This is a genomic window from Sorangium sp. So ce1153 (assembly GCF_051521595.1).
GTDB lineage: Bacteria > Myxococcota_A > Polyangia > Polyangiales > Polyangiaceae > Sorangium.
In genome coordinates this window covers 10989215-11104557 of record NZ_CP150361.1, presented here as the reverse complement: position 1 = coordinate 11104557, position 115343 = coordinate 10989215, and the positions used below count along the sequence as shown (strand labels likewise).

Sequence of the window (115343 nt, the reverse complement as noted above, 5' to 3'; positions counted from 1 at the left end):
TTACAGCGATCATTGTGCTTGGCATTCAGGGCATGAGCGGCCAACCGGACCTGCGGCGGGACGTTATGTTGACGACGGTCGCTATGTTCGGGGTCCTCATGGCCCGCGGACGAGGTGCTTATGTCAAGGCAGGCAAGCAAGGAAGCAAAGGTACGGCTCAACCTGGAGCTGCCCGAGCGAGTCCGCGAAAGGCTCGAGCGTATCCGGGAGCTGAGCGAGGCGGATAGCCTCACCGAGGTCATCCGGAGGGCGTTGTCGGTCTACGACGCGCTACTCACCACGACCCACGACGAGGGAGGTAAGGTCGTGCTGCGTAGCGCGGACGGCAACGAGCGAGAGCTTCTGCTCTCGTAGACCCGATACATGAACGTGAGCCTGCCTGCCCGGCAAGCGCTCCGAGTAGCAAGCTTGGTTCACGATGCCGGGTGTCTGGGCGCCCTTGGCCTCCACCACCTTCCAGCGCTTGATCCAGTGGAGTGGTCACCGCTGCGCCCAGCGGGATACGCTCACCTCTGACGCGCGGCTGCGTCAGGCGCGCCGCTGGCTGCCGTTCTGCCAGGCGATGAGCGCGAACCAGACCATCATCAAGAGCGACGCCGGCGCCAGCACCGTCGGGGGCAAGAAGGGCGAGACGAAGCTGTAGGCGAACAGCAAGGCGCCGGCGGGGACGCCGACGAGCTTCACCGGCAGCGAGGCGGCGCGCGACGCCGACACGATCCAGATGCCGGCGAAGATGTGGGCGCCGAGCCGCACCGGATCGGCGACGGCGTGGGGCACGTCGTTGAGCGCCAGCACGCCGGTGGTCACGTCGAGGAACAGCCAGCCGTAGCCGGCCATCCGCGCCCACTCCGGCGCGCGCAGGCTCGGGACCAGCGCGAAGACCGCGAGGTGGAAGGCGAGCCCCGGGTACTCGGGCCACCGCGCGCCGGGGGCGACGGCGAAGCTGACCAGGACGGGGGCGAAGCACAGGAACGCGGCGCTGGCGGCGACGCGCGGCGAGCATGGGGCGGCGGACGGTTCGTTCATGCGTGGGCTCCTCGCTGTCGAGCCCGAGCATGCGGGGCGACCGCGGCGCGGTCTTGGGCTTCCTTGCGCCAACGCTGGCGCGCGCGACGGCCAGCGTCGCTCTCGAGCGTTCGTGCGCGAGCTTCGGCGAGCGCGACCGCCGGCGTCGGTCTACCCTCGGAGGATGCCGAGAGACGCTGCGCCCGTGCGCACCGAGCTGCGCGCCTACGCCGACGTGCCCGGGGTGCGCTCGCTGCTCGTCGACGCCGACGAGCGGCTGTGGTGCGCGGTCAAGGAGACGTACGCGGTGGCGCTGATCCATCGCGGGCACGCGGAGTTCTGGTCGCGCCGCGGCGGCGTGGCCAGCGCGCCGGGCGACCTGCACCTCGACGCGCCGGCGAGCGTGCACAGAGATCTGCGGCGCGACGGGCCGGCGCGCTTCCAGATCGTGACCTTCGACGTGGCGCTGGTGCGCGAGCAGGCCGAGCGCCGCGGCCTGCGGCCGGGCCTGGCGCTGCGGGTGCCGCTGCTCGAGCGGCGCCACCCCGATCGCCGGCCGTTGCTCGCCCTCCACCGTGCGTACCGCGGGCGGCCCGATCCGCTCACGCGTCAGGTCGTCGTGGCCGAGGCGCTCGACGCGCTGGTGCGCCAGCTCGACGGCGCCGATGCGTGGCCGCACGCCAGCGTGGCGCGCGGCCGCCTCGGGCGCGCCGTCGAGCTCATCCACGCGCGCCTCGGCGAGGCCCTGTCGCTCGACGAGCTGGCGGCGGCGGCCGGTCTCGATCGCTTCCAGCTGTGCCGCGCGTTTCGCGCCGAGCACGGGATCCCGCCGTACACCTACGTGCTGCGCACGCGCATCGCGCGCGCGTACGCGTGGCTGGCGGCGGGCATGCCGGTGAGCCAGGTGGCGAGCGCGCTCGGCTTCTGCGATCAGAGCCAGCTGCACGGCCATTTCCGGCGCGCCTTCGGGATCACGCCCGGCGCCTTCGCCCGCGTCGCCCGCCGTGGCCACGCGCCGCTCGCGGTGGTCGAGTCGGCCGCGCGCCGCCTCGCGGCGGTCGAGCCATAGGCCGGGCGCGGTCGACAGATCCTGGCGGCATGCTCAAGGGCGCCGAGACGCGCGGGCGCACCCTCGAGCGGGCCTTCCGGCGCCCGTGGTCACCCCGATGCCGAGATCGTGATCTTGGGATCGAACCAGTAGGTGCCGACCAAGGTTCCCTGGATCGCGCAGTAGAACTCGAGACCGTACTGGAGCGTGCCCGGGACCGTGAGCGCCGGGATAACGATGTACGGGTTGCGCTTCACGGGCGAAAGCAGGGTCGCGTCATGGCGGGTGACCAGGTAGTTGTCGTTCTCGTTGTCCGGACTCCACGGAGAGTTCGAGCCGACGACATAGTTGTAGTCATACAGGTCGGTGCGGTCGTCCCGGAAGCTGATGTCTCCGATGACCGCATCCCCGCCGGTGAGGTTAGCGAGGGTGACAGGGTTGCCCTGCCAGGTCATCGCGACGAGGCCCACCGGGGCACAGGCCACGTTGATACCGGAGTTCGAGTCCTGGACGGAGATCAGCACCTCCTCGTTGAAGGCCACGGTCACGGCGGTATCCCCGCTCTGGTTGGTGTAGGCGTCGGGGTTGTCTCCTCTCCCGTACTTGAGAGGGGGGTGCCCCTTCGGATAACTGGCGGGATTGCCGAACTGCCCCCCCGGAGCTTGCTGGATGGCATTGGTATCAATCAGGAAAATGATGTGCATGGTCATGTTGTTCTCTTCTATCCGTAAGCGTTGATCGCAGAGGCCTGGTATGGAGGCGCGGCAGCAGCGCTCCCCTCGGTCAGGGAGCAGCGCCTGAGCGCCCCGCTTCGCTGGCGTGGTGTCTTCGCTGGCGTGATGTCTTCGCTGGCGTGGCGTTGAACAGCAAGCGATGTGCCACCTGGACCGGCCCTCCGGGCCCCCGGCGCAGGGGCGCTTCCTTCCCAGGAAGCACGCCCAGGTGCCTGGTCGTCCGACCTTCCGGGCACGCGCCTCGCCGCCCCCTCACGGCGCCGGCCTTGCCTCCCGTCGGGAAGCGCCGCTTCATTTCGGGACGCAAGGCCTCGCCGCCCCCGCGCGGGGTCCCCGCCCGACGCGCCTACCGCATGTCCGCCTGGATCGCCGCCGGCGTTCCACCGGTCGGATCGGCCCGAGTTCGCCCTGAAGCCCCGCGACGGACCGCGCCGAGCCGTCCAGTCGCGGCTGGCATCGCCATTGCAGTCGATCCCATCACGGTGGTTGCTCCCGGGCAGGACCCGGACCGCTGCCAACCCGAACCCGAAACGTCAACTCCTCCAGACGCAGGAAGCGCAGTGATCATGACAAGCTTATCTCGAATGCTCAGGGCGGCGGCGACCTTTCCGTTCATCGCGGGTGGAGCGATCGCCACGATGAACTGCTCCTCGAGCGGCCTGCCGAGAGACGCCCAGCAACAGCGGCAGCCAGACGCAGCGGCGCAGTCGGGCGCCGACGCAGATCGGGCGAAGAACGTCCTTGCGGCGTCTCAAAATGGCTTGCCTCAGTCATGGCCGCGGCCAAGCACCTTATTGAACAGCGCCGAGCTCGCCTGGCAGCAGTTCCTCGCTCTGAACCGCAAAGCCGCGCAGCCGGACGGCCAGACCATCCCGCGAGGGACCCCCCAGAGCGACGCTCTCGGCGGGTCGAATGATCTCCTGGTCTGGCAGACCTATGCCCACAAGACCGAGCTCCGGCCCAACGCGCCGCTCACGCTCCCCTGGGACAAGCTCGGCGCGCCCACGTACGCGAATGCTTACCAGGTGACGCTCTACAAGGGGACCAGCGACGCACAGCTGGGCCTCTGGAACAACCTGGACGAGGATAGCGAGATCGCCTCCTGCCAGCTCTTCGGCCAGTACGCGCAGCAGCCGCGCGCTCGGAGGCAAGATTCGCTGGTCCTGTTCGAGGCGAAGGTGAACCGGGACGAGTACGAGTACATCCGCCAGAACTACCCTGATCAAAACGTGGGCAACCTGGGCGCCCTCACGACGAAGGTGAACAACCCTGAAAGAGCGAGCGGCTCCTCTTCGGAATGCGATGGGACCGGCCCCCACGGGAGCCTGTGCGCGGCCCAGCTCAACGCCCAGAACGACATACGGAACGGGAAGTACGACCATGCGGCTCAATGCAGCTGCCCGCCCGATCAAGCGATCTGCCTTCCCTGCGGCGACGGCGCGAGCGAGGGGGCCATCGAGGTCAAGGCCGCATGGCGAAAGCTGCTGAAGTCCGAGGACGCCACCCAGTATTACACCTCGAAGGCCGTCTACCATCAGTACGAATACGATCCGGAGTCGCAGACCTACAAGTACAGGTACTACAACGACACGTTCGCGCTGATAGGGCTGCATATCATAAGAAAGATGAAGAATTACCCTGACTTCGTCTTCACCTCCTTCGAGCACGTCGGAGAGGCCAGCGCAGGCGACCAGTACGTCACGCTCGACAACGACGGAGCGGAGACGTCGGCGCCGACGCCCGCGACGCGGCAGAGCGCTACCCCCAACAACGACCGTACCCAGAACCACGCGATCCCGGAAGACATCCAGAGGGTGAACGCTCTCATGCGCCAGCAGCTGAGAGGTTTCAGCTCGGTCTGGGCGAACTACCAGCTCATCGGCGTGCAGGCCGACGTGACCAACTGCGGGATCACGGGCACCCCTCCGCCGAAGGCGAATCCCGGCGATCCGGACGCCGTCAAGGAGAAGGCGGGGCTCACCTGCATCAGCGAGCAGGACGGCAACGTGAGCACGTGCCTGAACATGAACCCCAATTACTACATGGCCAACCTGTTCGTCGAGACGGACAAGTTCCTCAACAACTTCAGCGGCCCCGGCTTCGGCGGCAACACGTTCGGGACCTGCGATAACACCGTGTACGGCGGGAAGACGTACAACATGGGCGGCTGCAAGGGGTGCCACGGCGTCGCGCAGACCGCGTTCGGGACCGATTTCAGCTTCCTGCTCGACTTTGGCCAAGGCAAGCCGGGCGTGACGCCGGATACGCTCCAGCCTCCGTATGCCGACCTCACCGGCATGAAGGTCTCCTCGAGCAAGGCCAGCGCCACGCCCGTACCAGGTCCCGGGCAGGAGTGTGCGTCCTTGACGGACAAGTGCTTCGACTTTTGCAGATACCAGTGCGAGACGAAGGCTTGCGTCGCTTACAACGTCAGCAAGACCGGTTGCGAGATCTTCCCCCAGGACGTGCCGATGTCGTCGCTGTCGCTGACCGGCACCACGGGGTACTCTGCCTTCCTCGCGCCGGGGACGGTCCGTCCTCCCACGGCCAAGACGGGGCAACCGCAGGAGGCGGTCTTCCCTGGGGGGTACCTCCGCCGCTCCGAGCGCAAACACTGAGTTGATCCTTGACGACGAACCCAAGAGGCAATCCATGGCAATCCAGAAGAAAGATCAGCAGATCCCGCTCACGCCCGCGATGCGAAGGTTGATCGACGAGCTCAAGCTCCTCATGGCCAATCCTGTGGTCGAGGCGGCGTTCAACGAGGCCGTCGCGCAAGTGCAGCCCTTCGTGGAGGACGGGTCGAAGAACCCGTGGGTCGGAGCGACCGCCGACTACTTCGTGAGCTACTTCGAGCAGTGGTTCACGTTCCTGCCCGAGCCGACCGGAGGCCTCGGGAAGATCGTGCCCTTCACCTACTTCTACCTCGACAACAAGTCCGCGTTCGCCTTCTTGAACACGTTCAAGAGCCGCACGACGAGCCAGGAGTACACGACCGAGATCTTCAACTGGACCGTCAAGTTCATCAAGGAGCGGGGGCGGTTCATGGACTCCCCGGAGTCGCTCAAGTACATCGACGCGTGGCTGAGCGACCCCGGGACCCACCTCGAGGACTTCATCGTCCCCAAGGGTGGCTTCAAGTCCTTCAACGACTTCTTCACGCGCAGGCTCAACCTCGCGAGGAACCCCCGGCCCATCGCGGCTCCCGACGACGACGGCGTGCTCGTGGCGTCCGCCGACTCGGAGATCAACTTCATCCTCTCGGACCTCACGCTGACCAGGAAGCTCGACGTGAAGTCACGTCAGCTCGACATCACGCAGCTCCTCAACGGGTCGAAATACGCAGCGAAGTTCGAGGGCGGCACGGCCGTCTCCTGCGTCCTCATGCCCCCCAACTACCATCGCTACCACGCCCCGGCCTCCGGCCAGCTCGTCGAGGGGGTGGAGGTGCCTGGGATTTACAATGGCATCACGGACGGGGAACACTGGTTCAACACCATCTTCAACGTCGGCGAGAGCACGACGGACTTCAGCATCTTCGAGGACTTTCACCGCTCCTACTTCGTCATCAAGACCGAGAAGCACGGGTACATCGCCGTCATCCCGGTTGGCCTGAACACGATCAGCGCGATGTATCCGTCGCTCGTCAACAACCAGTCGACCCTGGTTCCGGTCGGCGGCGAGCCGGTCCCGGTCAAGAAGGGCGACGAGCTCGGGCACTTCGCCTACGGCGGCTCGCTGAACATCCTGCTCTTCCAGAAAGGCGTGTTCAACGCTGTTTCGGTCCTGATGGGGAGCCGCCTTGGTTCCCTGGGCACGCCGTCCTGCCCCTGAGGGGTTCCCCGGGGCTTCGATGAGTCACGCAGAGCCGCACCCGCACGAAGGCACACCGCGAAGCGCTGCCCGGAGACCCACCATGGCGATCATGAATCGGCGGATCATCAAGGCTCGCTCGTCCTCGGGGTGCGCCTGCGGGTGCGCGGAGCCTCCGCCGCGCTCGTCCGGTGTCGCCACGCTGGCCAGGCGCGCCGGCCGGCACCTCCCGCTCTTGCCCGCCATCGCGCTCCTGGTGCTCCCGAAGTGCCCCTTGTGCGTGGCGGCCTACCTCGGGATCCTGGGCTCGCTCGGCGCCAGCGCCTCCCTGCGCGATGCATGGGGGCTGCCGCTCGGCGCCGGGCTGCTCGCCTTCGCGCTCGGCGCGCTCCTGCTGCGCGCGCTGGCCAGCCAGGACTACCGCCCCGTGCTCGCCGGCCTCGCGGGCGCGTCGGCCCTGCTCGTGGGCAAGTTCGTGCTCGACGCGCCGCCTCTCGTCTCCTCCACGCTACTCGGGGGGGGCGCGCTGCTCCTGCTCGGCGCCTCGCTCTGGAGCGTACGCCGCGCCTCCCGGAGGACGGGGCCGTCACCCTCCCGGGACCGTACGGCGAAGGGAGCGCAGGGTCCGTCGCTGCCCTCGTCGCCGTGGAGCACCGAGCGCGCGGAGAGCCCCGCGCCGCCCTGCGACCGCACACGTCAAGCTCACCCTGAAAGAAGAGAACGAAAGGTCCTTACATGACCACAGGAATACGGCAGTCCATCTATTTCCTCCAGCAGGAGTACGAGAGAGGCAACACGAGACCCCTTGAAGACGTGCTGTTTGCCTGGAGGGGCATCCAGCAGCTCGATCCGCATGAATGGCGCTCGTTCTTCGCCTTGGGGGGCCTCCACGGCGAGCCTTTCTTGCTGCGACGCGCGGTCGATCGGCTGCCGCCGGAGGATACCTACGCCTACTGGGGAGGGTACTGCAACCACGGCAACATCCTGTTCCCGACCTGGCACAGGGCATACCTTCACTGCGTGGAAAAAGCGCTGCAAAGCATCGTGCCGGGCGTGATGCTGCCTTTCTGGGACGAGACGGACGACTACTCTCTCCATCACGGCGTCCCGGCTATCTTTACTCAGGCGACGGTCGACCTCCCGAGCTACGGCCTCATGGGTATCCCGAACCCGCTGAGGTCGTTCACCCTGCCCATCTCGGTCTCCGACAGCTACTGGCAGGACCAGAACGCGAGCGCCGACGAGGCGCGCCCGTACTACAAGCGGGCCGGCTACACGACGGTGCGGTACCCGCTCTCGGGGCTGGTGGGCAACTTCGGGGACTCCGAGCTGACGTACGCCCACAACCAGAAGTATCCCGACCCGAAGACGAACGACGCGCTGCTCAACAACAACATCGTGGCCTGGCTCAACGGCCCCGAGCCCGAGGATCCACCTCCTCCCGAGGGCGCCAACATCTACGCATCGTACAGGGCGTGTCTGTTCGCTCCGAACTACACGGTCTTCTCCAACACGACCTCGGCCGCCGCCTGGAACGGGGCGATCCCCTCCAGTCAGGCCAACGTGGTGCCGCTGGAGGCCCCCCACAACGACCTCCACATGGCCGTCGGCGGGTTCGACGCGCCGCAGATTGTCGCTGGTAACATGGGGCTGGTCAGCGGCTCGAACGGGGACATGGGCGAGAACAACACGTCCTCCTTCGATCCGATCTTCTTTTTTCACCACTGCAACATCGACCGCATGTTCTGGCTCTGGCAGAAGCTGCACGGCCAGACCAGGACGCTCGAGGTCGCCGACGACATGACGGACTACCCGGGCACCAGCTCGAGCGACTCGCAAGGGCCGATCCCCGGCGTCGCGCCCGGCACCCGGCTCACCCTCGGTGGAACCGCGCTCAAACCGTTCAGGAACCCGCTCACGAGCAGGCCTTACGTCAGCACGGACTGCGTGGACATCGAGAACCAGCTCGGCTACACGTATGGGCCAGGCTCGTTCGACGACCTGTCCATCGATGACCAGCTCCGCGCCGCAGCGGTGAAGCCCGGGTTCAGCACCAGGAAGCTCATGGTCAGGGGCGTCGATCGCGCCCTGTTCCAGGGGTCGTTCCTGCTGACGGCGCACGCGACCGTCACGGACGACGGGGGCAAGACCAGGCAATACTACCTGGGCTACCACTCCGTGTTCAGCCGTTATAGCGTGAGCAGCTGCGCGAACTGCCGCGCTCACCTCGAGGTCATCGCCCACTTCTCCCTGAGGAGCATGCCGGAGGACGAGGTGGATCGCGCCACCTTCACCGTGAAGGTTCACCATCGCGGGTCGGTGCTTCCGGCGGGCTTGAAGACCGTCCTCAAGGTCCGCGGCTGACGATCGGCGCCGGCCGAGCGACTACGCCCCCGCGGGCGGCCCGAACCACGTGGTCAGGGCCTCACGAAGGCCCTGGTCCGTGCCGTCTCCCACCCACGCGACGTATCCATCGGGCCGGATCAACACGGCCCTGGGCGCCTCGACCGCGCCGAGCACCGGGAGCGCCCACTCCCCCGCGTACCGCGCGTCGACCCGCTTCACCCGGGCCGCCCAGGGACCGAGGTCGAGGGCCCCGGGCTCACCGAGGTCGAGCAGCACCGGCCGGGCCTCGTGCAGCAGCGTGAACACCCGCCGTGGCCCGCCCTCGGTCTCCACGTCGAGATCGGGCATGCGGCGCCCGAGCAGCGGGTGCCCCGCGCCGAGGTCGTAGCGGATGGCCAGACCCGAGATCAGCCCGGCGTACCGCTTGCGCGCCTCCTCCAGCGTCAACAGCTCGGCCATGGTCTCGCGCAAGGCCTTCGTCCGCTCGTCGCCCCGATGGGCCGCCGTCGCCGCCATGGTGTGCTTGAGCACCCGCGCCCCGACCGGGTGCCGCTCGGCCTGGTAGGTATCGAGCAGGCTCTCCGGCGACGTCCCGTGGACCACCTGCGCCAGCTTCCACCCCAGGTTCACCGCGTCCTGCACCCCGAGGTTGAGCCCCTGCCCGTTCGCCGGGGAGTGTACGTGCGCCGCATCGCCGGCCAGCAGCACCCGCCGCTCCCGGTACGACGCCGCCTGCCGGGTCGCATCGCTGAACCGCGAGAGCCACGTGACGCTGTGTACCCCGAAGTCGGTCCCGTAGGAGGCGACGAGCGCCTCGCGCAGGTCGTCCAGGGTCGGCTCCCCGTCTTGCCGGATCTCCCTCTCGCTCAGCACCGCCCGCACCCGCTTGCCGTCCTCGAGCGGCCCGATGCCATAGACCCCCTTGTCTCCCTGGCGGAGGCCCAGCGCCGGCTCGACCATCTCGCCCTCGGCCACCAGGTAGCTGACCGACGGCTCCCACCCCGGGAAGCCGATCCCGGCCTTCTTGCGGATCAGGCTGCGCCCGCCGTCACATCCGACGAGGTACGCCGCCCGCAACGACCGCCCATCGGAGAGCGCGACGTCGACCCCGGCGTCCTCCTGGGCGAACCCCGTCACCTCACACCCGCGGTAGCTCGGCACCCCGAGCTCCTCGACCCACGCGGCGAGGATGCGCTCGAACTGCTTCTGCCACAGCGCCAGCCCGTAGTTGTGGCGCGTCGGAAAGTCGCTGAGATCGAGGGGCGTCGTCGCGAACGACGCGATCTGAGCGATCTTCCCTTCCGCGAGGAAGCGATCCGCGATCCCGCGCTGATCGAGCACCTCGATCGTGCGTGCGTGCAGCCCTCCAGCGCGCGACCCCGCGAGCTCCTGGCTCTCGCGCCGCTCGACGATGGCGACGTCCACCCGCGCCAGCGCGAGCTCCCCCGCCAACATCATCCCCGTCGGACCCCCACCTGCGATGACCACTGCGTGCTTTGTCATGGTCAGGCACTGTGCGGCATGACCCGGGGCTTCCAGCAAGCCCCCATGTCTGGTATACGCTTGCAGCGGGAAGGGGAGAACGTGGCCTTCCCCCGCGCGCTCCGCGCGTGCTCCCCCCCGCGGACCACGGCGCGCAAATTCGGCGCGGCCCCGACGAAAAGGCGCGGCGATGGTCCGCGTCCCGGATCCTCCCCGCGCTCTGGAGACCAGGATGCCTGGACGTTGCGTGGCGTTCGCTGTAGACGTGAGGCCAGGAGGTATTATGTCTCACGGTTTCTCGCCTCGTTCCTTGCTTGCCCGGGTCGCGCTCACCGTCGCCAGCAGCCTTTTCGCGCTCTCGCCCGCGACCGCGCTGGCCGGGGTCGACACGTTTCCGGGATGGAACAGCTACACGTTCGAGGGCTCTTCGGCCTCGGGCCCGGTATGGGGCGCGCAAACGGCGCCGATCCTCCACTACCTCACGGTCTGCGCCGGTCCGTATTGCAACTACGGGGACGCCACCGCTCTCGCCAGCGGGAACGTGATCGGCAATGCGCTCGACCAGATCATGAACGGCGCCGTGGTCCGGGGGGACAACTCCTACCTCGACCCTCAGGGACAGCGGGTCTACCACTCGATGAGCTTCGAGCTCGATACGATGGACTTTTTCTCGAAGAACACCGCCGCCCACATCGCGGTCGCCCCGCGGGCGTTCCTCCCTTACGCGGTCGGGGGCGCCATGTACAATGGATATCCCGCCTTCACCGTCGATCCCAGTCCCGACTTCAACAATGCCAAGGTGCCCTATGCGATGGGCAGCGGCATCATGCTGGGCTACGTGCCTTGCTCCAATGGAAGGTCGTCCGAGGGTCGGCCGTTCCATTACGACGGCGGCGCCTTGGAGGACTACAACGGAGCCCTCCCGAATGCCGTAGGGATCGAGCATTACCTGAGGCCCTGGCGGTCGAGCGCGGGCGACAGCAACAAGACCTGGTGCCAGAAGAAGACCGGCGTGATGCCCGCTCCGCTGTTCCAGGACCAATCGACCTACCAGATCAACGTCTCGGTCAAGCGATCCGCCTGCGATGCCCCCCAGGCGGGCACCTGCCAGTGGGTCGGCTATTTCATCCAGAAGAAGGAATGCAGCGGCTTCGGATGTACCTGGGTCCCCGTCGCGAGGGGGGGCGGGTCGCGGTATTTCCCGGACACCTCGGGCGCTGGCGGGGCTGTCTTCGGCCCGACGCTCCCCGCCGGATGGAGCGCACTGCAGCCGGGCGATCGCTCGAGCTGGTTCATCTCCTCCATCTTCACGAAGGCATTCACGACCGTGGGCGCGAGCTCGCGCTGGAGCTTCAAGGTCAGGAACCTCTGGACGACCACCGACGACACAGCGCCCCTCTGGTGGAGCGCGTGCCTCGATACGACCTCGCCCGATCCCTATACCTGCGGCAATCTCTGAACGTGGATCCGGTCAGGGCTCCTGCGCGCCGTGTACGCTCCCAGGAGCCTCGATGCCCGACGACAAGGTCGCGTGGAACCGCTTTTACCCGGAGGAGGATCTCCCCCGGGCTCTGACGCGCGGCTGCGTCACGCGCGCCGCTGGCTGCCGTTCTGCCAGGCGATGAGCGCGAACCAGACCATCATCAAGAGACTTCTTGCGCCGAGAACGATGATCGCCATGCCGGCCACGGTCACGGCGCCGCCGAGGATGTCCCAGCGCGTCGGCCTCTGCCCCTGTGCCGAGGCTGGTGCGCGGACCGCTCGGCGCGGCCGGGGGCAGTGAGGTCAGCCGTTCAAACCGCGACGGGGAACGGGTTCCGCTCGTGGAACCCGGCCTGGTGGAAATAGGGGTACGCCAGCCTCGTCTTGCTGGCGGCATCCAGCTTTGCCACCTGCTCCGGCGTCAAGCTCCACCCGACAGCCCCAAGGTTCTGCCGGAGCTGCTCCTCGTTGCGGGCACCGACGATCACGGTCGCGACGCTCGGCCGCTGCAGCAGCCAGTTGATCGCGATCTGCGGGACGGTCTTGCCCGTCTCCCTCGCCACCTCATCGAGCGCGTCGACCACGCGATAGAGGTGCTCGTCGTCCATCTGCGGCCCCCCCTCGACGACCTGCTTGTTCCGGAGCCGGCTGACCTCCGGCAGCGGCTGCCCGCGCCGGATCTTCCCGGTCAGGCGCCCCCAGCCCAGCGGGCTCCAGACCACCGCGCCGACCTTCTGGTCGAGCGCCAGCGGCATCAGCTCCCACTCGTAGTCGCGCCCCACCAGCGAGTAGTAGGCCTGGTGCGCCACGTACCGAGAAAGACCATACTTCTCCGAGACCGCCAGCGACTTCATCAGGTGCCAGCCCGAGAAGTTCGAGCAGCCGAGGTAGCGTATCTTCCCGGCTCGAACGAGATCGTCGAGCGCGCCGAGCGTCTCCTCGAGCGGCGTGAGCGCGTCGAAGCCGTGAAGCTGGAAGAGATCGATATGGTCCGTCTGCAGCCGTCGCAGGCTCGCCTCGACCGACCTCACCAGGTGATACCGCGACGAGCCGACGTCGTTCGGCCCGGGGCCGCTCCGGAAGGTCGCCTTCGTGGAGAGGATGACCTGATCCCGCCGGCCCTTGATCGCCTGGCCGAGGATCTCCTCCGCGAGCCCATCGGAGTAGACGTCCGCGCTGTCGAACATGTTCACCCCGGCCTCGAGCGAGATGTCGACCAGCCGGGTCGCCTCGGCCACGCCGTTCGCGCCGCAGCTGTCCCAGAACTCGTTGCCTCCGCCGAACGTCCCCGTCCCGAGGCTCAGCACCGGAACCTTGAACCCTGACCCGCCGAGCAATCTGAACTCCATCGATCTCCTCCGCTGACCTGGGGGTAACCTCGGAACGCAGGGAGAGGAACGCTGGATTTCAGGCTCTTGCTCCCTTGCCGCCGTCGAAGACGGTAGGAACTTCAACGCGTTCCGAAAGTCAAGCGACTTGGTCGCAGTACGCCGGGCGAGGCTTCGGGAGCACGCCCGGCTCAACGCGCCGTCCGGCGCGCGTATTCTGGCGCGCTCGGGAGCCCAAGCCACGTCGCAGCACCTGGACAGCAGCAGCGGCTGCGGACAGCAGCCGCACATCGTTCACCGCCACCCGTCTCCTCGACGGCAGGGGGCTCTTCGTGGGCACCAACGTCCGGAACCCGGGGCTGTTCGTCAACACGGCCGACCTCTACGATCCGGGGTCCGACACCTGGACGAGGGAGGACGGGCCCGAAGGGTTCGAGGGCTCGCTTCATCTCGCCGCACCCATCGCCCTGAAGAGGTGAGGAAAAGCAAACGGAGCTGCGGAGGTCAAAGGGCCATGCCCACGCTCGTCTCGGGCTGACATTCGATGGTCAGCGCGCCGTCATTCCGCCGTCGACGCGGTAATTCACGCCGGTCAGCCACTTCCCGCGATCCGATACGAGCAGCGCGACGACCTCCGCGATGTCGTCGGTGGCACCCCAGCGGCCGAGCGGCACCGACTGGAGCCAGGCCTCGGCGGGGACGCCCATCGCGTCGCCGAACGTCTTCCGTAACGCGTCCGAGCCCACGGTCGTCACCGGCCCGGGGGTCACGACGTTCACGCGGATATTGCTCGGCGCGAGGTCGACGGCGAGGACGCGCGAGTAGGCGTCGAGCGCCGCTTTCGCCGCGCTGTAGTGGGCGAAGGGGCCTGCCCCGGCCCCCATCGTCGCGGCCGTCGAGGAGATGTTCACGACCGCGGCCGCCTTCGATTCGCGGAGCGCCGGCAGCACCGCGTTGGTGAGGCGGACCGAGGAGAAGAGGTTCAACGCGAAGACGTCCTGCCACTCCCCTTCCGGGATCGAGGCGGCGCCTTCCGGGAACCCGTTCGACCCACCCGCGTTGTTCACGAGGATGTCGAGCCCACCGAGGGCCGTGAGCGCCCCCGACGCGATCGCCTTCACGCCTTCGCTGGTGCGGACGTCGCCGGCAACGAACGTCGCCGCCGCGGGCGTCTCCTCGTTGCGCGATCGCGCGGAGACGACGACCTTGGCGCCGGCGTCGAGAAGACGTTGCGCGATCGCAGCGCCGATGCCGCGCGAGCCTCCGGTGACGAGGGCACGGCGACCGATGAGCTCCTTCGAGAGATCGAGCTTGCTGGACATGGTGTTCCTTTCGTCGAGAACGACGCGTGGATGGGCTATACTTTCCGGAGCAGCGCTCCCTGTATACGGAGCAGTGCTCCACATATACGGAGCGGTGCTCCTCTTGTCAAGAGAGTCCCATGCGTGCTGACGCCAAGAAGAACTACGACCACCTGCTCGCTGTCGCGCGCGCCGTCGTCAAAGAGCAGGGGGCCGAAGCGTCGCTGCGCGACGTCGCCCGCAGAGCCGACGTTGGCCTCGGCACGCTGTACCGTCACTTCCCGACGCGAGAGGCGTTGCTCGAGGCGCTGCTTCGCACGAGCCTCGACGACATGACGGCGCAGGCGTCCGAGCTCGAAGCTTCGAGCGCACCGGACGATGCGCTCGTGACGTGGCTACGCGATGCGGTCGCGTTCACGCGTAATTATCACGGCATCACGGCGTTGATGGTCGCCGCCCTCGATGACCCGAAGTCCGCGCTCCACGCTTCGTGCGTCGCCGTGCGCGCGGCAGGCACGCGACTCCTCACCCGCGCGCAAGCTGAAGGCAAGGCGCGAAGCGACATCGACGGCACGGAGCTGTTCGCGCTGATCGCGGCGCTGGCGTGGCTCGGCGACCAACCGTCGATTGGTGGACGCGCCGATCATCTCTTCGAGATCGTCACGAGCGCGATCCTGACGAACCAAGCGAGCAGCGGTGGCCCAGCACGACGCCGACCTCGGACCCGGAGCTGAGACCTTCGAGCGCCGGCACCAGCAGGTCCGCTTCCTCACGTGGATGTCTTCCACTGCTTCGAAAGCGATTTTCGATGTCATCCTGGCGCCAGGTCGGCGAAGCTCTGACATGCTCACGGCTCCTCACACGCCGCCCCGCACGAGGCGGTTCGACGTGAATGCATCCGGTTCCTGTACGGGCGGCCGCTTCCCGAAGCGATCGCACTCGTAGAGCGCGGCGAAGCGCTCCTCGGCGGTTGCATCGTTCTTGCTGGACAGCCGGATTGGGAGTGCTCGCGATTCGTCCCACGAGAGATTCCCCTCCGCCATGTCGAACATGCCGCCCGAGCGTAGCTCGGGCGATAGGCTGATGGCGCTCGCGGCGCGCGCTTTCGTCGCTCGCGACGGGGCAGCTCAGGGGACGGTCATCTTGCGAAGGCGACCCAGAGAACGAGAGCACAGGAGGGCCATGGTGCCGAACCCGACGAAACAGACACCAACATCAGACCAGTTCCTGAGGTCGAATGCAGCGACTCGCACGAGCAAGAGGTAGGCGAAGGCGAGGTTGACCAGCGCCCAGGCAACGTTCACCGTCGGCGACGACAGCCCCTTGAAGGGCGGTGATGCGAAGGGGCTCTGCAACGGTAGGCCGGACACGCCCGCGATCAGGTGAGGGAGCGCATTGGCGAAGAACGCCCCACCGAAGAAGTGCGCGGGATAGACATACCATGGCATGATGACCTCCTCGAGCTGTTCGAGCCGGGACTGCTATCGCGCCAAGAAATAACTTGTGGCGGCTTTCGCGTGCAAGGAGGAAGAGAAGGCCACCTCGGACAGCCGCGCCTTCGGCGCCGGGCTCGACGCGCCGGCCGTGTCGTCGGACGCGAAGAGCACGCGGAGGCCGTCTGGCCCCTCGACGACCTGGCCTCGCGCGCCGCCGCCCCGGCTTCAGGTTGCGGACCGCGATGGCTTGGAGCGGCAAGTCGTCGGGCGCGACACCCTTGTTCGGGACGCTGATCAAGACACCGCCGGCGTCCTGCTCCTGGATCACCTGGTCGCTCTCGAGCAGGCAGTTCTGGCAGGCCGCTGTCGCCATGACCGCCCCCACGATCAGCGCGTAAGTCCTCAGCCCCCTTGTTCGCCCTCCCGAGCCAAGCTCGCGCAGGCGCCGCGCCCGCGGCTTACGCGCGTGTTCGGGAGCCAGGCATCCTCCGTACTCGAAGCTGGTACGCCTGTTGCCTTGGCGGTCACGCAGCGCGCGGCAAACCACTCTTTGGCCGCACAGTCTGGCTCAAACTGGCACAGCGGGTGCAGCGGTCGCAGCGGTCGCAGCGGTCGCAGCGGTCGCAGCGGTCGCAAAAGGACAGGCAGCCATGGTACACAACTCTTCTCGCGCATCAAGAATCCTCGCGAATTACCTCCTGGGCTTCCTCGGGCTCGGTGTCCTGAGCGCGGGGTGCGACGGCTTCATCGAACGCGGCGGCGGCGGTACCGGAGGCGGCGGCGGTACCGGAGGCAGCGGCGGTGCCGGAGGCAGCGGCGGTGCCGGAGGCGGCGAGGACGGTGACGGCAGCGCGTTCCTCGCGCAATGCTCACCCGCCGATATCACCGATGCAGCGTCGGCGCGATGGGGAGAGCAGTATGTGGGCAACCACCTCGAGTACGTGTGCATCGGCGGCGGTCCCGCGGCGTGCGCGCCGGCAGACGATGCGGCCGTGCTCATGACGATCAGGCAGCGCGTGCTATGGGGATGTGGCTCGAGCGTTTTCGGTGATGAGCCGCGGGTGCGGCCCGATCATTTCGCGGAGCTGTGGGATGTGCCCTGCGGCCATGATCCCGATGCGAGCGAGTGCTGCTACGTGGCGAGGGTGATCGACTACGACCTGTTCGATATGTCAGAGTGCGTGCGGCCCTTCACGGTCGAGGGGGTGGCCCGTGTCGCGGGCGTGTGTGCGCGGGACGACTGGCGCGCAGAGCTCTCGCCGTGCACGCGCGATCTCGCTCCCGAGACGCGCCGCGTCCTGGCAGCGGCGTGGCTCGCGGACGCGTCGTTCGAGCACGCGTCGATCGCTTCGTTCGCGCGCTTCGCCCTGGAGCTCCTGGCCGTGGGCGCCCCTGCGCGGCTCGTGCGCGGCGCGCAGAAGGCGATGGCCGACGAGATCCGCCATGCGGAGCTGTGCTTCGCGCTCGCAGAGGCGTATTCGGGCACCGCGGTCGGGCCGTCGGCGCTGCCCGTGGAGGGCGGGCTCGGTCGCACCGATCTGGCGGCCATTGCCGTGGCGGCCGTGCGCGAGGGCTGCGTCGGCGAGACGATGGCATCGCTCATCGCGCGCGCGGCGGAAGAGGGCGCGGGCGATCCGGCGGTCCGGGCGGTCCTCGCCGAGATCGCGGCGGATGAAGCCGTGCACGCCGGGCTGTCGTGGCAGTTCGTGGCGTGGGCCATCGCCGAAGGGGGCGAGTCGGTGCACGCCGCCGTCGCGCGCGCCTTCGAGGAGGAGGCCGCGCGCGTGCTCGCCGGCGGGGCCGGCGCTGACGCGCCGTCCGATCCGGTCGTGCGACACCATGGCCGGCTGTCCCCGCGTGAATCACAGGCAGTGCGGCGCGAGGCGATGTCCGCTGTGATCCTGCCTTGCGCGCGCTCCCTCCTCGCCCGGCTCGGCGCCGCCGAGCCGCGGGTGCGGCCGGAAATGCACGGACGAGATCTGCTCGGTGGGACAATGCGCGACGAGGCGGCGGGTTCCTTCACGTGATCACGGTGCGCCGGGACGAGCGAACTCACCACGACATCGGGCTGTAGCTTCTCGTCCCAAGTCGTGTTCGCCCGAGGCAGCGTTGCGCGGGCCCTCATGGGGCAGATACGACAAGCAAACGCGTTCCGCAAAGTCAAGGTTCTCGGAGCCATTCTTCTTCTACTACGTCCTGCCGTTCGTCTTCGGGGCCTTCCTGGCGAGCCTGACGTCGATGATCGAGCACGACGAGATGCTCCCCGGCGAGGACGCCTACAGCTCGCGCACCTGCGGCACCGGGGCGCACATGACCAACTTCCTCTGGAACAACGTCACCTACCACAACGAGCACCACAAGTTCCCGGGCATCCCCTGGTACAACCTCCGGAGCTTCCACGAGGCGGCGTACCCCCACTACGACGAGAACGTGAAGGCCTTCGAGCTCTCCTTCGTCGTCACTCGTGAAGCCATGGCCAGATGGTCAGATAGCAGATGGCCAGATGGCCAGATGGCCAGATGGCCGGATGACGTGATCAGGCGGCCGCCCCAAGGCTTGACTCGCGTTTCGCCTTCTGGCTTCCTGGCCCCCTTGTCCAATCTGCTGGCGAGGCCATGATGGCCTGGCGGACGCAGGTTGTTCGGCGGAGTGGTGAATGACGATCGAACGGCAGCGGCGCAGCGGGAACCTCGGCCTGGTGTCGGCGGCCATCTCGATGCTGGCCTGCGCGCTCTTGACGAGCTGCTCGGACGGGAGCTCCGCCGGCGCGGAGACGGGCACGAGCGGCGCGCACGCCGGCGGGGGCGGCAGCACGGGGAGCGGCTCCGGGGAGGGCGGGGCCGGCGCCGGTCACCCGTTCGACGACCCCGGGACCTGCTCGGACGGCGAGCGCAACCAGCGTGAAGACGACGTCGACTGCGGCGGCCCGTGCGCGCCCTGCGTGTTCTGGCAGCGCGTCGCGCCCTCCGGGGCGGTCGATCTGTTCCTCACCCGAAAGGGGACCCTGCTGGGGAGCAACGAGTATGACTGGCTCACCCGGCTCGAGCGGCTGGACGGCGCGTGGCAGCGGGTGCTGGCGGACGGTGAAAACGTCACGGTGAAGCCGCTGGCGAACGGGAGCAGCGGCGAGATCTTCGGCGTGGGCGAGGGCCTCGCGCGCTCCGACGACGACGGGCTGACATGGCAGGTCATCAACCCCGACTTCAGCCCCGGGTTCTTGAAGGTGATCGAGGATGCGCTCTACGCCGGGCTCGGCAACGACCTCTACCGGTCGACGGACGCCGGGGTGAGCTGGGAGCTCGTCGCCGGCGGCTTCGGAGGTGGCGGTCTGGTCCGCCTGGAGGTCAACGCCGACGGGATCTGGTTCCTGCTGTCCCGGGAGCTGGTGATGCGGTCGCTGGATCGCGGCGCCACCTGGTTCGAGGTGGCCTACATGGAGAACGATACGAGCCCCTGGCTCGTCGAGCTCTCCGATGGAGTCGTGCTCGTCGGGCAAGGCGCGCGTCCTCCCGTGTCGTCCGTCGATCGCGGCGACACCTGGCATCGGCCCGAAGCGGACGACGTCACGGCCCCCGTGCTCGCGGCCAACTCCACGGATCTGCTCTTCTCGGGCGGGACCGGCGTGGACATGTCCGAGGACGGCGGGCTCACCTGGACCGAGCGGGGCGACGGCGAGATGTTCGGCTTCCGGTCGATGGTGATGCTCCCGGACGACCGCCTCGTGGTCCTCGACAACAACGACCAGGTGTTCGTGAGCCGGCCGACCACGTTCTGGGGCGAGCACCAGCGCCGTGGCGAGCCGCTCCCGGCGTCGTGTACCGACGGAGCCCAGGGCCCGGGCGAGCAGGGCGCCGACTGCGGCGGAAGCTGCCCGGCGTGCCCGACGTGGCGGCGCCTCGCCGAGGTGAACCTCACGAACCTTCAATGGGTGGCAGCGACGCCGGACGGCACGCTGTTCTTCGACAACCAGGAGGGAAGATACAGGTCGACGGACGCCGGCGCCTCGTGGGCTGCCGCCGAGCTCGACGGCGAGCCGCTGCCGTTCATCAACACCGTGATCCAGATGGGCGATGGAACGATGCTCGCCACCTCGGGCGCCGAGCTGTATCGCTCGTCGGACCGCGGCGGATCGTGGAGCATGGTCGACGCGACCCTCGGCGTGGGCGCGATCGCCCTCCATCCAGACGGCCGCTTGTACAGCTCCAGGCAAGGGTTCTCGAGCGACGGCGGCGTGTCCTGGGAACCGATATCGGATGAACCACGAGACATCACGGCGGTCGTCTTCACCGACAACGGCGATCTCTACGCTCACGGCTCGCGGTCTCTGGCTCGCTCACTCGACGGCGGCAGGACGTTCGAGCGCCTCGAGGGATTGCCCCTCGACAACGACGAGAGCTACGTCAAGCTCGCGGCCGCCCCGAACGGCCACCTGTTCCTCGGCTCCTCCAGGGGCATCTTCCGCTCGATCGACAGGGGCGTCTCCTTCACCGAGGTCGCCGACGCCGCCTGGAATGTGCTGGTCGACTCGAAGGGCAATGTCTTCGCCTTCGGGCAAGGAATCGCCATGTCGCGCGACGACGGCGATACATGGGAGAGCCGCCTGCTCGGGGTCAACACGACCCCTCGGGCCGTGGCCCTGGCCAACGACCAGATCTACCTGAACACCGCGCTCGGCCACTACCTGAGCACGACGACCACGGCGTGGTGAACGCCGCGGAGCGGTCACGCCACGCGCGCCCGACCTCGCCGGGCCACCGCGTGGCGGACCCGAGCAGACCGACCTCGAGCACGGCGGCCAGGGCAGGCGAGGCGCTCGGGTGAGCCTGGCGTCACGTGGCCGGGGCTCGGCCGTCGGCGCTGGATGCCACCGGCGCGGCGCGGCTATCATGAGGGCGTGAAGCCGATGAAGCCGCCGCGCCCCTTCTGCGCCCCCTTCGCGCTCGCGCTCGCCTGTGCCGCCTGCGCCGACGGCAAGGGGGCCTGGAGAGACTTTCACGGCATCCAGTATCGCGCCGACGGGGCGCACGCGCACGAGAGCGACGGGGTGCTGCCCGGGCCCGGGGGGCTCGGCGGCCTCCCGAGCGGCGAGCGCCCGAGCGTCGTGTTGACCCGCCCCGACGGCTACCACGTCGAGATCGCCAAGCCCGCGCAGCGTGCCTCGCTCGAAGCCGAGAAGGCGAGCCTCGAGCAGAGCCACGCTGGCTCGAACTTTCGCGAGATAGCGACGCCCGACGGGTGGGAGCTCACGTACGACATGCCGACGCAGCCGGGCGCCGAGCCCGGCCGGTCAGGCGGCAGGGCGCACATCATCTACAGGGAGATCGCCGCCGGCAACTACCGCTGCTCGTGGGCAGACGTCAATGGCCGCGACCCGAAGGCGGCCGAGGCGGTGTGCCGGTCGATTCGCTCGCGACAGTAGCGCGCCGGAGCACCCGTCCCGGCGGAGCGCGGGAGAGGTGCCACTGGCGTGTCAGGCCGCGGGCGTGCGGGGCGCGGCGCGTGTTCCGCTGCTGAGGCGCGCCGCCGCCAGGTGGGTCACGGGCCCCGTCACGGCGCTGTGCGGGTGTGACGGTAGATGGCGCCGCCGTCGCCGACGACGAAGAACGACCTCCCAGCGCCCCACAGCGCGTGAAGATAGCGATCCGTCGTGGAGTTGAGCTTGAGCCAGGAGATCCCGTCGTAGTGCAGGAGCGTGCCGAACGCGCCGACCGCAAAGACGTCCTGCGGCCCGCTCCCCCACACGCCGTTCAACCATTCCGACGTGGGCAAGGTCATGTCCTGCCACGCCTGGCCGTCGTAGTGCAGGATGATTCCGTTGCTGCCGACGGCAAAGACATCCCGCGGCCCGCTCCCCCACACGCCAGCCAGGACCTCCAATGGCTCCGAGCGCATGACCTGCCATTCCTGGCCGTCGTAGTGGAGGATCGTGCCGTTAGTGCCCACGGCAAAGACGTCTCGCCCGTCATTCCCCCACACGCCATACAGGAATGCGGCCGTGTTCGAGAGCATGCCCCGCCATTCCAGGCCGTCGTGGTGGAGGATCGTGCCGTCGTTGCCCACGGCGAAGACATCCTGCTGTCCGCTGCCCCACACGGCATTCAGCCGTTTCCCTGGTACCGGCGAGAGCATCGGCTGCCACTCCTCGCCGTCGTGGTGCAGGATCGTGCCCCTCTCGCTCACGGCAAAGACATCCTGCGGCCCGCTCCCCCACACGCCGTTCAACGCTTCCGAGGTGGGCCCGGTCATGTCCTGCCATTCGTGGCCGCCGTAGTGGAGGATCGTGCCTTTGTCGCCGACGGCAAAGACGTCCTGCGGCCCGCTCCCCCACACGCCGTACAACGTCTCCGAGGTGGGCCCGGTCATGTCCTGCCACATCTGGCCGTCGTAGTGCAGGATCGTGCCCCTGTCGCTCACGGCAAAGACGTCCTTCGGCCCGCTCCCCCACACGCCGAAAAAGCGCTCCGACGACGTGGTCGTGGGCGCGTTCATGCGCTGCCATTCCTGTCCGTCGTAGTGCAGGATCGCGCCGTTGATGTCCACGGCGAAGACGTCATCTTCCCGGCTCCCCCACACGCCAGACAGCACCTCCGAGGGGGGCAAGGTCATGCGCTGCCATTCCTGTCCGTCGTAGTGCAGGAGCGTGTCGTAACCACCCACCGCGAATACATCCTCCTCGCCGCTGCCCCACACGCTCCTCAACTGCTGCGATGGCGGCGAGCTCATGGCCTGCCAGCTCTGGCCGTCGTAGCGCAAGATCGTTCCCCCTTCACCCACGGCAAAGACATCGTTTCCCCCGAGCCCCCAGACGCCAGACAGCGCTCTCGACGTGGTCGAGCTCATGGCCTGCCAGCTCTGGCCGTCGTAGTGCAGGATCGTGCCTTCGTTACCCACGGCGAAGATGTCCTGCGAGCTGCTCCCCCACACGCCAGCCAGTAACTTCGATGTGGGGGAGGGCATGGTCTGCCAGCTCCGACCGTTGTAGTGCAGGATCGTGCCCCCGTCGCCCACGGCGAAGACATCCTTTCCCCCGCTTCCCCACACGCCGTACAAGAATGTCGATGTGGGCGAGGTCATGGCCTGCCAGCTCTGGCCGTTGTAGTGCAGGATCGTGCCGTTCGTACCCACGGCGAAGACATCCTGCGGCCCGCTTCCCCAGACGCCGCGCAGCCATTCCGATGTGACGGGCTCCTGGCGACGCCAGTTCCAGCTCCCGCACGGAGCGGCGGACAGGTCGTCGCAGGAGCTGACGCACCCCGGGCGGCCGAAATCGTAGCGCAGGTAGAAGCAGGACGTCATGACGGACAGCGCGGTGTCGCAGACCTCGTCCTCCGCCAGCTCACCGTCGCCGCAATGTGCCTTGCAGTCGTGCCTGCAATACCCGCGCAGCGCCGAGTTCTGGTCGCCGCGGCACGCCGGGTCGGTCGCGCTGATCCCGTCAGCGCCGCAGTCGCACGTCTCCTCGCCTACCGCATCGACGACGCCGTTGCCGCAGCGCTCGTCGGACGTGCAGTCGGCGCTGCACCCGTCGCCGTCCACCTGGTTGCGGTCGTCGCAGATCTCGCCTCGCACGGCGTCGACGACGCCGTTGCCGCAGCGCTCGTCGGACGTGCAGTCGGCGCTGCACCCGTCGCCTTCCAGCTGGTTGCGGTCGTCGCAGACCTCGTCCCGCACGGCATCGACGACGCCGTTGCCGCAGCGCTCATCGGACTTGCAGTCGGCGCTGCACCCGTCGCCGTCGTCCGTGTTCCCGTCCTCGCAAACCTCGCCCTCCTCGGGAACCCCGTTGCCACACGTACCGAGGTGGTCGGGGGCAACACACAGGCTGCCCTCGGGCACCGGGACGCATCGATGGTCGATCGGGCAAAAGCTCTCGCCGCAGCGGAGCCCCCCCTGGAGGCATGCACCCGCGACCGCGATCAGCGCCGTCACGAACGCGATCGCCACGACGTGACGAGGCGCCCAGCCTCCCCGCGGCGGGCTCGTGACGCTCCCGCTCCTGTCCGTGCCCCGTCTTCGCAGCCATGCCCGCATGTTCCCTCGCTGTTTCCTTCCCCGGCAGCCCGGCAGCCCGCTCCGGGTACCACAAAGCCGCGGGCGCGTGGCGCGATGGCAAGCGTTGCCATGCCGTCGCACTCAGGACCGGCAATTATTGCCATGGCGGCAAGGCTTGCCATGCGCGTGCTGGACCCGCGGGCGAGCTCGAACGCGCGGCGGCCGCTCCTGCGCCGCGCTCGGTTCGTCGCGCCGCCCGCTTTCGTCGGAAGCGCCCTCGCGCGCGGCGGGGCGGCACGCTGGTTGCGATAGGGCGCTGCCAGCCGGGCTGCGAAGGCGGGGTCTCACCCCGACGAGGCGGGCCACGCAGACAAGGCGCGAGGCGGAGCAGCGTACGGAGCGCGAGCCGCTCTGGAGCGACCCCGGTCAGCCTCACTCCACAGGAGGGATCATGCATCTTCGTTATGTCTCCAAGTTCCCCTTCATCGCCGGTGTCATGTGCGTCGCGGCGTCGGCCTCTCTGGCCGCGTGCGTCGACGCGAGCGCGCCCGGCGATCTCTCCGGCGTCGGCGCCGAGGAGCTCGCCGCGGAGGGCGAGCAGGCGCTGCTATCGGCCCCCCTCGACATCGACCCGACGCGCTCGCTGATCCTCACGAAGGTCACCGACCCGGAGGCCATGACCCGGTTCCCGCTCCAGTTCGTCCTCGATCAGCTCATCCTGAGGGCGGGGACCGGGGGTGAACAGACCGCCCTCGATCTCTACCGGCGCTGGTGGGACTTCTTCAACAAGGCCGAGGTGGCTCAGTTCCCCGATGCCGTCCATTGCGACGACCAGACCGACAGCGAGGGTTGGTCCACGCTCAACGGCTACCGGATCACGTGCGGCCGGAGGGAGGGACGCCTCGCCACGAGCGATCCGTTCGATCCGAATTCGCCGGACTTCATGGAGCCGATCGCGGTCGTGAACCGCTTTGATCTCGCGCCGAAAGACGGCTCGCACTGCGGCGAGTACCGCATCGTCTACGGCAAGAAGTCGGCTGGCATCGCCGACCGCAACCTGATCATCGTCGAGGCCCAGCTCCCGAACCCCCACCCCGAGTGCGGCATCGACGCATGCCTCCCGGTCGCCGAGTTCTGGGCGCGCCTCTCGACCCTGGACGCCGCCCAGCGCGCCCAGGAGCTCGAGACGTTCTTCACCGTCGGCCTGCTCGACGCCGGCTTCGGTCCGGTGCTCCACCCGGACAACTTCGCCGACGCGGTCCACGGCCCCGCAGGCCACCGCGCCACGGGGCAGATCCGCACCAACCAGTTCATGGGCAACCCCGGCGCTCCCGGGCAGGTCCAGCCGGGCCAGATCTGGCAGCTCCGCGAGTTCAAGATCGCGAAGTCCTTCGACGGGCCGAACGGCGGGGCGCGGCTCTACTTCAAGCCGGTCACGGTGAAGGAGAACCCCTTCGGCGAGCTGTTCAGCACGAACTTCGACCCCAACGACTTCCGCTGGACGTGGTTCATGGACGACTTCCTCGAGTCGGTGGACGAGCTCACGACCGTCAGCTCCGACATCAACGACATTCGTCTCAAGGGCTCGAGGCAGGCCCTCTACAACGCGGGCCAGAGCACCGTCGACGGCAGCAACGACTACGCGGACCAGCTGGACCCGCTGGTGAATGGGACGCCGAACACCTTCCTGATCCAGCAGATCGAGGACGAGCTCGTGCGGCTCGGGCGGGACACGATCTTCTCGCCCGCGGACGTGGCCAACCGCGCCACGACCCAGTCGTGCGCCGGGTGCCACCAGCTGAGCGCCAACAAATCGCTCGGCAACGGCGTGACGTGGCCCGGTCAGAGCTTCCCGTTCGTCCATATCAAGGAGGACGGGTCGCTCTCGGACGCGCTCACCGGGTCGTTCCTCCCGCACCGCGAGGGCGTCCTCGAGGCTTTCCTCGCGGATCACGCGGACGGGAGCACGTGCTCCCCGCCGGCGAGCGTGACCACATTCGCGGCGGCGAGCGACGAGCCGGTCCCCACGCTCGGCGGCTCGACGACGCACTGATCCCGCGCCTCGCGAGGCGCCCGCGGCTCTCCGCGCCGGAGCCCTACCGTGGGGCTCCGGCTCGGGTGTGGCGGAAGGCCGTGCCTTGACTGCCGACGACGAACGAGGTGCCTTCGTGGCCCCAGATACCATGAAAACTCTGGTTCGTCGTGGAATTGAATGGCTGCCATGAGATGCCGTCGTAGTGTACGAACGCGCCATAAAGGCCCACAGCGAAGACATCGTCACGACCGGTTCCCCAGACGGCTCTCAAATGTTCCAACGTGCCCGACGGGAGCACGCGCTTCCAGCGATGGCCGTCATAGTGCAAGATCGTGCCCGACTCGCCGACGGCAAAGACATCCTCAGGGCTGCTTCCCCAGACGCCTTCCAGAATTTCCTCTATGCCCGAGGTGGGCATGGGCGCCCAGCGATCGCCGTCATAGTGCACGATCGTGCCAGATCGACCGACGGCAAAGACATCGTCCCGGTCGCTTCCCCAGACGCCATACAGGTCGTTCGATGTGCCCGAGGGGGGCTCGGGCGTCCAGCTCTCGCCGTCGTAATGCACGATCGTGCCAGCATCGCCGACGGCAAAGACATCGCCCGGGCCGCTTCCCCAGACGCCATGCAAATGTGCCGATGTGCCCGATGGGGGGTCAGACGTCCAGCTCTCGCCGTCGTAATGCACGATCGTTCCGTAAAAGCCGACGGCAAAGACATCTTCTCGGCTGCTTCCCCATACGTCGATCAAAGCTTCCGATGTGCCCGAGGAGGGCACGGGCTCCCAGCTCTCGCCGTCGTACTGGAAGATTGTGCGCCCGACGGCATATACATTGTATGGATCGCTTCCCCAGACTCCCTCGAAAGATCCCGGTGCGTCCGGGTAGCGCACGTCCTCCCAGCTCTGGCCGTCGTGATGCAAGACCGTGCCAGACGCGCCGACGGCAAAGACGTCTTCAGCGCTGCTCCCCCAGATGCCATACAGAGTTCCCGCTATGCTCGAAGAATGCACGGGCCTCCAGCGAACGCCGTCGTGGTACACGATCGTGCCAAACGCACCGACGGCAAATGCATCTTCAGGACCGATTCCCCAGACAGCGTGCAGATCTCCGACGGTGCCCGAGAAGGGCACGGGCTTCCAGATCTCGCCGTCGCGCTGCACGATCGTGCCAGCCGTACCGACGGCGAAGACATCGTCAGTATCGCTCCCCCAGACAGCCTGCAGATCGTTCGTGGTGCCCGAGGAGGGCACGAGCTTCCAGGTCTTGCCGTCGTAATGCAAGATCGTGCCACGCTGACCGACGGCGAAGACATTGTCATGGCTAATTCCCCAGATGCCTTGCAAACTGTACGAGGTGCCCACGGAGGGCACGGGATTCCAGCGCTCGCCGTCGTAATGTACGATGGTGCCAGAGTCACCGACGGCAAAGACATCGTCAGGGCCGCTTCCCCAGACGCCGTGCAAGGTCTCCTCTGTGCCCGAGGAGGGCACGCGCTTCCAGCTGTTGCCGTCGTAGTGCACGATGGTGCCCTCTTGGCCGACAGCGAAGACGTCGTCGGGGCCGCTCCCCCAGACGCCATTCAGGTGGACCGGTGTGCCCGGGTAGGTCACGCTCTTCCAGCGTTTGCCGTCGTGATGCCTGATCGCGCCAGACCAATCGACGGCGAAGACATCTCCGGGGCCGCTTCCCCAGACGCCGCTCAGGTACTCCGATGTGCCGGTCTCTTGCTCACGCCAGTTCCAATCTCCGCAGCGATCCTCCATCAAGCTATCGCACGAGGCGGAGCAGCCAGGGCGACCGAAGTCGTAGCGCAGGCTGGGGCACGACGGCAGCTCGGTGGGGTTCCCCGGGTCACACGCCTCCTCCGGCGCTATCTCCCCGTCGCCGCAGTGGACCTTGCAGTCCTCGCGGCAATAGCCGCCGTCCGCCGAGTTTTGCCGTGCGGCGCACTGCCGCTCGGTGGACTCTTCACGCCCGGCGCCGCAGTCGCAGGTCTCCCCGCGGGCCGCGTCGACGATGCCATTGCCACAGGTCTCGTTGGACCGGCAGTTGTAGCTGCACCCGTCGCCGTCGTCCGTGTTCCCATCGTCGCACTCCTCATCCCTCACCGCGTCGACGACGCCGTTGCCACAGGTCTCGTCGGAGCGGCAGTCGAAGCTGCACCCGTCGCCGTCGTCCTCGTTCCCGTCGTCGCACGCCTCCCCGGCGGCTTCGTCGCGGACGCCGTCGCCGCAGGAGACGACGCACCGATCGGCGTTGCACTCGTAGCCGCTGGGACAGTAGCCCTCTCCGCAGGGAACCCCCCCGGGCTTCAGGCACGCTCCGGCGGCGACCACCACGGCGACCGACGACAGCATCGCCGCGAGATGACGAACCACACCGCCCAACGAGCAGCGCCCCGCGCGGCTCCGCCTCGCATGTACAGATGAACTCCGCTGCGCCATCCTCTCCTCACCCTCGTTTCGCCCCGGTGCAAGGGCGCGTCCCGCTCGCGCGCCGCCCACGTAGACCGCCCGCCTCAGAACGAGATCCGCGTCGACAGGCCCGCCGCGCTGTCCGACACGGCGGGCGCAAGCTCGATCTTGACGTCGCCTCGATCGCCGGTCCGGTACGACCGCGGCCAGTTCATGTAGACAAGGACGCCGCCCGTGATCAGGGCTGCTCCCCCCGCGACGAACGAGCCCACGGCGAGCCCGTTCTCCAGCCGTCCCCTGTCGTACGCGCTGCCATCGCTCGGCGCGCACTCCGGCCCACAGGCGCGGCGAAAGTCACCCTGGAGCTCCCGCTCCGCATCATCGTGGTGCTCGTCGGCCTGCCACCTGAGCACGGCGCCGAGCAGCCCGAGCGCCCCGCCCGCGCCGACCACCGCCCATGGCGCCCAGGCCGCCTGCCACCGGCGCTCGGTGATCGTGGCGTCCGCGCTCAGCCAGAGCGTCCCCGAGGCCCGGTTGCCCGCGAGCACGGCGACGGGCCTGACGACGGTGTAGTACCCCTGTTTCCTCGCCGTCACGACGTGCTCGCCGGGGAGGACCAGCCGCCGTGCGGCGCCGGGGCCGACGAACCACGGCCTGCCGTCGAGGAGCACCGCGGCGCCCGGCTCGTCGCAGCGGAGCTCGATCACGGCGAGCTCCCGCCGCACGAGCTCGCTCATCGACGCGCGCGCCTCCGCCTCGAGGTGAGGATCGAGCGCGCCAGCGCCCCACCGCAGCGCCTGCTGCAGGTTCTCGTAGGCCAGGAGCGGCAGCCCGCTGCGCATCAGCACCCTCCCGAGGTAGACCCGCAGCTCGGGCTGGTCCCAGTAGCGCAGCGCCTCTTCGTACTTCGCCCTCGCCTCCGCGAGGATCGCGCTCCGGTGCAGCGCCCGACCCTCCTCAAACAGCTGCTCTGCCTTTTGCTTGCGCTCCTCCGGGACGCCCTGGTGCCACGGAGACGTCGGCGGTTGCCCGTCGGCGTGCGCGGGCGCCGCGTGTACCCCGAGCAGCACGGCGCACAGCGATAGCTCCCTGCCGAGCCTGGCGCGTCCACCGCGTCGTGTTCTGGTCAAGCTCATCACCTCCGCTCCAACATCGCTCCAACCGGCCCGCCTGGTCGAGCCCGAGGCCCGAGCGCGGTGGCGCTGATGCGTCCGGGCGCGGGCGCGTGGCGGCGCGGGCGCGGGCGCGGTGGCAATCCTTGCCAGCCCCAGCCGTTCAGGGCTGGCAAGGATTGCCATGGCGGCAAGGTTTGCCATCGCACGCTGGACCCGCGGGCGAGGTCGATCGCGCGGCAGCCGCTCCTGCGCCGCGCTCGTTCGGTCCCGCCGCTCGGTTTCGTCGGAAGGGCGGGGCGGCATGCCGGTTGCGATGGCGCCCCGCCAGCCGGGCTGCGGCGGCCGGGCCTCGCCCGACGAGGCTGTCCGCGCGGGTACGGCACGAGGCGGAGCGGCGCTCAACAGCGCGAGCCGCATCGGCGCGGCCCCCGTCCGCCTTACTCCACAGGAGCGATCATGCATCTTCGTTTTGCCTTCAAGTTCCCCTTCATCGCAGCGGTGATGTGCGCCGCGGCGTCGGTTTCCCTGGGCGCCTGCGGCGGCGCCGATCCGGTGGACGACGACGTCGTCGCCGCCGGCGAGGCCCAGGAGCTCACGGCCGAGAGCGCGGAGGCGCTGACGTGCCCCGCGTCCGTGCCGACCATCGACTTCCGGAAGTCCCTCTTCGTCACGAAGGAGACGGACCCGAACGTCCTGCTCGAGTTCACGCTCAGCTCCGTCCTCCAGCAGCTCCTCACCAGCGTCGGCTCCGACCAGACGCCGCTGGAGCTCTATCAGCGCTGGTGGGACACGCAGAACAGGAACATCGCTTCGGAACGCGTCTTCAACGACCCTGACGCCATCCACTGCGACGACGTGACCGACAGCAACGGCGCCCCCCAGCTCAACGGGTTCCCGTACACGTGCCCCAGGAACGAGGGCGTGCTCGCCAGCAGCAACCCGTTCGACCCCGCGGGGGCTCACTTCATGGAGCCGGTCGCGCTCGTGAACCGGTTCGACCTCGCGCCGGTGGACGGCTCGAACTGCGGCGAGTACCGGATCGTCTTCGCCAAGAAGTCGTCGAGCATCATCGACCGCAACTTCATCATCTTCGAGGCCAAGCTCCCGAACCCGCACCCCGAGTGCGGCGTCGCCGCCTGCCTCCCGGTCGCCGAGTTCTGGGCGAACCTCTCGACCAAGACCGAGGCCCAGCGCGCCGTCGCGCTCGAGGGCTTCTATTACAACGGCCTGCCCGGCTTCGCGCCTGTCTTCCAGGCGTCCAACTTCCTGGACGGGACCGGCCAGATCCGCACGAACCAGTTCATGTTCAACGCCCGCGCCCAGAATCAGCCGTGGTCGCTCCGCGAGTTCAAGCTCGACGTGGGCACCGACTTCCAGGACAGCTCGGTCAGGCTCTTCGTCAAGCCGGTCACGGTGAAGGAGAACCCGTTCCGCGGCCTGTTCAACGCCAGCTTCGACCCGAGCGACCCCCGCGGGGCAGCGTTCCAGAGCGACTTCCTCGGTGCCCTCGACGGGCTCGTGCCGCTCGGCGACGACGAGAACGACATCTCGCTCCGCACGCTGCCCAACCCGGACGACTACAACTCGGGCGAGAGCATCGCGGGCCCCGGCTCCGAGAACGACTACGCGGTACAGCTGCAGGGGAACACCGCGTTCAGCGCCGACATCGACACGGCGCTCGCTCCGATCCTGCTGAGTCGTCTCTGGCCTGGCTCGGTCTCGGCGGAGCAGGCCGCCGCTCGCGCCACCACCCAGTCGTGCGCCGGGTGCCACCAGCTGAGCAGCGACGAAGATCGCAGCAACCCGCTCGTCAACGACGACCTCGGCGGCCTGCACGTGTGGCAAGCGAACTCCGCGGGGCCCAACAACCCCACCGGGTTCGTCCACGTCAACGAGCTGGGCCAGATCTCGAACCCCCTCCAGTTCACGTTCCTCCCCCACCGCGCGCAGGTCCTCAAGGACTTCATCGAGGAGGCGTCGTGCGAGGAGGCCTGCTCCTCGACGGCCGCCAGGGCCGTCTTCACGTCGGCGGCCAGCGCCGATGCGTCCGTGGACGGCGCGGAGCACGTCCCCACGCTGGGCGGCTCCACGACCCACTGAGGGCGCGCCCTTCAGCCTGATCCCCCGCCATCCTCCGCGCGGAGCCGCCGAGACGCGGCTCCGCGCCGGGCCGCGCGACGCGCGCGGCGTGAAGCACCCCTCCCAGTCACGACCATCGTAGCGGTATCGTTCCGCCGCCTTCGTTGCCCACGACCTGGACGACAACGAAGACGTCGCGCGGCCCGCCTCCCCACGACGGCATGCAGCCAGTTCCCTGTCTGCCAGTCCACGGACCAGGCATCTCCATCGTGGCGGGGCGCGGGCAGCGGCGCGCGATGGCAATCCTTGCTGGCAAGCTTTGCCAGGAGGGCAAAGCTTGCCGTTTCCGCAACCAGGACCTCGAGCACATCCTCGAGGGGCACGCGGGACCCAGCCCTGCGCTCCGATGGAAGGGGCGCCCCTCGGCCAGGCACAGGACGCGGCCCCGCAAGCCCACGAGGTCCCCAGTACCCGGGCACGCGTGGTAGCGTGGGCCGCATGCTGACCGCTTCTCAGATCGTCGTCGCGTTGATCGGGATCCTTCACGTCTACATCCTCGTCATGGAGATGTTCTTGTGGCGCTCGGAACGAGCGTACAGAGCGTTCGGTACAACCCCCGAGATCGCCGCGATCACCGCGCCGCTGGCGGCCAATCAGGGGCTCTACAACGGGTTCCTCGCCGCGGGCCTGCTCTGGGGCGTCGTCCACCCGAACGACGCCTTTGCATGGCAGATCCAGACATTCTTCCTCCTCTGCGTGGCCGTCGCCGGGGTCTACGGCGCCGCGACGGCGAAGCGCTCCATCCTGTTCGTGCAGACCGTCCCGTCGGCCATCGGCCTCGCCCTGGTGCTGCTCGCACATCAGGCGGGCGGTTGAAGCGAAGCGGCTCGGCCGCCGGCATCCGCTCCGCGTGCTCCGCCTGCCCCGCGCGGCGCCGTCGCCCCCTCGACGCATGAGCTGCCAGCGACTCGCGGTGCGACTGCACACATGGGACAACCCTGATGGGTAAATACCGTAACACGCTGGGGGGATCACCCTGACGGGTAAACACTGTATGTTCTCGCGTGCTCTGGCTCGCTCGCCACGAGCCGAACGAGCGCTACGCTGTGTCCTGGATCAATGGTGATGCCGCAGCCGCGCCACTGGCGAGCTCGGCAAGACCATGGCCTTCCATGACATGGCGGCGACGACCGCCCGCGGAGGAGCGAGACGATGAAGAGGACCTTATTCGTGGTGTTGGCGTGCGCGGCCGCCGCGCTGAGCAGCGCGGCGTGCGGAGGGGCGGACAAGGGCAACGGGGGTACGGGCGGCGGCGGCGATGCGGGCGGCGGCGACGCGGGCGGCGGCGACGCGGGCGGCGGCGCCACGTCGGGGACCGGCGCGCAGCCGGAGCCCGGCGAGCGGTTCTCCGTGGACGCGCAAGGCGGGACCTTCACCGCGGCGGACGGCTTCACGATCGAGGTGCCGCCGGGCGCGGTGAGCGAGGAGACGGTGATCACCGTCGAGCGCGTCGAGGAAGCCCCCGAGGGCGCGGTGGGGCCCATGTACGTCCTCGGCCCGGAGGGCCACACGTTCGACAAGCCGATCGCGCTCACGCTGCCGATCACCATCGAGCTCAAGGCGGAGCTGGGTGAGAACACGGTCCTCGGCGCCTACGGCTTCACCGCACAGGAGGGCTCGGACGACTACGCGCCGCTCGCGCGGCACGACGTCTCCAGGGAGAGCGTCGTCACGGAGGCCGATCGCCTCTCCAGCTTCTACCCCGGGATGGTCCTGCCGACCTCGATGGCGAGCCAGCACCGCTACCCGAGCGCTCTGGCCGCCGACGAGACCTTCCTCTACTTCGCGAGCGGCGGGACTGAGGACGTCGCGACCGGGGACAACAACGACGGCTACGTCTACCGCGCGAAGCCGGGCACCGCCGAGGCGGAGGCGATGATCCCCGCCGATCCCGATCCCAAGGCGCTGTGGGTCGACGACTCCCACGTGTACTGGGCGAGCGGCGGCGACGATGATCCGGTGATCCCCTCGGCGCTCCGGCGCGTCGACAAGGCGAGCCTGGAGGTGGAGACGCTGGTCGAGGTCGGCTATGTCGTGAGCGTCATCGGCGACGCGTCGGCCCTCTACTTCGGCGACGGCAGCGGAGAGAAGCTCTACACGATACCGCTCGACGGCGGCGAGCCGGTCGTCCTCGCGTCCGACGCCGGGAGGCCGGCGCACCTCGCGCAGGACGCGGAGAACATCTACTGGACCGGCGGCGCGGCGAGCAACAAGGTCTACAAGGTGGCGAAATCGGGCGGGGAGGTGACCGTCATCGCCGAGGACGAGGCCGAGCCGGCCGGGATCGCGGTGGACGCGGAGTTCGTCTACTGGGCCAACGTGGGCGACGGCGGCGTGTTCAAGGCGCCCATCGCCGGCGGGCAGAAGACCCTGATCCATCAGGGCGGCTCGATGGCGGCGCTGGCCCTCCGGGGCTCGACGCTCTTCTCGACGGACACGGGCGGGAACCGCAGCGTCAACGCGCACGATCTCGAGAGCAACAGGACCGTCGTGCTCGCGCTCGGACAGCCCGTCGCCTGGCGCATCCTCGCCCCGGCAGGAGAGGGCGTGTTCTGGTCCAACGCCGGCGACAACCGCTACCAGGGTCAAGTCGTGTCCTACAACGCTCCTTGAACGTTCGCGTCGTCCGCGTCCCGGCGGCGACCGCGCGCGCGCGACGGCAGGGCGGGCCCGACGGACCGCCCTGAAGCGGCTCACGCCGCGCGGATGTCGCTCTGGAACGGGGAGAGGTTCTCCGGGAACAGGAGCCACGCGAAGAGGCAGCGCGTCTCGAAGTGCTCGTCGGCGGCGATGGCCGCGAGCGAGGGGTCGAGCTCGCCGATGGCGTGCCCTTCCCAGACGAAGTCTGGCACGCCGCGCGACCGGCTGACGAGCCCGCGAGTCTGCAGCTGGTCGCGCGCGCGGAAGGCGCGGCTGAGCGACGTGGTGACCGCCGCCGTGAAGTCGGGCCGGTGCGCGATGCGCTCCGGCAACGCGACGCGGTCGAGGCCGGCCGACCAGCAGAGCCAGCAGAGGGCGGCCCACTCGGCGCGGGCCCTCCGCATCAGGAGAGAGACGGACAGGGCTCCCGTGTCGAGCGTCTCGTCCACGGTGAGCTCGACGGTCTCCACGCCGTTCTCGGTCTCCTCGGTCAATGTCGCCGCCCTCTGCGCGAGCTCCACCGGCCCGTCCGGCAGCACGTGCGACAGATCGGGCGGGAGCCACGGGCAGGGCTCCGCGCCCGGCAGGCTGCGCTGCACGGCCTCGCGCAGGCGCAGCAAGCGGGTGGCGTAGAGCTGGATCTTCTGCCGGACCTGCTCGATCGGCTGGCCGAGCTCGACCGTCTCCGAGAGGTCGCCGGGCACCGGATCGAGGGCCTCGCGCGCCGGCCAGAAAGAGAACTCCGGGTACAGCAGCCGCACGAAGGTCCTGAGGTGCTCGGCCACGGAGGCGGACTCGGGCTCGATGCGGTCGGCGTCCTCGAGCACCCCGCGCGTGTCGCCGAGCTCGAGCCGCAGGAGCGCGCGCGTGACGCAGGCCGAGCGGCGCTCGGGCTCGAGCAGCAGCGCCGCCTCGACGAGCGAGAGCGCGACGCGGCGCGAGCCCGGCAAGACGGCGGCGAGCGTGCGGTAGGCCGCGCTGGGCTCGGCGCCGAGCAACAGCTCGTCGAGGACGCCGAGCGCTGTTGCGCCGGACGCCTCGAGCAGCGCTCGCCCGCGTTGCGCCGCGAGCTCGGGCCTCGGCCGCAGCGTCGCGGCGTCCAGGAACCCGGCGAGCCTCTCGCGCTCGCCCCCCCGGACCGCCGCGCGGGCCGCGGCGCAGCAGGCCTCGCGCGCGCGGCCGCCCTGCAAGAGCTCTCGCGCGAGGTCCCAGACGCGCTCGGCGTCCCACGCCTCGAGGTCCTCGGCGAACGCGGGCGACGCGCCGAGGCTGGCCTCGTCGAGGGCCTCGCCGAACTCGCGCCGGGCGACCGGCGTCCCGTCCGCGTCGAGCCACGTGAACGCCCCGACGGGGTGACCGTGCCAGTACTGACCGCGCTCCTCGCGGAGGCGCGGATCGAGGTAAGGGCTCGCGTCCGGATCGGGGAACCAGCGGACAGACGGGCCGTGGAAGCGCCCCTGGGGGTCGAAGTGCCGCTCCTCCGAAGGGCGGCCCAGCGCGTCGTACTGGAGCTCGCGACAGCGGACGCCAGCGCGAACCTCGATTTCCTGAGAGGGCTTGCCCTCGCGCGTGACGTAGCGGTAGGTGAGCGCGCCCGAGGCGTGGTCCTCCTCGGTGGCCAGCCAGCGTTGCGAGCCCTGGTCGTACTCCGCGTCTTCGGCGGCGCCGGCGGGTCTGTCGGGCCAGCGGGAGCCGTCCGCCGAGATGGGGTATCCGGAGCGGTCGTGAAACACGTGGCGCGCGACGCGCCCCTGCCGGTACAGCGCTCGCACCTCCCAGGCGCCGGGCGGCACACAGCACGATCGCAGCTTGAGCTCGGTCGGGGCGTCGCTGCCGTAGAGCACCACCTCGCCGTCGAGCTGGCCGCCCCGGTAGCGCCCGCGCTGCGCCGTTTGACCGTTCGGGTGGAACACGGTGAACGGCCCGTCCTTCACCCCGTCCGCGTAGCGGCAGCGCGAGAGCAGCGAGCCGTCGCTCGCGCGGTACGCGCAGCGCTCGCCGGAGGGACGGCCGTCGGCGTCGGTCTCGTCGAGCTCGAACGTCCCGTGCTCGGGGTTGTACGTGGCCGAAGGCGGGATCGACGCAGGCCGCTCCGCGCCGGGGTGTTTCGTGGTGTCCACGCGTCGCAGTCTATCGGCTTTCGCGCCGACAGGGCGGCTGTTCATGCCAGTTGCAAAGATCCCGAGCCGGCGGCGCGGGCGGCGCCGGCGCTCAGCCGCCGAGCGCCTTGTCGATCGCCTGCGCGAGCTTCGGGTCGTCCGGCGCCACGGACGAGTCGAACCGCGCGATCACCGACCCGTCCTTGCCGATCAGGAACTTGGTGAAGTTCCACTTCACCTCTCCGGCGGGCGCGGACTGCGTGAGGAAGGCATAGAGCGGGTGCTTGCTGCCGCCCTTGACCGGGATCTTCGAGAACATGGGGAAGCTGACGCCGAACTTCGTGGAGCAGAAGGCGGCGATCTCGGCGTCGGTCCCTGGCTCCTGCGCGCCGAAATCGTTCGAGGGGAAGCCGAGGACGGAGAACCCACGGTCCTTGAGCCGATCATGGAGCGCCTCGAGCCCCGCGTACTGCGGCGTGTAGCCGCACTCCGATGCGGTGTTCACCACGAGCAGCACCTTGCCCCGGTAGTCGCCGAGGGAGCGGTCCTGTCCGTCGATGGTCTTCACGGTGAAGTCGTGGATCGACATGGCCTTTCCTTCCTGAGCGGCGCCGGGCGTGACCTCCGGCGACGGCTGCTGGACGTCCTTTCCACAGCCCGACACGCAGGCGAGGGCGATCGAGGTGGCCAGGGCGAGACCGCACCGGAGCGCGCGCGGCGAGCTTTCCATGAGGGAGTGGATAGCCGCGCCCCCGGGCGGCGTCGAGCAGGAACGCGCGCGCCGGCGCGGCCGGACCGCACGGAAAAGAATGTCCTGCCGACCCGGGGCAGGTCCCGCAGCTGGGGCTTGACGTTTCCGAGACGATTGGATTCTCTCTCCCTCCCATGACGGTAAGCGAACGTTTCTCCCCGATCGTCGACGCTCGCCCGGAGGACACGGCATGGCCGGTCATGCCGTGGCCGCCGGCGCCCGGCACCCGGCTCACCGGGCATGTCGTCGAGCTCTCGCCCTGTGACCCTGACCGTGACGCCGAGCCGCTGTTCCGGGCGCTGGACCATGACGCGGTCTGGCGCCATCTCGCCGGCCGTCCGGGGGATCCCGGCGCGGCTGCCGCGGGCCTCAGGGCCAGGCAGGCGCAGGGCTTCTTCGTGTGGATCGTGCGCCTGCTGCGCCCTTACGCAGGTCTGCCGGAAGGCGCCGTCGTGGGCACCACGTCGTATCTCGAGGTGTCCGCCCGAGATGCCCGGCTGGAGATCGGCGGCACCGCGTATGCGCCCGCGGTCTGGTCGACGCAGGTCAACCCCGAGGCGAAGCTGCAGCTGCTCGCGTATGCCTTCGATGTCCTTCGCGCCGGTCGCGTGCAGCTGAAGACCGACGTGCGGAACGTGCGCTCCCAGCAGGCCATCGCGCGCCTGGGCGCCCGCTATGAAGGGACCCTGCGCCGCTACCAGCGGCGGGACGACGGTACGGTCCGCGACACGGTGCTCTTCTCCATCCTCGCCGAGGAATGGCCGGCCGTTCGTGAGGGCCTCCGCGAACGGGCGAAGGGCGTGAACGCCGATCGTTGAAGCAGGGGAGCGCCGGTAGCACGAGGAGGTATCTAAAAAATCTTCCTCCCCGCCTCCCCGCCTCCCTGTGAATTTTTCCGAGGAATTCGAGGGGATGCCTCAGCCCCGGGCGATCAATCGATCGTCAGCGTCATGGTCTGGCTGGCGTGCGCTCCGTTCGACGCCGTCACCTGATAGACGCCCGACGGATACGGCTCCTCGATCAGGATCCTGCGCTTGTTGATCCTGGAGATGGGCGCCAGCGCGTCGATGCCGTTCCCGACGATGCGCACGGTCGTCAAGCCCTCGACGAAGTTGTCCCCGATCACGTAGAGGGGATACCACACGACCACGTCGCGGTCCGACGCGAACCGGCTGATGGTCGGCGGCGAGCTCGGGTCGGCCGCGGGCTCGGCGGGGCAGCCGCCCCACGGCGGGCAGTCGCCGAGGACGCGGTACGGGTCGCGCCCGAGGAGCTCCTGGACGCGCCATTCGGTGATCAGCTTCCCGCGTATCCCTTGACTCGGGACCATGCTGGGGAGCGCCGGCGCCGCGGGCGCCGCGTCGATGCACCCGTCCTCGTCGGCGCGATCGCGGCACACCGCCATGTCGACCTGGCCCGCGACGAAGTGAGAGAGCCACGTCGCGATCGGCAGAGGCCCACCCGGATCGATGGCCGGGTCGAGCACCATGAGCTGCCCGCTCACCCGGACCACGGGCGCGACATGGTGGCTCCACGACACCGACCCGTCCGGCTCGTTCTCGGTCACCAGGGTCAATCCCCCGTTCGCCCTGGACTGGACTCGAGCATACCAGGGCGTCGGATACCCCGACTCGTGGAGGATGTAGACCGCCGCCGGCGCCCGCTCCTCGCAGCCGTTCTCGGGTTCCAGCCAGGGGATCCGCCGCGGAAAGTCGGGTTGGTCCGGCAAGGCGAGCGCCTGCAAGCGCGTGTCGCGGATCGCCGCGAACCCATCGCTCAGCTGCGCCTCGGTCCAGCTGGGAACGCAGTCGACCGGCAGGTTCTCGAGCGAGCCCTTGAGCTCGTTGAACGAATGGGCACCGTCGGTCAGCGGGCAGCTGCCGTTGCTCTCCTCGAGCGGCGCTCCCACGTCCGAGGGCTCGATGTCGAGATCAGCCCCGGAAGCGGGGCCCTCGTCGCCGCCGCAGGCCGAGGAGGCAACGGTCATTGCCGTGACACAGAAAAATTTCATCAAAGCAAGATGCGGCTGTCTCATGATTTCCTCTCTGGGCGTGCGAGACACGAGCCGCCTCGAAAGACTGGCCCGGATCAACACCTGGCGGTTTGCTGGTGGATGCCAGCAACCTCGGTCGTCCTTCGCCCGGATCGCCCGGCGACGTCATTTTTCGGATGCGCGCGACCAGGCGTCACGAGGTGCGAAGCCGATCGGGCTCGGCGCCTTGAACACCCATTGCCGAGCTCGGTCCGGCGTTGTCGCCTGAAAGGATGGGGCAGCGGCTATCGCCGCCCGGCGGGGTCACGCGCACTGGAGGCCGGGACGACAGGCGAGCGCCTGGCGGTCGCCTCCGGTGCGCGTCGTGGGGGGCGGGGCCGCGATCAGGGGCAGACGCCGAGGTCGGCCCACTCGGCCGGGCACCAGGAGAGCGGGCTGCTGGGCGAGCAGTCCGGGTGCGACCACCAGATCTGCTGCTTCGCCATCCAGATGTGGTTGCCGTTCTTGACCAGGGTCGAAGGCGTGTACACCTGCCCCGACGCCCACGCGGGCAAGCTGTCGCAGGTCTTGCAGGCCTCCCAGGTCGACGGCGACGCGCTGAGGTTCTTGTTCTGGTAGACGTAAGGAGGCTCGTTGTAGAACGACCAGGTGCTCGCGCCCGACATGTCCTGCCAGACGCCCGAGGTCGTCTTCAGCTGCTGGCGAACCATCTTGATGGGCGACGTGCAGGAGATCGCCGGCTCGGTGTAGTTCAGGCCGACGTCGCGGAAATGCTCGACGTCGTGCGCGTACATCTCGACGGTGCTGCGCTCGTCCTGGGCGAGGAACTGGTAGCCAGCGCCGTCCTTCATGTCGACATAGAGGCAGAGCTGGGTGCCGGTCACGCTCGCGACGCGCTCGGGCGTGCACCACTCGTACTTGAAGATGACCTGCTGCCCGGGCTGCAGGTTGCCGAGCGTGCCGCCGCAGGTGCCCCCCGAGGTCCACTGCGTGTTGCAGCTCGCGTGATTCCCCGTGACCCCGTTGTCATCGCCGAAGTAATAGATGAACCACCCGTCCGGGCTGTGGTAGATGCCGGACTCGAGGTTGTAGTACCACTGGCCGATCGCGGTCCAGGCCGTGGACGGGTTCAGGAGCGCGGGGACCTTCCACTCGACGATCCAGCCGCGGGTATCCCCGACGTTGCCCGTGTAGTGGCTCTGAAGATGGTAACTCCCGAGCTGGTTCGCCTCCCCGAGGGGCTCCTCCTCCTCGGCGACGCCGGAGGTGCAGGCGGCGGCGCCGACGGCTCCGAGGAGCAGCAGCGCCGCGCCGACGCCCGCCCGGGCAGCGCTCGACGGACGACGAGGATGGGTGTGCAGGGACAGGGTGCTCTTCTCGCTCATAAGGCTTCTCCCGACAGCGGTGTTTTCCCCCGCCGCCTGAATAGCGCAGCGTCCGGCCGCTTGCTGTTAAGTCGTGTTAAGCCGCACGACATCATGCTGACATCAGGTGCCGAGCGCACAGACCGCCGCTTGCTGTTAAGTCGTGTTAAGCCGTGCGATATCATCTCGACATCAGGTGGCGAGCGCACAGACATCCGTTCGCGGGGTTCGCCGTCCTGCCACGAGCGCCGGAGGCTGTTCGGCGCGCCTCCCGGGAGCGGCATGGCGGCAGACCTCGTGCAACCAGGGAACCGGAGACGGACGCGTGACGGTGCCTTCAGCGGGATTGTCGTGCTTCGCTGGCGCTCCTGAGGAGCCCAGCACCTCTGAGGATACGGAGCGTCCGCGCCCGGGGGACGCGTCGACACAGGCAGGCTCCCGCTGGGAGCCCAGCGATTCCATTCGACGAACCTCAGGCCGATGCTACCGAAACGGGTATGCCTGGTCCTGCGTGGGGGCGTGAACGGTTTTTTCCGTTCGCACGGCTAATGATGATCGCGACCTTGGTGGCCTGCCAGAGCGCCCCGGAGGGCCAGGGCTCAGGGGGTGGGTCCGGCGCGGGAGGGAGCCAGACGGGCGAGGGTGGCTCGGGAGCGAGCGGAGCGGGTGGGGACGGCGGGGCGGCTGGGTCTCTCGAGAGTGGTGCGGGAGGCAGTGCGGGCGCGTCCGGCGCAGCGGGGTCGGTTCCCGCCGTCGGGGAGTGCGTCGAGCTGAGTCGGATCGAGTATCGCACGAGCGCTCCTCTGGGGCTCGGGTCGACCCGTCTCCCGGATGGATTCGCTTTCGTGCAGCGTCTGTCCGCGGGCGAGGAGCTGCGGGTAGCCGTGGGGAACGAGCAGAATGAGTGGCGTGAGTATTCGATGGGCGAGCTCGCGCTGAACACGCGAGCTCGCGACGCCATCGTCGCAGGCACGGCGCGAGACCCCCGCTTCCTGCTGACTTATTTGCAGGACGAGGGCGTGGGATACGAAGGGGCCATCCTGGTGTATGGAGCGCGTCCCGACGGAACCGTGGTGGGTCCTGAGAGAGTGCTCGACGCGTTCACGCGCGCCTCGGCCACGAACCCGGTCGCGACCTCGGCCGACGGTGAGCGGGTTGCGCTCGGTAACTCCCATGTGACCTGGGACCCCCGCATCGTTCTTCTCGACAAGGATGGGCAAAAGGTGAGCGATACGCTGCTCCTCATCGAGTCTGGAGGCGACGCGCTGGCCGACTGTTTCTCCTTGACCGGGACGATGCACGGTGTGCTCGCGCACGTTTTGAACCAGGACACGGGCGACTTGCGGGTGGTGGAGCTCGATGCCGCGGGTGAGATCGTGCAGGACGTGACCTGGCCGATGCCTGAGGGCGCGGCCTGTCCTCGTATCTCGGTCGATCCGAGCGGGATTTACTTCGCCTTTCCTCAACGCCAGGACGCAGGTCCGACGGACGTCTATTCCCTGGATGGCGGAACACTCACAAGGGTAGCGACCCTCCCTGCGCGGGGCGCTGACAGCGCCTACGCATGGGTCCTCGGGGGCGAAGAGCCCTTGATCTGGATCGGCAATCCCGGTGGAGCCTCGTTTGCAAGGTTGGTGAACGGAGAGCTTGTCGAGCTCTCTGGCCAGGTTTCTGGCTCGGTGCTCTCGACGGAAGGCGGTGATCTCCTGGTGAACGATGGCCGCGTCTTCTTGACGTCCAGAATCGACGATGTCACGTCGATCGTGGAAGTTGCGTGCGGGGCCGCGGGGCGCGCTCCAGCGCCTTGAGAAGCTCGCCCTGAGGGTTCACGGCCGCTTCGCGGGGCTCACCGTCCTCTTCGGGTCCCGCACCACCACCTCGCCGAGGACCTCATCGATCTTCTTCATGACCGCGTCGTCGAGCTTCACCCCGGCCGCCTTCACGTTGTCGCGGACCTGCTCCGGCCTGGAGGCGCCGACGATCGCCGACGACACGTTGCGGTGCTGCAGCACCCAGGCGACCGCGAGCTGGGCCATGGACAGCCCGGCGTCCTGCGCGATCGGCTTCAGCTTCTGCACCCGCGTGAGCACCTCATCGGTCATGAGGTTGGCGATGAACCGCGAGCCCTGCTCGTGGGTGGCGCGGCTGCCCTCGGGCGGCGCCTGGCCGGGGAGGTACTTCCCGGTGAGCACGCCCTGCGCGATCGGGGACCACACGATCTGCCCCACGCCCACCTTCTCGCTGGCGGGGATGACCTCGGCCTCGATCACCCGCCACAGCATCGAGTATTGCGGCTGGTTGCTGACGAAGGGCACCTTCAGCTCGCGCGCCAGCGCCGCGGCGCGCCCGATCTGCTCCGCCGTCCACTCCGAGACCCCGATGTAGAGGACCTTCCCTTGCCGGACCAGGTCGGCGAAGGCGCTCATCGTCTCCTCCAGCGGGGTCTCGACGTCGTAGCGGTGCGCCTGGTAGAGGTCCACATAGTCGGTCCGCAGGCGGCGCAGGCTGCCGTGGATCGACTCGACGATGTGCTTGCGCGAGAGGCCGCGATCGTTCGGTCCGGGGCCTGTCGGCCAGTACACCTTGGTGAAGATCTCCAGCCCCTGGCGGCGCTGACCGGCGAGGGCCTCGCCCAGCACCTCCTCCGCCCGGGTGCTGGCGTAGACGTCCGCCGTGTCGAAGGTGGTGATGCCCTCGTCGAGCGCCGCCTTCACGCAGGCGTGCGCCGCTTCCTTCTCCACCTGGGAGCCGTGGGTGATCCAGTTGCCGTAGGAGATCTCGCTGACGAGCAGGCCGCTCTGGCCGAGGTGTCGATGTTTCATGGGGGGCCACTCTAGCACGACGCAGCTGGCGGACCTGGCGGCGTCCCTGGCGGCCGCCAGGTCCCGAGCGCGGAGAGGGCCACGAGATCCGGCAAAAACACCGCGGCACGCCGCTCGCAATGAGCGCCACCGGAACGCCGCGAGGTCCGACCTCTCGCGCTGAGCTCGCCGTTGCGGGGCAGCGCGGAGGCCCGGAAGCGGCGTGCTAGCCCGAGCCGGCGCCGCGCGTCGCGCTCGGATGGAGGCACTCATGTCGGCTCATCACACCATGTCCATGCTTCTCCCCGTCCTCGCGCTCGCCTGCTCCACCGCGCAAGGCGCCGCCCCGGAGCCGCCGGATAGCGCCGCTCCGCAGCGCGAAGACACAGGGGCTCCGGCCGGCTCGACCGGCGCGCAGCGCTTCGTCGACGCCGGATCGTACTTCACGAGCCCGGCCGAGATCGACGCCTGGTACGGGCTGCTTCGCGATCTGAACGACGACTTCGACCTCGTGTGCGGCGACACGTTCTGCGAGGGCGACTACAGCAATTACATGTCGCTTCGATTCCGTTGCTCCGTCGAGGAGCGCGCCGGGACGATAGGCAGCTGCGTCTGGGTCCTCGCCGCGAGCAACGAGGAGATCCTGCCCAATTCGGGCGACGTGGAGGTCGACGCCAGGCTCTTCGTCTGCGAGATGCCCGTCGCCCCGGAGACCGCCGTGGTCGACCTCGTCGAGGCGCTCTCGGCGCCGGCAGGTCGGGCCATCGACGCCGCGCTCCCGGGGACGGACAGGTCGCTCTACGACGGCCTCGTCGAGTGCCTCTGACGCCCGCCGCGCCGTGAGCGCGACACGCCCTCTCGAACGCCTCACGGCGCCGCGTCCCGGGGGAGCTGCGCCGTGATGTTCTCCTGATCAGCCAGCGGACGGAGCGCTCGACGCGCTCTTGCCGTAGTCCGGGAGGTCGATCTTGTCGGCGGGGGGCGACAGCAGCCTGCCGGCGAGCCAGCTGAACACGGGCCGGGTCGCGAGGCTCAGGGCGGCCTGCTGGAGGGCGATTCCGGTCCGGGTCTGCGGCTGCGCGATGCGCGTCCCCGCCTTCGGCACGTCCTGGGCCTGGTCTACATAAGGGCGCATGACGCGCTCGTAGGCGGCGAACGCCATCGCGTGATCGTCGCTCCTCGCCAGCTCGCCGGCGAGCACATAGGCGCCGACGAGCGCGAGGCTCGTGCCCATGCCGCTGACCGGCGAGGCGCAGTAGGCGGCGTCCCCGACCAGCGCGACGCGGCCCTTGGACCAGCGAGCCATCTTCACCTGACCGATCGACTCGAAGTAGAAGTCCTTCGCGTCGTCGAGCGCGGCGAGCACGCGCGGCGTCTCCCAGCCGGCGTCCGCGAACCTCTCCTTCAAGAGCGCCTTCTGCTCGTCCTGCGACAGCTTCTCGTACCCTCGAGGCTTCTCCTGCAGCGACAGGGCGGCGCGCGTCGTGCCGAGGTTGTCCGGCCGCAGGAAGACGCTGCGGCCGCCCGGCGCGTTGAACCAGCGCGAGACGTTGCCGTCGTTCTCGCCGCGCGGCATGGCGAAGTAGGCGATGTACAGATCGAGCGGAACGCGCTTGACCTCGTCCCCGAACTGCATTGCGCGCGTGGACGAGCCGATCCCCTCCGCGACGATGACCAGGTCGTACTCGCGCTCGTCGCCGCGCTCGAAGCGGACCTCGACCTTGTCGCCGCGGTCGCGGAGGGCGGCGATCCTGTCGCCGAAGCGATACTCGGCCGAGCCGCGGCTGTGATCGAGCAGCAGGCGCGCGAGCTCGCCGCGCAGGATCTCGAGCTCGGCGACAGGACCGTTGCCTCTGAACTGCTCGGCGCCGATCCTGGCCCGCACGTTGTTCCGCTCGTCCACGAAGGCGATCGCCTCCTCGTGCGTCGTCCGCTGGCGGATCGCGTCCTCGAGCCCCATGCGCTGGACCACCGTCCGGCCGGCGCCGCGCACGTCGATGTTCTGCCCGCCGTCCCGGAAGCTCGGGGCGCGCTCCACCACCGTCACCGCCATGCCATGGCGGTCCAGCCACCAGGCCAGGGCAGGACCCGCGATGCTCGCCCCGGTGATCAACACGTGTCGCTTCATCGGCTCTCCCTTGCCCTTCCGGGCGCTGACGTGGATCCCTTGCCCTTCCGGGCGCTGACGTGGATCCCTTGCCCTTCCGGGCGCTGACCGTCAACCCGGGTGCCTTGCCTCGCTCGCGCCCACCTCCGTCACGAGCCGCGGAAGAGGCTGCTGACGGCCATGTCGTCCGTCTGCGCCCTGACACGGGCGAGGCGGACGGCGGCGCGCGACCCGCGCGGCCCGCGCGCGCGAGCAGGAGCCCTATCCTCGGTAACGGGAGGCCTGCATCGCGACGGCGATGCCGTCCTGGAGCGTGGCCTTCGTGACGATGCCTTGCAGGGGCGCGTCGAGCTGCACGAGCGTCCGGGCCACCTCCGGGCCTATCCCGGTGATCAGCGTGCGAGTCCCCAGGAGACGCAGGCCTCTGGCGGCGGCGAGGAGCATGGTGGCGACGCTCTCGTCCACACGTTTGAGGCCCGTGATATCGAGGATGACGAACTCTGCGGTTCGGCTGCTGGCGCCGTGGAGCATCGCGTGGATGGCCTGCTGAGCCCGGTCGCTGTCCATCGTCCCGATGAGCGGCATGACCAGGATGCGATCCGTGATCGGAATGAGCGGCGTGGACAGCTCGAGGAGCCGGCTGCGCTGGGCGGCGATGATCTGCTCGTGCAGCGCGGTCTTCTCCGCGTTCGCGAGCCCCTTCTCGGCGAGCTCGCGCTCGAGCCCCTCCTTGGCCTCGCGCAGCTCGTCGGTGCGGGCCATGAGCTCGAGGAGGAGCGCCTCGCGCGCGGCCTCGACGGCGACGCGCTGCCGCACCTCCGACTCCAGGCTCGCGTTCTTCTCCTGCAGAGCTCGCGTCATGCGCCGGACGGCGATATGCGGCCGTATGCGCGCGAGGAGCTCCTCGGTATCGAAGGGCTTGCTGATATAGTCCACCGCGCCCGCCTTCAAGCCCTCCAACCGGTGCTCCCGGTTGTTCAAGGCGGTCATGAAGACGATCTGAGTGTCGGTGGTCTGTGCGTTGGCCTTCAGGCGCCTGCACACCTCGAAACCATCGATATCTGGCAACATGACGTCGAGGAGGACGAGATCCGGCTGCTCGCGCTCGATCAAGCTCATCGCCATGCTGCCATCCGTGGCGACGGCGAGGTCCAGGTGCTCGCCCGACAGTGCTTCGAGGAGCGTATCGAGGTTGACGGGGTTGTCGTCGACAGCGACGACGAGGCCATTGAATTGCGTCAAATCGTCCATCCAGTGCCCGAAAACGCAGCGTGGACCCTATCAAGGGGCGTGTCGACTGTAAAGGGACAAGTATGCAGCATCGCTCCGGAAAGCGAGCGCGGCTGCGACGGTGCGATGTGCCCGGGCACATCAAACTAACTGTGTGTGAACGTGTGTGGCCTGCGCAACGCCGGTCGCCACCTGGAAACGGTGTATGCCTGTGTGCCTGCGCACTTCACCCGTTCCGCGCGCTTCGCCCACTCTGCGCGCGTGGCACACGTGCGCAGAGTGGGCGGATGTGGCCGTCGCGAAGCATCGTTCACAATTGCATTGACTTGTGTTGCCCCGTCCAGGCTAGTTTAGCGCACGCTCGGCTATCGTACCTCGGTGCCGATGCACGGGAGGGAGCCGGGAATGGAACTGATGGGGTATGCGCTCGGGGACATCGCTTACGAGGGAAGCGAGACGCGCGTGTATCGCGCGGTGCACCTCCCCTCGGGCGCGCAGGTGGCGATCAAGCTCCCGCTCGCCGAGGTGCCGAGCCCGCGGGTCATGGGGCGGCTGGTCCACGAGCATCAGGTGCTCCGGCAGCTCGCGGCTGTGCCCGGCGTCGCGCGCGTGCACGCGTTCGAGCAGCGGAACGGCACGGCGGCGCTGGTGCTCGAGAACCCTGGAGGGAGCTCGCTCGATCAGGTGCTCGCCAGGCAGGGGCGTTTGCCTGTAGCGGCCGGGCTGCGGCTCGGGCGCCACCTCGCGCGGGTGCTGGAGGGCGTGCACGCCGCCGGTGTGATGCACAAGGACATCAAGCCGCAGAACCTGCTCGTGGATGAGACGTGCGAGCAGGTCACCCTGCTCGACTTCGGCATCGCCTCGCTCCTGTCCCAGGAAGCGACCGAGGCCAGCATTCCCGAAGCGCTGGAGGGGACCCTGGCGTACATCTCGCCAGAGCAGACCGGGCGCACGGCGCGCGCGCTCGACACGCGCACGGATCTCTACTCGCTGGGCGTGACGCTCTTCGAGGCGCTGTCCGGGCGGCGGCCCTTCACGGACCGCGATCCGCTCTCGCTGGTGCACGCGCACCTCGCCAAGAAGCCGCCTCCGCTCGACACGATCGCGCCGGAGGTGCCAGCCGCCGTGTCGGCGATCGTGTCGAAGCTCCTGGCGAAGGATCCCGAGCGGCGGTACCAGACAGCCAGAGGCGCGGCGGAGGACCTGGAGAAGGCGCTCCGCGCGCTCGACGAGCGTGGAACGGTGGAGTCCTTCTCGCTTGGAAAGAAGGACTTCTCACGGAAGCTGCGGTTGCCGCAGGTGCTCGTGGGGCGGGAGCAGGACGTCGAGCGGGTAGGCGAGTCGTTCGCCCGCGCCGAGCGGGGCGCGGCGGAGCTCTTGCTCGTCGGCGGACCGTCGGGCATCGGCAAGACGGCGCTGGTGCGCACGGTCTACCACGACATCGCGAAGGCGGGGCGCGGCCTCCTGGTCGCGGGCAAACACGACCAGCTCGCGCGGTCGACGCCGTACGCCGCGATGGCGCAGGCGTTCGGGGGGCTGATGCGTCAATGGCTCTCGAGCCCGAAGGCGGTCCTGGAGACCTGGCAGGATCGGATCCGGAGCGAGGTCGGGGACAACGCGCGGCTGATCGCCGACGTGGTGCCGGAGCTCGACCTCGTCATGGGCAAGCTGCCGCCCGTGCCGCCGGTGGACGGCGAGCAGGTGCTCAACCGGCAGAAGCTGACGTGGCTGAACTTCGTTCGCACCGTCACGGCGCCGAACCCGCCGCTCGTCATGTTCCTGGACGACATGCAGTGGGCAGACAGCGCCACGCTGATCATCCTGCAGACGCTGCTGACGGACGTGGAGCGGAGATCGCTGCTGGTGATCGCGGCCTACCGTGACAACGAGACGCCGCCCGAGCACCCGCTGTGGAAGCTCGTCGAGGCGGTGGAGGCGAGCGAGGCCAGGGTATCGAGGCTCACGGTGGGCCCCCTGTCGGAAGAGCAGGTGCAAAAGTGGGTCTCGCGCACGCTCGAGAGCGAGCCGAGGCGCGTGGAGCCGCTCGCGCGTGTGCAGTGGCAAAAGACCCGCGGAAACCCGTTCTTCCTGGAGCAGCTGCTGCTCTCCCTGCACCGGCAGGAGCTGCTGGTGAGGGACGCGGAGAGCGGGGACTGGCGCTGGAACCAGGCGGATCTGGAGCGAGCGCAGATCACCGACAACGTGGTGGCGCTGCTGACGGACAAAGTGCGAGACATGCCGGACGCCACGCAGCAGCTCATGGGGCTCGCGGCGTGCGCGGGGCACACGTTCCACCTCCACGATCTCGAGCGATTGAGCGGGTGGCCGTGCGCCCGGGTGACGGAGGCGTTATGGCCGGCGCTGGAGGAGGAGCTGGTCGTGCCGGTCGACGGGGCGTATCGCCCCGCGCAGGCGCTCGGGGGGGTTGGCGACGGAGCGCTGGACGCCACGTACCGGTTCTTGCACGATCGCGTGCAGCAGGCGAGCTACGAGCGCATCTCGCCGGAGCAGCGCGTCCTCGCGCACCTCGAGATCGGCCGGCGGCTCTGGGAGCGGTATCGAGCAGAAGGGGGCACGGCGCAGCAGCTCCTGGAGCTCGCGCGGCACATGAACCAGGGCTCGGCGCGGCTCACGTCCGCGGAGGAGCGCAATGACGTCGCGCGGCTGAACCTGGAGGCCGCTCGCGTCGCGAAGGCCGCGAGCTCTCACCGGCTGATGGCCAGCCTGCTGGAGAACGCGCGGGCGCTCCTCGGCGAGCGAGCCAATAGCGAGGAGCTCGCGCTGTCGGTGGAGATCGCGCTGGAGCACCTGGAGGCGGCGTATCTGTTGCGAGAGTTCGACGACGTCGAGGCCCGCGCGCTCGACTTGCTCGCGAGGCCTCTCGGGGTGGTGCCCTGGCTGTCGGCGCAGGAGATCCGCGTCCGCTGCTGCCTGGCGGCGGGCCAGTACGCGCGGGGGATCGGGCTTGGCATCGCGGCGCTCGCGGAGCGGGGCTTCACCTTCCCCGGCACGGACGAAGCGTGTCAGCCGGCGCTCGTCGAGGAGTCCGCCGCGCTGGATCGATGGCTGGAGCAGGACCTCGGCGCGTTCGATCGGATGCCGCCCGATCAGTCCCCGGAGCACCGGCTCATCGACGACCTGATGACGCGGACGCAGCTCTGCTCCATCTACGGCGGCCGGCCGATGCTCTACACGCTCATCATCGTTCGCATCGTCTCCGAGGCGGTGCGACGGGGGGCCCTCACGCCGGCTGCCGCCCTCATGATCAGCAGCTTCTCCAATGTGTGGTCGGTGGCCACGGGCATGTATCGCCGCGCCTTGCGCTGGACCGAGCCCGGGGTACGCGCTGCAGAGCGCGTGGGGTCCCCGATGCTCCCCGAGTGCCTGGTGCTCCATGGCATCTACCTGGTCTATTCCAGGCCTGTCGACGAGACGGCCATCTTCTATGAGCAAGCCATCGCGGCCGGCCTGAAGATCGGCTCGTTCACGGGCACGAGCTGGGGCCTCCTGTCCGATCTGTTATATTACCGCGTCTGGCGCGGCATGCAGCTCGGCCAGCTCGACGCGCACATCAAGGCTCGCTGGGATCTCGTGCAGCGCGCGGGGGACGCCGTGGGGAGGCACCACTTCGAGGCGGTCGCGTCCTATTGTGACGTGCTGATGACCCCGGACGGCGCCCCGAAGCTCCTGAACGACGAGCCGCTGCCGCGGGGTTCGCGCTCCCTCCTGGCCGACGGCGACGGGTTCACGGGGGGGCTCGCTCGGACGCTGGAAGTCTATCTGTTCTGTGTCACTGGCAGGTGGGAGCGAGCGCTGTCGCGGGCGCGGGAGGCAGACCAGTTTCGAGCGGACATCCTCGGCATGCCGCAGGCGGCGGACGTCGCCTTCTACCTCGCGCTTTCGGCGGCGAAGTGCTGGCATGACGCCGCCGGCGCCGAGGAGCAGGCGCGGCTGCGGGAGCACATCGAGCACGGCCTCGAGCGGATGCGCTACTTCGTCGAAGGCTGCGCGCCGAACTTCCTCCACAAGCTGCGCCTCGTCGAGGCCGAGCACGCCCGCGTGCTCGGCAAGACCGAGGAGGCCATCACCAGGTACGACGAGGCGATCGAGCACGCGCGCGAGCAGCGCTTCCTGCACATCGAGGCTCTCTCGATCCAGCTCGCCGCCGAGTTCCGGCTGCAAACGGGCAAGAGCCACATCGGCGCCATGTACCTGCGCGAGGCGCGCGACGCGTATGCGCGCTGGGGCGCGGTCAACGTGGTCGCCCATCTGAACGCGAGATACCCTGCGTTGCTCAGGGCGTCCATGCAAGGGGCGGCTGTCGAGCGCACGATGACGGCGGCGGGGACCACGACGACGACGGGCGCCTCCGCGGGCGCGAGCCTCGACGTGAACACCGCGGTGCGCGCGGCGCAGGCGCTCTCGAGCGAACTCGACCCGGAGCGCGTCGTGGGCCGGCTGATGGAGCTGCTGCTGGAGAGCGCGGGGGCGCAGCGCGGCGCGCTCGTGCTCCGCGAGGGGGAAGCGCTCTCCGTCGCGGCGCGGCTGTCGGTGGAGGGGGCTCGCATCGAGACGGGGCTGTCGGAGCCGCTCGAGCAGAGCCATGACGTGCCGGTGACCATGGTGCAGTATGCGGCCCGCACGGGCGAGCCGGTGGTGACGGGGGATGCGACGAGCGAGGCGCGCTTCGCCGTCGACCCTTACCTCGCGTCGCGCGCGGTGCGCTCGCTGCTGGCCCTGCCCTTGACGCACAGGGGCCACCTCGTGGGCGTGCTCTACCTCGAGCACCGCGACGTGCCGTCGGCGTTCCCTCCTGCGCGGGTGGAGTTCCTGTCGGTGCTCGCCTCGCAGGCGGCCATTGCCGTCGAGAACGCCACGCTGTACCGGGACCTGGAGGCCAAGATCAAGGAGCGCACGGCCGAGCTCCGGATCGCCAAGGAGGCGGCCGATCGGGCGAACCGGGCGAAGAGCGATTTCCTCTCGAGCATGAGCCACGAGCTGCGCACGCCGCTCAACGGCATCCTCGGTTATGCCCAGGTCCTCTCTCGCGCGTCCGAGCTCTCCGTGAAGAGCCGTGATGGGGTGCAGGTCATCAAGAAATCGGGCGAGCATCTCCTTTCCTTGCTGGAAGACGTGCTGGACCTCGCGAAGATCGAGGCCGGCAAGCTGGATCTCGCCTCGAAGAAGTTCGATCTCCAGACCATGGTGCGCACGGTGGTGGATCTGAGTCGCGTGCGCGCGGAGCAGAAGGGCATCGCGTTCACCCACGAGACACGCGGCGTGACCACGTCTGCGTTCTCCGGCGACGAGAAGCGCCTGACGCAGGTGCTCTTGAACCTCCTGAGCAACGCCATCAAGTTCACCGAGCGAGGGAGCGTCTCCCTCGTCATCGACGAGCTGAAGCGCGGCTCCGATGAAGGGAGCACGTTGCGGTTCCGGATCGAGGACACGGGCCCCGGGATCGCCTCGGAGCACGTCTCGCGCATCTTCGAGCCCTTCGAGCAGCTCGGAGATCACAAGGCGAAGAGCGCCGGCACCGGGCTGGGCCTGGCCATCACGAAGAAGATCGTCGACCAGATGGGCGGCACGATCGAGGTCGAGAGTGAGCTCGGCCGAGGCAGCGCCTTCACGGTGACGCTCGCGCTCGCGGAGGCACCTGCGTCCGCGCGCGCCGAGAAGGCCCTCGGGTGGCATACCATCACCGGGTATCGCGGAGAGCGCCGCACGGTCCTCGTCGTGGATGACAATCCGCACAACCGAGCCCTGGTGAGCGATCTGCTGGTCCCGATCGGCTTCGAGGTCGTGGAGGCCGAGGACGGTGAGGGGGCGCTCCGGCTGGCCAGGGAGCGGAGGCCGGCGCTCGTCTTGATGGACCTGGTCATGCCGGGGATGGACGGCCATGAGGCCACGCGCCGCCTGCGGCAGATGCCCGAGCTCGGCGAGGTCGTCATCCTGATCTCGTCGGCGAACATCTCCGAGGCCGAACGGCAGGAGGGCGGCCAGGGCGGTTGGAACGACTCCGTGCACAAGCCCGTGCAAGCGGGCGCGCTCTTCGACAAGATCCAGCGCTTCCTCGGCGTGGAGTGGATTCATGCCGAGGAGAAGGCCCCTGTCGTGGCGGCGCGGGAGAGCGGTCCGCTGGTGCCGCCTTCGGCCGAGGAGCTTGCCCTTCTCTCGCGGCTGGTGGCGTCGGGGCGTGTCCGGAACGTGGTGGCGGAGGCGGCGCGGATGGAGGAAGCCGACCCGCGGCTCGGCCCGTGGCTCGAGCAGCTCAGGGGGCTCGTGCGGACGTACCAGCTGCGGAAGCTGCAAGAGTTCGTCGGTGGGTATGCCGCAGGCACGGCCCCGTTGAGCGAGAGCGCCTAGCGAGCTCCGAGGCGCTCGGGCAGGACAGCCAGACGTCTGGCCACGGACAGCCAGACGTCTGGCCACGGACAGCCAGACGTCTGGCCACGGACAGTCAGGCAAGCGATCCGGTGCTGCCGCCATCGCACCGGCGGCTCACTTGCCCGTCGCGTCGTGGCTGCCCTGGCGGTTGCTGAATGTTGAGCGGGATGTCGCGATCCCACATCCGCAACATCCCGCAGCCGAAGCGCGTCGGCTGAATCCCGGCGACCGGAAGTCTCCCGCCGCCTTCTCCGCCGTGGTACATCTTCGCGCCATGGGCCTCTTGACCTTCGGACTCAACGTGACGCTGGACGGGTGCTGCGACCATCGCGAGGGGATCGCGGACGATGAGCTGCACGACTACTTCACGCAGCTGATGGACGCAGCCGGGGCGATGCTGTGGGGGCGCGTCACCTACGAGCTGATGGAGAGCGCCTGGCCGGCGGTGGCGCGCGACGAGAACGCGCCACGCGCGATGCGGGACTGGGCGCGCAAGCTTGAGGCCAAGCCGAAGTATGTGGCCTCGGCCTCGCGCCGCGACTTCCCGTGGAACAACACCTTCCGCCTCGAGGGTGATTTGCGTGAGGCCGTGACGCAGCTGAAGGAGAAGACCCCGCAAGGCGTGCTCGTGGGCAGCCCCGCGCTTTCGGCCGCGCTCGATCGGCTGGGGCTGATCGACGAGTACCGTCTCGTCGTCCACCCGGTCATCGCCGGCCACGGGCCGACTTTGTTTCAGGGCCTGGAGTCCTCGCGGCGCCTCGAGCTCGTCTCGACGAAGTGCCTGAAGTCCGGCCAGGTGGCGCTGCATTACCGCCGCAAGGAGGCATGACCCGATCAGGCCGGGCGGTCCTCGGCGTCGAAGTCGAAGTACTCGCAGACCTCGTTGAGGACGCCCTGGATGATCTGGTTGCGTATTCCGGCGGACGTGACGGCTCGTTCCGGAGCGACGCGACGGCCCAGTCCGGCGTGACGTGGACCGGAGCGTAGCGACGAGCGCGGTCAATCATCTGCCGTCGCGGAGCCTCCGGTCGGCGACGTGGGTCGGTTGCTGAGCACGCGCGACACGAGCGCGAGCAGCATCTCGCGCGCGTGGCCGCGGTCGACGGCCGGATCGCGTAGCCGGATCGCCTTGCTGCCGTCCAGCACGGCGAGCAGCATGGTCGCGAGGGCCGCCGCCGGCAACGTGTCGTCGACGAGGCCGGCGGCCTGTCCGCGCGCGACCGCGCTCGCGAGGAGCTGCTTCATCTCGGCGCTGTGGCGCTGGAGCCGATCCGCGATCGCGGCGTTGCGCTGCGACTCGGCGAGCAGGTCGAAGAGGAGGGACGGCCCCTCTCGGCAAGAACGGCCCGCTCGTCGGCGCGCTGGGCCTCGGCTGCGGCGGGATGTCTCCCAGCCGCAGCGCCGACAGCGACGCCGAGAGCGTCGCCACGATCCAGGCGGCGCTCGACGCCGGGATGAGCCTCCTCAACACGGCCGACTTCTACGGCATGGGGCACAACGAGGCGCTCATCGGACGCGCCCTCGAAGGCCGGCGCGATCGGGCCTTCGTGAGCGTGAAGTTCGGCATGCTGCGCACCCCGGGCGGGAAGTTCCTCGGGATGGACGGCCGCCCGGCCACGGTGAAGACGTTCGCGGCCTACTCGCTCCAGCGCCTCGGCGTCGACGAGATCGACCTTTACCAGCCCGGGCGACCCGATCCCGACGTGCCCTTCGAGGAGACGATCGGCGCCATCGCCGACCTCGTGCGCGAGGGCAAAGTCCGTCACGTCGGCGTGTCCGAGGTCGGCGTGGAGCTCCTGCGCCGCGCGCACGCCGTGCACCCCATCACCGCGCTCGAGATCGAGTACTCGCTCGCGTGCCGCTTCATCGAAGCAGAGATCTTGCCGGCCGCGCGCGAGCTCGGGATTGGCATCGTCGCCTACCGCGTGCTCGCCGACGGGCTGCTCAGCGGCGCGACGGCGCCGAGCCCTGGCGCGCACTTCGTGGCGCCGCGGATGGAAGGACAGGCACTGGAGCAGAACGTCCGCGCCGCGCGCCCGCTCGTCGCCATGGCCGCCCGGAAGCGCTGCACGCCAGCCCAGCTGGCCATCGCGTGGCTGCGCGCACGCGGCGACGACATCGTGCCGCTCGTCGGCATCAGCCGGCGCGCGCGGCTCGACGAGAACCTCCTGGCGCTCGACGTGCGGATCTCCCCGGACGAGCTCGCGCAGCTCGACGCTGCGTTCGCGCCGGGCGCGATCGTCGGCGATCGGTACCCCTCGTTTGTCATGAAGTACGCAGCGCGCTAGGCGACCGGGCTCCGGATGGCGGAGGATGCCGGGTAGGGGGTCCCAGGACACCTGTCCGAGCGAGCCCCCGCTTGACGCCGGCCGCATGCTCCACCAGCGTGCTCCCATGGGCGTCAAGCTGAAGGTCACCTTCGACGGGGAAGAGCCCGGGCTGGCGCAGCATCGACTGAGCCTGTCCGCTTTCGGCGAGCCCCTCAAGCTGTTGCTATCCGCACTTCAGCGGACCGCGTCGGGGATCCTTGCGGCCGCGCTGGATGATACGGAATACGGCGACAGAGGGGGACGACTGGCCGCCGAGGCCAAGCTACTCGACCTGGAACTGGCCTCGATCGAGCAAGGATCCGCCGCGCCGACCTTCGAGTGTGTGGCCCGTCCAGGCTCTCAGTTGGATCTACATCGTTTCGATACGCTCGGCGAGCAGACTGTTCAGCGTTTGGTCCAGGATCTGGACGCAGAGCGCCAGGGCAGGCCAGCCAACGCCTCCGTTCGCCGGTACCTTCGGTCGTTGCCGCCCGGCGTACGTACTCAGCGCTACACGGCATGGGCGAACGGGAGCGTACTCGCTGACGTACAGTTCGGTGAGCTGTCCCTATCAGAAGTCCCGGTTCAAGCCGCTCGCCTGGTCAAGATGGTCGGCCGGATCGTCGGCGTTGGATTCGACCCGGGCGCGAGTCACGTTGCCCTGAGGACGAACAGCCGTACGGTGCGGTGCTCGGCATCATCGGAGCAGGTGGAACGCGCGCTGCTGCTGCGTCACAAGGACGTCGTCGCCGCTGTCCTGGACGGGCAGAAGCCGTCCCTGGTCTGGATCCTGGACGCGGCGACCCCGCCGCCCCGTGTACCGATCGAGAGCACAATAGACCACCTACGCACGAACTGGGCGGAGACGATGAGGATCCTTGCCCAATGAGCGAGGATTTGAGCTGGGCGTTTGTGGAGGTTGGAGATGTGCTCCACTTGCACGAGGTCGCTATCCGAGAGTACGGAGGAAAGCAATCCTCGATGCCCAAGGCTGGGTGCGTTGAAGGAAGCATCGGAAATGCGGTAACCGCTTCGATGTACGTGGCGGAGGACGGGGAGCCAGATCTGCTCGTAGCCGTCGCCTATCTGCTCGTGTACCTCGCCAAGAACCACTGCTTCGTGGACGGGAACAAGCGCGTAGCTTGGAGCGCCATGTTGCGTGTCCTGGATGCGAACGGCATCCGGATCGTAGCGACACAGAAGGAGGCAGCGAAGCTGGTCGATGACGTGGCGAGCGGTGCCATCGATGCCCGTGGTGTTCTGAGGTGGCTCTCGGCGCCCGATCGGATTACGGCAGCCCCTGGCTGGGCAGATGGTGCCTGATCCTCCATCAGCCGCTCGCCCCCGGGCGAACGGACAGCGCGGCGCGGGCCCCAGCAGTCAGCACCCGGCGCGGAGCCGGTCGAAATTGACCGATATCAGACGTCTGGCCACGGACAGCCAGACGTCTGGCCACGGACAGCCAGACGTCTGGCCACGGACAGCCAGACGTCTGGCCACGGACAGCCAGACGTCTGGCCACGGACAGCCAGACGTCTGGTAGTGGTCAATTTTGACCAACCGCCCCTGGGCGACCTTGACGACCGACGTCCTCGTGACCCGCAGACAGATGGCGGCGGTGAAGGAACCACATCGGCGCCACCCGCATCCCGGACACCCCGTCCCACCGATGCGATGGGAGCACCCGCGGACCGCTTAGACCGTAGTGGCGACGCGCCCGCGCTGGTGCGTCGCCGCATCGTGGTAACGTGGACGGATGACCATCGAGATCAAGCGGCGTGCCGACGGCGAGTGGGAGACTGTGAACGAGGCTCAGTTTTTGGACCGGGGACGCGGGCAGTACTTCGTTAACCTGCCAACCGAAGCGAACAGGTGGCCCACGGTCGCTGCATCTATCGAGCGGGACAAGGACGTCCCACTGCGCATCAACGGCGTCGAGGCGATCCGGGCAACGGCGACGGTCTGGGGTATCGAGGGCGTCCAGCTCATCCTGCTGATGCCGGAGGACTTTCGCGTCGACCGTTGACGATCTTGCCCAGCGGCTGCCGCGTGTTGCCTGCGTCTCGCAGTGCTCAGTTCGGCTCTGCCGGCTCATCCCCGTCTTGCCTGGCGATCTGATGCCGTAACCAGGTCGTGAGCGCGACCTCTTCCTCTACCTCCCACCCATCCCCCTTCATCAGGTCAAGGTAGGCAAGGTGCGCCTCTGGGATGGTCTGCATCTTCAGGTCGAGCGCGTCCTCGCGCAGGTAGACGTCCGTCTCCCCGCGTGCCGCGTCGTGCTCGACGCTCACCACCTCCCGCTCGCGCTCCGCCATGACGATCGCGCCGACCGCGGGCGCCTCCGGGAGCTCCACACGCTTGGTGATGGCATGCCCGTCATGTTCCAGGATGAGCCGTACTTGCATGCTGCGACCCTACCACGGGCCCGCTGAGGTCCGGAGGCCTCGCCGCGTCAACAGCGCACCCGAGCCTTCAAACAGGCTGCGCTCGTGCGCGTCGGCTGTGACAGCGCGTGTCCCAGCTGCACCGAAACCCCAGGAAAACAAGGCGTTTCGCGCTATATTGCAGGGTACTTAGCAAAGCGCCCTGTCCCCGGCTGGTCCCCGGAGACAGGGCTGCGAAACACCCTGTGGTGGCCCACAGAGCGCGCGTCGCACCGCGAGCATGGGCCGCCGCTTGGGGAAAGGCAAGGCCCTGCATGGCGAACGTGCTGCCCATGGCGAAGCGCGTTGCGGTCGTCGCGCATCTTGTCGAGGGGGCGGGTATCCGTCCGACGTCGCGACTCACGGAGGTGAGCAAGCCGGCGATCCTGGCGCTGCTCCTCCGCGTCGGCGAGGGCTGCGCGGCGCTGCACAACCGCCTCGTGCGCGACGTGGACTGCCGCACGGTCCAGGTCGACGAGATCTGGAGCTACGTCCAGAAAAAGCAGGCGCGCGTGCAGCCGGGCGACTCCCCGGAGGTCGGCGAGGCCTACGTGTTCGTCGGCATGGCGAGCGCCTCCAAGCTCGTGATCTCCTACCGGGTGGGGAAGCGCGACGAGGAGAACACCAAGGCCTTCATCGCTGACCTGCGCGCTCGGCTGGTGACGATCCCGCCGCTCTACAGCGACGGCTGGCAGCCCTACATCGCTGCCGTGGGCGAGTCGTTCGCGCTCGCGGGTTCGGTCGACTACGCCCAAGTCGTCAAGAACTACAGCCGAAAGGCGCGTCGCGACGACGATCACCGCTACGAGCCCCCGCGCGACCCATTCATCACCCGAACGCCCGTGTTCGGGGTGCCCGACATGAAGCGGGCAAGCACGAGCCATGTCGAGCGGCAGAACCTCACGATCCGCATGCACATCCGCCGCTTCACCCGGCTCTGCAACGGCTTCAGCAAGCGCCTCCCGCACCACAAGGCGGCCGTCGCGCTGCACATGGCGTTCTACAACTTCTGCCGCCCGCACGAGGCGCTGCGCGTCACGCCCGCCATGGAGGCCGGGCTGACCGACCACGTCTGGAGCATCGAGGAGCTCGTCGCGGCGGCGCTCGTGGAGGAGGAGACGTCGCCGCCCGTGCCGCGACCGCTCACCGTGCCGGCGCAGACCGGGCCGGTGCGCCAGCTCCCGGGCGGGAAGGGATGGCTCCGCCTCGTTTCGGGCGGCCCCTCGCCGTCCGCACCCGCTGCGCCGTCGACGCCGCCTCCGGCGCCCGGCGCTTCCCCGGCGACGCTTCCACCGGTTCCCGTACCCGCCGTACCTGCGCCCGATGCGACGGCCTCCGTCGTGCGTGCTGCACCTCCGGCCGAGCCTTCCCGTCAGCTCGACCTGTTTGCATGGAAGCCGAAGCCGAGGACGCTGGTGCAGCTGTCGCTGTTCGGGGATCCGCCCGGCGAGCCGACAAATGGATAGCCGCTGCCGCACGACCTGCGCCCGAGTACATTGACGCCTGAAGCGCGCCACAAGAGGCTCCGCGTCATGAGGGGCGAAAAACCTGCGGCAACGGTGTGGCTCTGGGCCGCTGCGGCGGTTACATGCGGCGGCTGCGCGCAGATTATCGGTGCCAGCTGGGACGACTATACGACCGCCGAAGGCACGGGCGGCGTAGGGGGCACGGGCGGCACCGGATCTGGCAGCGGAACCGGTGGCCATGGCGGCATGGGAGCTGGCGCCGGTCCGGGTGGCACAGGGGGAGCCGAGTGCATCGACGATGAGGAAAGGTGCTCGGACAACACGCCCCAGCGCTGCGCTGGTGGGCAGTGGGAAAGCAGCGACCCGTGTTCCGGCCAGACGTGCGTCGATGGGGCATGCGTCGGGGAGTGCGGCCCAGAAGACGTGCGCTGTTCGAACAATCGCCCGCAGCGGTGCGACGAGCGCGGGGCGTGGGAGGACGCGGAGCCGTGTTCGAAGGACGCGCCCGTGTGCAGCGGAGGGACATGCGTGACACCGCCGAGTTGTATCGGACTGGCTGCGACGTGCGGACCGGGTGGGGATGAAAGCTGCTGCGCGATTGCGGAGGCGGTGCCCGGCGGCAACTTCGACCGAGATAACAATACGGCATATCCGGCGATGGTGAGCGGATTCTTGTTGGATCGGTTCGAGGTGACGGTTGGTCGGTTCCGGAAGTTCGTGGAGGCGTATCCCGGTAGCAAGCCCGCGCCGGGAGTAGGAGAGCACGCTCGGATCGAGGGGAGCGGGTGGAATGCGGAAGGGGACATTTATCTGCCGGCGGATGCGGCGGCGCTGAAGGTGGCTCTAAAGTGCGAGCAGCAGGAATCAAGCTGGACATGGATGGATAATTCTGGCGACAATGAGTATCTGCCGATCAACTGCTTAAACTGGTACGTGGCGTTCGCCTTCTGCGCATGGGACGGGGGACGTCTGGCGACGGAGGAGGAGTGGAACTATGCGGCGGCCGGTGGAGACGAGCAGCGGACGTATCCGTGGTCGAATCCGGCAGACTCGACCGCGATCGATGACACATATGCATCGTATAAGTGCATGGGTGATGGGTCTGCGGTCTGGGAGTGTGCGTTCAGCGACGTTCAGTCCGTCGGGTCCCGTTCGCCTAAAGGGGATGGGAAGTGGGGACAGGCGGACCTGGCCGGTAACCTATGGGAGTGGGTTCTGGATGGATTCGCAGAATACCCATCCCATTGCAATAACTGCGCCAATATAGCAACTGTCTCGCGTCGGGTGCTCCGCGGCGGGAGCCGGGCAGTCGATGAGTCGTTCCTGCTCTCTTCCCGCCGTCACGACGCCGATGCGTCGGGCTACTACAATGGTGTCGGGGCCCGATGCGCGAGGACGCCGTAGTAGCAATGAGCCGAGGCTTTCACGGAGCCGCCTACACCACCCAGGGGCCCCGCGTCGGATCCCACCCCGCCGTCAGAGCCGCCGCCCGCGCCGCGGCCGCGCAGGATGGTGCAGCTGAGCCTGTTCGCCGATCAGGACTGAGGTCGATTACTAGTGGATCTTCATCGATCCATGCTAATACTACGCGATGTCGCACGAGATATTGGGCGCGAGGACATCTGGGGCCACGCCCGCGCGTGTTCGTTGCGCGGGGAGTGCGCGATGAGGCGGCGCAAGTTGCCGAATGGGCGGGGGTGGCTTGAGCTGGTGAAAGGCGACGCCGCAGAAGACCACTCACGCATGGCGGTGCGTCGCGCGGGTGGCACCAAGCCCGCTGATGCGGAGAGAGTGCCCATCGTCGCCGAAGACGGGACTGTAATCGGCTATGACTGCATCAGTGTCGATCGCTCCGACACGTAGATCTACCCAGACACAGACACAGACACCTCAACATTTTCACCTTGCGCACCATTCGGCGTGTCGATGGGCTCAGGTTCGCGAAAGCCGATTACCTCTCGCTGCTTCAGTAGATGCCGAGTTTGCTTGTGCCTGTTCTCGATATGTCGTTTTACCGCATCGAAGATCTGCTCGTAGAACACCCTGCGCCCTGCTTCATCATGCTCCATGATCTTGCGCCCAACGTCGAAACATGACGCTTCGTAGGCGCCGCCGGTCGGCTTTAGGCGCATGTATATCTCCAGCCAACCAGACGGCAAGTTAAGCTTGAAGAGGCTCGCTGCGCGTCCGTCCGCCAAGCGCAGCACTCGCTGCTGTATGTGCGATTCACCATCTGCCCTGTTCGCGTGGACCTGCTCTATCGTAAACCCACCGCTGGGGCACTCGAGGTACTGACGAAGCTCCGTGAGCACGAGCAGCATCATTGCTGCGTCTCTACGGTCCTGCGCCCATGACTCTTCGTCAGAGCGCTTGCGAGCCGCCTCTAATTCGTCGAATTTGCCCATACCGTCCCTCCGCACATAGCCCCTGATACAGGCTTCTGTCGGGCGACGTAACTCGCCACCGGTCCAGCGGCAGGCGTTCAGGTGGGCCGGAGGCATCACCACCCGCGCACCATCTCCTACTTTGCGGGGCGCGTAGGTCGTCGGGGCCGCGTGAGGCAGATCGCGTCGCGGAGCGCATCGATCGAAGCGTCGTTGCTCATTGTCGTGGCCTCCCTCTACGACCGGCCGTTGATGGCCGCGGAGGAGGCTCGGGATACCCACCCGATCCCGGGCATCGCTTGCCGGGCTCGACGTTGTGTCGGGGCAGCTTTCCGCTCACAGGGATGAAGACGCGTCCGCACCTCCTGCACGTTGCGGTGCGCCGCCGATCGTCCGTCATGGGGCCGCGAGCCTAGTTCGTGCGGCGGGCCACGTCACGCGCGACGCGGCGCGGGACGATCCGGATCACGAAGGAAGAGCGCGCCGGGCTGAAGTGGCTCGCGAAGCAGCGGGCGGTGGCGCTCCGGTCGCAGGGCATCGAAGCGCGGGCGACGGAGGGGACGGCGTTCCGGGAGCTCCTCAACCGGGAGCTGCACGCCAAGGGCTGGGACCCGGCGCAGCACGTGCCGCCCGAGTCTCCCGCGAAGGTGGGCAAGGCTGCCAGCAAGCGCGGTGGGTAGCTCGGCCGTGGTGCGGTAGTACGTCTCGACGGCGACGCATATGCCTTGACAGACGACCCAGGATCTGGGAGCGACTGGAATCGCCGGCGCTCGTCCTGCACCTCGGCGACATGTAGGAGGCGGCCATGGGAGATGTGGGCCATCGAGAGCACGTGAACAGGCTTCGGTCTGAGGCGGACCGGATCTTCAAGGCCATCGGCGCTACTGCATGGCGCACCGCGTCTAGACCTCGCGACCTATACGCAGTTGGAGAGCGAGAGATGCTCGGCTCTGACTCGTTCTTCACGGACGACCGCGCCAGCGTATCTGCATGGTTCAACATCGAGTTGCGTGGCGCCGCTTTACCAGTGGTCGTAGAGCAGCGCTTCCGGAACGATGGTACCTGGGACACTAGCGTGCGATACATAGACAGAAGCCAGTGCGCGTCAGACGAGGAATTCATCAGCAAGGTTCGGGTCGCCCTGCTGCAAGAGGTTTAACGCGCACATGGCAGGCTCTTTCAAAGTCTACATTGACGAGTCTGGCGATGAAGGCTTCAGGTTCGATCGAGGCAGTTCAGAGTGGTTCGTACTGTCAGCCGTGATAACTCGAGCTGAATACGACATTCCCACTGTCCAGCTTTTGGACGAAGTACGCACCATCATCGGTCGGAAGCCTAAGCAACAGCTTCATTTTCGAGACCTAAAACACCACCACCGTATCCCATACGTATCGAAGATAGCGTCTGGCCGTCTGCGGACCGTCAACATACTGGTCCACAAGCCGTCGCTGTCTAGCGCAACGTTCGCGGAAGGCAGGCTGTACTTCTACACGGCACGATATATCGTCGAGAGAATATCGTGGTTCTGTAGAGACATGCGACTGCCAGGTGATAGCGGCGATGGCATCGCAGACATCACCTTTTCCAACAAATCCGGGATGTCGTACGACGATTTCCGCTCTTACATGAGGAATCTTCGAGACGCCAACAAGTCAGGATACAGCTCTAATTCTGTACATTGGGCAGCCATAGACCCAGACAGAATAGAGGCGCAGCCACACGCCAAGCGCATGGGGCTACAAATTGCCGACGCTGTCGCCAGCAGCTTTTATGCTGCTCTCGAGCCGAAGTACGGCTTCATAGAGGACAGGTACGCAAAGATTCTGCAACCAGTCGTGTACGCGTACAAGTATCCCGACGGACGCGAGAAGCAGTATAACTACGGGTTCAAGCTATGGCCGCGCGAGGCCGAAGCCGTCGCCGAATCCAACAAGTTGCTGGAATGGATTCGCGTGTACAAAAACGTAACGAGCAGGTCCCCGGCCCAAGGATCCCACCCGTAAGGGTTGCCGCCCGAAGACGACCATGGGTACCCGGCGCATACCTGCTCGCAAGAGAAGGTGTACCGCTGAACAGGGCACTGGTCAAGCCTCATTCGCCTGACGGATGAGCTCGTGCCGCACGGCAAGTTTTACGGGTGGGACATTGCCGGCGCAAGGCGTCTAGGCCTAGACGTGACGGAATTTTAGCCCACGGGCTCCATGCCGGGTCCGCCGACCGCCAGGTCTCGCTCTACCCGCCGCCCGCGGCCATCTGCGCCATCACGGCGATCTCGCGCAGCACCTCGCCGGGCGTGCGGCCCTCGTTGTGGGCGATGGCCTCGACGATCTTGTCCAGCGGCTGTGAGCACAGCCGCGGGCCATGCACCATGACGGCCTGGATGTGCATCGGCGGGGATCCAGGCTCCGGCCACTTCGGCAGCATCCAGGCCCTAGCGATGCCCTTGGGCCAGTCGCGCTCGATGGAGAGGTACGGGCCGTAGCCCTTCGCTTTGAGGTAGGCCTCGATGTCGTCGGGCGAGACGCGGCGCTTCACCGGCAGGCCGGGGAACGTGAGGAGCACGCGGAACTTCGGGTCGCGGATGTTGAAGCTCATCGCCGCCACCTCTGGATCCGCAGGGCCAGCATGGCGCGGGCGATGCGGAGCCGGCTGGACGCCGTGCCGGGGTGCATGCCGCGCGCCTTGGCGTACGCGACGAGCGACTCCGGCTGGTCGACCGCGAGCAGGATCTCGCGCTGCCAGTCGGACAGGTCGGCGAGCGCCTCCAGCGTTTCGCGCGCCTGTAGCTGCGCCTCCAGGTTCAGGCCGGCAGGTTCACGCAGGAGCCCGAACGGCTGCGTGCTGAGCACGGCGCGGCGGGCCCAAGCGCTGTTGACGTAGTGACCCGCCTTGCGCCAGGCGACGCCCCAGAGCCACCGCCTCAGGGCCTTCCTGGGCTCGTCCGCCGGGTCAGGTCGGTACATGCCGCGCTCGATCGAGCGCCACGCGCCGACGATGATGCCCTGCGCGACGTCGTCGCGGTCGCGCTGCGGCACGCCGCTGGCGACGAGCACGGCGACGATGAGCGACCTCTCGGCGAGGATCGACTGGACCGGCGTGCGCTGGCTGGGATGTCGTGCGGCAGGCGGGCGGCGAGCCCCCTTCCGCGGGCGCCTCATCCGCTCCTCCCGCATGCCGGACATGCCGTCGAGCTGACTGGCCCAGCGCTCAGGATGCGGTCGAGGCCGAGGCCTGCGAGGCGCGCAACGCGTAGGGCGAGACCAGCGGATCCGGGCGTCCGACCGGTTCCGGCGTGCCGGACGGTGTTCGTGCAGACGCCGATCTCGCGGGCGATCTGCGCCCACGTGCGCGTGCGGTTCAGGTTCTGGAGCACCGCGTGCAGGGCGGCGCTCTCCTCTCGGGTGAGGCACACGGAGCCGTGTCGCCCTCTGGGCGCACCGCTCCCTTTGCCCTGGTTCGGGCGTAGCTGTACAACGGACATGTCGGACCTCGTTGACGCGGGGTTCGGCCACGCAGCCCGGGGTGTTGACGCACCCGCGGGCTGCACTTCTTCCGGCCGAACCTACGCGTCGAGATCGTCAGTCGCCACGCGAATCAGGCTATTTTGACCACTCAGGGTCAAAGTTGACCATTACCAGACGTCTGGCCACGGACAGCCAGACGTCTGGCCACGGACAGCCAGACGTCTGGCCATTCCTCGGCGGATCAACGCGATCAGCATTCTAGACCCGGCAGCAGAACGTCGATGGCGCGGCCGGCAGCAGCTCGCCGACCGGCTCACCGCCGCTCGGGGCGCAGGCGCCGGGATGCACGGCGACGACCTCCGCGGACTTGCTGCCGAGGCCGACGCCGGGCGGCGTGACCCCGCAGAACGGCGTTGTCGAGCTGACGACGGCTGAGACGAGCGTCTGCGCGCACGCGCTGTCGCTGTAGACCGAGGCCATGATGGTGCACGACGCGCCCTCGAGCTCGCCGCAGGCGCACTCGGAGCAGCCGCGCGTGTCGTCGGCGCCGCCGTAGAAGACGTGCCTGTCCAGGTAAGGTTCCGTGCAGGTCACGTCGCCCTCGTGGAAGATGCACGTCCGGAAGCCGCCGGGCGGCGAGACCCCGGGCTGCTCCGGTGACGGCATGCAGGTGCTCCGGTCGTCCGGGCACTCCGTGTAGGCGCCGGGCAGGCAGGCGAGCGCCCGGGTCTGCCAGGTATCGAGGCGCGCCGGCGGCGGCGGCTCGTCCACCCTGGGCGTGCAGGCGGCGGTGACTAGCACGGTGGGCGCGTCGATCGAGAGCGACTGCACGCACGGCTGCCCGCCGCAGTCCTGGCCGGCGGGGATCGCGTTCTCGGCGGTGCAGGCGCCGTCCCAGGCCTCGGGCGCCGCGAAGGCGGTCTCGACGGTGTCGGGGCCAGTGGCGGCACACGTTGCTGCGTGCGCCGACCACCCCAGCGGGAGCTGGCACGAGGCGGAAGCTGCGTCCGGCGGATCGCAAAGGCAGGCCGCGCAGACGAACGGCGCCGGCGCCAGGTCGGCGAAGCCTTCATAGCCGACGTTCGGCGCGGCGGCGGGGCAGTCCGGCGCCTGGTCCGGCGGGCCGTACCAGAGCAGCGCCGGGCCGAACCATCCGAGCGGCGCCGGCGGGATGCAGTCGCCGGCGCAGGCGGTTTCGTCGCCGCCACTGCCGCCGTCCCCACCGCCGCCGCCCTCACCGCCGCTGCCGCCGTCCCCGCCGGCCCCGCCGCCACCCTCCTCGGGCCAAGGGCAGCCCGGGTGGCCGTATTCCTGAGGCTGACAAGGACCGTGGACGATCGCGTCGCCGGAGCAGCCCACCCACGAGAACATTCCCACGAACAACCAGGAGAAGACGCGCATGCGGGACAAGCTAACGGATGCTGCTTCAGGCTGACAACGGAGATCCATGAGAGATAGCCGCTGCATGCGCCATTACGGATATCTCCCGAAATTTGTCATGTAGGAACGAAGCTCCCCATGGCCCTTCGCGCTCGTTCAATAGATTGCCGTGACACCGAAGCCGAGCGCGGCGCTGACCGGGGGTGACGACCAGCTGAGGGCTGGAGGCGATTCGCTTCCATCTTTTTTGCGTCGAAGAACCGCATCCGCAACGATCCAGACAGCTTCCCCGTAAGCGTACGCGGACCACCTGTTCGAGAGGGGCCACGCGCTGCCGAGCCGTGGGCCGACGCCGACCATCGGCTGGCTGGGTGAGCTGATGGTCCACGGGTCTCGAGGGACGAACCGGACCACGCCGACGGTGGTGACCCCGCAGCCGAACAGGTACTGGCCGCGATGACAGGCCACGGCAGCCGCCGAGAATGCCCTGATGCCGATGGGCATCGCTTCCACTTCCTGCGCGAGCGCGACGAGCCCGCGCCCCTCCACCCCGATCGACCAGTCAGATCGGCGAACGCCGAGGGACAGCATCATCCCCGCCGCGGCGCCCGGCGTGATCCCCAGGCCGAGGATCGCCCCGAGCCCAGCTTCGAGCTGCAGCCGCGCCGTGAGTGCCGCCCGCGGCCGCGAGCTGTCGTGCGATCGCTCGACCGGGTGCGGTGGCTCCGGCGCGGGGCGCTGCGCCTGCGGGGGCGGCGGGGGCGCCTGCGGGGGCCTCGGCGAGGGCTCGCGCGGCCGTGGAGCCGGCTCCGGCACGTCCATGATCTGCGCGACGATCGCGAGGGCCACGCCGGAGAGCAGCTCCTCGCAGCCGCTCCGGGTGCCGAATCCGTCGGCCCACCGGGTCTCGCCCTCGGGGTCGCGCAGCGCGATCGAGGCCGCGAGCTCCGGCCCTTCGCGCGCGATGCGGACCTTGAGCACCTGCGGCGCGTCGTCCTGGAACGGGTCGGCGCCGAACATGCGTGCGACCTCCGTGCGCAGGAACGTCTCGTCGGGGCAGGCTTCGGCGCCGGGGCCCCGGGTCATCTCGAGCCGCATCAGGACCTCAGGCGGAGCCGGCGCGGCGTGCGCCTCGGCGATCCAGAGCAGGCCAAGGACCGCTGCGAAGGCGGCGCGCGCCAGGCCTGGGGCGCCCCGACGGCGTCCGACGACGCGGCGGGCCGGGGGCGCGCCGAGCCCGTGTCTGGCCCTGGTGCGGCTCATCGGGACGGCTCGCTTCCTGACGCGCTCTGCGCGGGCTCGGCGACCTCGAGAAGCCAGAGCGCACCGGGCAGGACCTCGAGTGCGGCAGCGTGAACGGAATTCCAGATAGGAGCGCGGGAGGGGTCCCCGGAGGGATGAAAGCGTGAGCTCATATCTAGAATTGCGGGGCGCGTTCCGGATCCGTTTGTGAAACGCGCCGCCATGCGCGGGACGGCGAGGTCCCTGGCCCGCCGTGCGGGAGCGCCGGCGACCCGCTGAGCTGCGGTCCGGGGACCGGAACAGTCCCGGCGGGCAGGTCAGCTCCCCTCCGGCACCGGAAACGGTTACAGCGGGCAGCTGAGCGTTAGTGCGGGAGGTACCTCGGTCGGCCGTGGAGATCCCCCCAATCCGCGGAGAGCAAAATCTCTCACTCACACCGCGCCCTCCCGGGATGACTGGATCAGGCATCGCCGGCTCGCTTCGGGGTTCCTGTATTTTTCTCCCCACCTTCAAGGCCAACGGAGGCGCCGCTCGAAGCCGGCATAACCCGCGACCCGAGGACTATCCCCGCGTTCCCGCTCCCCTGGCCTCCTGGCGCCCTTCTCGTCATGGCGCTTCGCTTCCCGGCTCGACTGCCCGCGGCAGCGATGGCACTGTTTCACTCCTCGAACGCCGCCGTTCCAGCCCGCTGTCTGGCGTCGCCCACCGTGTCGCCGCATACTCTGGACGTGATCCTGGCGCGGTTGCCGGGCGGGTCGGATGCGCCTGTCGCCGGAACTCGGGTTGCGGCGCGTCCAGACCAAGATGCGCGGATGAACCCCTGCGCCCGACCACGCGCTTGGTTCGGAAACACAACCTACCATCATTAACATACTGGCGAAAAAATGAAACCTATCTGTCATGCGCGGCTCATGCGTGCCCTGATCAGCGGCCTTGTCGTCGGTGGCATCTCGCTGAGCGCGCCCGCTCAAGCTCAGGCGGTGGAGTACGGAGTCTACGAAGGAGAAGGTTGCCCCGCGGGCTACACACCGTTGACCGCGCTCGACGCCTTCTGGACGTTTGCCGCCAGCTGCGATGAGCTCCCCTATTCAGGAGTCTTCCGTATCGCAGACGGGTCTTCGATCGATGGCCCGTGGAACAACTGCCAGCAGCACGCTGACGATACCCGCGAGCTGGATTACACGCTCTGCAAGCCCAACTACGAGCTCTTCGAGATCAGCGGGACCACCTTCGCGGTGGTGAGAGGTGGAGAAGAGTGCCTGGAAGGCTTCGAGCACGTGGATTTCGCCACCGCCTCCGCCTACTCGGCTGAGATATGCAGTCACGTCGGGTACTGGGGGATCGCGAGGATCGGTGGAGGCGGCTCCATTGACGGTGCAGGTTACGATTGCAACGTCCGCGCGACCGACTCTCGCCCGCTCGGTGATGCCATCTGCGTGGAAATCGAGTAAATATCCCGACCCGAACCAGAGGCAGCTTGCGCGATCCCCGCCCACTGCGAGCTGCTGACGCTCCGTGGGTGCCGCCTGCGGCCGCGAGCTGTCGTGCGGCAGCTCGACCGGGCGCGGTGGCTCCGGCGCGGGGCGCTGCGCGGGCGGGGACGGCGGGGGCGCCCGCGGGGGCGGCGGCGAAGGCTCAGGCTGCCAGGGAGCTGGCTCCGGCGCGCCCATGATCCGTGCCACGATCGCGAGGGCCACGCCGGAGAGCAGCTCTTCGTAAACCGATCCGGGTGCCGGATCCGTCGGCCCGCCGGGGCTCGCCCTCGGGGTCGCGCAGCGCGATCGAGGCCGTGAGCTCCGGCCCTTCGCGCGAGATGCTGACCGTGAGCACCTGCGGTGCGCCGTCCTGTTCGGTGCTAGGTTCTCGGCATGGTTTTACCCGCCTCCGGGACGCCGGGGCCGCCCGCCCCCCCGCTGATCGCTCCGACAGAGGAAGAGTGGCGCGCGATGACCCCGGCGGAGCGCGAGCGCCTGCTGGTGAGGATCCTCGACGCGCTGTCGGACCCGCGGAGCGCCATGGCCGAGGGGCGACCCCACCACAAAGCCAAGGTGCGGGCGATCGACATGCTCACCCTGCACTTCGGGTCCACCGGACGCGTCATCTACCTGGCCGAGGAGCTGGCGGTCCTGTACCCGGGTGAGGAGGTATTCGTGCCCGATATCCTCGCGGTGCTGGACGTGCCACAGCCCGAGGATGACCCGCGGATGGCCTGGGTGGTGGCCGACGAGGGTAGGGGGCTGAGCATGGTCCTCGAGGTGCTCCATCAGGGCAACCGGAACAAGGATCTCGTCGCCAATGTCGAGCGCTACGCGCGCCTCGGCATCCCCGAGTACTTCGTCTACGACCGGCTCCGGCAGCAGGTCCATGGCTACCGGCTGCCAGAGCCGGATGCCGCGCGCTACCAGCGCATCGTGCCGCAGATGGGGCGCCATGCTTCGTCGGTGCTCGGTCTCGACCTGGCGGTCGTCGGCGACCGGCTCCAGTTCTTCCACGGCATGGCCGAGCTGTTCGGCTCCGCGGACCTGATCGGCCGGCTGAAAGGGATGATGGAGAGCCTCGAAGCGAGGGCCGAGCAGGCGCAGGCGCAGGCCGAGCAGGCGCAGGCGCAGGCCGAGCAGGCGCAGGCGCAGGCCGAGCAGGCGCAGGCGCAGGCCGAGCAGGCGCAGGCGCAGGCCGAGCAGGCCATGGCGGGCCTGCGAGAGGCCATCCTGGCCGCGCTCTCCATGCGCCAGATCCCGTGCCTGGACGAAGCCCGCGCCCGCCTGCTCGCCTGTCAGGAGCCTGCGACGCTGCAGCGTTGGCTGCTGCGGGCGATGAGCGCCGGCTCTCTCGACGAGATCTTCGCCGAATAACGCATCCATCCCACCTCGTGCGCGGCTTGCAGCGCACCTGCCGTCTGCTCCGCCACCTCCGCCGCAGGCTGGCTGTCCGTCATTGACACATCCGTCGATCTGCGGTGTCGTCTCGTTATCTGTCCTCGATTCGCCCGCGAGACGCCGGCGATCCGCAGGCCTACCCCGAGTTCCGATCTCGCCCGTCCGCGCCCCCGCGGGGCGCCGCTCCGGGCCCAAGGAAGGTACGATCTCGATGCGCGCGATCACGGTGGAGCCCGGCAAACCGCGCTCCGGTCTCCTGGAGGACATCCCCGAGCCGCCGGTCGAGCACGGGCCGGTGCTGGTCAAGACGCTCGCCGTCGGGGTGTGCGGTACGGACCTCGAGATCCTGGAGGGCGCCTATGGCTTCGCGCCGCCGGGCAAGGCGCGGCTCGTGATCGGGCACGAGTCGCTCGGCGAGGTGCTCGAGGCGCCGGCCGGGTGCGGGCTGGAGAAGGGCGACTGGGTGGTGGGGGTCGTGCGCCACCCCGACCCGGTGCCGTGCGCGAGCTGCGCGGCGGGAGAGTGCGACATGTGCCGTAACGGCCAGTATTCGGAGCGCGGCATCAAGTCGGCGGACGGCTATGCCTCGGAGCGCTACCGCACCCGGCCGGAGCACGCCGTCGCCGTCGACAGGAAGCTCGGCGAGCGCGGCGTCCTGCTCGAGCCCGCGAGCGTCGTGGCCAAGGCGTGGGAGCAGATCGAGCGCATCGGCGCGCGCACGAGCTGGAAGCCGCAGCGCGTCTCGTCACGGGGGCGGGCCCGATCGGGCTGCTCGCGGCCCTGCTCGGCGTGCAGCGGGGGCTCGAGGTGCGCGTCCTCGACCGCGTGGCCGACGGGCCGAAGCCCGGGCTCGTCCGCGACCTCGGGGCGACCTACCATACAGGCAGCGTCCAGGAAGCCGGCGCCGGCGCGGACGTCGTGCTCGAGTGTACCGGCGACGACCGGCTCATCCACGGCGCCATGCAGGTCGTGGCCCCGGCCGGCGTCGTGTGCCTGACAGGCATCTCCATGGGAGAGCGGATGATGCCGGTCGATATCCAGCGGCTCAACCGGAAGATGGTGCTCGAGAACAGCGCGGTGTTCGGCACCGTCACCGCCAACCGGAGGCACTTCCAGGCAGCGGCAGAGTCGCTCTCCAGGGCGGATCAAGGCTGGCTCGATCGCCTCATCTCGCGCCGCGTGCCGCTCCACCGCTGGACCGACGCGCTCGCGCGCCAGCCGGCGGACGTGAAGCCCGTCCTGACCTTCGTGTGAGCCCCGAGCCGACGGGACGGGCTCGTGTTGCCTCCTCTGGGGCCACGCGCCCGCGTGCCCGCGCCCGCGCACCCGCGCCGCGACGGGCGCCGGCCCCAGGAAAACGACACGGCCGGGCGCGATGACATGAAGGACGGCTGAGCCGGGCGCATTCATGAGCGGGAGGCGAGCACCCATCGCCCCGCCTCTGTCGGTCGCCGGCTGAGGCATCCCCTCGTTTTGCACCCCTTTTCGTCCGGAAAATTGAACAGGGAGGCGGGGAGGCAGGGAGTATTTCGAAAGTTTCCCCGCCCGTCTCCCCGCCTCCCTGTTCAATTTTCCAAAGAATTCGAGGGGATGCCTCAGGGACACCGGTCGTCCGTAGATTGCCGGCCGTCCGGGGACGTCGCGCCTGCCCCCCAGCCGGCGCGCTTCGGCCCCATTCCTCGAAAGGCTCTTCAATGGCAAGCTCGCTCTCCCCAGGCCGGCGCGTGAGCGCCCCGCGCCGGCACCTCACGGCCGTCGCCGCGCTCGGGCTCCTCCTGGCGCTCGGCGCCGCAGCCGCGTCGTGCGTCGCTCCCGAGGTCGTGTCGCCGGCTCCGGTCCCGGGCGCGGGCGGCAATGGTGGCAATGGCGGCGCCGCGGGAGCAGGTGGCCAGGGCGGCAGCGGCGGCGGAGGCGCCGCGCCGGGCAGCGCGCGCGTCCTCACGTTCCACAACGACAACGCGCGCACCGGCGCGAACCTCGCCGAGACCACGCTCACCACCGAGAACGTACGCGCCAGCCAGTTCGGGCTCCTGTTCCGGCGCGCCGTCGACGACCAGATCTACGCGCAGCCGCTCTACGTGTCCGGGGTGGCCATCCCCGGCCAGGGCACGCGCGACGTCGTTTACGTCGCCACGATGAACAACTCGGTCTACGCGTTCGACGCCCGCGACCCGCAGGCCGGCGAGCCGCTCTGGCACGTCAACTTCAACGATCCGGCGAACGGCGTGACGCCGGTCGACCACCTCGACGTCGGCCAGGCGTGCGGGGTTTACCGGGACATCAGCGGCAACATCGGCATCCTGAGCACGCCCGTGATCGACGAGGCCACGGGCACGATCTACGTGGTCCCGAAGACCAAGGAGAACGGCGGCGAGCAGGTCTATCGGCTCCGCGCGCTCGACCTCGCCACCGGCGCGGAGCGGCCGAACAGCCCTGTCGTCCTCGAGGCCAGCGCGCCGGGCACCGGCGAGGGCAGCGCGGACGGCACCGTCGTCTTCGACGCGGCGATCGAGAACCAGCGGCCGGCGCTCGCCCTCGCGAACGGCATGATCTACATCGCCTTCGCGGGCTACTGCGACACGGGTCCTTACCACGGCTGGGTCCTCGCGCACGACGCCGCGACGCTGGAGCAGCGCGCGGCCTGGAACGACACGCCCGGCGGCTGGGCGGGCGGCATCTGGATGGCAGGGCAGGGGGTGAGCGTCGACGCCGACGGGAGCGTCTACCTCCTGACCGGCAATGGCACCTTCGACGGCGCCGAGAACTTCGGCAGCAGCGTCGTCCGGCTGTCTCCCGAGCTCGAGGTGCTCGACCACTTCACGCCGTACAACGTCGACCACCTCAACGAGCTCGACCTCGATCTCGGATCGTCCGGCGCGCTCCTCCTGCCGCGCTCGAGCCTGCTCGTCGGCGCGGGCAAGGGCGGTTACGTGTACGTGCTCGACCGCGACCACCTGGGCGGGTTCAACCCGGAGGGCGACACGCAGATCCTGCAGTCGTTCCCGGTGACACCGGACCACGTCCACGGCTCCCCCATCGCCTGGGACCTGCCGGATGGCCCGAGGATCTACGTGTGGGGCGAGAACAACCACCTCCGCGGCTTCCGCTGGGACGGCGCGCAGTTCCAGCCGGCCGGCCAGAGCGAGCGGCCGGCGCCGCCTGGCATGCCCGGCGGGATCCTCTCGCTCTCCGCCAACGGCAGCGCCCCGGGCACAGGCATCCTCTGGGCGACGCACCCGCTCCGCGGCGACGCGAACCAGGCCGTGCGCCCGGGGGTCCTGGAGGCGTTCGACGCGTCGGACCTCTCGCGCGTCCTCTGGACCTCGCAGCAGGTCGCCGCGCGCGACGACTGCGGCGATTTCGCCAAGTTCTCGCCGCCCACCATCGCCGACGGCAAGGTCTTCCTGCCGTCGTTCTCCAACCAGCTCTGCGTCTACGGGCTCGCCGACTTCGGCGACGACCCCTGCTTCAACGGCCTGCAGGACGAGGGCGAGGCCGGCGTCGACTGCGGCGGCGCCTGCGCCCCGTGCGGACCCCGCGAGGTGCTCTGCCCCGGCGCGGGCGCCATCGCCGTGGGCGACGAGTACCCCTGTGATCTCGGCGCCGAACGCGCGATCGCGAGCGTGGGTATCTCGGTCGGCTGCAACGACGGCGAGACCGCCGACTTCGTCGTGACCTTCGACGGGCCGACTCCCCTCGAGGTCACCGCCGCTTGCGACACGAGCTTCGCGGTGAGCGGCGTCGTGTCCAGCCAGGCCACGCTCCGCATGGTCGGCGGCGGCGGCGACGACGAGAACATCTCCTTCGAGTGCTGCGGATCGAACGGCTGGTCGATCGCCTACGAATGACCGGCGCTCACGAAGCACCACCTCCAGTGTGCCCGGGCCTACCGCGCGGTCCGGGCGCCGCGCGGTAGGCCCGGACACAGGAGGCGTCGCGCGCGATGCATTGTAGTCGGGACGGCCATATTGCCACGGGGTGTTGCCTTTGCGCGCTGTGCTCTGGGAGCAGCGCCGCTCCCGGGTCGAACCGGCCGGGACGTCAGCCGCGGATCGGGCCGGACGGACGCTGCCTGTCATGAATTAACGTTAGAATATAAACGCCCCGCCTGAAGCGTGTTAAGGGGGCGCCGTGCCCGACCAGCTCAGCTCGGATCTCGCCTCGCTCCGGATCCAGCGGGACGTCGATCCTGACCGGCGGAGCCCGCTCCGCACCGTCGTGGTGGCCGCGCTCGCGCTCGCGGCGGTCGCCGGTGCCGTCGTGTTCGTCGCGCCCCGGGCGCAGAGCGCGATCTTCAAGACCGAGGTGGCCACCACGGAGGTGGCGCTCGTCTCGCCCGCGCAGGCGTCGATCTCGGTGACGTCGACAGGGTATGTGGTCCCGCAGGTCATCTCCCGCGTCGGGGCGAAGATCCCCGGCCGCATCGCCCGGGTGTTCGTCAAGGAGGGCGACGTGGTGAAGCAGGGCGACCCGCTCCTGGAGCTCGACGACGCGGACCAGCGGAGCCTCGTCGCCGCGGCCCAGGCCAAGGTCGCCGCGGCGCGGGCGCGCGCCGCCGCCTCGCGGGCGAGCATCCTCGAGGTCGAGCAGCAGGTCGCGCGGGAGCGGGCGCTGGTCGAGCGGCAGGTGACCGGCCGCGCCTCCATGGAGGACCTGACCGCGCGCATGCGCTCCCTCGAGGAGTCGGCCCGGGCCGTGGACGCGGAGGTCAAGGCCGCGGCGGCCGACGTGGAGAGCCTCCGGGTCACGCTGGCCGACCGGAAGATCCTGGCGCCGATCAGCGGCACGGTCATGACGAAGCCGCCGGAGGTCGGGGAGGTCGCCGGCCTGGAGCTGCCCCGCCTGCTCGAGATCGCCGACTTCTCATCGCTCGTCGTCGAGACCGACGTGCCGGAGACGCGGCTCTACCTCATCGAGCCCGGCAAGCCGTGCGAGATCGTCCTCGACGCCTATCCGCAGAAGCGCCTCCGGTGCACGACGCTGGAGATCGGCAAGCGGGTGAACCGCGCCAAGGCGACCATCCCGGTGAAGGTGAAGTTCGTCGGGGAGGTGAAGGAGGCGCTGCCGGAGATGAGCGCGCGGGTGAGCTTCCTCGCCGAGGCGCTGTCCGAAGAGGCGATGAAGGAGCCGACGAAGCGGGTGGTGCCGGAGGCCGCGATCGCCGAGCGGGCGGGCGCCAAGGTGGTGTTCGTGGTCAACGACGGCCAGGCGAAGATGGTGCCGATCAAGGTGGGCGGGCCGGCGCCGGGCGGGCTGGAGCTGCTCGACGGGCCGGCCCCCGGGACGCGCCTCGTGGCGAGGCCGTCCCCCGAGCTCGCGGACGGCCAGAAGATCAAAGAGAAGGAAAAGGGGAGCGAATGAGCGAGGGGTATCGCGAGGGGAAGCCGAAGCCCATTGTCGAGCTGCAAGGGGTCGGCAAGACCTACTTCCGCGACAAGGAGCCGATCGTGGTGCTCGACGACATCACGCTCGATATCCCGGAAGGGTCGTACGAGGCGCTGATGGGGCCCTCGGGTTCGGGCAAATCGACGCTCCTGAACCTCATCGCCGGGCTCGATCGCCCGACGCGCGGCACGGCGCGCGTGGCGGGGCAGGAGCTCACGCGGATGGGCGACAGCGAGCTGGCGCGCTTCCGGTCGAGGACCATGGGCTTCATCTTCCAGGCGTACAACCTGATGCCGGTCCTCACCGCGGCCGAGAACGTCGAGCTGCCGCTCCTGCTCACGAGCCTCTCGGCGTCCGAGCGGCGCAAGCGCGCGCAGACGGCGCTGCGCGTGGTCGGGCTCGAGGAGCGGATGGGCCACTATCCCCGGCAGCTCTCGGGCGGTCAGGAGCAGCGGGTGGCGATCGCGCGGGCGATCGTGAACGACCCGACGATCATCGTGGCGGACGAGCCGACGGGCGATCTCGATCGCAAGAGCGCCGATGAGATCCTGACGCTCCTGGAGAAGCTCAACAAGGAGTTCAAGAAGACCATCCTGATGGTCACGCACGATCCGCAGGCGGCCGAGCGCGCCACGGTGACGCGCCGGCTCGACAAGGGGAACCTGTCATGAACCTCGTCTCCGTCGCCGCCAGGAACGTCCTCCGGAACAAGTTCAGGACGCTGCTGACCGTGATCGGGGCGGCGGTGGCGGTGCTCGCGTTCGTGCTCCTGCGGACGGTGCTGACGGCGTGGAACGTCGCCGCCGACTACGCGGCGAAGGACCGGATCGCGACGCGGCACAAGATCTCGTTCATCCTCCCGCTGCCGAAGCGCTACATGGCCACGGTCCGCGAGGTCCCCGGCGTGACGGAGGGGACGTTCATGAACTGGTTCGGCGGCAAGGACCCGCGCGACGCCAACAACTTCTTCGGCTCGATGGCGGTCGAGTCGGCGACCTTCTTCAAGGTCTATGACGAGATGGTCGTCCCCCCCGCGGACATGGAGCGGTGGCTGGGCGACCGCAAGGGCGCGATCGTGGGCGACGTCCTCGCGAACCGGCTCAAGGTCAAGGTGGGCGACACGGTGACGCTGGAGGGGTCGATCTACCCCGGCCCGTGGCAGTTCAACGTCTCCGGGATCTACACGGCCACGCGCAAGTCGATGGACAGGTCCCAGTTCATCTTCCATTACGACTACCTGAACGAGTCGATCCCCGAGCGGGACCGCGACCAGATCGGGTGGATGACGGCGCGGATCGACGAGCCGTCGCGGAGCGCGGAGATCAGCGCGGCGATCGACAAGATCTTCGACGAGAAGGACGTGCAGACGGCGACGATGAGCGAGCGGGCGATGAACCTGTCGTTCATGGCGATGATGTCGGCGGTGCTGACGGCGCTCAACGCCGTGTCGATCATCATCCTCCTCATCATGATGATGATCCTCGGCAACACCATCGCGATGGGCGTCCGGGAGCGGACGCGGGAGTACGGCGTGCTGCGCGCGCTCGGGTTCGAGCCGAAGCACGTGAGGATCTTCATCGTCGGGGAGGCGGCGACGGTCGGGCTGCTGGCGGGGATCGTGGGGCTCGCGATCGCCTATCCCATCGTCGAGCTCGGGATGGGCCGGTGGCTGGAGGAGAACATGGGCGGCATGTTCCCTTACTTCCGGATCGATCCGGCGACGATGGTGATCGCGGTGCTGCTCTCGATGGGGCTGTCGCTGGCCGCGTCGCTCATCCCGGCGCACCGCGCCTCGAAGCTGTCGGTCACGGACGCGCTCCGGCGCGTGGCGTGAGCGAGCCGTGTGGCAGCCGTCCTCGACACCCTGAAAGCGAGAGAGAGCGCTCATGATCCCCGTCGCTTACAACGTGCGGAACCTGGTGGTGCGGAAGACGACGACCGTCGCGACGGCGGCCGGGCTCGGCCTCGTGGTGTTCGTCTTCGCCTCGGTGATGATGCTGGCGAACAGCGTGGAGCGCACGCTGGGGCGCACCGCGCGGAGCGACGTCGCGGTGGTGATCCGCAAGGGCTCGGACGTCGAGATGGCGAGCAGCGTCGACGAGCAGCAGATCGGCGTGATCCTCGCGAGCTCCGAGGTGGCGCGGCGGCAGGACGGCAAGCCGGACGGGGTGGCGGAGGTCGTGGCGGTCATCCTCCTCGACAAGTTCGGCACGGATGGCGTCTCGAACGTCCAGGTGCGCGGCGTGCCCGACGACGTGCTCGCCTTCCGCCCGCAGGTGACGATCGTCGCGGGCCGGCCGGCGCAGCCGGGCACGGACGAGGTGATCGTGGGGAAGGCGATCTACGGCCGCTTCAAGGGCCTGTCGATCGGCGAGTCGTTCGACCTGCGCAAGAACCGGCCGGTGAAGGTGGTCGGGGTGTTCTCGGACGGCGGCTCGTCGTCGGAGTCCGAGGTCTGGGCCGATCTGCACACGACGCGCGCCGCGTTCGGCCGCGAGGGGAGCGTGTCGTCGGTGCGCGCGCGGCTCGGCTCGGCCAGCAAGTTCGACGCGTTCGAGGCGTCGATCGAGCAGAACCGGAACCTCGGTCTCGAGGTGATGCGCGAGAGCGACTATTACGAGAAGCAGTCCGAGGGCACGAGCATGTTCATCAAGGGGATGGGCGTGCTGATCGCGGTCTTCTTCTCGATCGGCGCGATGATCGGGGCGATGATCACGATGCACGCGTCGATCGCCAACCGGCAGCGCGAGATAGGCACGCTGCGGGCGCTCGGGTTCTCGCGGCTGAGCATCCTCACGTCGTTCCTGATCGAGTCGATCCTGCTCGCGCTGGTCGGCGGGGCGCTCGGGGTGCTCGCCGCGCTCGGGATGCGGTTCGTGCGCTTCTCGACCATCAACTTCGCGAGCTTCTCGGAGATCGTGTTCACGTTCGAGCCCACGCCGGGGATCCTGATCGCGTCGGTGCTGGTCGCCGTGGCGATGGGCGTGCTCGGCGGGTTCTTCCCGGCGCTCCGCGCGGCGCGGATCAGCCCGATCCAGGCGATGCGGGGGTAGCCGCAAGGGCGGTAAGCGTCGGTCAGGGCTGGAGTGTGCTCCCGCGAGCGCGCGCCCGGGTGGCCGGCGACGTGCTCTGTCGTGGCGCGGGGGAACAGCATGCCCACGACCATCAAGGCGGTTTACGTGAACTTCACGGCGGCGAGGAGCGCGGAGCGGATGGAGCGGCTCTCCTCCCTGGTCCAGCGGACGGAGCTGAACTCTCTGGTCATCGACGTCCGATCGAACGGCGGGGCGCTCCTTCACGAGCGCGACGAGGAGACCAGGGATCAGCTGGAAGCGCTCCGCGACGCGGGCATCTACCGGATCGCCCGCGTCGTCGCGTTCAGGGGCGGTCCGCGGGGCTGGTACGATCCGGGCTCGGAGGCGCGATGGCGGGAGATCGCGGAGATCTCGCTCCGGGCGTTCGACGTCGGGTTCGACGAGGTGAACTACGATTACGTGCGCTACGGCGCGGCGCGCGAGCCGCGGTCGCGGACTCCGGTGCGGGAGAGGGCGCCGACGATCAGGGCGTTCTTCGAGTTCCTGCGCGCGGAGGTCGGCGACGCGGCGGGCCGGCCGATCTCGGCGGATCTGTTCGGGATCACGCTCCTCGGGCCGCAGGACGGGGTGGGCCAGCGGCTGGAGGACGCGGTGGAGCTCTTCGACTACGTGATGCCGATGCCGTACCCGTCGCACTGGGGGCCTGGCAGCCTCGGGCTCACCAACCCGGCGCACCACCCGTACGAGACGTTGCACGCGGCGCTCTCGGCCGGATGGAGCAGGGTGGCGGAGCTGCCGGGGCGGAGGGCGCTGCTGCGCAGCTGGATCCAGGCGTTCGACCTGGACAGCTCGCGTCCGATGCGGCGGTACAGGTACACGCCGTGGCATGTGCGGGAGCAGATCCGCGCGATCGAGGACGCCGGTTGCGCCGGCTACGCCGCATGGAACCCCCGCAGCGCGTACGAGGAGAGCGCGTTCGTGCTGGTTCCGCCGGAGACGGCCTGACGGGGACGGGCTGACCTCCGGCCAGCGACCGGCGTTGACGATTCCCTGAAGGACAGCCGCCCATCCCGGCATTCAAGAGCGGGGTCCGGGCGCGATCTCGACAACTGTCCGCTGTGCAGCGTCCGTGTGCGTGAACGCGTGAACCACGGCCGGCCTGAGCGTGCGCTCCGCCGAGTCGACCCGACGCTCTCCGGGCCTTGATCCGCGGCCTTCCGCCGCTCGTAAAAGCTGCAATGAAAACTTCCGCACGATGTCGCGGCGCGGATTCTTGCACCATGGTCGACTGCGAGCATGGCGGAAAGCCGCGACACCGCTTCTTTCCAGGAACACGATAACATCCTTGCATGAGGAGGCGCTTTTGATGAAACCGCAATCGAGATCTCCGGCGAGCGACCAGCAGAAGAATCGACCCGGCGTGCGCGGGCGATCGGCGCCCCTCGGGGCGACGGCCTGTCTCCCGCGGGCCGCCCGCGCCTGCCTCGCGTGGCTGAGCCTCGTCGTCGCGCTCTCCGTGGCGTGCCATCCGGGCGAGAGCTTCGCCGGCGCGGCCGACTTCACCGTTCAGTACGTCAACCACAACGCCGCCACCCCGAACGACACGATCGTCGAGGCCGGTATCAGCGTGCGCAACAACACCACCGCATCGATACAGCTGAGCAGCATCGTCGTGCGGTACTGGTTCACGAAGAACAGCGCGACGACGGTGACCCCGGCGTGCTGGTGGTGGAGCCCGTCGTGCAGCCACATCACGCTGGCGACCGGGACCGCCGCCGCCACGGGCGCCGATCGCTACGTGGAGATCCGCTTCTCGAGCGCGGCCGGGAGCCTGGCCGCGGGCGCCACGACCGCGCCGATCGACCTCGGAATCGTGTTCGACGTGAACGTCAACGAGGCCGACGACTACTCGTACAGGAACCAGACCGCCCTGGCCGACTGGAGCCACATCACCGTGCACGACGCCGGCTCCGCGCCCACGGCCGGCGTGCGCGGCGGGACGCCGCCGACCGGCGGCGGCAGCGTGTCGCCGCCCGCGGCGCCCACGTCGCTCGCGGCGACGGCGGCGAGCTCGAGCGCGATCTCCCTGAGCTGGTCGGCGAGCAGCGGGGCGACGAGCTACAGCGTCTACCGGTCGACCACGCCGGGCTTCACGCCCGCTGCGGGCAACCGGATCGCCACCGGCGTGCCCTCGACCAGCTACAACAGCGCCGGGCTCTCGGCGTCCACCACGTACTACTACCGGGTCACGGCCTCGAGCGCCGGGGGCGAGTCGGCGGCGTCGAGCCAGGCGAGCGCGACGACGCTCGCCGGGAGCGCGGCCACTGCGGAGTTCTTCGACGACTTCAGCTACACAGGCACCGGCGACAGCAGCTTCCTCTCCTGGTGGTCGCTGCGGACCTGGTCGGGCGGGCCCGGCGTGGACGGCGCGCAATGGCTGTCGTCGAACGTCTCGCTGATCGCCGATCCCTCGAGCTCCGGGAACAAGCTGATGCGGCTCAAGGCGACGACGAACGGCGCTCCCGCGGGCAGCTCGCAGGCAGAGGTCATGTCCGTGTCCAAGAAGTTCCGCCTGGGGACCTACGCCGCCCGGGTGAAGTTCTACGACACGCCGCTGTCCGGATCGCGCTTCTTCGCCGACAAGCCGATAGAGACCTTCTTCACGATCACCGACTACGTCACCGGAGACCCGAACTACTCGGAGCAAGACTTCGAGTACATGCCCAACGGCGGCTGGGGGCAGGGCAACAACAGCACGATGTGGCTGACCTCGTGGGAGACGACGACGGACAGCACGTCAAACCACGTCTCGGGGAGCCACGACGGGTGGCACACGCTCGTCATCCAGATCACCAGCTCGTCGATCAGCTACTACATCGACGGGGCGCTGAGGGCGACGCACGCGTCGAGGTTCGTCCCGGAAGCGGGCCAGTACCTGAGCTTCCAGGTCTGGTTCGACGAGCTCGACGGGAACCAGGGCAGCTCGCGCACGTACCATCAAGACGCCGACTGGGTCTACTTCGCCAAGGACGCGATCCTGTCGCCCGCCGAGGTCGACGCCAAGATCGCCGCCCTCCGCTCCTCGTCGGTCGCCCGCAGGAACACGGTGCCGTGACCCCGCAGGCTGCGTGATGCGCGCGTCGCCGGCGGCGTGAGCGCCGCTGGCGGCGCGGGGGCTTCGGCGGCCGGGCTGCCAGCGAGGCGCCTCACGCTGGGCGTTGCGTGGCGGGGAACGCGCGCAGCCCGCGCCGAGAGCCGGCCGAGAGCCGGCCGGTGTACACTGTCCGCCATGAAGCGCTTCCTCATGATGAGCATGTTGTATCTGGCCGCCGCGTGTAGCCCGGAGGAGCGGGATTTCGCTCCCGGCAGCTCCGACTCCACGAGCGCGGCGTCGGCTGGCGCTGGCGCTGGCGAGGGCGGCAGCGGCGGCGGCGGGCTGCCCGCCTGCGGCGACGGCCTGTCCTTCTGCTCTGGCGCCTGCGCGGACACGAGCTCCGATCCGGAGCACTGCGGCGCTTGCGGCCATTATTGCCTGGGACAGCGGTGCGTCGCGTCGCGCTGCGAGCCCCTGGAGCTGGCGTCGGGCGGGTCCGAGCCGCTGGACATCGCGGTCGACGACACCACCGTCTACTGGGTCGATTCTGTCGCTCGAAAGATCATGACGGTGCCGATCGGCGGCGGCAATGCAGCTGTCTTCATCGAGGCAGACCCCGACTTTTCCCCCCGGAGCCTCGCGGTCAGCGCCGACAGCCTCTATTACACGGACTCGGGCCTCGAGCACGTCGTGAGGTCCTCGTTCGACGGCGAGATCTTCGAGATCCTCGGGGAGGGGCAGACGTATCCTCTGGCCATCGCGATCGACGCCGCGAACGCCTACTGGACGAGCGCCGACCTGGGCACGGTCATGAAGGCGCCGATCGACGGCGGCGGCGACGCCGTCGCGCTCGCGACGGACCAGGCTTCCCCGCTCGGCGTCGTGGTGGACGCGACCCACGTCTACTGGGTGAACGAAGGCGGCTCCGTGATGAAGGTGCCGATCGAGGGCGGCGACCTCGTCACCCTCGCGGAAGGACAGGCGAAGCCGCAGGACATCGCGGTGGACGCGACCCACGTCTACTGGACCAACGACGGAGGCACGGTGATGGCGGCGCCGATCGAGGGCGGCAGCCCGATCACGCTCGCGGAGGGGCAGCGCAACCCGCGGAGGATCGCGATCGACGACGCCAGCGCCTACTGGACGAACGACGACGGCAGCGTGCGCAAGGTGCCGTTCGGCGGCGGCGACCCGATCACGCTCGCGGAAGGGCAAGATCATCCGCTGGGCATCGCGGTGGACGGGACCAGCGTCTACTGGACGAACAGCGCCGGCGGCACGGTGATGAAGCTCCCGAAATAGGCTCGAGCGCAGGACCACGTGGCCCGGCGTCGCGGAAGGGGCCGTCCGCGACCGCCCTGAGCGGTGCTGTTGGCCGCCGCCTCGTCTGCCGTGATCCGGTCGGAGCGTGGACGCGAACCACGTTGAGCGGCAAGATGCCCGGGAGCCTCGGCGCCATGCGACACGACCTTCCCGCCCACCTCGCAGCGAGCGCGATTCCGCTCGTCCTCTCTCTGACGACCCTGTCCGCGGGCTGCTCTCGCAGCATGCTGGACCTCCCGAGCGCAGACGGCTCCGGTGGGCGCCCGGAGACCGATGAGGCGACCGAGTCCGCCGCTCCGAGCGAGGCGGCGGCCGGCGCCGGCGTTCCAGAGGACCCCGGCCCGGACCTCCCGGCTTCCCCGCCCTCGGATCCCCTCGACAGCACCTGGAGAGCGACGGGCTGGCTCGACGGTTGTCAGGTGGAAGTCGCCGACGATCCGACGAAGGCGCTGCCTCCCTTGCAGTGGGAGCCGTGCCCGGGGAGCGCTCCGGGGTGCACGTCGCTCGCCATCAACTGGGACTTCGAGTTCTATCCGCCGACCGCTTCGCCGAGCGTCGTCCGCTGGGGCGACGGTTACCGCCTCGGGATGTACATCGACCGCTGGGGCGAGCGACGGACGGGCGTCTACGACGTCGACGGGACGCCGCTCGCCGCCTGGCGCACCCTCGGTGAGAACTGCGTGCCGGTGAGGCCCGAGGTCGGCCGCGAGCGGGTCTGGCTCGGCGCGCAGTGGACGAGCACCTCGGCCTACCTCGTCTCCACCTACGATCAGCTCGCGGCGGCGAGGCGGCTCCTCCCGATCGACGCGGGGAACCATGGCCTCCATGCGACCGACGACACCCTCGTTTTATGGCAGCTCGACGGCAGGACGATCACCGTTTACGACCGGCTCCGCGACCAGGCCGAGCAGCTCGGGCCGCGCAGCGGCGCGCCGGTGCTCGACCACATGCACCCGGTCGGCGACAGCGTGCTCGGCGCGGCGTTCTTCGAGGACAGCGCCGTCGAGGCCTGGATCTGGAGCCGGCGGACCCGCGCCGTCGAGCCGCTGCTCCGGGCGCCCTCGTCCCGGGCCATCGCCGATGTCAAGAGCGACGGGCAGACGCTCGTCTGGCTGGAGGCGCTCCCGCTCTCCGACGAAGGGCTTTACGGGCCGTCCACCCTCTGGACAAGCCCGTTCGCGACGACGGCGGCGGACGTCGTGCCGACCAGGCGCCGGCCTGGTCCCATCATCGGATACCGGATCTCGGCCGTCGGGGAAGGCTTCTACGCTGTCTATGCGATCGCGGAAGAGGTGGTCCACGTCTATCGCCTGGCCGACGCGCACCACTGGTCGTTCACGACGCCACCTGAGCTCTTCGCCATCCAGGACATCGCGCACGTGGACGCCCGCGAGGTCTGGGTCTGGGTGCGAGGTGGCATCGTGCGCCAGGCGATCTCGGAGCTCGGCCCTGGCGACCCTGCGCCGTGATGCGGCCCGTGCAGCGCCGCGCGGCAGCCCCTCGGAGCGCGCGCGCGAGGGGCTCTCTCCCGGGTACCGGGCCGAGTAGCCAATCGCCGGCGCGCGCGCGGCTGGCGTTCGCGCGCGCTCCCGGCGTCACGCCGCGGGGCGCGCCAGCAACTGCGCGAGCACGTCGGTCAGCGTGGCCTCCGCGGCGGCGGCGCGCGCTCTCCCTCGCCACGCGACGATGCCGTCCGGTCGCACCAGGACCGCGCCGCTCGCCTTGACCCCGAATGCCCGTCGCCAGCGGCGCCCGTCTTCCTCGAGATCGACGCCCATCCGGAACGCGTCGACGCGAACGCCCAGCCGCCTCGCGGCGACCTGGGCGGCCTCGACCCACGCGGCGCCGTCCTCCCCGGCCAGGAGCACGTGGCTCCGGCCGAACAGGTCCAGCGTCGATATCCGCTCGCCGCCCCGTCGGATCCACACGTGCGGCGCGCGCGTCCCCGGGCGGCCCCGCAGCTCGGTCGTGCCGGGGCCGGGCAGCGGCCCGCGCTCCAGGATCACCGCGCGAGACGCGTAGCCGTAGCCCATCGTGAGGTACGGGAAGACCTTGCGCATCCCCCACAGCATCCCGAGCCCCGGCTTCACCGCGAACAGCCCCCGCTCGTCGTTCATGCTCCCGGCGATCTCCGCCACCGCGCGCCCCACGGGCCGCCGCTCGACGTCGTAGGTCGCGAGGAGCTCCGGCCCCGCGTGGCCGTGGAGCACCGCCGCGAGCTTCCACGCCAGGTTGTGCGCGTCCTGGATGCCCGTGTTGGCCCCGAACCCACCCCAGGGCGGCATGACGTGCGCGGCGTCGCCCGCGAGGAACACCCGCCCATGCTGGTAGCGCTCGGCCACCCGCACGGCGGATTGCCAGGGGAGCGCGCCCTTGAGCTCGACGGCCAGCTCCGGTATCCCGACCCCCTTGCGGATCAGCGCGACACACCGCTCCGCCGGGAAATCCTCGGGCCGCTCTCCCCGCTCGGGGTGGTAGGAGACGTGAAACACCCAGAGATCGGTGTTGTTGATCGAGGCGAAGAGCCCGCGGACATCGGGGTTGTCCACCAGGCACATGCTGAACTCTCGCCCCCTCACGAGCGCGGTGAGGTCCGCCCGGAAGTAGAGGTTGAGCTGGTGCGTGAGCACGCCTGGCCCGGTCTGGCGGACGCCGAGCTGCCCGCGGATCGGGCTGCGCGCGCCGTCGGCGGCGATCAGGTAGTCCGCGCGGACCGCTTGCCGCGCGCCGGTCTCCCGGTCGACGATCGCGGCGGTGACCCCGTCCGCGTCCTGCTCGAAGCCGACCAGCTCCGTGAAGAACCGCGCGTCGACGCCGCGCTCGCGCGCCGCGCCGAGCAGCACCGGCTCGAGCTCGTCCTGCGTGGCGCGGCAAGGGCCGGTCGGGCTCTTCCTCGACCCCTGCCCGCTGATCCCCTGGCGGCGGAGCCTCCGGAGCAGCCAGCCGCCCTCGCCGCGCGACTCGAGCACCTGCACCAGCGAGGCGCCGGCGTGGATGCCGACGGCCGGGGCGAGCTTCGCGCCTACCCGGCGGACCGCTTCCTCCAGCCCGAGCTCGCGCAGGAGCTCCATCGTGCGGCCGTTCACCCCGCGCGCCCGGGGGTGGATGCTGGTGCCCGGGTGGCGCTCGACCAGGAGCGCGCGCACGCCCTGCTGCGCCAGGAACAGGGAGGCCGTCAGGCCGACGACGCCGCCACCGACGATCACCACGGGAAACCGACCATCCACCATGGGGGAGCCTCCTCGAGCGCCGGATGGGCGTGCCTCGCCCCCGAGCAGATGAAAATGTAGTGACTACAAACTTGGTGTCAATGCAAAATCAGGGCGGCCGCTCGAGGGGGCGTCCGAGGTTCGAGCGGAGCGTGGAGCGAGAGGGCATGAGCGAGCGACCGGGGTTGCGGGAGCGGAAGAAGCAGCAGACGCGCCTGGCGATCTCGCAGGTGGCGACGCGGCTGTTCATCGAGCGGGGGTTCGATCAGGTCACCGTCGCCGAGGTGGCGGAGGCGGCGCAGGTGTCGGTGAACACGGTCTTCAACTACTTCGTGACGAAGGAGGAGCTGTTCTTCGATCGGGCGGAGGAGGTGGAGGAGGCGCCGAGCCGGATCGTGCGGGAGCGGCGGGCAGGGGAGTCGGCGATCGAGGCGCTTCGTCGAGGCTTCCTCGACGTGGTGAAGGGCAAGAAGGAGCCCTTGCGGGCGGAGCGGCTGCGGCCGTTCATGGCGACGGTCGAGGCGAGCCCGGCGCTCAGGGCCCGGGGGCAGCTGATGCTGGTGCGAAGCGAGGCGCGGCTCGCGCAGACGTTGATCGAGCAGGCCGGGGCGCCGGCCGACGACCCCACCGCGCGGGTGGTCGCGGCGATGGTGATCGGGCTGGAGCGGGTGCTCGTCGAGGAGCTGGTGGCGCGGGTGCTCCGCGGAGACGCCGACGCGGAGATCAGCGCCGCGCTGTCGCGGCTCGGCGAGCGCGGGTTCGAGCTGCTCAGGTCGGGCGTCGGGGACTACTGCACCTGAGGGTCGTCCGCGTGAGGGCCTGGCCCCTCACGCAGGGAGCGACCTCGCGGCCCCGCCGCTCCTCCGCCGAGTTGCTCAAGCTGGGTCGCTTCGAGCTGGGTCGGTCGCTTCACCGTACGAGACTGGATCGGCAGCACAGGCGTGTGTGAAAGACGATTGAGAGATGAGATGGCTCGCCTTGTCGTAATTGCGCGACACCGCTCGATGCCATCTGATGATCGTATCCAGAAATAGATTTGTTTTTCGTGGCCAACCTGTCTTTGGCTTGCTAGCGAATCGACCTCGGAGACGGCGCGCCGCCGAGCCCGTGTTCGGCGGTGCCGGACCGACGCTTGCCCTTCTGCGCCGCGGAGGCGCTTGCCCCATCACGACGGCCGGCTGCAAACGCCGGCCAGGAGGATCGACCCATGGGCGTGCACGTGATTCTCGACATCGATCCGCGAGGCATCGACGAGGCCGAGTGGGCAGCCACATACGACGAGACGCTCGCGCTCCTGGAGGCGTGGCAGCCGCGTCTCCTGGGTTGGGGCTGGCGCTCGATCGAGGGTGTGCGCGTGCCGATGTACATGCGCTCGCTCCGTCATTACGGCGATGACCCCAGGCGGGTATGTTGGTCCGTGGTTGGCGACCGCGACAGCCTACAAACGGCCGAGTGCCAGTCGCTCTACCGCGACCTCGGCCGGTACGCGGCGCGCCGGGGTCAGTGCCCCGACGGCGATATCGTGGTCACCGCCGCCATGCCGGACAGAGGCGACACCAGCGATCCAGTGCGCGTCTTCGGCGGCAAGACGCAGAGCTGTCCGTACCATTTCGCCCTGCTCGCGGCGGCGATGCTCGTCGAAGAGCGTTTTCCGCGGCACGCGATGGTGTCGGGTGACATCGATCGCGGGCAGGCCGAGGAGGCCAGGCGGCTGGCAGCGCCCATCCTCGGCCGCGATCTGCCGCTGCCCGTGCGCGTCGATGCCCCGCGGCTGATCGCGCTCGTCAGCATGCGAGCCAGCCAGCTGCAAGCCTCGCAGGTGTGCCGTGCATTTCTCGAAAACGCGGAGATCCGCGCCTACGCGATCGCCATCGGTCGTGACGAGGCGGCCATGCGTGAGCTCGGCGAGGTCGCCGCCAAAGTGCGCGCCGGCCGGGAGTGAGGATCGATGACGCCCACCCCTCATGACGCGCTGTTCAAGTCCACGTTCAGCCAGCCGAAGCACGCGGCTGCGGCGCTGCGCCAGGCGCTGCATGCCGCCCTGGCGGCGCGCATCGACTTCGCGTCGCTGGCGTTGCAACCCGGCAGCTTCATCGACGAGGCGCTCGCCGCGAGCCACAGCGACCTGCTCTTCACCGCCAGGCTGGAGCGAGCGTCGCTGTTCATCTACGTGCTCTTCGAGCACCAGAGCACGACGCACCCGCTGATGGCGTTTCGGCTGCTCACGTACATGGTGCGGATCTGGCAGGGCTACCTGGAGCGCCACCCGAGGGCGACGCGCCTCCCGGCGATCCTGCCGGTGGTGCTGCACCACAGCGAGACCGGCTGGAGCGCGGCGGTTTCGTTCCAGGATGTGCTGGACGTGCCGCCGGAGACGCTGGCGCTGATGGCCGAGCATGTGCCGCAGTTCCGGTTCGTGCTGGACGACATCAGCCTGGAGACGGACGAGGCGCTGCGTGCGCGGGCGATGACGGCGCTGGGGCGGCTGGTGCTGTGGTGCTTCCGGCATGCGCGCGATCCCGAGGATCTGGTGGAGCGCCTGTCGGCGTGGCGCGACGTGGTCCAGGAGGTGCGTCGGGCGCCTGACGGAGGGGCTGCGCTCGTGCGCGTGTGGCGGTATATCTTGGGCATCGCCGACCCGCGCCAGCCCGAGAAGCTGCTGCAGAGGCTGCTCGTGGCGGCGGGACCGGACGCCGAGGAGGAGATCGTGACCATCGCAGATTACCTTCGCGAGGAGGGGCGCCGGGAGGGCCGGCTGGCGGGCGAGCGAGAGGGCAGGCTGGAGGGGCAGCGGAGCACGTTGCTCAAGCAGCTGCGGCTGCGCTTCGGCGAGCTGCCGGAGCCGATCGAGGCGCGTATACGCGCCGCCGACGCTGCGCAGATCGAAGGCTGGACCGAGCGCGTGCTCACCGCGCCCACGCTCGACGACGCGCTGACCGAGCGCTGACGCGGCTCGTCAGGTTCCCGGACCCCCGCACCGCCGACATCGATCCTCCGGGACCGCTTGCCGCCCCGACATCGGCCATGAGCCGCGCGTCGCCCTCGCGGCCCCGTTCACGGCGCCCGATACCCCTCGGCCGGGTCGCGCAGCGCGCCGCAGATCCCCCCGACCGCCTCCCCGCCCCTCGGCGACCAGCCCAGCCCCCGCAGCCGGGTCGCGTCGAGGGCGGCGTCCATGGCCAGGAAGTCGGCCATGATCCCGTGGGCGGCCCGGGCCTCCGCGAGGCTCCACGAACGCACGGGCACCCCGGCGGCATCGCCGACCGCCGCGAAGAGCGCCGCCATCGCCTCGGGCGACCCCTCGGCGGCATGGAAGACGCCCGTCGCGTCCGACTCCAGCAGCATCGCGTACGCCACCGCCAGATCCCGCACGTGGACGGTGGACCAGCGGTTTGCGCCGTCGTCGATGTAGCGCGCCACCCCCGCCGCGCGCGCCCCCTCCACCAGGCGCGCCACCGGGCCTGCGCCGTCGCCGTAGACCATGGGCGGCCGCACGACCACGCCGCGGACGCCCCTCGCACCCAGCACGCGCGACTCGGCCGCCACCAGCCATTCGAGCGGTCCGCCGGGGTTCACCGCGTCATCCTCCGGCACCGGCACCCGCGAGGACCGCGCCCGCGGCGCCCCCGTTGTCGTGACGAAGACTCCGCCGCTCACGCCGCTCATGGCCGAGAGCATCGCCGTGACCGCCGCCGCGTCCGTGGCCGCGCGGTCCTCTCCCATCGTGGCGGCCGTGTGCACCACGCCGTCGCCGGCCGCCGCCTCGCGCGCAAGCACGTCCAGCCGGTGGAGATCGCCCCGGACCGGCTCCGCTCCGCAGGCGCGCACCCTCGCTTCCGCCGCCTCGCTGCGCGCGAGCCCGCGCACCCGGTGCCCGCGAGCGACGAGCGCGCGGGCGACCGCCGAGCCGATATAGCCGCTCGCGCCAGTGATGAAGACGTCCATGTCTGCCTCCTCGTGAGTTGGTGGTGGAGACCTAGCGGACGCCCGGCGGAGTCTCCATGTGATAGAGTCCATCTCCCTTTTGCGATCGTCCAATGCCCGATGTCCTCACCGCGCTGCTCCGGCACGTGCGCATCGAGACCAGCCTCTTCGGCCGCATCGAGTTCGGCGCTCCGTGGGGGGCCCGCGTCGGACGACGAGAGCTCGTCTCGCTCCACCACGTCCTCGAGGGCGAGATGTGGCTCGAGCTGGACGGCCGGGAGCTGCATGTAGATCGGGGAGACCTGCTGCTGCTGCCGCACGGCGCTCCCCACTGTCTCCGGCACCAGCCTGGGGCTCCGGTCGACGACGAGGATCGCTGGTCTTCGCCCCCCGCGCCGGGGACGCAGGCGGTGCGGCGTCGGCTGGGCGGCAGCGGCGCAAGGACGGTGGTGCTCTGCGCCGCCATGAGCCTCGTCGGCGCCGGGCGGTCGCTGCTCCTGCGCGCGCTGCCCCCGGTCGTGCTCGTCGACGGCGGCGCCGGTGAGCCGGTGCCCGGCCTCGACCGGCTCCTCGACGGCATTCGCGACGAGGTGCGCGGCCGGCGGCCGGGCGCGCCGATCATGGCCGCTCGCTTCGCGGAGCTGCTCCTCCTGCAGGTGATTCGCGCGGAGCTCGAGCGCCCCGCGCCGCCGGGCTCCTGGCGCGCCGCCCTCGCGGACGAGCGCGTCGCTCGCGCCCTGGACGCGCTCTATCGAGCCCCGGAGCGCGCGTGGACCGTGGCCTCTCTCGCGCGGAGCGCAGGCATGAGCCGCTCGAGCTTCGCTCAGGCCTTTCGCGGGCAGGTGGGAGAGAGCCCGCTCCGGCACCTGATGCGCTGGCGCATGGAGCTCGCAAAAGAGAAGCTGCGAGACCGCCCCGAGCTCGCCCTCGCCGACGTGGCGTCGTCCGTGGGCTACCGGGACGAGGCCGCCTTCAGCGTCGCATTTCGCCGGGAGGTCGGGGTCCCCCCGGGCGCCTACCGCTCCGGAGGCCGCGAGTCGCGGCCGGCGCCGGCCGCGTCCTCGTGAGCGCCGCGCGCGGCGGAGCGCATGGCGGGATTGTTTTGCATTCCCATCCAATAGCGTGCGGAAAATGCAGATTCTCTCCACTTCTCCGCGCGCGTACTCTGGCCCATAAAAGGGCGCGCGACCGGTCCGCACAAGCAGCGGGTGCGCTCCGCAGGCGTGGCCCTTCGAATGGAGGCGACGTGTATGCGTGAGGAGACGAGACGGGCAGCATTGCGGGCAGCAGCAAGGGTCGCGCTGGGAGCGCTGGCCTGTGGCGTTTCGGTCGGCTGCGGCGGAGTCCACATCACCGACGAGCCGTCGCCGGCCCCGGATCCCGGCGAGCAGGTCGTCCCGGAGGCGCCGGATGGCCCGGATCCCGCCGGCAATGGCGCGACGGCCGGCGGCGCGGGGGCGGCCGGCGGCGGAGGGGCAGCGCCGGGGACGGGCGGCGACGTGTCCGCGTCCAGCGCCGCAGGAGGCGGCACGGACGGCGCCGGGGGCTCTCCGCCGGCGCCGTCCGAGCTCGCGTGCGCCGAGCAAGCCGGGTTCGACGACGCGGAGGCCCGTCCCCGCGAGGAGCTCGAGTGCTGCCTCGACTACACGGCGCAGCGCCTGCCCGACGACGGGGTGCGGCCCTCCGACGAGCAGCTGGCGGCCCTGGCCGCGGACGCCTCCTACGTGAACTGCTGCATCGCGCTGATCGTGGGCGTGGGCGCCGACGCCATCACCTACGGAGAGGCCGAACCCATCCGGCACGCGTGCTGCTTTGGTGACATCGTCGCGCCCGAGCAGGATCTCTACGCGTACACCTTCTGCACGCCCTGGGGCCCCCCGGTCCCGCCGGCGCTCGACGCCGACGCCGACGCCGACGCCGACGCCGCGTCGGAGGTCGCATGAGCGCCTCGCTGCTCGATCTCCGCGCCGAGGCGCGCGCGCACGCGCTCGACGTGAGCGGGTATCCGGTGGAGCTGTTCCCCTCGGCGATCGGCACCTGGCGCGCGCGGATGGTGAACGAGCACGCGTCGTCGGCCGTCTTCGAGGCGCTCGCGCGCCAGCTCACCGACGCGGGCTTCCCGCCGGAGCTCGCCGACGCGTGCCAGGGCTTCGCCGCCGAGGAGCGCCGGCACGGGGTGCTCTGCGGCGCCGTCGTGGAGTCCCTCGGCGGGACGGCGACCGCGAGCGTCCCGGAGCGCCCGGAGTTCCCCCTGCACCGCGACGCGCCGCCGCGCGCCGCCGTGCTCCGTAACGTGATCCACATCTGCTGCATGAGCGAGACCGTGGCCGTGTCCCTCATCGGCGCCGAGCGGCTGGAGATGCCGCCGGGGCCGCTGCTCGATCTGCTGACGCGCATCTACGCCGACGAGGTCGGGCACGCCCGCTTCGGCTGGCGCCTGCTCGAGCAGGTCGCGCCCGAGCTCTCCGCGGCAGAGCGGGGAGCGGTCGAGCGCTACTTCCCTGTCGCGTTCCGTCACCTCGTGCAGCATGAGCACGCACACCTGCCGTCGCGCGGCGCGCCAGAGCGCGGGGAGCAGCTCGGGCTGTGCAGCGGCCTGGAAGCCCGGGTGTTGCTCGACGAGACCATCGAGGAGGTCATCCGCCCCGGGCTCCGCCGCTTCTTCGATTGCTGACGCCTCGCGCGGGCGCCCCCGCCGACGACCGACCCGTTGAAGACGGCTCGACGCCGGTGCATTCTCCGCCCCATGCGCCCGGGTGAGGTCATCGACCGCCGCTTTGAGATCGAGCGCGTCGCGGCCTCCGGTGGGATGGGGACGGTCTACCGCGCCCTCGACCGGGTCACCGGGACGCCCGTCGCGCTGAAGCTGCTCGGCCAGCCCGACCGGAGCGGCGTCCACCGCTTCGAGCACGAGGCCCGGATCCTCGCCGAGCTCGATCACCCGCGGATCGTCCGGCATGTGGCCCACGGCGTCACCCCCGACGGGGTGCCCTACCTCGCCATGGAGTGGCTGGACGGCGAGAGCCTCGCGCAGCGCCTCACCCGGCAGCGGCTCGACCTCGAGGAGAGCCTCGCCCTGCTCCGCGCCACCGCCGAGGCGCTCGGGGCGGCGCACGCGCGCGGCATCGTCCACCGCGACGTCAAGCCGGGCAACCTGCTGCTCGTGGGCGGCGAGGTCGCCGGGCTCAAGGTGCTCGACTTCGGCATCGCCCGGATGAAGCGCACCATCGGCGCGCTCACGCGGACCGGCTCGGTCATGGGCACCCCGGGGTACATGGCGCCGGAGCAGGCCACCGGCGACCGGGACCGCCTCGACGCGCGGGCCGACATCTTCTCGCTCGGCGCCGTGCTCTTCGAGTGCCTCACGGGCAGGCCGGCGTTCCAGGGCCAGCACGTCATGGCCCTGCTCGCGAAGCTGCTCATGGAGGACCCGCCGCGCGTCCGGCACCTCCGGCCCGACCTGCCGCAGGAGCTCGACGACTTCGTCGCGCGCATGCTCGCGAAGGACCCGGAGAAGCGGCCGCGCGACGGCGCCGCCGTGATCGAGGCGCTCGACGCCCTCGAGCGCGATCCCAGCAGCGGCCTGGCCGTCACGCCCGTCCTCTACGAGGCGATCACCACCGGCGAGCTCCGGCTGCTCTCGATGGTGGCCGCGCGCGAGCCGCGGCAGACCTCCGGCGGGGGCGCGACGAGCACGCTCGTCTCCGCGCTGCCCCGCGAGCTCACGACGAAGCTCCACACGAGGACGCAGCCGTTCGGGGCGCGGGTCGACACGCTCGCCGACGGGACGGTCCTGCTCTCGATCGCGGGCGTCGGCGACGCGATCGAGCAGGCCGCGCGCGCGGCCCGCTGCGCCCTGGAGCTCGGCGAGCTCCTGCCGGAGGCCTCCGTGGTGCTCGCGACCGGCCGTGCCGAGCAGACAGGCAGCCTCCCGGTCGGGCCCGTCATGGACCGGGCCGCCGCGCTCCTCGCGCTCGCCGAGCGCGAGGCGCGGCCGGAGGGGCGGCCGGAGGGGCGGCCGGCGCCCGTGCGGATCGACGACGTGACCCGCGCGCTGCTCGACGCGCGGTTCGAGATCGAGGGCGAGCGGTCGGGCACCTTCCTCTTGCTCCACGAGCGCGAGGTCGGCCGGACGGCGCGGACGCTGCTCGGCAAGCCGAGCCCCTACGTCGGCCGCGACAGGGAGCTCCGGAACCTGCGCGAGCTCCTCGAGGACAGCTTCGGCGGGCCCGAGCCCCGCGCCATCCTGATCACCGGGCCGCCCGGGATCGGCAAGTCCCGCCTGCGCTACGAGCTCATCGAGGTCCTGCGGGAGCGGCACCCCGAGCTCACCATCGCCGTCGGACGCGGCGACTCGCTCAGCGCGGGCTCGCCTTTCTCGCTCCTCGGCTCCGCGCTCCGGGGCGCCGCCGGCATCACCGGCGGCGAGCCCGCCGCCACGCAGCGCGAGCGGCTGCTCTCGCTGGTCGCGCGCGCCCCGGCGCTGGAGCCGGGCGACACGACGCGGATCGCCGCCTTCCTCGGCGAGATCGTCGGCACGCCTTTCCCCGGCGAGGCCGACCCGAGGTTCCAGGAGGCGCGGCAGAGCCCTCCGCTCATGGCCGACCAGATCCCGCTCGCCTACCTCGACTTCATGGAGGCGGCGTGCGCGGCGGGGCCGTACCTGCTCGTGCTCGAGGACATCCAGTGGGGCGACGCCGCGTCGCTGAAGCTCATCGCGCGCGTCCTCCGGGAGCTCCGCGACCGGCCTTTCGCGGTGCTGTACCTCGCGCGTGTGGAGGTGCGGAAGGCCTTCCCGGTGCTGTGGGAGGGCAGCGAGGTCCACGAGATGACGCTGGGCGCGCTGCCGCGCCGCGCCGCCGAGGAGCTCGTGCGGCAGATGCTCGGCGACTGGCTCCCGCCCTCGGAGGTGGCCCGCCTGGTCGAGCGCGCGAGCGGCAACGCCTTCTACCTCGAGGAGCTCATCCGGGCGGTCGCCGAGGGGCGCGCGGACCGGCTGCCGGAGACGATCCTGGGCATGGTCGAGGCGCGGCTCGAGGCGATCCCCGCCGAGGCGCGGCGGCTGCTCCGCGCGGCGAGCGTCTTCGGCGAGACGTTCTGGAAGAAGGGGGCGCTCGCCCTGCTCGGGGACGCGGAGGGCTCGACCCTCGCGGTCGACTGGCTGCCCTGGATGCTCCAGCGCGAGCTCCTCGAGCGGCGCGAGCAGAGCCGCTTCTCGGACCAGGAGGAGTACGCGTTCCGGCACGCGCTCATCCGCGACGGCTCCTACGCGATGCTCACGGACCACGACCGCGCGCTCGGCCACCGGCTCGCCGCCGAGTGGCTCCTCCAGGCGGGGGAGCACGACGCCAAGGTGCTCGCCGAGCACTTCGAGCGGGGGGGCGAGCCGCAGCTCGCCGTGGAGTTCTACCTGCGCGCGGCCGAGCAGGCGCTCGCCGGGAGCGACGCGGCCGCGGCCGTGGCGCTCGCGGAGCGGGGGCTCGCGCTCGGCGCGGGGCGGGACGTCGAGGCGGCGCTCCACGGGATCCTGGAGGGGGTCTCCGACACGCTGCGCGCGGACGGCGCCGCCCTCTCGCCCGGCTCGTGAGCGGTCACGGGGTCCGCTTCCGCGGCCGCGGGATGCCGTACTCGTCGATGCGGTTGATCAGCGTGCGGAGCGAGACGCCGAGGAGCTTCGCGGCGCGCGTCTGGTTGCCCGCGGACTGCTCGAGGGCCTCGATGACGCGCTGCCGCTCGAGGGCCTTCATCTCGAGCCGGAGCTTCGCCATGGCCTCGGCGCGCGGCGTCGGCGTGGGGGGCTCCGCGGCGGCCGCGGGGCTGTCGGCGCCGTCGCCGCCGGGTCCTCCGCGCGCGCGCGCGCCGTCGGCGTGGGCCGGCGGCGGCACGGAGCCGCCCCGCGGCGGCGCGGCGCTGGGCGGCGGCGGCGGCACGGAGCCGCCCCGCGGCGGCGCGGCGCTGGGCGGCGGCGGCGGCACGGAGCCGCCCCGCGGCGGCGTGGCGCTGCTCGGCGGCGGCGCGGAGCCGCCCCGCGGGGGCGCGGCGCCGCACACGAGGTGCGGCGGGAGATCGCCAGGCAGGACCGATTCCCCCGCGCACAGGACCGCCGCGCGCTCGATCACGTTGCGCAGCTCGCGGACGTTCCCCGGCCAGGAGTACGCCTCGAGCACGCCGAGCGCGTCGGGGGAGATGCGGGGCGCGCCGCGCTGGTCGAGGTGCCGGCACGCCTCCTCGAGGAACTTCCTGGCGAGCGGGGCGATCTCGTCGCGCCGCTCGCGGAGCGGCGGGACCACGAGCGAGATGCCGTTCAGGCGGAAGTAGAGGTCCTGGCGGAAGGCGCCGCGCGCGATCTCGGCCTCGAGGTCGCGGTTGGTGGCCGCCACGAAGCGGAGGTCGACGCGGCGGGGCGTGCGGCCGCCGAGGCGCAGCACCTTCCGGTCCTCGAGCACGCGGAGCAGCTTCACCTGGAAGGCGAGCGGCAGCTCGCCGATCTCGTCGAGGAAGAGCGTGCCGCCGTCGGCCGACTCGATGAGGCCCGGGCGCGCCTGGCTCGCGCCGGTGAAGGCGCTCTTCTCGTGGCCGAAGAGCTCGCCCTCGAGGAGCGACGGCGGCAGCGCGGCGCAGTGCAGCTCGACGTAGGGCCCGCTGGCGCGCGGCGAGCGGGCGTGGAGGGTCCGGGCGAGCACCTCCTTGCCGACCCCCGTCTCGCCGAGGATGAGCACGCTGATGGGGCTCCGCGCGGCGCGGGCGGCCTGCTCGTAGAGCGCGACCATCGCCGGGGCCCGCACCACGACGTCCTCGGGCGCGTGCCCGCGGTCGGGCTCCACGGCCGGCCCCACGGGGGCGCGGCCGACGACGACGGTCGTCGCACCCAGGTTGAAGCGCTCGCCGACGACGATCTCGGCGCTCTCCCGCGACAGGCGCCGCAGGCGGTGGGTACGGGCCGTCACGGCGGGGAGCTGCTGCTCGCCGACGAAGGTGCCGTTGGCGCTCCCGAGGTCCTCCACCCGGAGCGGGGGACCGACGTGGAGGGCGGCGTGCCGGCGCGAGACCGAGCGATCGTCGATGCGCACGTCGCACCCCTCCTCCCGGCCGAGGACGACGGAGCCCCGGGGCGGCAGGGGCGCGAAGGCGATGGTGCTGCCCGCCACGATCGCGAGCCGGAGCGGCGCGCAGGATTCACGCCCATCGCCCCCCGGAGAGCCTTCGTCCACGCGACCATGATACGCGGCGCCGCGCCCTGTCCTGCACGAATCATGCAGAATCATGCAGATCGTGCAAACGGTTGCGCGATCCGCGCCTCGGCCGCCGAGCGGCCGGACGCCGGCGCCGCGAAATGCTGGGTTCGCCGCGCGGCACGCGTCCTGCTCTTCCAGCGTTCGAGCGTCCGAACGTCGACGACGAACCTGTCGACGACCGTGACGACGCGGACCGGTGACCGCTGATCGACGCGGAGCGACGCGGAGCGACGCGGATCGACGGCCGAGCGCGGACGAGCAGCGCCGCCGGTCCTGAACGACAGCGTGCGTGGTGCTTCCGAGCGGACTGGCGGGCTCAAGCCGCCCCCTTCTTACCCCCACTTACGCATCAGGAGTGGTCATGTGCACTGAGCATGGATCTTTCAACCGCAGGCGTCTTCTCCAGGGGCTAGGCCGCGCGGCGGCGGTGGCTGCGTTCACGCCGGCGGCGGTCCTCTCGACCCGGGTCGCCGAGGCGCACGTGGTGGCGCCGCAGGAGCTCGCCCCCGGGAGGCCCGAGAGCGTCGGCCTGTGCTCGGATCGCCTCGAGGACGTCTTCGCGCGCGTCTCGCGCCGCGTGAACGACGGCCTCTTCCCGGGCGCTGTCGCGCTGATCGCGCGGCGGGGCCGGATCGTCGGGCACCGGGCGTTCGGCACCCGGGTTCGCGGCCAGGACGAGCCGGTCACGCTCGACACGCTGTTCGACCTGCTCTCGATGACGAAGGTCCTCGCGACCGCGACGTCGGCGATGATCCTGGTGCAGGACGGCGTCCTGCGGCTGAACGACAGGGTCGCCGACTTCGTGCCGGGGTTCTCGGCCCACGGCAAGGCGGCGATCACGGTGCGCGACATGCTCCGGTACACGGCCGGCCTGCCGATCGACAGCCAGTTCCTGGACGAGGCGGACGACGATCGCGTCTGGCGGCGGATGGCCGAGGCGCCGCTCGAGTACACGCCGGGGACGCAGGTGCTTTACAGCGATCTCACCTACCGCCTGCTCGGGCGGGTGCTCGAGGCGGCGTCGGGCATGGACCTCGACGAGCTCGCGAAGGCGCGCATCTGGGGCCCGCTCGGCATGCGCGACACGACCTTCAACCCGTCGGCCGCGCTGATCCCGCGGACCGCGGCCACGGGCTTCTCTGCGCTCCGGGGCCGTGTGGTCCGCGGCGAGGTGCAGGACGACCAGGACTTCGCCCTCGGCGGCGTCGCCGGCTGCGACGGCGCCTTCTCGACCGCGAGGGACATCGCTGTCTTCTGTCAGATGATCCTGAACGGCGGAACGTACGGCGGCGTCCGGATCCTGAGCCGCCCGGCCGCCGCCGCGATGGTGAGCAACCAGACGCCCGAGGTCAGGGCGGCGGACACCGACCAGTCCCCGCTCTCGAACCTCCTGTGTACGCCCAAGGGCTATGGCTGGGAGCTCGCGACCCGCCGCTTCTCCAACGGCGGGACGCGCCTCGGCAGGAGCGCTTACGGCAAGTCCGGCGGCGCGGGGACGTTCATGTGGATCGACAGCCGCCGCGAGCTGTTCGGGGTGCTGCTGACCAACCACGGGCTGCCGACGCCGTTCGACGAGATCGGCTGGAACCGGATGCTCGACTCGGTGGGAAGCGCGGAGTTCTTCGACGGGATCGTCAACGCCGTGATGGACGAGTGACCGGCGCGCGCGCGCCGGGCGGGGCCGCGTCCGCGCGGCGCGGCCCGCGCGCGCTCACGGGCCGCAGCCGGCGCGCTCCGACCCGAGCGCGAGATCGTCGTACCACATGTTCTTGGCTCCGCCGTGGTACTTCTCGAAGCCGAGCTTGAAGAGCTTGTAGTCGTACGGCCCCCAGTTCGTGACGTGGAGCTGCTCGACCTCGGTGCCGTCCACGAACACGCGCACCTCGCTGCCAGGCCCGTTGTAGTTGAACTCGAGGCAATACCAGGTGTTCGCCGCGAGCTTCACGCCGCCGTCGCACGAGTACGTCCCGCCGTTCGAGAGCTTCTCGGCGTCATCGGTCTTGCGGTTCAGCTCGAGCTGACACTGGTGCTCGCCGATGCGGATATGCTCACCCTCGTTGGGATCGCCGTTGCCGGTCGTCGCCGCGACATAGGTGTTGTGGCCCATCTGGATGGCGGTGTCGCTCTTGACGTAGACCCTGCCCCAGAACGCGCTCGGCACGGGGATGCCGAGCATCTGGCTGAAGTCCGAGCCCGTGACCTTGACCGAGCGCGAGCCGCTGTGGCCCGAGCTGTCCAGCGTGACGAATTCGCCGGCCCTGGCGCGCAGGTACTCGGGGAAGAACTGGAGCTCGGAGGGGAGCGAGCCGCCCTCGAAGTCGGAGCAGAAAATGCTGCACCCACCGGAACCCGTGCCCCCGGCCGCCGTGCTTGTCGTGGTGTCGCCCCCGGTTCCCGTCGTCGCGCCGGTGGTGGTGACGCCGGTGGTCGTGGTGGCGCCGGCGGTGGTGACGCCGGTGGTCGTGGTGGCGCCGGTGGTGGTGACGCCGGTGGTCGTGGCGGCGCCGCCGGTGCCGGAGGAGGTGCTCCCGGGGCCCGCGGTTTCCCCCCCGGAGCCGCCGGCGCCGCCGCTCCCGGAGCTGGAGTCGTCGCCGCACGCGGCCACGGATGCAAGCGTGACCATGGTCAACAAGCTGAAGGAACGAGCCAAGAAGGACATGCTGGAGATCTCCTCAACAAAGGGCGCAGAATGGCCCAAGCGATGCGCGCGACTCTATCAGTGAACCACCCGCATGTCAGGCCCAACCGCAGGAGTGGGCGGCGTGGGCTTTCGTTGCGGGCGCGAGCGCGAGGGGCGGTGCGCGAGCCCGCGCCACAAGCCCTCTCTGCGCAGGGCGCCGCGCCGTGAGACGCTTGATCTCGTCCACCTGCCGCTGCGATTCCTCTCCGTCGAGCTGACCCGCCCACCCCGCCCTCCAGACCATGCTGCCCGCGTCCCCGCCCTCCGTCGAGCTCACGAGCCCCCGCGTCGGGTGGCGCCATGAGGGCCTGGGCCGCGTCTTCGGGGTCCTCGCGCTGCTCGCGATCGGGGGGCCTTTCGTGGCCAGCGTGCTCATCTTGATGATGGCGGACTTGCTGGGCCATGAGGGCCTTCGCTCTCACTCTTTCCACACGCTGACCCTGGTGATTCCCGGGGCGCTCGTCGCCCTCGGTCTCGCCCTGGTGAGCGTCTTCCTCTCCACGACGCCCGTCAGCCGGCGGGGCCCGGTGCGCGTGGCCGCGGGCGCGGGCGGCCTGCGCCTCGCCATGGGCGCCGCGGAGCGCTGGATCCCGCGCGCCGAGGTCCGCTCCGGCCTGGTGTTGCCCGAGCCGCGCATGCGGGTCGAGCTCCACCTGCGCCGCGGGCAGGTGCTCGACGTGCAGGTCGCGAGCGAGGAGGAGGGCGCGCGCCTGCTCGCGGGCCTCGGGATCGGCCCCGCGGAGCGGCGCGTCGCGATCTCGCTCGGCGGTGTCCACCGCGAGCTCGTGGCCGGCTGCGCTGGGCTGCCGGCGTTGATGACGTTGTGGCTCGTCGTGCTCGGGGGGCTCTTCGGGCACATCGGCGCCGCGCTGGCCATGGCGTGGCTGGTCCTCACCCTGGTGCCCACCTGGCTGCTCCGCCGTGCCGCCCGACCCACCCAGGTTGTGGTGGGCAGCGACGGGGTGCGCGTCGAGCGGTCCTTCTCGAGCGCGTGGGTGCCGTATGCCGAGCTCACGGAGATCCGGAAGGACGGCGATGCGCTGCTCCTCGTGAGCCAGAAGAGCGGCACGCTCGTGCTCGAGACGGGGGAGGCCCAGAGCGATGCGGTCGCGGTGCGCATTCGCGAGGCGCACCGGCGCGTCGCCGGCGGGGCCGCGCCGCGCGGGGCCGAGGCGCTGGAGCGGCGCGGCCGCGACGTCGCGGCCTGGCGGGAAGACCTGCGCAAACTGCTCGCCACCGGCGACTACCGCGCCACCGGCATGATCCCGGAGGACGCGGTCCACGCGCTCGACGACGCCGACGCCCCGCGGGATCGCCGGGTCGGCGCCGCGCTCTTCCTGCGCGTGGCCGGCTACCCCGAGGCGCAGGACCGCATCCGGGTCGCCGCCGGGACCACGGCCGACGACGCGCTGCGCGCGGCGCTCGAGCAGGCCGCCGAGGAGGAGCTCGACGACGCCGCGCTGGCGCGGGCCCTGCGCTGAGCCATGCGGGGCGCGCGGCGCCGGGGCGCCGGGGGTGGCGAGGGCGGCAACCACGGTGCGCCACTCTCCGGGGGTCGCGGGGGCGGCAACCACGCGGGGGCGGCAACCACGGTGCGCCACTCACCGGGGGTGGCGGGGGCGGCAACCACGGTGCGCCACTCTGGGCCAGGGCAGGGCGAGCGCTGCGGGGCACGGCCGCAGGTCGCGAGATTCCCAGCGATATCCAGCGGTGAGGCGCTGGCACATGTCCTGCACGACGGCGACAGCGGAGGTGTTCATGTCACGTGTCTTTCTTCAGGACGATGCAGCCTTGCTGTCGCCGCTGCCCACGCCCCCGCCGCGAACGGCGGCCCTGATACGGGGGGCGTCCCGCGCTGCCGCCGCGGCTGCCGCCGTCTTCGTGGTTGCCTGTGGTGCGCCGAGCACCGACCAGGAAGGAGATCAAGGCCACCAGATCACCACCGAGCCTCAGCCGGACGAGGGCTGTGGCGACTGGAAGCCGATCCCGCCCATGCCTCCTCCGCGCGACGACGAAGGCGAGATCACCCCACCGATGCCGCCTCCACCGCCGGACGGCGAGATCATCCCACCGATGCCGCCTCCACCGCCGGACGACGAGCAGGGCGAGGTCATCCCGCCCATGCCACCTCCGCTGCCGTGCGGCGATGAGGGAGAGATCATCCCGCCGATGCCGCCGCCGGATGACGAGATCATCCCGCCGATGCCGCCGCCGCCGCCGGGCGGTGACGAGGGAGAGATCATCCCACCGATGCCGCCTCCACCGCCGGACGACGAGGAGGGCGAGGTCATCCCGCCCATGCCGCCGCCGATGCCTCCCCCGTGCGAGTGAGCCGTTCCCGCGTGGCGCCGGTGCAGATCCTGTAACGTCATGGAGGTGGAAGATGGGCGAACATGATCGCGAGCTCGAGGTCGCGCCCGAATGGTGGCGATGGGCCACGGAGAACCTGCTGCGCGGCGTGGCGGAAGGCCTGGTCTCGGAGCAGCTCCAGGCCGCGGGCGTGAGCGGCGCACAGGCCAGAGAGCTCATCTCGGCGATCGTCGGTTCGCCCATCTTCCTCGCCGCTCGGCCGTTCGCCCGCGCGGCGAGGCAACACGAGATGCTGGCGCGGCTGCAGCAGCGGATGGCGGCGGCGGCCCGCGATCCGACGGAAATTCCACGGCGGTCCGGCGTGTCCGCCGCGGAGCTTCGCGACGTGTATGTCGCCGGGAACATCCCGGTCATCCTGACCGACGTGGTGACCCGCTGGCCCGCGTTCGGCCGGTGGACGCCGGCCTATCTCTCCGAGACCTTCGGCGACGTCGTGGTGGACGTGACGACGGGACGCTTGAGCGACCCCGACTACGATATGCACGCGGCGCGACACACGGAGAGCACGTCGCTGCGCGACTTCGTCGCGCGCATCGAGGCCGCGCGCACGGAGACGAACGACTTCTACATGGTCGCCAACAACCGTGTCCTCGAGCGGACGAGGCTCGGCGCGCTGCTGAACGACGTGGTGCTCCCGGACGGGTACTGCGCCGCGCAGCGGCTCCTGGGCAGCTCGGCGCTGTGGCTCGGCCCCGCGGGGACCGTGACGCCGCTCCACTACGACACATCCAACATCCTCTTCGGCCAGGTGTACGGCAGGAAGCGCTACCGCATGATCGCGCCGTTCGAGACATCGCTGTTCGAGGGGGCGCGCGCGATGTATGCCGCTCGGGACCCGGAGCAGGGCTCGATGGAGCCGGTGCTCGTGAAGGACGTCGTGCTCGAGCCGGGCGAGGCGCTCTTCATTCCGGTCGGCTGGTGGCACCATGTCCGCGCGCTCGACGCGAGCATCAGCCTGGGGATCAACAGCTTCCCGTTCCACAACAACTTCGACTGGTACCGGCCGAGCAACGTCGCGTAGGTCGCGGACGACCCGACTCAGGTTGCGACCCGACGACCCGACTCAGGTTGACTCGGCAAGACGACCCGACTCCGACCGGCCAAACGACCCGACTCAGGTTGACTGAACGACCCGACCCAGGTTGACTCTGCCAAGACGACCCGACCCCGCCGACTCGACCCCGGTGGATCCCGTGTCTCGCTCGACGTGGGTCGAGCTATCCAGCCAGACCCAGGTTGAGTTATCCGGCCTTCGACCGATCCGGGTGGCGGAGTTGGTTCGGAGTCATCCGGCCGAGCGACCCGGGTTGTGTTCCGATCGATCCTGCGGTCCGAGCGACCCGACCGACCCCGAAGTCGACCTAGACTAGATCGCGGTCTTGGCGCGGGTTGCGGTCCGGGGTCTTGACCCGGGTCCCGACCGACCTGCACGCTCCGCCATGTATCTTGTCGTGCTCCTGCGACCGGCTTTACGCCGCGAGCACCACCTCATTCACGTGGGCCCCATGGAATATGCGCATCCACCATGTCCCCACCGGAAACACAGCGCTGCGCACGCCAGCGCACCATCGTTCGAGCGCAGCGCGGTACGAGGCGCGAAACGTACGCACCGCAGCAGCAGCGGTTCGCCACGCATCACCCTGCTCACGGCCGACTGCGAATGTCGGATTGCGCTCACACAGGTCCTCGAAGCTCGTGGCTCGCTCGTAGGGGGAGACATTGCTGGCTCGCTCGGCGCCCAAGAAGCCGAAACCTCGCCGGTGCACCTCTGCATGGGCCTGCGCTTCCATGCGGGCTAGCTCATCAGCCACCTGACGACGGAAGCAATCGGCGTTTTCCTGTGCGATGACGGGCGGCAGCACGAGCGGGAGCGTCGCCTCGTCGAGCCACTGCGGGTTTTCCGGGTCGAGATATGCCGAGGGACGCGTCGCGTGAAGCGCGCCACGGCCGAGTTCCCCCACATCCACCTTGACACCTGGCCATTCCGTCGCATGCAGGACCAGACCAGCAGCCACCGGGTTTGCGAGTACGTAGGCGATCTTCTCCACCACCGCCGCCTGCGTCAGCAGCTTCACCACGCTGGTGGCCTCATGATCCCATACCGGCCCTTCCCATTTGCGCAGCACCTTCGTGCCCAGCGCGACGAGGCGATGGAAGAACTGCAAGAAGCGCGGCAGCACACCCCGCACATCGGTCACAACGAGATGCAGGTGCGTCGACATGGCGCAGAGGGCATGAACCTCGACACCGTAGCGGCGCGCCGAGACGGCGAGGGCATAGACCAACAGCTGGTTGATGGTCGCATCAGGCCGCAACAGCAGGTGCCGGCGCAGGACGCGTCGGGTGATCAGGTATGTGACGCCTGGAGCGATCTCGCGAGGCTGGCTCATGGCCGGGGTGCAGAGACAAGCGCTGTGCCTGAAGGTAGGGTGGTTCATTTCAAGGATTTGCCCGGCTTGGTGGGTGGCGGCCGCCAATTCCGCCATGGCGCCGCCACCTCGGCCGATGCGCGCTGCGTTGCCGCGGCTGCCCCAAGTTGGTCGGGTCGCCCCGTCGCCGTCGCCCCGCAACCTGGGTCGCCGCCGGCTCCGGCTCCTCAACCTGGGTCGGGGTCGCCGCCGGGCGCCGCAACCTGGGTCGGGTCCCCGGGCGCCGCAACCTGGGTCAGGTCCCCGGGCGCCAACCTGGGTCGGGTCGCCCGGGCGCCGCAACCTGGGTCGGGTCCCCCCGGTCCCCGGGCGCCAACCTGGGTCGGGTCGCCCCGGGCGCCAACCTGGGTCGGGTCGCCTCCTCCATCCGCCTTGACACTACCGCGGATCGGTACATATTACCAAAGGTAACTTACCAACAGTAAGTTAGCGTCGAACACACCTCGGGCGCCCGCGCGACCTGGCGGGAGGAGTCCATCCGCATGACCACACGAACGATGTCACCTGTTCTCTTGATCGGCGGTTCCGGCCACGTAGGCGCGCGCGCGGCGAAGGCCCTCCGGCGGCTGCAGCCAGACCTCCCGATCGCGATCGCCGGACGCGACGCGCGTAAAGCGTCCGCGGTCGCCGCGGAGGTCGGCGGTCCCACGACGGCGACGTCCGTCGACATCGACCGGGACGACCTCGGTCTCGATCGTGGCGCGTCGTTCAGCGCCCTCGTCGTGCTCGTCAAGGACGGGGCGTCCAACGCCATGAAGCGCGCGCAGGCGGACGGCGTGCCTTACGTCGCCTTCTCTGACTTCGTCTCGGAGATCGGTCCTGTGGTCGCCCATTACATCGCGCGACCGACGCGCGCTCCCATCCTCATGCTGGGCCACGCCCTCGGCGGCACGGCGACGCTCGCGGCGCTGCACCTCGCGCAGGAGCTTCGACGCGTCGACACGATCGCGATCGGCTGCGTGATCGACGCGGACGATCACGGCGGTCCCGCAGCGCAGGCCGACTTCGAGCGAAACCAGCAGATCGCGCAGGCTGCGCTCCTCCTCGAGGGCGGCAAATGGACCTGGGCGCGAGGCGACGCCTCGACACGGCGCATCGTCGACGCCGAAGGTGTGGAGGTCGTCGGCCAGGCCTTGCCGCTCCTCGACGTGGTCAGCCTCGCAGCGGCCACCGACGCACGGTCGATCCGTGTCGACATCGCCGCGCGAGACGCGACCAAGCGTGGCGCCGGGCAGGTGACGGACCTCGTCATCGAGGTGTCGGGGCAGCGCCACGACGGATCGAGCGCGCGGCTGCGTTACGACATCATCGACGCGGACAGCCATGGGCGCCTCAGCGCGTACGGCGCAGCGATCACGACAGAGCGCCTGCTGGGGCTCACCGGCGGTCCTCCGGTCGGCCCCGGCCTCTACCACCCGGAGAGCGTGCTCGACCCCGCACGCTTCCTTGCGAGGCTCGAAGAGCTCGGCGCGCGCATCCGCCGCACCCGAGCGGAGAGCGCCTGAAGATCGGAGTCATCGGTGCGGCCCACGTCGGCGGGACGCTCGCGCGGCCTCACGGAGCTCGGACACGAGGTATTCGTCGCGGACTCGCGCGGGCCGCACACGCTCGCGGAAGGCTCGCGCTCCTCGTGCGGGCGGCCCGCTCACCCCGGTCGGAGCCCCATCGCGCGCGCCACGCCGTCCCGGTACTCCATCCAGGCCGCATGCGCCGCGGCCACCGCTGCGGTGACAGCGTCCGCCGTCGGTCCCTCGTCCGGCACGTGCCCGAGGACCATCTCCCACGCGTCCCGCCGGTGCCCGCCCTCCACCGCCCGGTGCGCCCTCGCCAGACGCATCTGCTCCGGGGGACATCCGTAGTGACGCACGATGGGGTGCGCGCGCAGCGCCTCCTCGATCGGCAGCACCTCTCGCCGCCCCTCGAGCTCCGCGCGCTCGTGCACGCTGCCCTCCACGAAGATGGTCAGCACCGCCGCGCCCACCACCCACGGCGGCGCCGCGCTCACGCGGTCGAGCAGCGTCCGGTAAGCGCGAGCCTCAGGCTCCAGCGGGATGGACTCGTCCTCGATGGCGGCGCGCGGGATGCCCAGGCCGTCGATCATCTCGAGGAAGAGCTCCGGATGCGACACGCCCAGCGAGAGCTTTCCGGTCTGCTCCTCGAAGAGGTTCTCCGCCAGGGCGCTGCGCACCGGGGCCGGCGGCGACTGGCCGAGCACGCGCGCGAGCAGCACCGGGAAGTCGCGCACGTAGACCCGGTACTCGTGCCGGAAGTGGACCGCGAGCTGGTCGCGCGTGAGGCCAGGGCCCGTGAGGTGCGTCCAGGCCCAGTGGTTCTTGCGGTCCATGATCGCGAGCAGGCGCTCCTGAAGACGACTCGTCATGCGGCAGCTCCTCGGCAAAGGGAGGCTTTGTTCTACCGCACGAGCGACGTCTGCCCAGCGCCGCCGCCGCCGCTCGAGCGGAGGATGTCGCGCCGCCTTCGCCCCGCCAGGCACAGCGGTGTGCTGGGCTGTCACGATGAGCGCCGGGGGTGGCCATGGACGGTCGCCACAGGCGGTCCTGGCGGCGACGCCGGCGCTCTCTGCTCGAGCTCGGCCTTCGTCGGTCTTCATCTGGCGATCGCTGGTCGCTCGTCGATCGTCTCACCGGCCAGCAGCGTGTCCCAGCGCTCGGCGCCCTCGCTGCGCGTCGACGGCGGTCGATCCTCCGGATCGTCCTCGCCCACTCGCCGCGCTGACCGGTGTGGCGCGCTCGCGCGCGACGGCGCCACGGTGGGGCCTTGCGCGTGCGTGCCCCAGCCGAGAAAGCTGAACGGCGTCCCGGCCTCGGAGCACGCATCGCGGATGCTCGTCACCCACGCAGGACGCACCGGCGCGTCGCCGCCGCGGAGGATGACCCAGTCCACGCCGCCGGACCCGCGGCATGCGTCGCACTGGACGTGGCCCGGGCTGCCGTAAACGTCGACCCCGTGCGACACGCGGCCGAACCCACCGCAGCGCGGGCAGAGCAGCCTCGGATCCGAGCACGCCGCAGCGGGGTCCGGCCCCAGGTCGATCGCCTCGCGGGGCTCCAGCCAGAGCGCGCGGCAGGCGGCTGGCGCTGAGAGGATGGCGGGAAGGCCGGCCTCGACCTCGGCCTGTGTCGTCGCGACGAGCGCCGGGATGACGCGCGCGTGTTGCACGCAGGACACGATCGCCGGCGAACGCGCCGGGATCACCGCGCACGCGCCGCGATCGGCCATGGCGAGCGCCTCGGACAACACGGTCGCTGGCGGAAGCGAGGCGATGGGCTCGAGCACCACGAGCCGATCGGCCATGTCCATCCACGCCCGCGGAGCGTGCGGGGCATCGCGCCAGTTCCAGAAGGTCCAGTGTCTCACCGCAGTTCCAGCGTCTCACCTCGAGGAGGAAAGACAAGGCCCTGCACAACGAGCGTGCTGCGGTGGCGAAGCAAATGAAGAGCGTGGCGGCTGGCGGCACGTGGCGATGATCCGCTGGTGCTGAAATCGGCTGCGCGAGCGGTCTCTCCACCAGATTGCGTGAGGTCTGGCCAACGCGCGCAGCGCGGCCCCGACCCGCGCGCGGTGTCAACCTGGGTCGGATCGGCTTTATGATGCGGCGCATGTGGTCGTCTTCCATCCCTGCACCGGGTCCGTATCGCTGTGTCGGCGGCATGGGGTCGGCTCTCCTGCGGATTTTCCTGGTCGCTGCCCTCGCTGGGTGCTCCGCCGAGCAACGCAGCTTCGTCGACAGGGGCTCCGGCGGCGCTGGCGGTGCTGGCGGGACAGGCGGCGCGGACGCCGGTGGGGCAGGCAGCGACGGCGCTTCGAGCACCGGTTCCGGCGAGAGCTGCGCGGCGCCTTCGGACTGTGCTGCCCCGGCGGACCCGTGCCAGATCCCTGCGTGCGTCGAAGGCAGGTGTGGCGCGGCGCCGTTGCCGGAAGGCACCGAGATTGCGACGGCGGCCGGCGATTGCCAGCAGATCTTCTGCGATGATCGCGGCGCTTCGATCGTCGTTGCTGCGGATGAGCCCGAGGACGATGGCAATCCGTGCACGTCTGACACCTGCGACGGGACAGCGCCCATCCACTCGCCCCAGCCGGGGCCGTGCCCAGGGGGGCGCTGCGACGACGCTGGCCGCTGCGTGCCGGTCGAGTGTACGGGCGACGTCGAGTGCGGCAGCTCGACGGAATGTTACCGATACACATGCGATAACGGGCTCTGCGCGGAGGGGCCCGCGCCGGCAGGTACCTTGTGCAACATGCAGCAGGATCAGTGCGACGGGGCGGGCCGGTGTATCGACTGCGTGAACAGCGGCGGGTGCGGAGAATGCTGCGTCTGCGCTGCCGGCGGGGTCTGCGTCCCGGCGTGAGCCGCCGCCGGGGCGGCGACCCGAGCCCCTGGGACACGCTCTGCGATGATGGGCTGGAGCGGTTCGACGAGGCGGCGCCGCCGCCTTATCACGGCTCTCGATTGACCGCGCTTCGCGACCATGGACGGTTGTCCTTTCCGCCGGCGGGCGCTTGCCGCTAGCATCGCGCGCCCGCGCGCCGCCACCGGGCGCCCGCGCGGCGCGACTGTTTGAATGCCAAGGAGGCCCTCCGTGCACCGTCGACATGCGCTCTGGATCCTGATGCTTTGCCTCACTTCCCTGCTCGCCGGGTGCGGGCACCCCTGGAAGACGATCCGTCAGGCTGCGCCGAACCCGTTCTACGGCAAGGGGCGTTTCGGGGTCGTCCCGGTGACGTTCATCGCCCTCCAGGTCGGCAACAAATCCGAGGCCGAGTGGATGGCGGAGAAGGACGCCGAGCAGCAGCAGAGCTGGCAGGAGGACAAGGCGGCGATCAACGAGCAGTTCACCGCGGCCCTCATGGCGGAGGCAGCGTCGGAGGACGCCATCGTCGTCAAGGCGACGAGCGCGGCCGACGCGCCGTTCTTCATCCGCTCGAACGTGACGTTCTACGAGCCCGGCGTCTTCACCGGCGTCTTCAACATGGACACGGTCGTCAAGGCGACGGTGCAGATCACCGACCCGGCCGGGATGGTGCTCGACGAGGTCATGTTCGAAGCGAAGTCGCCGGCGTCGCTGATCAATCCATCGACCGGCGGTCGTGCGCGGGACGCGGCGAGCCAGCTCGGAAAGCTGGCGGCGATGTACCTCAGCCATCGCATCCGGGGCGAGGACTGAGCCCAGGGCCGCAGCGCCGCCGTCGAAGCTGACTGCGGCGAGCGACGGCAGCTCCTCGGCGCGTACGCGCACCCCGAGGTCTCGGTCGCTGCCGGAGCGGCCGACCCGGATCGGGGTGGCCGAGCGCCGTCGAGCCCGTCCCGGCCTGCTCGAAGGGTCGAGAGAGGCCATACGGAGTGGAACCACATGAATGAGCTGAGCCGTTCGCAGATAGAGCACTTCATCGCGGAGGGATTCGTCCGTATCGACGCGGCGTTTCCTCGGACCGTCGCCGACGAGGGCCGCGCGATCCTGTGGCGTGACACGGGGATGGATCCGAACGATCCGAAGACGTGGACGAAGCCGGTCGTCCGACTCGGGCTCTACGGCCAGCGACCGTTCGCTGACGCGGCGAGCACGCCGGTGCTTCGGGCCGCGTTCGATCAGCTGGTCGGTCGCGGGCGCTGGCAGCCGCTTACGGTGCTCGGCACGTTCCCCGTTCGCTTCCCGTCGCCTGAGGACCCTGGAGATGCGGGCTGGCATATCGACGCGAGCTTCGGCACCGAGAACCCGGACTTCATGTCGTGGCGCGCGAACGTCGCGTCGCGCGGCCGCGCGCTGCTCATGCTGTTTCTCTTCTCGGACGTCGGGGAGTCCGACGCGCCGACGCGCATCCGAGCGGGGTCGCATCTGGACATCGCGAGGCAGCTCGCGCCGGCGGGCGAGCAGGGGCTGACGCTGCGCGAGCTGGCCGCCAACGGCTTCGAGGAGACTGTGCATCGATCGCAGGTGCTCGCGACGGGCGAGGCGGGGACGGTCTATCTATGTCATCCGTTCCTGGTGCACTCCGCGCAGCCGCACCGCGGCACGCGCCCGCGCTTTCTGGCCCAACCGCCGCTGCTTCCGTCCGAGCCGTTGCGGCTCGAGCGCGAAGGCGGCGAGCAATCACCGGTCGAGCAGGCGATTCGCGGGGCGCTGAGCGGCGCTCTGTGATCCGCCGACGAGCCGGGTGATCGATCCACGGCGGCGACCCGACCCAGGTTGAGGCGGCGGCGGCGGGGCGGCGCCATGGCTGAAAAATTCGATCTAGGTCGCAACCTGGTCCGGGTCGGGCGACCCGACCCGACCCAGGTTGAAAAATAGCGCCATGGCTGAAAATTCGATCCAGGTTGCAACCTGGGTCGGGTCGCGCGGCCCAACCTGGGTCGCGGCGCGGCGCGGCCCAACCTGGGTCGGGTCGCGCGCAACCTGGGTGGGGTCGGGGGCCCAACCTGGGTCGGGTCGCGGCCGCCGCTCAACCTGGGTCGGGTCGCGGCCGCCGCTCAACCTGGGTCGGGTCGCCGGGTCGCGCCGGGTCGCGCAACCTGGGTCGGGTCGCGCGGCCGGGTCGCTGCTCAACCTGGGTCAGCTCGCGCAACCGCGGGTCGCTGCTCAACCTGGGTCAGATCGCGGCCGGGTCGCTGCTCAACCTGGGTCGGCTCGCTGCTCGCGGTGCTGGGCGCGCCAGGCGGCGGGGGTGACGCCGTGGTGGCGCCGAAACAGGCGCACGAAGTGGCTCGGGTCGGCGTAGCCAACGCGCTCGGCGATGACGTCGACATACTCGTCGGTCGCGAGGAGCCGGCGTCTCGCCTCGGCAAGACGTCCCTCCACGATCCACGCGCCAACCGTGCGCCCGGTGGCCTGCTTGACCGCCGTGGTCACGTGGGCGGGCGTCCGTCGCACCGCCTCCGCGACCTCCTTGAGCGAGAGCGGCCCGAGGCACCGGGCCTCGATCACGGTCAGCGCCTCCGCCACGATCGAGGGACGCTGCTGCGGCGCGACCCGGACGCTGCCGCTCGCGCGCACCACCTCCGCGAGCACCAGCGCCAGCAGGCTCTCGGCGACCACCGGCATCGCCCCCCCGGCCTGCTGCTCACGCTCGAGCTCCCGGAGCAGATCGAGCACGTACGCCTGTCGCGCCGTCGGCAGCTCGACCACAGGAGACGCCCCGTGGCGGACGCGGTCGATCGGGGCGAGCAGCTCGCCGTAGCGCGCCGGGTCGAGGCACGTCCGGCAGAAGCCCAGCCCCCATACCTCGGGGCGGCTCGCGGACAGCACGCGGTGCGCGTCCCCGGCCGGAATGAGGTGGAGGTGCCCGGCCCGCAGCTCGAACTCTCCGCGATGCTCGACCCGCATCCGACCGCCGACGTGCAGGGCGAGGGCAACGTAGGTGTGGACCGCCGGGCTCCGCATCGGCCTCACGACGTCGCCGCAGCCCGCATGCCGCATGAACCGGATCGGATTGGGGCCGAGATCTTCGTGGCTCACCCGCGGAGCGTACCACCATCGCCGTGGCCTGGCGGCGGCGCGGGGCGCGATCGAAAAGGAGGCCAAGGCCACCGGAAAGGCGTCCAAGGACGCGCGCCTCTGCCGGCGCCAGGCTCCTCGCGCCGGACCGACATCCGCGCCACCCGAGGATCCCCGATGCATGACCGAGCTGAGCACCTCCCCCCCGGTGACGAGGCGCGCTGGACCGCTGTCGCGGCCAGCTACGAGCGCTGGGCCGAGCCCCTGACATCCCATTTCGCGCGCGCGGCGCTGTCGCTGGCGGGCAACGTCGCGCGCGGCGAGCGCGTGCTCGACGTCGCCGCCGGGACGGGAGCCCTCGCGCTCGCCGCGGCCGAGGCGGGCGCGCGCGTGCTCGCGACCGACTTCTCGCCCGGCATGGTGGCGCGCTTGCGCGACCGACTCCAGCCCTTCCCCGCGAGCGAGGCGCGCATGATGGACGGGCAGGCGCTGGCGGTGGAGGACGCGACCTTCGATGCGAGCTTCTCCATCTTCGGCGTCATGCTGTTCCCCGACTGGCGGCGCGGGCTGGCCGAGCTCGTCCGCGCGACCCGGCCCGGCGGCCGGGTGATCATGGCAACCTGGGTGAACCCCGAGGGCGCCGGGCCCGCGCCGCTCTTCTTGCAGGCGTACCGCCGCGCCTTCCCGGGCGCGGCGATCCCCCCGCCGCCGCCCGGCATGTCGGTCCTCTGCTCGCCGAAGGGCCTGAAGGCGGAGATGGTCCGGGCCGGGTGCGGCGAGGTCGCCGTGCACGCGGTCGACGGCGCCTGGGGCGGGCCCTCGGTGGATCTCGTCATGGAGGACATCGACCAGATCCTCCGTCTGATGCCGCTCTACGCCGCGCTCGACAGCGACGGGCGCGCCCGGCTGAGCGGACCGCTGCGCGCCGCCATCGACGCCTGCGCCGAGCCAGGCGGCGCCGTTCGCGTGCCGGCGACGGCGAACGTCGCGATCGGTCGCCGCTGACGCGCGCGGCGTCCGGGCCGTGGCGGAGCCGCACCCGAGGGCGCTAGAGGGCGCGTGCGGCCGGCGCGAGGCCCAGCAACCCTGGGAGCTCCGCGAGGCTGCGCACGACGCGAACGCCGTCCGCAACGCGCCCCTCCGCGCGCTCCCCTTGCAGCGCAACCACGGTCGTCCCGGCGGCGAGGCCAGCGGCGATCCCGGGGCCGCTGTCCTCCACGACGACGCACTCGGACGGTGGAATGCCCATCGCGCCCGCTGCGTGCAGGAACAATCCGGGGTCCGGCTTCCAGGCGCCTACCTCGTACGAGCTGAAGATGCGGCCCGAGAAGAACGGCAACAGGCCGGTCACCGAGAGGCTCAGCTCGATCTTTTCCCGCGGGCCGCTCGACGCGACGCAGAAAGGGACGGAGAGGGCGCTCACCAGGGCCAGGGCCCCGTCCATCGGGCGCAATCGCTCGCGAAACGCGGTGGCCGTGCGCCGCCTGAGCTCCGCGACGAACGAAGGAGGCAGCGCTCTCCCCGCGCGCGCCTCGAGCGCCGCGACGCAATCCGCCATCTTGCAGCCCCGGAACAGCGCCGTCGCCTCGTCGACCGTCATGCTGACGCCGTGGTCGGCCGCGTGCTCGACGAGCACCTCGTTGCCCAGGCGCTCGCTGTCCACCAGCGTGCCGTCACAGTCGAAGATGATCGCGCTCATGCGCCTGTCCTCGCGGGCCACGATACCGCATCGCAGCGGACCGCCTCCGCGGGTCGCCTCCCCGGCGGACGCGGGTCGTGCCCATGCCGGAGCAGCAGATCACCACCGTCTGCTGCCAGCGCAGCAGCGCGGGCGGCAGACGGCACCAGCATCAACGTGGATGGCGGGACCTCCGGCGCGATCTGGTCGCCACTCGCCGTCCGAGGATGCGGCAAGCGCCGCCCCGCGCAGGCTGCTCGCCAGAGCCGCTCCTCAGAGCTGGTTCCCCGCGGACGCCGCCGCCTGCGCCGTGTTGAGCGGGCGTGTGCTCGCCGCCGGGACGGGCTCCGGCGCCGATCCCGCCTCGCTCAAGCGCCGCTTCGCCTCGGCGAGCACCTCGCCCGGCAGGGGACCTTTTCTCGCGAACTGCAGGTTGTCGCGCAGGTGCTTCGGATTTCGGGTTCCGACGATGGTGGTGCTCAGACCCGGGTGCGAGAGCGTGAAGCGCAGGGTGAACTCGAGCCGGCTGAGGCCGTCGAGCAGCTCGTCGAGCCTGGCGCGCTCCCAGCGGTCTTGCATGGTGGTGCCCGGCAGCATGTAGTTCGTGCGCTGCCAGTCGGTGGGCGCGCCGCGCGCCACGCCGCCGCGGATGATCGTGCCCGCGCCGGCCTCGGCTGCCTTGCTGATCACGTCCTCGTGCTCGCGCTGCAGCGCGGAGTACGGGATCTGGAAGGCGTCGAAGACGCCCATCTCGATCTGCTCCACCAGGTTGGGCAGCGTGCCCGAGACGCCGAGGAAGCGAACCTTGCCCTCGCTCTTGAGCTTCAGCGCCTCCTCCAGCGCGCCGTCCTGCTCGAACTCTCGCCGGGTGAGGCTCCGGTGGAACTGCACGAGGTCGAGGTGGTCCGTCTTCAGCAGGCGCAGGCTGTTCTCCACGCCGTG

91 protein-coding genes and 2 pseudogenes (1 of these 93 cut by a window edge) are annotated in these 115343 nt (G+C 69.8%); 59 read left to right on the top strand and 34 right to left on the bottom strand.

Annotation, left to right across the window (positions count from 1 at the left end; all coding sequences use genetic code 11):
* Positions 1-120 precede the first annotated feature (120 nt).
* Complete coding sequence (locus WME85_RS40190) at positions 121-354, top strand: ribbon-helix-helix protein, CopG family (protein ID WP_437828903.1); 234 nt, start codon at positions 121-123, stop codon at positions 352-354.
* A 174-nt stretch (positions 355-528) separates the two neighbouring features.
* Here the strand turns inward: WME85_RS40190 and WME85_RS40185 are convergent, their stop codons facing one another.
* Positions 529-1026: a hypothetical protein gene (locus WME85_RS40185; protein ID WP_437828900.1), complete on the bottom strand. Its 498-nt coding sequence runs from the start codon at positions 1024-1026 to the stop codon at positions 529-531.
* A gap of 163 nt (positions 1027-1189) precedes the next feature.
* On the opposite strand from WME85_RS40185, the gene WME85_RS40180 reads away from it, so the two are divergent.
* Positions 1190-2074: a helix-turn-helix transcriptional regulator gene (locus WME85_RS40180; protein WP_437828898.1), complete on the top strand. Its 885-nt coding sequence runs from the start codon at positions 1190-1192 to the stop codon at positions 2072-2074.
* Between the two features lie 89 nt (positions 2075-2163).
* Here the strand turns inward: WME85_RS40180 and WME85_RS40175 are convergent, their stop codons facing one another.
* Positions 2164-2763, bottom strand: coding sequence for a hypothetical protein (locus WME85_RS40175; RefSeq protein WP_437828896.1), 600 nt, complete (start codon positions 2761-2763; stop codon positions 2164-2166).
* Positions 2764-3581: 818 nt separating this feature from the next.
* Here WME85_RS40175 and WME85_RS40170 point away from each other — a divergent pair.
* The 4 genes from WME85_RS40170 (at position 3582) to WME85_RS40155 (ending at position 8964) form a co-directional block, all read left to right on the top strand.
* Positions 3582-5405 carry a hypothetical protein gene (locus WME85_RS40170; RefSeq protein WP_437828894.1) on the top strand — a complete coding sequence of 608 codons (1824 nt, stop codon included), beginning with the start codon at positions 3582-3584 and terminating at the stop codon, positions 5403-5405.
* Between the two features lie 34 nt (positions 5406-5439).
* Complete coding sequence (locus WME85_RS40165; protein ID WP_437828891.1) at positions 5440-6621, top strand: phosphatidylserine decarboxylase; 1182 nt, start codon at positions 5440-5442, stop codon at positions 6619-6621.
* Between the two features lie 82 nt (positions 6622-6703).
* Positions 6704-7339: a hypothetical protein gene (locus WME85_RS40160; RefSeq protein ID WP_437828890.1), complete on the top strand. Its 636-nt coding sequence runs from the start codon at positions 6704-6706 to the stop codon at positions 7337-7339.
* Positions 7336-8964 carry a tyrosinase family protein gene (locus tag WME85_RS40155; protein ID WP_437828888.1) on the top strand — a complete coding sequence of 543 codons (1629 nt, stop codon included), beginning with the start codon at positions 7336-7338 and terminating at the stop codon, positions 8962-8964. The genes WME85_RS40160 and WME85_RS40155 overlap by 4 nt, the downstream gene beginning before the upstream one ends.
* Positions 8965-8985: 21 nt before the next feature.
* Here WME85_RS40155 and WME85_RS40150 read toward each other — a convergent pair whose 3' ends face one another.
* The gene (locus WME85_RS40150) at positions 8986-10449 is read right to left on the bottom strand and encodes an FAD-dependent monooxygenase (protein ID WP_437828887.1); all 1464 of its coding nucleotides are present in this window, start codon (positions 10447-10449) and stop codon (positions 8986-8988) included.
* Between the two features lie 262 nt (positions 10450-10711).
* Here WME85_RS40150 and WME85_RS40145 point away from each other — a divergent pair, with 262 nt between their 5' ends.
* Positions 10712-11887: a hypothetical protein gene (locus WME85_RS40145; protein WP_437828886.1), complete on the top strand. Its 1176-nt coding sequence runs from the start codon at positions 10712-10714 to the stop codon at positions 11885-11887.
* A gap of 334 nt (positions 11888-12221) precedes the next feature.
* On the opposite strand, the gene WME85_RS40140 is transcribed toward WME85_RS40145, so the two are convergent.
* The gene (locus WME85_RS40140; RefSeq protein ID WP_437828884.1) at positions 12222-13259 is read right to left on the bottom strand and encodes an aldo/keto reductase; all 1038 of its coding nucleotides are present in this window, start codon (positions 13257-13259) and stop codon (positions 12222-12224) included.
* A gap of 311 nt (positions 13260-13570) precedes the next feature.
* On the opposite strand from WME85_RS40140, the gene WME85_RS40135 reads away from it, so the two are divergent.
* Positions 13571-13717 carry a hypothetical protein gene (locus tag WME85_RS40135; RefSeq protein WP_437828882.1) on the top strand — a complete coding sequence of 49 codons (147 nt, stop codon included), beginning with the start codon at positions 13571-13573 and terminating at the stop codon, positions 13715-13717.
* A 69-nt stretch (positions 13718-13786) separates the two neighbouring features.
* Here WME85_RS40135 and WME85_RS40130 read toward each other — a convergent pair whose 3' ends face one another.
* Positions 13787-14560: an oxidoreductase gene (locus WME85_RS40130; RefSeq protein ID WP_437828879.1), complete on the bottom strand. Its 774-nt coding sequence runs from the start codon at positions 14558-14560 to the stop codon at positions 13787-13789.
* Positions 14561-14679: 119 nt separating this feature from the next.
* Here WME85_RS40130 and WME85_RS40125 point away from each other — a divergent pair.
* Positions 14680-14790: pseudogene (locus WME85_RS40125) on the top strand (TetR family transcriptional regulator); the annotation flags it as partial.
* Between the two features lie 45 nt (positions 14791-14835).
* Positions 14836-15273, top strand: coding sequence for a TetR family transcriptional regulator (locus WME85_RS40120; protein WP_437842492.1), 438 nt, complete (start codon positions 14836-14838; stop codon positions 15271-15273).
* 123 nt (positions 15274-15396) lie between these two features.
* Here WME85_RS40120 and WME85_RS40115 read toward each other — a convergent pair whose 3' ends face one another.
* Both WME85_RS40115 and WME85_RS40110 read right to left on the bottom strand, forming a co-directional pair.
* Positions 15397-15591 carry a hypothetical protein gene (locus WME85_RS40115; RefSeq protein ID WP_437828877.1) on the bottom strand — a complete coding sequence of 65 codons (195 nt, stop codon included), beginning with the start codon at positions 15589-15591 and terminating at the stop codon, positions 15397-15399.
* A gap of 75 nt (positions 15592-15666) precedes the next feature.
* Positions 15667-15987 (bottom strand): hypothetical protein, encoded by a 321-nt coding sequence (locus WME85_RS40110; RefSeq protein ID WP_437828875.1) that lies wholly within the window; start codon positions 15985-15987, stop codon positions 15667-15669.
* 230 nt (positions 15988-16217) lie between these two features.
* Here WME85_RS40110 and WME85_RS40105 point away from each other — a divergent pair, with 230 nt between their 5' ends.
* From WME85_RS40105 to WME85_RS40085, 5 genes are all read left to right on the top strand, one after another.
* Positions 16218-16373 carry a hypothetical protein gene (locus WME85_RS40105; RefSeq protein ID WP_437828873.1) on the top strand — a complete coding sequence of 52 codons (156 nt, stop codon included), beginning with the start codon at positions 16218-16220 and terminating at the stop codon, positions 16371-16373.
* A 252-nt stretch (positions 16374-16625) separates the two neighbouring features.
* On the top strand, positions 16626-18002 hold the full coding sequence (locus WME85_RS40100; RefSeq protein WP_437828870.1) for a ferritin-like domain-containing protein: 1377 nt from the start codon (positions 16626-16628) through the stop codon (positions 18000-18002).
* A complete protein-coding gene (locus WME85_RS40095) occupies positions 17962-18594 on the top strand; it encodes a fatty acid desaturase (RefSeq protein ID WP_437828868.1) in 633 nt (210 codons plus the stop codon). The genes WME85_RS40100 and WME85_RS40095 overlap by 41 nt, the downstream gene beginning before the upstream one ends.
* Positions 18595-18631: 37 nt before the next feature.
* Positions 18632-20683 (top strand): WD40/YVTN/BNR-like repeat-containing protein, encoded by a 2052-nt coding sequence (locus WME85_RS40090; RefSeq protein WP_437828865.1) that lies wholly within the window; start codon positions 18632-18634, stop codon positions 20681-20683.
* Positions 20684-20869: 186 nt separating this feature from the next.
* Positions 20870-21394, top strand: coding sequence for a hypothetical protein (locus WME85_RS40085; protein WP_437828863.1), 525 nt, complete (start codon positions 20870-20872; stop codon positions 21392-21394).
* Positions 21395-21522: 128 nt separating this feature from the next.
* Here the strand turns inward: WME85_RS40085 and WME85_RS40080 are convergent, their stop codons facing one another.
* Positions 21523-23919: a glucosyltransferase-I gene (locus WME85_RS40080; protein WP_437828860.1), complete on the bottom strand. Its 2397-nt coding sequence runs from the start codon at positions 23917-23919 to the stop codon at positions 21523-21525.
* A gap of 499 nt (positions 23920-24418) precedes the next feature.
* On the opposite strand from WME85_RS40080, the gene WME85_RS40075 reads away from it, so the two are divergent.
* Positions 24419-26020: a hypothetical protein gene (locus WME85_RS40075; RefSeq protein WP_437828859.1), complete on the top strand. Its 1602-nt coding sequence runs from the start codon at positions 24419-24421 to the stop codon at positions 26018-26020.
* Positions 26021-26063: 43 nt separating this feature from the next.
* Here WME85_RS40075 and WME85_RS40070 read toward each other — a convergent pair whose 3' ends face one another.
* Positions 26064-28382: a WD40/YVTN/BNR-like repeat-containing protein gene (locus WME85_RS40070; RefSeq protein ID WP_437828856.1), complete on the bottom strand. Its 2319-nt coding sequence runs from the start codon at positions 28380-28382 to the stop codon at positions 26064-26066.
* 140 nt (positions 28383-28522) lie between these two features.
* Positions 28523-29554, bottom strand: coding sequence for a hypothetical protein (locus WME85_RS40065; protein WP_437828855.1), 1032 nt, complete (start codon positions 29552-29554; stop codon positions 28523-28525).
* A gap of 435 nt (positions 29555-29989) precedes the next feature.
* On the opposite strand from WME85_RS40065, the gene WME85_RS40060 reads away from it, so the two are divergent.
* From WME85_RS40060 to WME85_RS40050, 3 genes are all read left to right on the top strand, one after another.
* Positions 29990-31633, top strand: a complete 1644-nt coding sequence (locus tag WME85_RS40060) for a hypothetical protein (RefSeq protein WP_437828853.1) — start codon at positions 29990-29992, stop codon at positions 31631-31633.
* Between the two features lie 477 nt (positions 31634-32110).
* Positions 32111-32488 (top strand): DUF1304 domain-containing protein, encoded by a 378-nt coding sequence (locus WME85_RS40055; protein WP_437828850.1) that lies wholly within the window; start codon positions 32111-32113, stop codon positions 32486-32488.
* A 336-nt stretch (positions 32489-32824) separates the two neighbouring features.
* Positions 32825-34285: a DUF5050 domain-containing protein gene (locus WME85_RS40050; protein ID WP_437828847.1), complete on the top strand. Its 1461-nt coding sequence runs from the start codon at positions 32825-32827 to the stop codon at positions 34283-34285.
* Between the two features lie 80 nt (positions 34286-34365).
* On the opposite strand, the gene WME85_RS40045 is transcribed toward WME85_RS40050, so the two are convergent.
* Entirely contained in the window at positions 34366-36432 is a 2067-nt protein-coding gene (locus WME85_RS40045) for a toxin-antitoxin system YwqK family antitoxin (RefSeq protein WP_437828845.1), read from the bottom strand.
* A 91-nt stretch (positions 36433-36523) separates the two neighbouring features.
* Positions 36524-37000: a glutathione peroxidase gene (locus tag WME85_RS40040; protein ID WP_437842489.1), complete on the bottom strand. Its 477-nt coding sequence runs from the start codon at positions 36998-37000 to the stop codon at positions 36524-36526.
* A gap of 296 nt (positions 37001-37296) precedes the next feature.
* On the opposite strand from WME85_RS40040, the gene WME85_RS40035 reads away from it, so the two are divergent.
* Positions 37297-37980: a GNAT family N-acetyltransferase gene (locus WME85_RS40035; protein WP_437828843.1), complete on the top strand. Its 684-nt coding sequence runs from the start codon at positions 37297-37299 to the stop codon at positions 37978-37980.
* Between the two features lie 113 nt (positions 37981-38093).
* Here the strand turns inward: WME85_RS40035 and WME85_RS40030 are convergent, their stop codons facing one another.
* Together WME85_RS40030 and WME85_RS40025 are read right to left on the bottom strand one after the other, a co-directional pair.
* Positions 38094-39149: a protein-glutamine glutaminase family protein gene (locus WME85_RS40030; protein WP_437828841.1), complete on the bottom strand. Its 1056-nt coding sequence runs from the start codon at positions 39147-39149 to the stop codon at positions 38094-38096.
* Between the two features lie 389 nt (positions 39150-39538).
* Positions 39539-40540, bottom strand: coding sequence for a hypothetical protein (locus WME85_RS40025; RefSeq protein ID WP_437828839.1), 1002 nt, complete (start codon positions 40538-40540; stop codon positions 39539-39541).
* 824 nt (positions 40541-41364) lie between these two features.
* Between WME85_RS40025 and WME85_RS40020 the strand changes: the two genes are divergently transcribed.
* Positions 41365-42327: a hypothetical protein gene (locus WME85_RS40020; RefSeq protein ID WP_437828837.1), complete on the top strand. Its 963-nt coding sequence runs from the start codon at positions 41365-41367 to the stop codon at positions 42325-42327.
* Positions 42328-42345: 18 nt separating this feature from the next.
* Here WME85_RS40020 and WME85_RS40015 read toward each other — a convergent pair whose 3' ends face one another.
* Positions 42346-43341 carry an aldo/keto reductase family protein gene (locus WME85_RS40015; protein WP_437828835.1) on the bottom strand — a complete coding sequence of 332 codons (996 nt, stop codon included), beginning with the start codon at positions 43339-43341 and terminating at the stop codon, positions 42346-42348.
* A gap of 268 nt (positions 43342-43609) precedes the next feature.
* Between WME85_RS40015 and WME85_RS40010 the strand changes: the two genes are divergently transcribed.
* Positions 43610-44146 (top strand): hypothetical protein, encoded by a 537-nt coding sequence (locus WME85_RS40010; protein ID WP_437828833.1) that lies wholly within the window; start codon positions 43610-43612, stop codon positions 44144-44146.
* Between the two features lie 87 nt (positions 44147-44233).
* Here the strand turns inward: WME85_RS40010 and WME85_RS40005 are convergent, their stop codons facing one another.
* Together WME85_RS40005 and WME85_RS40000 are read right to left on the bottom strand one after the other, a co-directional pair.
* Positions 44234-45448: an FAD-dependent monooxygenase gene (locus WME85_RS40005; protein ID WP_437828831.1), complete on the bottom strand. Its 1215-nt coding sequence runs from the start codon at positions 45446-45448 to the stop codon at positions 44234-44236.
* 240 nt (positions 45449-45688) lie between these two features.
* Positions 45689-46669, bottom strand: coding sequence for a response regulator (locus WME85_RS40000; protein WP_437828829.1), 981 nt, complete (start codon positions 46667-46669; stop codon positions 45689-45691).
* A gap of 393 nt (positions 46670-47062) precedes the next feature.
* Here WME85_RS40000 and WME85_RS39995 point away from each other — a divergent pair, with 393 nt between their 5' ends.
* Together WME85_RS39995 and WME85_RS39990 are read left to right on the top strand one after the other, a co-directional pair.
* Positions 47063-53023: a protein kinase domain-containing protein gene (locus WME85_RS39995; RefSeq protein ID WP_437828827.1), complete on the top strand. Its 5961-nt coding sequence runs from the start codon at positions 47063-47065 to the stop codon at positions 53021-53023.
* Positions 53024-53318: 295 nt separating this feature from the next.
* A complete protein-coding gene (locus WME85_RS39990; protein ID WP_437842486.1) occupies positions 53319-53873 on the top strand; it encodes a dihydrofolate reductase family protein in 555 nt (184 codons plus the stop codon).
* Between the two features lie 170 nt (positions 53874-54043).
* On the opposite strand, the gene WME85_RS39985 is transcribed toward WME85_RS39990, so the two are convergent.
* Positions 54044-54322 carry a hypothetical protein gene (locus WME85_RS39985; RefSeq protein ID WP_437842483.1) on the bottom strand — a complete coding sequence of 93 codons (279 nt, stop codon included), beginning with the start codon at positions 54320-54322 and terminating at the stop codon, positions 54044-54046.
* 83 nt (positions 54323-54405) lie between these two features.
* Here WME85_RS39985 and WME85_RS39980 point away from each other — a divergent pair, with 83 nt between their 5' ends.
* From WME85_RS39980 to WME85_RS39965, 4 genes are all read left to right on the top strand, one after another.
* Complete coding sequence (locus tag WME85_RS39980) at positions 54406-55332, top strand: aldo/keto reductase (RefSeq protein ID WP_437842481.1); 927 nt, start codon at positions 54406-54408, stop codon at positions 55330-55332.
* Positions 55333-55438: 106 nt separating this feature from the next.
* Entirely contained in the window at positions 55439-56242 is an 804-nt protein-coding gene (locus WME85_RS39975; protein WP_437828824.1) for a hypothetical protein, read from the top strand.
* Positions 56239-56676, top strand: coding sequence for a type II toxin-antitoxin system death-on-curing family toxin (locus tag WME85_RS39970; protein ID WP_437828822.1), 438 nt, complete (start codon positions 56239-56241; stop codon positions 56674-56676). Before WME85_RS39975 ends, WME85_RS39970 begins: the two co-directional genes overlap by 4 nt.
* Before the next feature lie 433 nt (positions 56677-57109).
* Positions 57110-57379 carry a hypothetical protein gene (locus WME85_RS39965; protein ID WP_437828820.1) on the top strand — a complete coding sequence of 90 codons (270 nt, stop codon included), beginning with the start codon at positions 57110-57112 and terminating at the stop codon, positions 57377-57379.
* A gap of 46 nt (positions 57380-57425) precedes the next feature.
* On the opposite strand, the gene WME85_RS39960 is transcribed toward WME85_RS39965, so the two are convergent.
* Positions 57426-57758, bottom strand: a complete 333-nt coding sequence (locus tag WME85_RS39960; protein WP_437828818.1) for a hypothetical protein — start codon at positions 57756-57758, stop codon at positions 57426-57428.
* 293 nt (positions 57759-58051) lie between these two features.
* On the opposite strand from WME85_RS39960, the gene WME85_RS39955 reads away from it, so the two are divergent.
* Together WME85_RS39955 and WME85_RS39950 are read left to right on the top strand one after the other, a co-directional pair.
* Positions 58052-59242: an IS1 family transposase gene (locus WME85_RS39955; protein ID WP_437828816.1), complete on the top strand. Its 1191-nt coding sequence runs from the start codon at positions 58052-58054 to the stop codon at positions 59240-59242.
* Between the two features lie 609 nt (positions 59243-59851).
* Positions 59852-60646, top strand: coding sequence for a formylglycine-generating enzyme family protein (locus WME85_RS39950; protein WP_437828815.1), 795 nt, complete (start codon positions 59852-59854; stop codon positions 60644-60646).
* 461 nt (positions 60647-61107) lie between these two features.
* Here the strand turns inward: WME85_RS39950 and WME85_RS39945 are convergent, their stop codons facing one another.
* A complete protein-coding gene (locus WME85_RS39945; RefSeq protein ID WP_437828813.1) occupies positions 61108-61647 on the bottom strand; it encodes a hypothetical protein in 540 nt (179 codons plus the stop codon).
* A 398-nt stretch (positions 61648-62045) separates the two neighbouring features.
* Between WME85_RS39945 and WME85_RS39940 the strand changes: the two genes are divergently transcribed.
* Both WME85_RS39940 and WME85_RS39935 read left to right on the top strand, forming a co-directional pair.
* Positions 62046-62306, top strand: a complete 261-nt coding sequence (locus tag WME85_RS39940) for a hypothetical protein (RefSeq protein ID WP_437828811.1) — start codon at positions 62046-62048, stop codon at positions 62304-62306.
* Positions 62307-62792: 486 nt separating this feature from the next.
* A complete protein-coding gene (locus WME85_RS39935) occupies positions 62793-63629 on the top strand; it encodes a DUF3800 domain-containing protein (RefSeq protein ID WP_437828809.1) in 837 nt (278 codons plus the stop codon).
* Between the two features lie 229 nt (positions 63630-63858).
* Here the strand turns inward: WME85_RS39935 and WME85_RS39930 are convergent, their stop codons facing one another.
* The 4 genes from WME85_RS39930 to WME85_RS39915 form a co-directional block, all read right to left on the bottom strand.
* Complete coding sequence (locus WME85_RS39930; protein WP_437828807.1) at positions 63859-64221, bottom strand: hypothetical protein; 363 nt, start codon at positions 64219-64221, stop codon at positions 63859-63861.
* Positions 64218-64784: a sigma-70 family RNA polymerase sigma factor gene (locus tag WME85_RS39925; protein WP_437828804.1), complete on the bottom strand. Its 567-nt coding sequence runs from the start codon at positions 64782-64784 to the stop codon at positions 64218-64220. Before WME85_RS39925 ends, WME85_RS39930 begins: the two co-directional genes overlap by 4 nt.
* 564 nt (positions 64785-65348) lie before the next feature.
* Positions 65349-66491 (bottom strand): hypothetical protein, encoded by a 1143-nt coding sequence (locus WME85_RS39920; RefSeq protein ID WP_437828801.1) that lies wholly within the window; start codon positions 66489-66491, stop codon positions 65349-65351.
* A gap of 135 nt (positions 66492-66626) precedes the next feature.
* On the bottom strand, positions 66627-67733 hold the full coding sequence (locus WME85_RS39915; protein ID WP_437828799.1) for a hypothetical protein: 1107 nt from the start codon (positions 67731-67733) through the stop codon (positions 66627-66629).
* Positions 67734-68623: 890 nt separating this feature from the next.
* Here WME85_RS39915 and WME85_RS39910 point away from each other — a divergent pair.
* The 12 genes and pseudogenes from WME85_RS39910 to WME85_RS39855 all read left to right on the top strand — a co-directional run bounded on the left by WME85_RS39910 (position 68624) and on the right by WME85_RS39855 (position 84894).
* On the top strand, positions 68624-69163 hold the full coding sequence (locus WME85_RS39910) for a hypothetical protein (RefSeq protein ID WP_437828797.1): 540 nt from the start codon (positions 68624-68626) through the stop codon (positions 69161-69163).
* Between the two features lie 564 nt (positions 69164-69727).
* Positions 69728-70564, top strand: a complete 837-nt coding sequence (locus tag WME85_RS39905; RefSeq protein WP_437828794.1) for a Uma2 family endonuclease — start codon at positions 69728-69730, stop codon at positions 70562-70564.
* Positions 70565-70799: 235 nt separating this feature from the next.
* A pseudogene (locus tag WME85_RS39900) lies at positions 70800-71842 on the top strand (glucose 1-dehydrogenase).
* A gap of 440 nt (positions 71843-72282) precedes the next feature.
* Positions 72283-74436 (top strand): hypothetical protein, encoded by a 2154-nt coding sequence (locus WME85_RS39895; protein WP_437828791.1) that lies wholly within the window; start codon positions 72283-72285, stop codon positions 74434-74436.
* 283 nt (positions 74437-74719) lie between these two features.
* Positions 74720-75949 carry an efflux RND transporter periplasmic adaptor subunit gene (locus WME85_RS39890; RefSeq protein ID WP_437828789.1) on the top strand — a complete coding sequence of 410 codons (1230 nt, stop codon included), beginning with the start codon at positions 74720-74722 and terminating at the stop codon, positions 75947-75949.
* The gene (locus WME85_RS39885; protein WP_437304270.1) at positions 75946-76644 is read left to right on the top strand and encodes an ABC transporter ATP-binding protein; all 699 of its coding nucleotides are present in this window, start codon (positions 75946-75948) and stop codon (positions 76642-76644) included. The genes WME85_RS39890 and WME85_RS39885 overlap by 4 nt, the downstream gene beginning before the upstream one ends.
* Positions 76641-77807, top strand: coding sequence for an ABC transporter permease (locus WME85_RS39880; protein ID WP_437828786.1), 1167 nt, complete (start codon positions 76641-76643; stop codon positions 77805-77807). The genes WME85_RS39885 and WME85_RS39880 overlap by 4 nt, the downstream gene beginning before the upstream one ends.
* Positions 77808-77859: 52 nt before the next feature.
* Complete coding sequence (locus tag WME85_RS39875) at positions 77860-79026, top strand: ABC transporter permease (RefSeq protein ID WP_437828783.1); 1167 nt, start codon at positions 77860-77862, stop codon at positions 79024-79026.
* Between the two features lie 99 nt (positions 79027-79125).
* On the top strand, positions 79126-80013 hold the full coding sequence (locus WME85_RS39870) for a putative glycoside hydrolase (protein WP_437828781.1): 888 nt from the start codon (positions 79126-79128) through the stop codon (positions 80011-80013).
* Positions 80014-80374: 361 nt separating this feature from the next.
* Complete coding sequence (locus WME85_RS39865; protein ID WP_437828779.1) at positions 80375-82123, top strand: cellulose binding domain-containing protein; 1749 nt, start codon at positions 80375-80377, stop codon at positions 82121-82123.
* 174 nt (positions 82124-82297) lie between these two features.
* On the top strand, positions 82298-83404 hold the full coding sequence (locus WME85_RS39860) for a hypothetical protein (protein ID WP_437828777.1): 1107 nt from the start codon (positions 82298-82300) through the stop codon (positions 83402-83404).
* Positions 83405-83559: 155 nt separating this feature from the next.
* Positions 83560-84894 carry a hypothetical protein gene (locus WME85_RS39855; RefSeq protein ID WP_437828775.1) on the top strand — a complete coding sequence of 445 codons (1335 nt, stop codon included), beginning with the start codon at positions 83560-83562 and terminating at the stop codon, positions 84892-84894.
* A gap of 126 nt (positions 84895-85020) precedes the next feature.
* On the opposite strand, the gene WME85_RS39850 is transcribed toward WME85_RS39855, so the two are convergent.
* Complete coding sequence (locus WME85_RS39850) at positions 85021-86655, bottom strand: FAD-dependent monooxygenase (protein ID WP_437828772.1); 1635 nt, start codon at positions 86653-86655, stop codon at positions 85021-85023.
* A 146-nt stretch (positions 86656-86801) separates the two neighbouring features.
* Between WME85_RS39850 and WME85_RS39845 the strand changes: the two genes are divergently transcribed.
* The 3 genes from WME85_RS39845 to WME85_RS39835 all read left to right on the top strand — a co-directional run bounded on the left by WME85_RS39845 (position 86802) and on the right by WME85_RS39835 (position 89581).
* A complete protein-coding gene (locus WME85_RS39845) occupies positions 86802-87434 on the top strand; it encodes a TetR/AcrR family transcriptional regulator (protein ID WP_437828770.1) in 633 nt (210 codons plus the stop codon).
* A 407-nt stretch (positions 87435-87841) separates the two neighbouring features.
* Positions 87842-88576 carry a hypothetical protein gene (locus WME85_RS39840; RefSeq protein ID WP_437828767.1) on the top strand — a complete coding sequence of 245 codons (735 nt, stop codon included), beginning with the start codon at positions 87842-87844 and terminating at the stop codon, positions 88574-88576.
* Between the two features lie 6 nt (positions 88577-88582).
* On the top strand, positions 88583-89581 hold the full coding sequence (locus WME85_RS39835; protein ID WP_437828765.1) for an Rpn family recombination-promoting nuclease/putative transposase: 999 nt from the start codon (positions 88583-88585) through the stop codon (positions 89579-89581).
* Positions 89582-89688: 107 nt separating this feature from the next.
* Here the strand turns inward: WME85_RS39835 and WME85_RS39830 are convergent, their stop codons facing one another.
* Positions 89689-90579 (bottom strand): NAD-dependent epimerase/dehydratase family protein, encoded by an 891-nt coding sequence (locus WME85_RS39830; RefSeq protein WP_437828763.1) that lies wholly within the window; start codon positions 90577-90579, stop codon positions 89689-89691.
* Positions 90580-90671: 92 nt separating this feature from the next.
* On the opposite strand from WME85_RS39830, the gene WME85_RS39825 reads away from it, so the two are divergent.
* The 4 genes from WME85_RS39825 (at position 90672) to WME85_RS39810 (ending at position 96145) form a co-directional block, all read left to right on the top strand.
* Positions 90672-91625: an AraC family transcriptional regulator gene (locus WME85_RS39825; protein WP_437828760.1), complete on the top strand. Its 954-nt coding sequence runs from the start codon at positions 90672-90674 to the stop codon at positions 91623-91625.
* A gap of 210 nt (positions 91626-91835) precedes the next feature.
* Entirely contained in the window at positions 91836-92501 is a 666-nt protein-coding gene (locus tag WME85_RS39820) for a hypothetical protein (protein ID WP_437828758.1), read from the top strand.
* A complete protein-coding gene (locus WME85_RS39815; RefSeq protein WP_437828756.1) occupies positions 92498-93232 on the top strand; it encodes a ferritin-like domain-containing protein in 735 nt (244 codons plus the stop codon). The genes WME85_RS39820 and WME85_RS39815 overlap by 4 nt, the downstream gene beginning before the upstream one ends.
* Positions 93233-93304: 72 nt before the next feature.
* The gene (locus tag WME85_RS39810) at positions 93305-96145 is read left to right on the top strand and encodes a serine/threonine-protein kinase (protein WP_437828754.1); all 2841 of its coding nucleotides are present in this window, start codon (positions 93305-93307) and stop codon (positions 96143-96145) included.
* A 4-nt stretch (positions 96146-96149) separates the two neighbouring features.
* Here the strand turns inward: WME85_RS39810 and WME85_RS39805 are convergent, their stop codons facing one another.
* The gene (locus WME85_RS39805) at positions 96150-97769 is read right to left on the bottom strand and encodes a sigma 54-interacting transcriptional regulator (RefSeq protein WP_437828752.1); all 1620 of its coding nucleotides are present in this window, start codon (positions 97767-97769) and stop codon (positions 96150-96152) included.
* Between the two features lie 385 nt (positions 97770-98154).
* Here WME85_RS39805 and WME85_RS39800 point away from each other — a divergent pair, with 385 nt between their 5' ends.
* Positions 98155-99450, top strand: coding sequence for a serine hydrolase domain-containing protein (locus WME85_RS39800; RefSeq protein ID WP_437828749.1), 1296 nt, complete (start codon positions 98155-98157; stop codon positions 99448-99450).
* Positions 99451-99504: 54 nt separating this feature from the next.
* Here the strand turns inward: WME85_RS39800 and WME85_RS39795 are convergent, their stop codons facing one another.
* Complete coding sequence (locus tag WME85_RS39795; protein WP_437828747.1) at positions 99505-100452, bottom strand: hypothetical protein; 948 nt, start codon at positions 100450-100452, stop codon at positions 99505-99507.
* Between the two features lie 263 nt (positions 100453-100715).
* Between WME85_RS39795 and WME85_RS39790 the strand changes: the two genes are divergently transcribed.
* The 3 genes from WME85_RS39790 (at position 100716) to WME85_RS39780 (ending at position 103864) form a co-directional block, all read left to right on the top strand.
* Positions 100716-101954 carry a hypothetical protein gene (locus WME85_RS39790; RefSeq protein WP_437828744.1) on the top strand — a complete coding sequence of 413 codons (1239 nt, stop codon included), beginning with the start codon at positions 100716-100718 and terminating at the stop codon, positions 101952-101954.
* 244 nt (positions 101955-102198) lie between these two features.
* On the top strand, positions 102199-102804 hold the full coding sequence (locus tag WME85_RS39785; RefSeq protein WP_437828741.1) for a hypothetical protein: 606 nt from the start codon (positions 102199-102201) through the stop codon (positions 102802-102804).
* A gap of 52 nt (positions 102805-102856) precedes the next feature.
* On the top strand, positions 102857-103864 hold the full coding sequence (locus WME85_RS39780; RefSeq protein ID WP_437828739.1) for a cupin-like domain-containing protein: 1008 nt from the start codon (positions 102857-102859) through the stop codon (positions 103862-103864).
* A 448-nt stretch (positions 103865-104312) separates the two neighbouring features.
* Here the strand turns inward: WME85_RS39780 and WME85_RS39775 are convergent, their stop codons facing one another.
* Positions 104313-105233, bottom strand: a complete 921-nt coding sequence (locus WME85_RS39775) for a transposase (protein ID WP_437842478.1) — start codon at positions 105231-105233, stop codon at positions 104313-104315.
* Between the two features lie 521 nt (positions 105234-105754).
* Here WME85_RS39775 and WME85_RS39770 point away from each other — a divergent pair.
* Positions 105755-106777 carry a hypothetical protein gene (locus WME85_RS39770; protein WP_437828736.1) on the top strand — a complete coding sequence of 341 codons (1023 nt, stop codon included), beginning with the start codon at positions 105755-105757 and terminating at the stop codon, positions 106775-106777.
* A gap of 140 nt (positions 106778-106917) precedes the next feature.
* On the opposite strand, the gene WME85_RS39765 is transcribed toward WME85_RS39770, so the two are convergent.
* On the bottom strand, positions 106918-107652 hold the full coding sequence (locus WME85_RS39765) for an iron-containing redox enzyme family protein (protein WP_437828734.1): 735 nt from the start codon (positions 107650-107652) through the stop codon (positions 106918-106920).
* A 227-nt stretch (positions 107653-107879) separates the two neighbouring features.
* Positions 107880-108587: a DUF5131 family protein gene (locus WME85_RS39760; protein ID WP_437828733.1), complete on the bottom strand. Its 708-nt coding sequence runs from the start codon at positions 108585-108587 to the stop codon at positions 107880-107882.
* Positions 108588-109873: 1286 nt separating this feature from the next.
* On the opposite strand from WME85_RS39760, the gene WME85_RS39755 reads away from it, so the two are divergent.
* Positions 109874-110458, top strand: coding sequence for a hypothetical protein (locus WME85_RS39755; RefSeq protein WP_437828730.1), 585 nt, complete (start codon positions 109874-109876; stop codon positions 110456-110458).
* 186 nt (positions 110459-110644) lie between these two features.
* Positions 110645-111430, top strand: a complete 786-nt coding sequence (locus WME85_RS39750; protein WP_437828727.1) for a phytanoyl-CoA dioxygenase family protein — start codon at positions 110645-110647, stop codon at positions 111428-111430.
* A gap of 471 nt (positions 111431-111901) precedes the next feature.
* On the opposite strand, the gene WME85_RS39745 is transcribed toward WME85_RS39750, so the two are convergent.
* Positions 111902-112744, bottom strand: a complete 843-nt coding sequence (locus WME85_RS39745) for a helix-turn-helix domain-containing protein (protein WP_437828724.1) — start codon at positions 112742-112744, stop codon at positions 111902-111904.
* Positions 112745-112900: 156 nt separating this feature from the next.
* On the opposite strand from WME85_RS39745, the gene WME85_RS39740 reads away from it, so the two are divergent.
* The gene (locus WME85_RS39740; RefSeq protein ID WP_437828722.1) at positions 112901-113728 is read left to right on the top strand and encodes a class I SAM-dependent methyltransferase; all 828 of its coding nucleotides are present in this window, start codon (positions 112901-112903) and stop codon (positions 113726-113728) included.
* Between the two features lie 43 nt (positions 113729-113771).
* On the opposite strand, the gene WME85_RS39735 is transcribed toward WME85_RS39740, so the two are convergent.
* Together WME85_RS39735 and WME85_RS39730 are read right to left on the bottom strand one after the other, a co-directional pair.
* Entirely contained in the window at positions 113772-114422 is a 651-nt protein-coding gene (locus WME85_RS39735) for an HAD family hydrolase (RefSeq protein WP_437828720.1), read from the bottom strand.
* Between the two features lie 252 nt (positions 114423-114674).
* Positions 114675-115343: the 3' portion of an aldo/keto reductase gene (locus tag WME85_RS39730; protein WP_437828718.1), read on the bottom strand. It continues 312 nt past the right edge of the window; the window shows 669 of its 981 coding nt (coding positions 313-981); the start codon falls outside the window, past its right edge; it ends in the stop codon at positions 114675-114677.

Bases quoted from the DNA above. Each gene is read 5' to 3' on its own strand.
- WME85_RS40190 (WP_437828903.1), top strand. From the start codon at position 121: ATGTCAAGGCAGGCAAGCAAGGAAGCAAAGGTACGGCTCAACCTGGAG.
- WME85_RS40185 (WP_437828900.1), bottom strand. From the start codon at position 1,026: ATGAACGAACCGTCCGCCGCCCCATGCTCGCCGCGCGTCGCCGCCAGC.
- WME85_RS40180 (WP_437828898.1), top strand. From the start codon at position 1,190: ATGCCGAGAGACGCTGCGCCCGTGCGCACCGAGCTGCGCGCCTACGCC.
- WME85_RS40175 (WP_437828896.1), bottom strand. From the start codon at position 2,763: ATGACCATGCACATCATTTTCCTGATTGATACCAATGCCATCCAGCAA.
- WME85_RS40165 (WP_437828891.1), top strand. From the start codon at position 5,440: ATGGCAATCCAGAAGAAAGATCAGCAGATCCCGCTCACGCCCGCGATG.
- WME85_RS40160 (WP_437828890.1), top strand. From the start codon at position 6,704: ATGGCGATCATGAATCGGCGGATCATCAAGGCTCGCTCGTCCTCGGGG.
- WME85_RS40155 (WP_437828888.1), top strand. From the start codon at position 7,336: ATGACCACAGGAATACGGCAGTCCATCTATTTCCTCCAGCAGGAGTAC.
- WME85_RS40150 (WP_437828887.1), bottom strand. From the start codon at position 10,449: ATGACAAAGCACGCAGTGGTCATCGCAGGTGGGGGTCCGACGGGGATG.
- WME85_RS40145 (WP_437828886.1), top strand. From the start codon at position 10,712: ATGTCTCACGGTTTCTCGCCTCGTTCCTTGCTTGCCCGGGTCGCGCTC.
- WME85_RS40140 (WP_437828884.1), bottom strand. From the start codon at position 13,259: ATGGAGTTCAGATTGCTCGGCGGGTCAGGGTTCAAGGTTCCGGTGCTG.
- WME85_RS40130 (WP_437828879.1), bottom strand. From the start codon at position 14,560: ATGTCCAGCAAGCTCGATCTCTCGAAGGAGCTCATCGGTCGCCGTGCC.
- WME85_RS40115 (WP_437828877.1), bottom strand. From the start codon at position 15,591: ATGTTCGACATGGCGGAGGGGAATCTCTCGTGGGACGAATCGCGAGCA.
- WME85_RS40110 (WP_437828875.1), bottom strand. From the start codon at position 15,987: ATGCCATGGTATGTCTATCCCGCGCACTTCTTCGGTGGGGCGTTCTTC.
- WME85_RS40105 (WP_437828873.1), top strand. From the start codon at position 16,218: ATGGCTTGGAGCGGCAAGTCGTCGGGCGCGACACCCTTGTTCGGGACG.
- WME85_RS40100 (WP_437828870.1), top strand. From the start codon at position 16,626: ATGGTACACAACTCTTCTCGCGCATCAAGAATCCTCGCGAATTACCTC.
- WME85_RS40090 (WP_437828865.1), top strand. From the start codon at position 18,632: ATGACGATCGAACGGCAGCGGCGCAGCGGGAACCTCGGCCTGGTGTCG.
- WME85_RS40075 (WP_437828859.1), top strand. From the start codon at position 24,419: ATGCATCTTCGTTATGTCTCCAAGTTCCCCTTCATCGCCGGTGTCATG.
- WME85_RS40065 (WP_437828855.1), bottom strand. From the start codon at position 29,554: ATGAGCTTGACCAGAACACGACGCGGTGGACGCGCCAGGCTCGGCAGG.
- WME85_RS40060 (WP_437828853.1), top strand. From the start codon at position 29,990: ATGCATCTTCGTTTTGCCTTCAAGTTCCCCTTCATCGCAGCGGTGATG.
- WME85_RS40055 (WP_437828850.1), top strand. From the start codon at position 32,111: ATGCTGACCGCTTCTCAGATCGTCGTCGCGTTGATCGGGATCCTTCAC.
- WME85_RS40050 (WP_437828847.1), top strand. From the start codon at position 32,825: ATGAAGAGGACCTTATTCGTGGTGTTGGCGTGCGCGGCCGCCGCGCTG.
- WME85_RS40040 (WP_437842489.1), bottom strand. From the start codon at position 37,000: ATGTCGATCCACGACTTCACCGTGAAGACCATCGACGGACAGGACCGC.
- WME85_RS40035 (WP_437828843.1), top strand. From the start codon at position 37,297: ATGACGGTAAGCGAACGTTTCTCCCCGATCGTCGACGCTCGCCCGGAG.
- WME85_RS40030 (WP_437828841.1), bottom strand. From the start codon at position 39,149: ATGACCGTTGCCTCCTCGGCCTGCGGCGGCGACGAGGGCCCCGCTTCC.
- WME85_RS40025 (WP_437828839.1), bottom strand. From the start codon at position 40,540: ATGAGCGAGAAGAGCACCCTGTCCCTGCACACCCATCCTCGTCGTCCG.
- WME85_RS40015 (WP_437828835.1), bottom strand. From the start codon at position 43,341: ATGAAACATCGACACCTCGGCCAGAGCGGCCTGCTCGTCAGCGAGATC.
- WME85_RS40010 (WP_437828833.1), top strand. From the start codon at position 43,610: ATGTCCATGCTTCTCCCCGTCCTCGCGCTCGCCTGCTCCACCGCGCAA.
- WME85_RS40005 (WP_437828831.1), bottom strand. From the start codon at position 45,448: ATGAAGCGACACGTGTTGATCACCGGGGCGAGCATCGCGGGTCCTGCC.
- WME85_RS39995 (WP_437828827.1), top strand. From the start codon at position 47,063: ATGGAACTGATGGGGTATGCGCTCGGGGACATCGCTTACGAGGGAAGC.
- WME85_RS39990 (WP_437842486.1), top strand. From the start codon at position 53,319: ATGGGCCTCTTGACCTTCGGACTCAACGTGACGCTGGACGGGTGCTGC.
- WME85_RS39975 (WP_437828824.1), top strand. From the start codon at position 55,439: ATGGGCGTCAAGCTGAAGGTCACCTTCGACGGGGAAGAGCCCGGGCTG.
- WME85_RS39970 (WP_437828822.1), top strand. From the start codon at position 56,239: ATGAGCGAGGATTTGAGCTGGGCGTTTGTGGAGGTTGGAGATGTGCTC.
- WME85_RS39965 (WP_437828820.1), top strand. From the start codon at position 57,110: ATGACCATCGAGATCAAGCGGCGTGCCGACGGCGAGTGGGAGACTGTG.
- WME85_RS39960 (WP_437828818.1), bottom strand. From the start codon at position 57,758: ATGCAAGTACGGCTCATCCTGGAACATGACGGGCATGCCATCACCAAG.
- WME85_RS39955 (WP_437828816.1), top strand. From the start codon at position 58,052: ATGGCGAACGTGCTGCCCATGGCGAAGCGCGTTGCGGTCGTCGCGCAT.
- WME85_RS39945 (WP_437828813.1), bottom strand. From the start codon at position 61,647: ATGGGCAAATTCGACGAATTAGAGGCGGCTCGCAAGCGCTCTGACGAA.
- WME85_RS39935 (WP_437828809.1), top strand. From the start codon at position 62,793: ATGGCAGGCTCTTTCAAAGTCTACATTGACGAGTCTGGCGATGAAGGC.
- WME85_RS39930 (WP_437828807.1), bottom strand. From the start codon at position 64,221: ATGAGCTTCAACATCCGCGACCCGAAGTTCCGCGTGCTCCTCACGTTC.
- WME85_RS39925 (WP_437828804.1), bottom strand. From the start codon at position 64,784: ATGAGGCGCCCGCGGAAGGGGGCTCGCCGCCCGCCTGCCGCACGACAT.
- WME85_RS39920 (WP_437828801.1), bottom strand. From the start codon at position 66,491: ATGCGCGTCTTCTCCTGGTTGTTCGTGGGAATGTTCTCGTGGGTGGGC.
- WME85_RS39915 (WP_437828799.1), bottom strand. From the start codon at position 67,733: ATGAGCCGCACCAGGGCCAGACACGGGCTCGGCGCGCCCCCGGCCCGC.
- WME85_RS39910 (WP_437828797.1), top strand. From the start codon at position 68,624: ATGCGTGCCCTGATCAGCGGCCTTGTCGTCGGTGGCATCTCGCTGAGC.
- WME85_RS39905 (WP_437828794.1), top strand. From the start codon at position 69,728: ATGGCCGAGGGGCGACCCCACCACAAAGCCAAGGTGCGGGCGATCGAC.
- WME85_RS39895 (WP_437828791.1), top strand. From the start codon at position 72,283: ATGGCAAGCTCGCTCTCCCCAGGCCGGCGCGTGAGCGCCCCGCGCCGG.
- WME85_RS39885 (WP_437304270.1), top strand. From the start codon at position 75,946: ATGAGCGAGGGGTATCGCGAGGGGAAGCCGAAGCCCATTGTCGAGCTG.
- WME85_RS39880 (WP_437828786.1), top strand. From the start codon at position 76,641: ATGAACCTCGTCTCCGTCGCCGCCAGGAACGTCCTCCGGAACAAGTTC.
- WME85_RS39875 (WP_437828783.1), top strand. From the start codon at position 77,860: ATGATCCCCGTCGCTTACAACGTGCGGAACCTGGTGGTGCGGAAGACG.
- WME85_RS39870 (WP_437828781.1), top strand. From the start codon at position 79,126: ATGCCCACGACCATCAAGGCGGTTTACGTGAACTTCACGGCGGCGAGG.
- WME85_RS39865 (WP_437828779.1), top strand. From the start codon at position 80,375: ATGAAACCGCAATCGAGATCTCCGGCGAGCGACCAGCAGAAGAATCGA.
- WME85_RS39860 (WP_437828777.1), top strand. From the start codon at position 82,298: ATGAAGCGCTTCCTCATGATGAGCATGTTGTATCTGGCCGCCGCGTGT.
- WME85_RS39855 (WP_437828775.1), top strand. From the start codon at position 83,560: ATGCGACACGACCTTCCCGCCCACCTCGCAGCGAGCGCGATTCCGCTC.
- WME85_RS39850 (WP_437828772.1), bottom strand. From the start codon at position 86,655: ATGGTGGATGGTCGGTTTCCCGTGGTGATCGTCGGTGGCGGCGTCGTC.
- WME85_RS39845 (WP_437828770.1), top strand. From the start codon at position 86,802: ATGAGCGAGCGACCGGGGTTGCGGGAGCGGAAGAAGCAGCAGACGCGC.
- WME85_RS39840 (WP_437828767.1), top strand. From the start codon at position 87,842: ATGGGCGTGCACGTGATTCTCGACATCGATCCGCGAGGCATCGACGAG.
- WME85_RS39835 (WP_437828765.1), top strand. From the start codon at position 88,583: ATGACGCCCACCCCTCATGACGCGCTGTTCAAGTCCACGTTCAGCCAG.
- WME85_RS39830 (WP_437828763.1), bottom strand. From the start codon at position 90,579: ATGGACGTCTTCATCACTGGCGCGAGCGGCTATATCGGCTCGGCGGTC.
- WME85_RS39825 (WP_437828760.1), top strand. From the start codon at position 90,672: ATGCCCGATGTCCTCACCGCGCTGCTCCGGCACGTGCGCATCGAGACC.
- WME85_RS39815 (WP_437828756.1), top strand. From the start codon at position 92,498: ATGAGCGCCTCGCTGCTCGATCTCCGCGCCGAGGCGCGCGCGCACGCG.
- WME85_RS39810 (WP_437828754.1), top strand. From the start codon at position 93,305: ATGCGCCCGGGTGAGGTCATCGACCGCCGCTTTGAGATCGAGCGCGTC.
- WME85_RS39800 (WP_437828749.1), top strand. From the start codon at position 98,155: ATGTGCACTGAGCATGGATCTTTCAACCGCAGGCGTCTTCTCCAGGGG.
- WME85_RS39795 (WP_437828747.1), bottom strand. From the start codon at position 100,452: ATGTCCTTCTTGGCTCGTTCCTTCAGCTTGTTGACCATGGTCACGCTT.
- WME85_RS39790 (WP_437828744.1), top strand. From the start codon at position 100,716: ATGCTGCCCGCGTCCCCGCCCTCCGTCGAGCTCACGAGCCCCCGCGTC.
- WME85_RS39785 (WP_437828741.1), top strand. From the start codon at position 102,199: ATGTCCTGCACGACGGCGACAGCGGAGGTGTTCATGTCACGTGTCTTT.
- WME85_RS39780 (WP_437828739.1), top strand. From the start codon at position 102,857: ATGGGCGAACATGATCGCGAGCTCGAGGTCGCGCCCGAATGGTGGCGA.
- WME85_RS39775 (WP_437842478.1), bottom strand. From the start codon at position 105,233: ATGAGCCAGCCTCGCGAGATCGCTCCAGGCGTCACATACCTGATCACC.
- WME85_RS39770 (WP_437828736.1), top strand. From the start codon at position 105,755: ATGACCACACGAACGATGTCACCTGTTCTCTTGATCGGCGGTTCCGGC.
- WME85_RS39765 (WP_437828734.1), bottom strand. From the start codon at position 107,652: ATGACGAGTCGTCTTCAGGAGCGCCTGCTCGCGATCATGGACCGCAAG.
- WME85_RS39760 (WP_437828733.1), bottom strand. From the start codon at position 108,587: ATGGCCGATCGGCTCGTGGTGCTCGAGCCCATCGCCTCGCTTCCGCCA.
- WME85_RS39750 (WP_437828727.1), top strand. From the start codon at position 110,645: ATGAATGAGCTGAGCCGTTCGCAGATAGAGCACTTCATCGCGGAGGGA.
- WME85_RS39740 (WP_437828722.1), top strand. From the start codon at position 112,901: ATGCATGACCGAGCTGAGCACCTCCCCCCCGGTGACGAGGCGCGCTGG.
- WME85_RS39735 (WP_437828720.1), bottom strand. From the start codon at position 114,422: ATGAGCGCGATCATCTTCGACTGTGACGGCACGCTGGTGGACAGCGAG.